Consider the following 95,920-nt stretch of genomic DNA (forward strand, 5'->3'; position numbering starts at 1 on the left):
GATACCCTGCGGCGGCTCTGCATCAGTGACTCCAGCGATCAGATGCACCTGGGCTCCCGCTGCGGCGGCTTCCTTGGCAAGGGCGAAGCCCTGTTTCCCCGAGGACCGATTGCCGAGGTAGCGAACCGGGTCCAATGGCTCGCGGGTTCCACCGGCCGTCACGACCACTTGGCGCCCCCTCAGGGGTGGTTGGATCTCAGGGTCCGGTGCGTAGAAGGTGCCCGAGGCCGGGGCGTAGGCGTAGCCGAAGTTGGTGGGCTCTACCGAGAAGAGTTGCTGGACACGGGTATAAATCTCGGAGGGCTCGGGCATCCTGCCCGGACCCGAGTCTTTGCCGGTCAGTCTGCCGACGGCTGGTTCCATGACCTCGATGCCGCGGTCTCGGAGGATTGCCACATTGTCTTGGGTCGCTGCATTACGCCACATTTCTGTGTGCATGGCAGGGACCAAAAGTATGGGCGCCTCGGTAGCAAGCAGGGTCGTGCTCAGTAGGTCACTGGCCATGCCCGCGCGCACACGCGCCAGGAAGTCTGCAGTCGCAGGAGCTACCAGAATGAGGTCTGCTTCTTGACCTATCCGCACATGGCGAACCTCTTCAACGCCTTCGAAGACGCTTGTGCTGACGGCACGGCCACTGACGGCTTCCCAGGTAGCTCTCCCGACGAACTCCAAGGAGCTCTCCGTAGGGATGACGTCTACCTGGTGGCCGTCCTCTTTGAGGAGCCGTGCCAGATACACAGCCTTATAGGCAGCGATACCCGCCGAGACTCCAAGAACTATGCGCATAGTTCCGCGCCAGGTCAGGCTGCCGGCGCCTCAGCTGCAGGTTTCTGCACCAGCAGGTCCTCATTGATCTCCCTCATGGAGATCGAGAGGGGCTTCTCATTGAGTTTGGTCTCAACCAAAGGCCCAATGTGCTCAAAGAGACCCTCGTGCAGCTGGGCGTAATAGTTGTTGATCTGGCGTGCACGCTTGGAGGCGAAGAGCACCAGCGAGTACTTGGAATCGGCCTTCTTCATGAGGTCGTCGATCCGCGGGTTGATGATGCCTTCGAGCTGCTCAGTCACTCAGGTTCCTTACGCGTTGGTCGTCAGTTCAATGCCCATATGGGCAATAAGTTCTCTTGCGGCCCTATCGATCTCGTCATTTATGATCGTGACATCGAATTCTGGTTCTGCCGCAAGCTCTATTCTAGCGGTTTCCAGCCTGCGCTGCTGTTCCTCTTCAGATTCTGTTCCTCGACCGATGAGTCGTTCAACCAGATCGTCAAAGCTCGGCGGCGCTAGGAATACAAATTGGGCCGAGCGCAGCTTGTTGCGGACCTGGCGCGCCCCTTGGAGATCGATCTCCAATAGGACGTTCTTCCCATCGGCAAGGGCCTCCTCCACTGTAGCGAGGAGGGTGCCATACCGGTGCTTCCGGTGGACCACAGCCCATTCCAGGAAAGCGTCTTCAGCGAGGAGCTCATCAAATTGGTGGTCGGTGATGAACAGGTAGTCCTCACCGTGGACTTCTCCTGGACGTGCAGGCCGCGTGGTAGCCGAGACGGAAAAATGTACCTGCGGATATGTGGCACGGATATAGCGACTCAGCGTCGATTTGCCCACCGAGGTGGGCCCGGCAAGTACGGTGACTTGTGGCACGGAGGCTTCTGATGGCATCAGCTCAATTGTGCCAGATGCTCCGTCAACGCCCTCCGCTGCTTCACGCCCAGTCCTCCCAGCCGGCGGCTGGTCGAGACTCCCAGGTCCTCCAAAATCTTCGTGGCCGTCACCCGCCCAACGCCTGGTAGAGCTTCGAGAAGCTCTATAGTTTTCAGTCGCGCAACAGCCTCTGAGGCGCCTGCGCGCTCCAGTACCTGGTCGAAGCTGAGCGTGCCAGCGCCGAACCCGCGCTTCACCTCAGCGCGTTCCGCCCGAGCCGCCAGTGCTTTCTGCCGGGCGGTGTCGCGCTCTTCTTGGGTCAGTTCTCGCAGTGCCACCGGGTCCTCTCCTTCATATGCGTCGTCCCCCTGCTGGTTTGTTCCTTGGGCAGAATCTAGCCGCAATCGTCGTCAGGGGCAATAGGACGTGACATGTGCACCCCCTAAATAGACGGTGTCACTCCAGATCAGCGCGCGCTTGCTCAATATTTGAGACGATGTCGGTGACCGTTGGCCCCGCGGAGAGGATTGCCCTGGAGGAGTTGACGACCACTTGGTCCCAGGCGGCCCCGAAAGTGCTCCGCATACGAGCCGCCGAAGCCCCCTGAGCGCCGTATCCTGGTGCCAGAATCGGTGGTTTCCCCTCACTGAGGTCTATACCATTCTCCTCAGCCAGGTGCGCGGTCGTGGCTCCGACCACCAGCCCGACATTTCCCAACCGAGCTCCCTGACCTGCAGCAGCGTTCGACGCCGCCACAGCCTCCACAATTGAGCCGGCGACAGTCTGGTCGTTCTCGCCATGGGCCAGTTGGACCTGCTGGCCCTCAGGGTTGGACGTCAGCGCCAGAACGAACAACCCAGCCCCGTAGCTCTCCGACAGCCGAACAGCCGGTTCCAGAGACGCGAATCCCAAGAACGGACTCACCGTCAGCGCATCCACCGCAAAGTCTTTGGTGGGGTTCAGCCAAGCTTCTGCGTATGCCTCCATCGTTGAGCCGATATCACCGCGCTTTGCATCAGCGATGACCAGCAGCCCTGCCTGTTTGGCCGCCTCGATGACCTCCGTCAATACGTGGAGCCCCCGTACGCCGTGGCTTTCGAAAAACGCGACCTGAGGCTTCACCACGCCTACCCGGCCCGCTGCGGCCTCGATGACCCTCATAGCGCACTCTCTGAGCCCACGAGGGTCCTGCGGAAGCCCCCATTGGCTGAGAATGGCAGGATGCGGGTCTACGCCGACGCACAGCTGTCCGTGGGCGTCGAATGCTTCAGCGAGCCTCGTGCCGAATGGAGTCACGAAGCACCTGCAACTGCCAGACCTGCGCTGTGCAGGGCGGCCGCATGCTCTTGTAGCGACGCGACTGACCAGCTGTGGGTGCGCTGCGCCTCAATGGCCTGCAGAGCCGCGCCGAACTCAGCAATTGTGGTGATGACTGGAACGCCCAGACTCGTGGCAGCAGCCCGAATCTCATAACCATCGCTGCGGGCGTCTCCGCCTGATGGCGTATTAATGATCAGAGCGATCTCTCCAGACTCGACGAGCGGTAGAACTGTCCCTTCACTTTCTGGCGTGGCAGCGATCTTGTCGACCACCTCGCAAGTGATGCCGTTGCGGCGCAGCACGTCGGCTGTGCCGCCGGTCGACACTATGGAGAATCCGAGGTCTGCCAGGCGCTTGACAGGCATAATGACACCTCGTTTATCACGATTAGCCACCGAGACAAAGGCTTTTCCAGAGGTGGGCAGCGGGTTATTGGCGGCCAATTGGGATTTGGCGAATGCCGTGTCGAAGTGAGTGTCAATTCCCATCACCTCCCCTGTGGAACGCATCTCTGGTCCCAATAGAGAGTCCACAACGCGGCCTTCGACGGTGCGGAACCGAGCGAACGGCAGTACAGCCTCTTTCACCGCGACCGGGGCGGAGGGGGGCAACAGCGAGCCGTCTCCGTGCTCAGGCAGAATTCCGCCTCTCAGGTCTCTGACACTGACCCCCATGCCGATAAGCGCTGCAGCCTTAGCCAGCTGGACACCGGTGGCTTTGGAGACGAATGGGACAGTCCGGGAAGCTCGCGGATTGGCCTCGATCACGTATAGGACATCTGAGGCCACGGCGAACTGGATATTGATCAGGCCCCGCACTCCTACTCCTGCGGCGATGGCCGCCGTGGCCTCGCGGACCCGCTGGAGCATGTCTGGGCCCAGGGTGATGGGAGGTAGCACACATGCGGAATCACCGGAGTGGATACCAGCTTCTTCAATATGCTCCATAATTCCGCCCATATAGAGGTCCTGCCCGTCGTAGAGGGCGTCGACGTCCACCTCAATGGCATCTTCCAAGAAGCGGTCCACCAGCACTGGATGTTCCGGAGTGACTTCAGTGGCGTTGGCAATGTAGCGCTCAAGACCGGTCTCGTCGTACACGATTTCCATGCCGCGCCCACCCAATACGTAACTGGGGCGTACCAGGACGGGATATCCGATCGAGTCGGCGACGGCTTTAGCATCCTCGAAGCTGACAGCGGTGCCGTTCTTTGGAGCGATCAAACCAGCTGACTTGAGCACCTGATCGAATGCGCCGCGGTGCTCCGCCAAGTCGATGGCCGCTGGGCTGGTGCCCAGTACCGGGACCCCGGCGTCGGCCAGTTTCTGGGCTAATTTGAGTGGGGTTTGGCCACCTAACTGGACAAAGACTCCCGCCACTCCCCCAGTGCGCTCCTCTGCTGCTATGACTTCGAGAACGTCCTCCAGGGTCAGCGGCTCGAAGTACAACCGGGTGGAGACGTCATAGTCAGTCGAGACCGTCTCGGGGTTGCAGTTGATCATGACAGTCTCGTAGCCAGCTTCGCGGAGCGCCATCGTGGCGTGCACACAGGAGTAGTCGAACTCAATGCCCTGCCCGATTCGATTCGGACCTGATCCGAGAATGATCACCGAGGGGCTTTCATGCTCGGCGATCTCATCCTCCTGGTCGTAGCTGGAGTAGTGATAGGGGGTGTAGGCAGGAAACTCTGCAGCACATGTGTCCACGGTCTTGTAGACCGGGCGAATGCCAAGAGCGTGACGCACCCCGCGAACCACAGCGGGATCCATTGCCCGAAGCTGACCAATCTGTTCATCGGAGAAGCCATGCCGCTTCGCTGTCTTGAGCACCTGCACGTCGAGGTTTTCTGCGGCCTTCACCGCTCGGGCCGTCTCATTGATCAATGCCAACTGGTCCAAGTACCAGGGGTCGATACCTGTAATTCGGTGAATCTCTTCGAGCTCCACCCCTGCCAAGAGTGCTTGCTGCACCTGATAGATGCGATCGGTGGTGGCGGTGGCCATGCCATCTAGGAGCTGCGTGACAGCCGCGTCGTCGCTGGGGGCGAAGCTGAACTCGCTGCCGCGCTGTTCCAGGGATCGCAGCGCCTTCTGCAGAGCTTCAGTGAAGTTCCGACCGATCGCCATGGCCTCACCGACGGACTTCATAGTGGTGGTGAGTGTCGGGTCAGCGGCTGGGAACTTCTCGAACGCGAAACGAGGCACTTTCACCACGACGTAGTCGAGGGTTGGTTCGAAGCTGGCTGGAGTCTTCTTGGTGATGTCGTTGGGGATCTCATCCAAGGTGTAGCCCACGGCAAGTTTCGTGGCGATCTTCGCAATCGCGAAACCTGTGGCTTTTGAAGCCAGGGCGGAGGACCGGCTGACTCGTGGGTTCATCTCAATCACGACGACTCGCCCGGTCACCGGGTCGATGGCGAACTGGATGTTGCAGCCTCCAGTGGCCACACCGACTTCCCGAATAATGTTGATGGATATGTTCCGGAGCTTCTGATACTCCCGGTCGGTGAGCGTCATGGAGGGCGCCACCGTGATGGAGTCTCCTGTGTGGACCCCGACCGGATCCAGGTTTTCGATGGTGCAGACGACAACGACGTTGTCATTTGCATCACGCATCATCTCTAATTCGTATTCTTTCCACCCGAGGATCGCCTCCTCAAGCAACACCTCAGTAGTGGGCGAATACTGCAGACCTGCGCCGGCAATCCGGTATAGGTCGCGTTCGTTGTAGGCCATGCCGGAACCCAGACCGCCCATGGTGAAGCTGGGTCGGACAACCATGGGGTAGCCGAGCTCTTCGGCGACCTCTAGGGCCTCGTCCATGGAATGGACGATTCGGCTGCTGGCGGATTCCCCGCCGGAACGTTCGACCACGCCTTTGAACTTTTGGCGATCCTCACCGAGTTCGATGGCTGCGATGTTCGCACCGATGAGCTCCACATTGTACTTTTCGAGCACGCCCTGCTGGTCGAGGGCAATGGCAGCGTTGAGCGCAGTCTGTCCCCCCAGAGTGGGCAGCAGAGCATCGGGCCGTTCCTTCGCGATGATCTTGGTGATGACCTCAGGGCTGATCGGCTCCACATAGGTGGCATCAGCGAACTCTGGATCGGTCATGATGGTCGCCGGGTTGGAGTTGACGAGGATCACGCGGATGCCCTCTTCTTTGAGCACGCGCAGCGCCTGAGTCCCCGAGTAGTCGAACTCGGCGGCCTGGCCAATCACAATCGGGCCGGATCCGATCACCAGCACGGATTTAAGGTCGGTGCGTTTAGGCATTCTGGTGCTCCTTCATCAGGTCCACGAAGCGGTCAAAAAGGTAGGCAGAGTCGTGGGGTCCGGCTGCGGCCTCTGGGTGGTACTGGACGCTGAACGCTGGAATGTCCATGCAGCGCAGGCCCTCAACTACTCCATCGTTGAGGCTGGAGTGGCTCACCTGAACCCGGCCGAAGCGCGACTCTGGTGCTGTGACGGTTTCACCTACGGGAGCATCGACGGCGAAACCATGATTCTGGCTGGTGATCTCTACCTTGCCCGTGGAGTGGTCCATCACAGGCTGGTTGATACCACGGTGCCCGAAGGGCAACTTATAGGTGTCGAATCCCAAGGCCCGTCCTAGAATCTGGTTGCCGAAGCAGATTCCGAAGAAAGGCGTCCGGGAGTCGAGGACTTCTCGAAGGAGCCCCACCTGTGCACTGGCCGTTGCGGGGTCTCCTGGCCCATTGGAGAGGAAGACGCCCTGGGGTTTGAGCTGCTCAATGTCAGTGAACGTGGTGGTCGCTGGCAGCACATGGACGCGCAGTCCCCGTTCGGCCATCCGCACAGGGGTCATCGTTTTGATACCGAGATCGATGGCTGCCACAGTTGCGACAGGTTCGCCTTCCCACCCGTGATCGGCGGGGTCGATCACATACGGATGGGCAGATGTGACCTCTTCTGCCAGGCGGGCTCCAAGCATATCCGGTTGGGAGCGGACCTCCTCCAGCAATTCGGTGAGCGTTCTCCGGTTGCCGGCGCTGTCATGGAGCGCTTCTGCCGAGAAGATGCCCGCTCTCATTGAGCCCTGATTTCGAAGTCGACGGGTCACTGCCCGGGTGTCGATGTCCTTGATACCGATAATGTCCTGCTCGGCGAGCTCCTGATCCAGGGGGCGGACAGAACGCCAGTTTGATGGAACGCGGGCGGCGTCGCGTACCGCATAACCAGCGACCCATATGCGCCGGGACTCTGGGTCTTCGTCGTTTACTCCAGTGTTTCCGATGTGCGGGGCAGTCTGCACCACGATCTGCCGGGCGTAGCTGGGGTCAGTGATGGTCTCCTGATAGCCGGTCATGCCCGTGGAGAAAACAGCTTCACCCAGGGTTGCGCCGACGGCACCGTAGGCGCTGCCTTCGTAGACCGTCCCGTCCTCTAGGACGAGCAGAGCTAGGCTGGTCTCCGCTGTAGGGCCCTGGGCACCGTTTTCTCCCGGCTGGCCTGGGCCCGTCTGGTCACGTCCAATACGTGGCTCACTCATTCGATGGTCTCTCCTTCAGTCAGGTCATTTAGCGCCTGGACCAGCGCGCGCCCCTCATCTGCTCGGCGTGGCCGGAAGCCGGTATCAACGACGGTCTCACCAAGTCTCCAGCCGAGAATGATGACTCCGTCTCGCTCAACGAATTTTCCGACCATTCCGCGATCTGTGCGTGCATAGGCAAGGTCTGCGGCTGGGACAAATACATTGCGCACTCCGGAGCGGAAAATAGCGACGCCCATCGGGTGCACCTCAACGCGACCTGTGGTGCGCAACCCCAGTTCGTGGACGGCTATTCGCTCCAAATACTCACCACCCTTGACCGTGCCGATGACCATTCCCTCAGCTGCTGCCTGGGGTATCGCATCTAGCAGGTCACCGGGTACGTCCTGAGGCGCCTGCACATCCGCTTGGCGGCGCTTCCGGTTTCGCCAGCCTAGCCAGATGAGGAGGCAGAATACGGCGACGACGCCAAAAGCACCCCAAAGGTAGTTCAGGTACGTTCCGGTCATCTCCGGAGCCCGCGTCAGGGCGGGGGGAATGTGGGCCACGAGCGAATTCATGCGGCGTTCCCCATGGTCCGCGATGTAGCCAATTCGCCGTCGAGCACAACCTGGTGTCCGCCAAGAAATGTGTGCCGCACCTGCCCGGGGAGCTCGATGCCGCGGAAGGGAGAGTTCCTTCCCTTGGTGGCGTGATTTTCTGGCTGGACTGTGGTCGTGGCGGAAGGGTCAACCAAGATGATGTTGGCGGGCTCACCTTGAGCGAATGGGCGGCCCTGGTGACCATGGCCGTAAATCTCAGACGGTCGAACCGAGGTGATTTCTGCAAAGCGCCGCCAACTGATCAACCCGGTCTCGACCATGGCGTGCTGCACTACCGGAAGAGCCGTCTCCAACCCAGTCATGCCCATCGCGGCCTGGTTCCATTCGCATTCCTTGGCCTGATCCGGGTGCGGGGCATGATCAGTGCCGACGACATCGATGATGCCTTCGGCAAGTGCTTCGCGCAGAGCTTGGGTATCAGCTTCTGTCCGCAGCGGGGGGTTGACTTTGTACACAGGGTTATAGGACTTCACCAAGTCGTCTGTCAGCATCAGGTGATGGGGAGTGACCTCGGCAGTCACCTGGATGCCGCGCTGCTTGGCCCAGCGAATGATCTCCACTGAGCCCTTGGTGGACACGTGACAGATGTGGACCCTGGAGCCCACGTAGTCTGCCAGCAGCACGTCTCGGGCAATGATGGCTTCCTCGGCCACAGCGGGCCAACCAGGAAGCCCCAGCGTGGCGGAGACTCTGCCTTCGTTCATCTGTGCCGCGTACTCAGTGTCCCAGCCCGTAAGATCTGCGTCCTGAGCGTGTTGGGCGACGAACCCGTCGATGGTCTTCACATATTCCATCGCCCGGCGCATCAGCTGTGCGTTGTTTACACAGTGGCCGTCGTCGGAGAACATGCGGACCTGGGCCGAAGATTCCGCCATGGCTCCGAGCTCGGCGAGGACTTTGCCGCCGAGACCTTTCGTGACGGCTCCCACGGGGTAGACCTCTGTCCAGCCTGATTCCAGCCCGAGACGTTGTACCTGCTCCACGACGCCGGCGGTGTCGGCAACCGGCGAGGAGTTGGCCATAGCGTGAACTGCGGTGAATCCGCCTTTGGCGGCTGCGCGGCTTCCAGTCTCCACTGTCTCGGCATCTTCACGCCCAGGCTCTCGAAGGTGAACATGAAGGTCCACCATGCCCGGCAGAGCGACGAGCCCGGAGGCATTGATCGTCTGGATGGGCACGTCCTGACCCAGCAGCGCGGTCTCAGGACCGATGCTGTGGATGCGACCATCGCGTATCAGGAGGTCAGCGGGAGCCTCCCCGAGGATGCTGGCACCGACAATGAGGTAGTCGGTCATGAGGTGCTCTCTTCCTGGGGCGCAGCACCTGACCGCCGGATTCTGTTCTCACTCATCATGGTTCCCATCATGTTGACGTTGTGACAGTAGAAGGTGCAGCACGGCCATACGGACTGCCACGCCATGGGCCACCTGGTCAAGGATCTTGGCCTGCGGCGAGTCTGCCGCCGCCGAGGATATCTCCACTCCTCGGTTCATAGGGCCGGGGTGCAGAATCAGCGCAGGTGAGTCGGTGTCCCCCAGGCGAAGCTGTTCGACGACCCTGAGTCTTTCGTCCGTCAGTCCCCATCGGCGCGTGTACTCAGCGGCGGTGGGGAAGAAGACCCCGCCCATTCGTTCGGCCTGGACACGCAGCATCATGACCGCATCCGGCGCTGCGCTGAGAGCTTCGTCCAGACTGTAGTGGACTATCGCCGGCCAGGACTCCACGCCGTAGGGAAGCAGAGTCGCCGGGGCGGCCAAGTGCACTTCGGCACCCAGCGTCCGCAGCAGCCATACATTGGACCGGGCGACGCGGGAGTGGACAATATCGCCGACAATAAGCACTTTCATGCCGGTGAGGTCGGTTCCACGGGGCCCGTTGAGGTGAGCAGAGCTCCACCCCCGACGCAGCGTGAGAGCATCCAAAAGCGCCTGAGTGGGATGCTCATGGGTGCCGTCTCCAGCGTTGACCACGGCAGCTTCGGACCAGTCAGAGGCTGCTAGCTGCGCTGCTGCTCCGGAGGCACTGTGCCGGATGACGATTGCGTCCGCGCCCATAGCGTCCAGCGTCTGGACTGTGTCCTTGAGCGATTCGCCCTTAGAGACGGAGGAACCCTTCGCCGAAAAGTTCATGACATCTGCTGACAGTCGCTTCGCGGCGGCTTCAAAAGAGATTCGAGTTCGAGTCGAATCCTCGTAGAAGAGGTTCACCACAGTGCGTCCACGCAGTGTCGGGAGTTTCTTGACCTGCCGGGAGGATACGGCAGTCATCTCCTCTGCGGTGTCCAAGATCGCCAGGGCGTCGTGGTACGCAAGCCCTTGGGTGTCGAGTAGGTGCTTCATCGGATGATGACAACCTGTTCAGCGTCTGCCGCCAACCCGTCAATCTCAGCCAACCGAACGCCAACGCGTTCGGTCCGGGATGTGGGGATGTTCTTTCCAACATGATCAGCCCGGATGGGCAGCTCACGGTGCCCGCGGTCTACTAAGACCGCAAGCCGGACCGCTTGGGGGCGCCCATAGTCTGAAAGTGCATCGAGTGCGGCTCGGATGGTCCGGCCCGAGTAGAGGACATCGTCCACCAGCACCACGGTTCTGCCATCGATTCCCGTGGTCGGCAACTGGGTGGGCTCAGGTGTGCGAGCTCCCGAAGTGCGCAGATCGTCCCGGTACATGGTCACATCAAGTGACCCCAGTGATGTCTCGGGGTTGAAGGAATCGTCGATATCCGCAAGTTTGGCTCCCAAGCGCTGCGCCAAGGGAACTCCGCGGCGTGGAATGCCGCAAATGATCAGCTCGTCGGTGCCCCGTTGGGCCTCGACGATTTCGTGTGCAATGCGGGTCAGTGCGCGGTCGATATCGGCCGCGGTCATCACCGTTGCGGTCTCAGGTGAGTGTGTCACTCTGCGACTCCTTCCTCGCCTCACAGGACGACCTTTAAAGGAGTGTGAATTGTCTGCGCCAGCCTATCAGGTGGCCGCGAAGGTTCAGCCCAGTGTGGGTTTCAGTTTCTGAAGTCTTCCGAGCACGCCGTTGACGAACCCTGGGGACTCGTCGGTGGAGAGCTTCCGGACGAGAGTCACGGCCTCGGACACCGCCACAGAGTCTGGGATCTCCTCGTTGTGCAGCAGCTCCCAGGTGCCGATGCGCAAAGCCATAAGGTCTACTGGCGGCATCCGGTCAAGGGTCCACCCGCGGGCATAGGTGGCCAACAGTTCATCGATCTCTTCGCGATGCTCTGTGACACCGTCAATGAGAGTGCGGACATACTCGTTGACGACCATATCGGCCTTCTCCACCCGGGTGGTGAGCACCTGCAGGGGGTTGATTCCACGCTGCTCGGCCTCAAAGAGAATCTCGAGTGCCCGTTGCCGGGCTTTGCTCCGTTTCGCCACAGTGCTAGTCGTTAACGCGGCCGAGATACTCGGAACTGCGAGTATCGACTTTGACTTTGGTGCCCTGGTCTACGAACAGTGGCACTTGAATCTCGTGGCCGGTCTCGAGGGTGGCCGGCTTAGTTCCTGCTTTGGACCGGTCGCCCTGCAGACCAGGGTCGGTCTGGGTGACTTCAAGCACCACTGAGGGGGGCATCTCCAGATACAGCGGTGTGCCTTCATTAATGGCGATGGAGACTTGTTGGGACTCCAACAAGAAGTTGGCTGCGTCCCCAACCGTTGCCGCTGGGACCGTGATCTGGTCATAATCACGGAGGTCCATGAAGATGAAGTCCTCACCGTCTTGGTAGAGGTACTGGTAGTCGGAGCGGTCCACTGTGGCCAATTCGATCTTGGCGCCAGCATTGAACGTCTTGTCGACGACCTTGCCGGAGGTGATGTTCCTCAGCTTGGTACGAATGAATGCTCCGCCTTTGCCAGGCTTGACGTGCTGGAACTCTAGAGTGTTCCAAAGTTGGCCCTCTAGTTTGAGTACGGAGCCGTTCTTAATGTCGTTCGAAGTTGCCACGGGTTCGTCTTACCTTCTGTTGTCACAGCGTGCTGGTCTCGGCCAACCGGATATCAGCGCCCTATCCTACAGGCTCACCCGGAGGCTTCTGTTACAAGGAGATAGTGGTGCCGGTGACTGGTTCACCGATCTCTTGGTAGGTCGCGAAAAGGATCGAAGGGTCGGGAATCTCGACAGTGGCTGGTGAGCCGATAGCGTTCAGCAGCACGAACCTGAGTGTCTCACCACGGTTCTTCTTGTCTCGCCTGATGCCCTCCAGTAACTGGTTCCACCGATCGTCGCGGTAGCTGGTGGGCAGTCCCAGGCTGGTGAGGATGTCCCGGTGGCGATCAGCTTCGGCGTCTGAGAGGCGTCCCAAGCTTCGGGCGAGCTCCGCGGCGAAAACCATCCCCACGGAAATGGCTGCACCATGCCTCCACTGGTACCGCTCAGCAAGTTCAATGGCGTGGCCAAGAGTGTGTCCGTAGTTCAGCGACTCCCGAAGTCCGGCTTCCCGAACGTCCTGTCCCACGACGGCAGCTTTGACCCGGACTGAACGCTCAATGAGGTCACGCAGCTCTGCGGAGTCCCATTTCTGCACTTCGTCCGGAGAGCGTTCGATGATGCGGAGAATCTCTTCATCAGCGATGAACCCGCATTTGACCACCTCAGCAAGACCTGCAACCAATTCATTTCGCGGCAGAGTGGCCAGCGTGTCAAGGTCTGCGAGCACTCCGGCGGGTTGGTGGAAGGACCCCACGAGGTTCTTTCCCTCTGCAGTGTTGATTCCGGTCTTTCCGCCCACTGCCGCGTCGACCATTCCCAGCAGAGTCGTCGGCATGTGGACGATCCGGATACCGCGGAGCCAGGTGGCTGCGACGAAACCAGCTACATCTGTGACCGCTCCGCCTCCGACAGACACGATGGCATCTGATCGGGTGAGGTCGTTCTGACCGAGAACCTGCCAGCAGAACGCGGCGACCTGGATGTGTTTGCCCTCTTCAGCATCAGGAATCTCAGCGGTCACCGCCTGGTAGCCCGCCTTCTCTAGGTCTTCACGGACTACATCACCGGTGGCTCGTAGAGCCCGGGGATGAATGACGAGGACACGTTCGGCCTGTGGCCCCACAAGCCCGGGCAGTTGGGCCAGCAGCCCATTTCCGACGACGACGCTGTAGCCGAGTTCCTGTCCCCCGGCACCTGTTCCTTCTCCGACTGGGATGACAGTAGGTTCCGTACTCATCGATCTCTCCTCATGGCCTCAATAATGGTTTGGGCTCGGTCTTCGATTGTTGCCTCGGCGGCGCTGACGATCAGGTCGGCGCACTCACGGTACAGGGGCTCGCGTTCGGCGTAAATGCGCTTCCACCGCTCTATCGGCGGTGCCGAAGTGCCAGCGGTGAGCATCGGGCGCGTCGCGGCGTCGCCGATTCTGGCTTTTGCCTGGGCTTCGGTGACATCGAGCATCACCACGAATTGGGTCTTCAGGAGCGCCCGGGTTGCTGCAGAGACTACTGAGCCGCCTCCCAGGCTCACCACCGAAGGCCGAGGCGCGTCCAGCAATTCAGCCACGATACGAGCCTCCTCCGCCCGGAAAGCTTCTTCCCCATATGTGGAAAAGTAGTCGGGAATCGGTCCGTTTCGGGCGACAAAAAAATGGTCCGTGTCCACGTGCGGTCGGCCTAGACGCCGTGCAAGAGCTGCTCCCACCGTGGATTTTCCCGACCCCATCGGGCCGATCAGTACGATATTGCTCATCAGGGCTGCATGGCCGCGGGGGCCTGCAGCGGGTCGCCGTGATGCCCCGCGGCCTCCGGGTTGGTGCCAATGTCAGGAAGCGCTTCGAGGTACGTCTTCAGGTTGCGGGAGACCTCCCCGACGGAGTCTCCGCCGAACTTCTCCAGGACCGCCTGAGCCAGGATGAGCTGGACCATCGATTCTGCCACCACGCCCGCTGCAGGCACGGCGCAGACATCGCTGCGCTGGTGGTGCGCGGTAGTGCTTTCTCCGCTGGCGACGTCGACCGTACGCAGTGCCTTCGGAACGGTTGCGATAGGTTTCATACCGGCGCGCACCCGGAGGGTTCCGCCGATGCTCATACCGCTTTCAATGCCACCTGCGCGGTTAGTGGCTCGTATGACCTGGCCTTCGGCGTTGAGCTCGATCTCGTCATGAGCCTCAGACCCTCGGCGGGCTGCAGTACGGAATCCGTCTCCAACCTCCACGCCCTTGATGGCTTGGATGCCCATGAGCGCACCGGCTAGGCGTGCATCGAGGCGCCGGTCCCAGTGAACGTAACTGCCAAGACCTGGCGGTACACCGTCCACCACCACTTCGACGACGCCGCCCAGAGTTTCGCCTGCCTTGTGGGCGGTGTCCACTTCGGCCACCATCGCCTGGGATGTGTCACTGTGGAAACAGCGCAGCGGATCTGCATCCAACGCCTCGATATCGGCGGCGGAGGGCACGGGCGCGTCTTCTGGTGCCGAGACGGATCCGATCGCCACCGTGTGGGCGACAGTTGTGATGCCCAGGGCGGTCAACAGCTGATTTGCGGCGGTGCCGAGAGCAACTCGGGTGGCAGTCTCTCTCGCGGACGCCCTCTCCAAGACGGGGCGAGCCTCTGTGAAGCCGTATTTCTGCATCCCAGTGAAGTCGGCGTGACCAGGCCTAGGTCTGGTCAGTGGAGCGTTGCGCGCCAGGCCAGCGATCTCATCGGGGTCCACTGGATCAGCCGACATGACTTTGTCCCACTTGGGCCACTCGGTGTTGGCGATCTCAATAGCCACCGGCCCTCCCATGGTCACACCATGACGCACACCGCCGAGCAGCTGAACCTGGTCCTGCTCAAATTTCATGCGCGCGCCTCGGCCGTACCCGAGCCGGCGCCGCGCCAGGGCAGCCTGGACATGCGAAGTGTTGAGTTCGATCCCGGCGGGAAGCCCCTCAATGATGCCGACCAAGGACTTGCCGTGGGATTCTCCTGAGGTGAGCCAACGCAACATGGAGTTCATCCTAACGGTCCAGTGCCTCTGCTCCCTCATGGAGACCGATTGCTGAACGCATTTTTCGCACCATGAGGAATTGGTCTGCGTCATTTTGCACCGCTGCCGGATTCCACGTGTTGGCAGTGAAGAGCTCGACCTGACGCACCGCCTGGTGCAGGAGCATCTCCAAGCCGCTGGTGACTGACCATCCGCGCTCCGACCACGCGCGCGCAAGTGCGGATGGCCAGGGGTCATAGGCAACGTCGAGCAGGACCGGGCGAGAATCGTGCTGAGCCGGAAGCTGTGGCACCAGCGTGTCAGCGGCCAGTGGAGGCAAGGTGGATACGACAACGTCCAGCAGGCCCTTGCGGAGGTCCTCACCGAACGAGGAAAGGGGCCTGACAGTGAGTGGCAAACTCAGGCGTTGGGCGATGTGTTCAGTGGCCGCGGCCTTTGCCTGATTGCGCGCGTAGATGACCGCGTGTGCGAAACCAAGCTCCGCGGCCGCGGCCAGGCCTGCCGCTGAGGTACCACCGGCCCCGAGCACAGCGAAAGTTCCCGCTGCGGGCTCGTCACGAGTGATGCCCTCGTGCTTGAGCGCAGTGACAATGCCGTCAACATCGGTATTCTCACCGTGGAACGAGCGTCTGCCATCGCCTTCCTGCGTGATGACCACGGTATTGAGCACGCCGAGTGTCTTAACGCGGGTTGAGATCGAGGTCATGTGCGGCACCATTGCGGCTTTCAGCGGCATCGTCACGGACCATCCGACCCACCCGGGGTCCTGCCCCTGCTGAGATAGGAAGTCTGTGACACCGTCATCACTGACTTCAATTGTGGTGTAGCTGATCTCTACCCCGAGGTGCCGGTAGGCCGCAGTGTGCAACAGGGGCGACTTGGAGTGGCTGATCGGTGAGCCGAGAACTGCGGCCCGTGCCAAGGGGGCGGGGTCACTCACCCGTCGAGCTCATCTTCAGCAGCGTCCACATCGCCGGGGCCACACGCTCCTTCGTTCTCTTGGCAGAACTGCAAGAACTCTTGAGTGTCTTCCTCATGCTCAGCCAAAGTGGCGTTGAAGCGTGTTTCGCCAGTGACGGGGTTGACCGTGACCCAGTAGAAGGCGTCGGTATCGGCCGGATCAGCGGCAGCCTCGACGGTGTCCGCCACGGGCACCCCGATCGGACCTGGTGGCAGGCCCGGGTGAACGTAGGTGTTGTACTCATTGTCGGGATTGAGCCGCTCCTCCTCTGGGAAGTGCAGGTCACCGGATAAGCCCAATCCGTAGTTGACTGCCGCGTCAATCTGCAGCAGACCATCAGTCTCCGTCTGATCGGGCTCCAAACGGTTTTCAATCGCGCCGGCCATGATTCGGTAGTCTTCCAGACGCTCGTCGCGGGCGCGTTCGTCACTGATGGTGTTATTCGCTTCAGCGGTGATGAGGGATGCGACGATCATCGTCTCCCACTGCTCATCTTCGTCGGTGATTCCCAGTTCTTCGAGCCTGTCCAGAGTGGGGTCCACCATCATCTGGATGACGTCCTCGGCGCTGGCATCAACCCCGGGCTGGTACTCACCCGCGGCGAGGAAGCCCTCGAGGTCTTCAGCCTGTTCGGGCAGGCCGAACTGTTGCGGGTCCTGGTTGAGGTCCTGGAGTTCATCAAGGGGGATTTCTGCACCAGCTGAGATAGCTTCGAGAGTTTCGTCCAAGCGGAAACCGGCGTTAATGTTGACGTATCCGACTTGCTCACCATCTCCGAAGATCACGGCAACCGCATCAGCTGCGGGCATTTGCTCGCGCAGAGTGAGTGTCTCCGGGTGGTATGTCGCGTCGCCATCGAGGTCGTCCATGGCTTCTTGAAAAGCGTCAGAGCTGGCAATGATCTCTTCTTCCACCAAACGGTTCTGGACGGAAGCAAGTCCCTCATTGGGGAAAATTTCGAACTCCACCTCGTCACCGGCCACCGTTTCGTAGTCAGCGATGTCCTCCCCACCGAGAAGCGACTGCACGATCAGCACGAAGGCGATCATAAGTGTCGCGAATCCCACGAGGGCGAAAGTCAGAGTGATGTTTCTGCGACGGCGTTTTGACCTCCTCTTCATCAGAAGATTTCGGTTCACATGGCCTTCCATCGGAGCGACAGTCTGGTACCCGCGCCCGTAACCGGAGGCACTGACCAAAACTGGCGCGCCGTGCTCATCATGGTCGAAGTATTCATCGTCGTAGGCGCCGTCCCAGTCAAACTCGTCGTGATCCTCATACTCGTAGGCCGGTTCCGGCTGTTCGTGCTCCGGAGAAGCAGGCGATCTTGGCGCAACGACGTCTTCGAAAGGTGTCGACGGTGAGGCGTTTCGCGACGTGGGCGCCGCAGTCTCCACGGAGTGCTCTTCGTCGGCACCTTCCTGCGAGGTTCGTTCTGCAGGTTCGACTGCGGCAGTACGCGGCATAGAGATAGCCTGGGTAGCAGGCTCGTAGTGACTCGGCTGCTGTTCCTGGAGGCCTGCGGGTGCCGCTGAAGGAGAGGACGAGGCACTCTGAGCTGACCGGGACGGCACCACTGTCTGCTGTTGCTGAGTCTGCAGACGACGCTCACGCCGGGACGTAAACCCTTGGTCAGTGGTGGGCGACGCCGCTGACCTGGCAGATCGTGCAGAGCTGCTCCGGGTGGTTTTGGGGGATGAACTGCGGCGCTGGTCTTTGGGAGTGGTGGTTTCCTGATCAAAGAGGTCCGGCGAGTCATCCGCGCCGCTGCGTCGTCCTGCCGAAGTGGTCTCTGCTGTCGATGAGTTGCTCAGTCGGCGGACCGCCGACTCACGTTCCCGCTGGGCAGCACGTTCCCTCTCCCGAGATTCGCGTATCTCTCGGCGACGACGGCGAGACCCCAGTTCCGGGGGTTGTTCATCGCTCACGCAGTTCCTCGCTGGACAGGTTGACGGCAGGACGGGTCGGGCTAGACGAAAGTCTAGTTTGCAGACCTAGCAAGTGTAATCTATCTGTTACCTCAGCTCGATGTGAGCATCTGAAGCCAGCTCCGGCGCGCCGCGAGAGCGTCTTCGGCTTCACTTTTGCGCTTGTCATCGCCGTCTGAGGCCGCCTGGTCGCGTTCCCTCTCCAACTGGGAGATGGTGTCCTCCAGTTGCTCGATCATCTCGGACTGACGGTCATTCCGGGCCGCTTCCCGTGGGCTCCGGGTGGCGCCTTCAGCTTCCCGGAACGCATCTTGAACCTCGCCGATGGCACGTTCCATACGCTTAATATCAGCGCGCGGGACTTTGCCGGCTGCGTCCCAAGCCGCCATAAGCGCGAAGTACCGTTCACGCACAGCTTCAGGCTTGGTGAAGGGCATAAGCTCGCGGAGTTTTGCGAGCACTTCTTCCTTCGTCGCGAGGTTCGCACTGTATTCAGCGTCAATCTTTGCGTTGGCCTGATCACGGGCGGAGAAGAACACATCCTGGGCAGCGCGGAACCTTGCCCACTGCGAATCCTCGGTCTTCCGCGGACCCCTCCCCAGCTCTTTCCACTGGTCCATGAGACGGTGATAGGCCTTGGTCGTCGGCCCAAACTCCGTAGAATGTTGAAGCTTCTCTGCCTCAGCAATCAGCTCTTCCTTGGCCTTCTTGATCTCGGCGGCTTCTTTGTCACGCCGAACAAAGAAGGCCTTCCGATGCCGCTCAAAGGTGCTGCGCGCCTCGCGGAACCGTTTCCACAGCGGGTCTTCCTGTGACTTTGACAGCCTTGGTGGGGTGCGCTGTTCGGACTTCCACTGCTCAAAAAGCTCATTCATCCGGTCCTGGGCTGACTTCCAGTGCTGACGATCTGGGTCTACCGCGGCAAGTTCCTCGGCGGCGCGCACTATGTCCTCACGTACCGCTAATTTTGCGGTCACCACTTCCTGGTTTTGCCGTTTTTCCTCGGCGGAAACCGCGTCAATTCCTTGCCCGATTTCCTTCAGAATGCCACGCAGGCCGGCGACGTCACCGACCCAGGTGCCCGCCTCCAGCTCCTTGCTCAAAGTGGTCTGGCTGGACCGCAGGGATCCGGCGGAGTCCGCTTGAGTGGCTACTCGGGCACGCAGAAGCAGAGCTCGGTTGTAGAGCTCGTCGAACTTTCGGGTGAAGTACTGCAAAGCGGCCTCTGCGTCACCAGCGGAGAACTGGCCCACGTACGCCTCTTCACCGTCCTCGGCCGCGGGCTTGACGTAGACGTGACCTTCCTCGTCGACGCGCGTGCGCTCCCGGACCTCATCCAGTGGGGTTTGATGGTAGTTCGGCTTGATTGCAGGACTCATCCCACCAGGTTACCGCGACGGGCCGTTCTCTGTGCCGTACCCGTATGATGGTGTGGTTTGGCAACACCCACCCCAGAAGGAGTATTGAGCACCTATGGCACGCAATGCCTCTCTCTCGGGATACCTCGAGTTTCTTCCCGCCGAGCGGCTGACCGAGCTGCATGTGCTAGACACACTTCGTCACGTCTTCGAGGTCCACGGCTTCTCTCCACTGGAGACCAGAGCTGTAGAGACAGTGGACACGCTCCTGCAGAAGGGTGAGATTGACAAGGAAATCTACGCCATCTCCAGGATCCACGAGGACGAACGCGCTGGCAAAGAGGCCAAATTGGCGCTCCGTTTCGACAACACCGTGCCGTTCGCCCGCTACGTCACTGAGAATGCCGGGCATCTCGCCTTTCCCTTCCGCCGGTATCAGATTCAAAAGGTCTGGCGGGGTGAGCGTCCGCAGGCAGGCCGCTTCCGTGAGTTCTCGCAAGCTGATATCGACATTGTCGGCGATGGTGCGCTGCCCTTCCGCTGTGATGTAGAAATCGCAATAGTGATGGCCCGGGCGCTGGAAGCTCTCAGGATTGGTGACTTCACGCTGCGCGTCAACAACAGGAAGCTCTCGGAGGGGTTTTACCGGTCCATCGGGATCGAGGACACGGCAGCTGTCCTCCGGATCGTAGACAAGTTGGAGAAGATCGGGCCATCCCGAGTCGCTCAGGAGCTTGCCGAGACGGTGGGCGCTTCCGCAGAGCAGGCCCAGAAGGCCCTGGACCTAGCACAAATTCGCACTGTCGACAGCTCCTTCGCCGCGAAGGTGCGCGAGCTGGTCGGCGAAGACTTCTCTCCCCTGTTGGGTGAGGGTCTCACCGAACTGTCCGAGATGATGAGCGAGCTCAACGCCCGTGTGCCCGGCCGCGCCGTGGCCGACCTGTCTATCGCCCGCGGTCTGGACTATTACACCGGCACAGTGATCGAAACGACTCTGCACGGGCACGAAGATCTCGGATCCATCTGTTCCGGCGGCAGATACGAATCACTGGCGTCCAAAGGTAAGCGCATCTTCCCCGGCGTAGGACTCTCCATTGGAGTGACCAGGCTGCTGTCGGCACTGCTGAATTCAGGTGAGCTGACGGCGTCGCGTTCGGTACCAACTGTTGTGTATGTGGCCCTGCGCTCCACCGAGGACTGGGCCGCGGCCCAGGACATCGCCGATCAGCTGCGTGACCGGGGCATCAGTGCTGAAGTGGCATTGAGCGCAGAGAAGTTCGGCAAGCAGATCAGGTATGCAGACAGGCGCGGCATACCGTTCGTATGGTTCACTGACGACCAGGGCCGCCACGAAGTCAAGGACATCCGCTCTGGTGAACAGACAGAGGCCCATCCCAGCCAGTGGGCACCGCCAGCTGAGGACCTGAACCCCCACATCATTCGCAAGACTGAGAAACTCTAAGGAAGGACGCTGTGCTCCGCACCCACACCACCGGCGAGATCAACGCCGAACTCATAGGCCAGACCGTCACATTGACCGGCTGGGTAGCCCGCCGCCGTGACCACGGAGGTGTTGCCTTCTTGGATCTGCGCGATGCCAATGGCGTAGCCCAGGTGGTGGTACGGGACGAAGAGGACTTCGACCCGTTGCGCAATGAGTTCGTTCTCAAGATCACCGGTGTCGTTGAACGTCGACCTGCGGGGAATGAGAACCCCAACTTGAGTTCCGGTGACGTTGAGGTGATCGCGGACACCACTGAGGTGCTCAATTCGGCTGCGGCACTGCCGTTCCAAATCGATGATCACGTCGAAGTCGGTGAAGAGGCCCGCTTGCGCCATCGCTACCTGGACCTGCGCAGAAGCGGCCCAGCGAAGGCCATGAAGCTCCGCTCCGAGGCCAACCGAATTGCACGTGAGGTCCTCCACAGTCATGGCTACCTTGAGGTAGAGACACCAACTCTGACTCGGTCCACACCGGAAGGTGCACGCGACTTTGTGGTGCCAGCCCGGTTGAATCCTGGATCGTGGTATGCCCTCCCCCAGTCACCCCAGCTGTTCAAACAGCTGCTGCAGGTCGGCGGAGTGGAGAAGTACTACCAGCTGGCACGCTGCTACCGTGACGAGGATTTCCGGGCCGACCGGCAGCCTGAGTTCACTCAGCTCGACATCGAGGCCAGCTTCGTTGAGCAGCACGATGTCCTCACGTTGGTCGAAGAAGTCACCCGGCGGCTGTGGTCCCTTATCAATGTGAACATCGAAATGCCGATCCCCCACATTACCTACCGTGATGCCATGGAAAAGTACGGGACGGATAAACCAGACCTGCGTTTCGGCCTGGAGCTTACCGAACTCACCGAGTACTTCAAGGACACTCCGTTCCGTGTGTTCAAGGCACCATATGTAGGTGCCGTGGTGATGCCCGGTGGAGCGTCCCAGCCTCGACGTACCCTCGACGCGTGGCAGGAATGGGCCAAACAGCGTGGAGCAAAAGGCTTGGCCTATGTACTGATCCAGGAAGACGGAGAGCTTGGCGGCCCCGTCGCCAAGAACCTGTCTGAGCAGGAGAAAGCGCACCTTGCAGAGACAGTAGGCGCCAAACCCGGTGACTGCATCTTCTTCGCCGCAGACAAGCCAGGTCCTGCCCGCGGTCTCCTGGGAGCGGCGCGCAACGAGATTGCTCAGCGGCTGGAGCTGATTGAGCCGGACAGCTGGTCATTCGTCTGGGTGGTCGATGCACCGATGTTCGAACCCGCTGATGATGCCCAGGCAGCCGGTGACGTGGCAGTTGGATCAGGCGCATGGACGGCAGTGCACCACGCCTTCACCGCGCCCAAACCGGAGTTCGCCGACACCTTTGACACGCAGCCGGGAGAGGCTCTGGCCTATGCCTACGACCTCGTCTGCAACGGAAATGAAATCGGCGGCGGCTCCATCCGTATCCATAGTCAGGATATGCAGGAGCGGGTCTTCCAGGTCATGGGCGTCTCCCAGGAGGAGGCGCGGGAGAAGTTTGGTTTCCTCCTGGATGCTTTCAAGTACGGTGCTCCCCCACATGGCGGATTTGCCTTCGGCTGGGATCGTGTCGTCGCGCTCCTTGCCGGTGAGGAGTCCATACGAGAAGTGATTGCCTTCCCGAAGACTGGCGCAGGGTATGACCCGTTGACCGCCGCACCCGCTCCCATTACCCCGCAGCAACGCAAAGAAGCAGGCGTGGACGCCAAACCTGTGGCCAAAACCGAGCCGACCTCCTAAGCTGACGCCAGGGACGCAGTGATACCTGTGCCGGCCTGAACCCTAAGAGGAGTCTGAGAAGCCCGATGTCACGTGTAGATAGTCTTCGGCACCGGATGGCGGACGCTGGCAAACGCTATGCTGCCCTCCGCACCGAAGTGCTGGCTGAGCCTGACCAGAACCACCACAGCTCCGGGTGGGCCTCGTCACCTGAGATGAGTGACGCCACCACGCGTGCCAAAACCGGCAGGGGGTGGAACGAGTGGGTGGCACTCATCGACGCAGGGCCGGGGCGGGAGGCCGGGCATGCCACGATCGCCGCGTGGATCGGCGATGAGCACGGAATCGATGCCTGGTGGGCTCAGACCGTGACCGTCGGATATGAACGCATTGCAGGGCTGCGCCTTCCCGGTCAGATGCCGGACGGCACTTTCTCCGTTTCGCGGTCCAAATCGGTCGTCATGGAGTGGACAGAACTGCGCTCCCTGCTGAGTGATCCGGTGGCCAGGTCGGTTCTTCTCCCTGAAATGATGTCCACCGAACGTTCCAAACCAGGAGTCAAGGCTCCGAAGTTTTTGATCTCAGATCCCCAAACCGCCACTGAACTAGGAGTTGTACAGTTCCGGGCTGACCCCGCCAAATCGGGCAGCCGGCTCGTGGTGACGCATGAGAAGATTCCCGGTCTCCAGACCGCGGAAGCTTGGAAGGAGTTTTGGGCGTCATGGCTTCAGGACCTTGCGGCTGAACCCCTGGTCCCCGGCGAGTAATCTGGGAAGCATGACTGGCGACCTCTTCACCGAAACAGAGGATCACGACGACGCCCCCCAGGCGTCACAGAACCCTGCGCGGCGGCGCCACACGCCACTTGCCGTCAGAATGCGCCCGCGCACTCTGGATGAGGTGGTGGGTCAACAGCACCTGCTGAAGGAAGGATCGCCTCTGCGGGTCCTCACCGAGGGCACCACAGGACCAGCCGGGGCGAGTTCTGTCATTCTCTACGGCCCCCCGGGGACCGGGAAGACGACGATCGCGCACGTGGTCGCACGCGGCGGAACCCGAAAGTTCGTGGAACTGTCCGCCATTCGCGCTGGAGTCAAAGATGTGCGCCAGGTGATGGATCAGGCCCTGGAGGACAGAGACCTGCGATCGTTGACAACGGTGCTGTTCCTGGATGAGATCCACCGTTTCAATAAGGCTCAACAGGACGCTCTGCTCCCGGGAGTAGAAAACGGCTGGGTGATTCTGATCGCTGCTACGACAGAGAATCCCTCATTCAGTGTCGTAGCACCTCTGCTCTCCCGCTCCCTGCTGCTCACGCTCACCTCGCTTACGCGCAATGATCTGGGTGGGCTCATTGATCGTGCTCTTGAGTCCGAACGAGGCTTAGGCGGGGCTTTTGGCCTCGACACCGATGCCCGGGAGCACATGCTCCGGGTATGCGGTGGTGACGCCAGACGGGTATTGACCACGTTGGAAGCGGCAGCAGCAGTGGCCCGAGGGCGCGACTCGGAGCAGATTGGAGTCGATGATGCCCAGCAGGCGGCTGACTTCGCTGTTCAACGCTATGACAAGGATGGCGACCAGCACTACGACGTCATTTCAGCCTTCATCAAGTCGTTGCGCGGTTCGGATGTAGACGCGGCTCTGCACTACCTGGCTCGGATGATCGTCGCCGGTGAGGATCCGAGGTTCATTGCTCGTCGACTTGTGATTGCCGCCGGCGAAGAAGTTGCGATGGCGGATCCCTCAGCGTTGCAGACCGCAGTTGCCGCAGCCGACGCTGTGCAGCGTATCGGCATGCCGGAAGCCCGAATCCTCCTGGCCCAGGCCACTGTGCATATCGCTACGGCGCCGAAGTCCAACGCATCGTATAAGGCACTGGATGCTGCGATCGCTGATGTGCGAGCCGGAAGCGGCAATTCGGTGCCACCGCATCTGCGTGATAGCCACTACGCGGGTGCTCCGAGATTGGGACATGGCCAAGAGTACGTGTATGCCCATGACCAGCCGCATCACGTGGCCATGCAGCAGTATCCGCCTGATGACTTGGTGGGTGTCGACTACTACTCGCCTACGCAGAATGGCAATGAGCGCTCGGTGGGAGAGCGACTTCACCGCCTGCGCAGCATCGTTCGCGGAACGAACAGCTGACAGAGACGTCGAGGGCCCTTCCCCGCATGGGAGGAAAGGGCCCTCGACGTCAGTGTTTTATCTAACGACTATCTGCGGGAGCTCCAGAGGTGATGGCCTGCCGTGACTGAGCAGCTTCCAACCCTGCCGGGCTCTCCCCGTGGTGGCCGATCGCTTCGAGGTACTCTTCGCGAGAAACTGGCTCGACCCGGTCTTCGAACCAGATACGGTTCAACCGAGCTCGGACTTTCTCAACTGCCGTGATCTTGCCCTTGGCATTTGGCCGAGGTCCGCTCGGGGCCGGAGCCTCGTAGGACACCAGAGTCCACAGTTCGTGCTCATTGGGCAGCTTATGCTGCTCGTGGAACTCACCGTCAGCACTGACCTCGATGACACCGGCTTCATGTCCGTGGAGGGCGACTTCTCGATCCTTACGCTGCAGAGCCAGACAGATACGTTTAGTCAGCAGGTAAGCGATGATCGGCCCCAAGAAGAACGCGGCTCGCAACCAGTAGATAACGTCGTTCAGCGACAAGGCAAAGTGCGTGGCCATAAGGTCAGAGGACGCGGCGCCCCACATGACCAGGTACCAAACCACCATGGCGACACCGAACGCCGTCCTGGTGGGCGCATTGCGGGGTCGGTCCAGCAGGTGATGCTCTCGCTTATCACCAGTGATCCATGTCTCCAGCCATGGCCAGACGAAAACACCCAGCAGAAGGACTGTAATCGGGATCATCGGCACAAGGACAGGCGTCGCTACCGAATTCCCTCCCCACGGCGTCGGGAGGACGAATTCCAGCGGAATGTTCCCGATGAAACCAGGCATGATGCGCAAGACGCCGTCAAACCACCCGATATACCAGTCCGGCTGAGTACCTGCCTGGACAGGTGAAGGATCATACGGACCGTAGTTCCACAGTGCGTTGATCTGGAATGTCCCGGCTAACAGACTCAGGACTCCCAGAACGATGAAGAAGAAGCCCCCAGCCTTGGCCGCGTACACCGGTCCGATGGGGTAGCCGACGACATTGCGCTGGGTGCGACCAGGTCCGGGGTACTGGGTGTGCTTGTGCATCACGACCAGGAACAGGTGCACGGCAATGAGAATCAGCAGGAGCGCTGGAATGACGAAGATGTGCAGAGCATAGAGACGCGGTATGACCTCATTGCCTGGGAACTCTCCGCCGAACAGGAAGAAGGAGATGTACGTTCCGACCACTGGGATGGCCTTGAGCATTCCGTCGATAATGCGCAGACCGTTACCGGACAGCACTTCATCTGGCAGAGAGTAACCGGTGAAACCTGCCGCTAGACCGAGGACCAGCAGCGTCGCTCCGACTACCCAGTTCAGCTCGCGGGGCTTGCGGAACGCTCCGGTGAAGAATACGCGGATCATATGGACGCTCATCGCAAGAACGAACATCAGCGCACCCCAGTGGTGAAGCTGGCGCATGAAAAGTCCGCCGCGGACATCGAAGCTCAATTCCAGCGAAGTGGCGTAGGCCATCGACATCTCAAGCCCCTGGAGCGGAGCGTAGGACCCGGAGTACCGGGTGGTGGCCATGGAGGGGTCGAACCAGAAGGTCAGGAATGCACCCGAGATCACCGTAATGATGAAGCTGTAGAGAGCAACTTCACCGAACATGAAGGTCCAATGGTCAGGAAAGACCTTGCGGCCAAACTCGCGGACGATGCTTGTACCGCCAACACGTGTGTCCACGTAGTTCGCGATCTTCCCAGTGCCCGTCTTGGGTTGATATTCAATGGCTTCGAGGTACTGGGCCTCGGTGTATTTCTCTTTAGAGGCGCTCATGCTGGAAAGTCACCTTCCGGATCAGTGTGGCCGCGCTCCCAGTAGGTCGGTCCCACAGGTTCAGTGAAGTCGCTGCGGGCGATCAGGAAGCCTTCATCATCAACAGTGATCGGCAGCTGAGGCAGCGGACGACCGGCAGGCCCGAAGGTCACCTTGAATTCTTCGGAAGCGTCGAATGTCGATTGGTGGCATGGGCAGAGCAGGTGATGGGTATGCCGCTCGTACAGAGCCACCGGGCAACCCACGTGGGTGCAGACTTTGGAACAGGCAATGATTCCCTCGTAGCTCCAGTCTTCCCTCCCGGGCGTCGGCTCGTGGAGGTCGTCCGGGTTCAAGCGCATGAGGAGGACAACAGACTTGGCCTTCTCCGCGAGCCGGTCGCCGTGGCCGGAAACCTCACGCAGATTTTCGGGGATCACGTGCATTGCCGATCCGATGGTGAGGTCAGCGGCGCGAATGGGTGTTCCTGTGGGGTCGCGGACCAGGCGAATTCCCTCATCCCACAACGAGTGACGCATCCGCTCAACACCGAAGTCAGCTGTGCGGTCCAGGTCTCGGAACAGCACCACTGCTGGGAGAGGGGCCAACAGCGCTGCAGCGATCATCGTGTTTCGCAGCAGCGGACGACGTTTGATCTGAGTTTCATCAACCACTTCGGTGACGATCTTTTCCGCATCGGCACGGTCCTCCTCGGTGCGAAGCGGCTTTCGGGCCTCAGTCACCTCATGATCAGGCATCAGAGTCTTGGCCCAGTGCACGATGCCAAGACCGATGCCGAGCATCGCCAGTGCGGTGCCGACACCTATAAGGGTGTTCTGCACACGAAGTGCACTCATACCCTCGAAGTAATTTTCGAACTGATCCATCCTCGCGACGGCGAAGTAGCCGACGAAGAACATCACGGTGCCGATGATTGAAATGAAAAACAGCGCGGCTACCTGGCGTTCACTACGCTTGGCGGCTTTCTCATCTACATCGGCCAAACGAGGTCGGTGCGGCGGGAGACCTGGGTTGTCGATGGCATAGTCGCCTGACGCCCCTTCACCGGCTTTGACGACGGCGGTTGAGTCGCCGTTACCGTGCTCGGCCATATGGTTTTCGTCCTTTGCTGTGTCTCAAGTGCGGTATGGGTGCTTATGGTTGGTCGGGCTCTTAGGAGGACCGTGAGGTGAGCCAGACCATGGAGCCAATCAGAAGGGCCAGGCCGAGGGTCCAGATCAACAGACCCTCAGAGACAGGTCCGAGGAAGCCTAGCGAGAATCCACCAGGCGAGCCCTGCTGTTCGTAGGTCTTGAGGAACGCAATGATGTCGCGCTTGTCCTCCGGAGGGATGTTCGCATCGTTGAACACCGGCATGTTCTGCGGACCTGTGGTCATGGCTGTGTAGATGTGGACTTCATCGACACCATGGAGGCTAGGCGCGTACTTACCCTCGGTGAGCGCGCCACCAGCACCTGCTGCGTTGTGGCACATTGCGCAGTTGATGCGGAAGAGCTCCCCACCACGGGCCGGGTCGCCCTCGTCCACGTCCAGCCACTCATCATCTGGAATTCCTGGACCGGCTCCGAGGGACGCCACATATGCCGCCAGCTGGGTGGTCTGCTCTTCATTGAACTGTGGCGGCTTCTGCTGTGCCTGCGGGCCTGACATCTGCATCGGCATACGTCCAGTGCCGACTTGGAACTCGACAGAGGCTGCCCCAACGCCGACCAGTGACGGGCCGGCGTCTGAACCTTCTGCGTTCATGCCATGGCAGGAGGCGCAGTTGGCAACGAAGAGCCGCTCGCCTTCGTCGACCTGCTCAGAGCTGAACCCATCGGGGGTGTTAGACGCCTGGGCCTGGTTCACAGTGGTTGCGGCGGCGTACAGCCCTCCAGTGACCAGCAGGCCGAGGAGGAGCAGCGCCACGAACGCGAACGGGTGGCGTCGCTTCTGAGAGAGTGCCTTCACTTCAGCCGGTTCCTTTTCTTCTCGGTGCGGTGTGCGAGTCTTGGGTTTTTCACAGCCGGTCAGACCAGCAGCGGCAGGATGTAGACCACGGCGAACAGCGCGATCCAGACGACATCGACGAAGTGCCAGTAGTAGGACACCACGACAGCAGCGGATGCTTCCTTATGCGTGAACTTCACGCTGAAGTAGGCCCGTGCGATCACGTAGAGGAAGCCGAACAGGCCGCCCACCACGTGAAGTCCGTGGAAGCCGGTGGTGATGTAGAAGGCCGAGCCGAACGCATTTGTCTGGATCGAGACTCCATGCGAAACCAGAACGGCGAACTCATAGGACTGACCGGCGATGAAGACGGACCCCATGAGGAAGGACAAGATGTACCACTCGACCATTCCCCAGGACTTCATGCTCAGGAGCCCGCCGGTTCGGCGCGGCTGGTGCCGCTCGGCTGCGAACACCCCGAACTGGGCGGTCACCGAACTCGCCACCAGGATCACAGTGATGATCGTGGCTAGGAAGATGTCCAGGCGCCCACTGTATTCGGCCCACATAGCAGGCTGAGTGGAACGTAGGGTGAAAAACATGGCGAAGAGACCAGCGAAGAACATCAACTCACTGGTCAACCACACCATGGTTCCCACAGAGACCATGTTCGGGCGGTTCGGCAGAGTTCTTGCCGGCGCGGCGGGGGCTTGGGTTGCAGACGTCACAGACCCATTATGGCCTGAAATTGTCGCTGTTCGCATGCTGGACCGGTGGTGTGGCGCGCTCTGTCATCGGCGGATTTCTGCTGGTTCCGCGTGATTCCTGGGATCGACGGCAACGGGCGGAGATGAAAGTTGCACAAATATTTCTACAGCGTGTCGAAAAACGACTCGAACGGGAGCCCAGAGACCTGGCTATTGTGGTCACTATGACTGTTGACGAGCTGACCTGGCCTGAACTTCTCGAGACGTTACTTGCCGGCAACGACCTCACTTCCGAAACGGCCGCCTGGGCCATGGACCAGCTCATGGGCGGAGAACTCGATGAAGCTCGCATAGCCGGCTTTCTGGTGGCTCTGCGAGCCAAGGGAGAATCTGGAGCCGAGCTTCTGGGCCTCTCACAATCGATGATGAGCAAAGCCGTACAGATCTCCGTGAGCGGGCCCACTCTGGACATTGTGGGTACCGGGGGCGATCACCTGGGCACCGTCAACATCTCTACGATGAGCTCTCTGGTCGCGGTAGGAGCCGGAGCGAAAGTCATCAAACATGGCAACAGAGGCGCCTCCACCACTGCTGGCGCGGCTGACGTGATCGAGGCGCTGGGCGTCAATCTGGACATGCCGACCCAGCGGGTTGCCGCTGCTGCCGAAGAATTGGGCATCACTTTCCTCTTCGCCCAGCAGTTTCATCCTGCGATGCGACATGTCATGAGCAGTCGAAAATCCCTGGGCATCCGCACAGTCTTCAATTTCTTGGGGCCGATCTCCAACCCTGCCCGTCCCACCGCTCAGGCACTGGGCTGTGCAAGTCAGTCGCTTGCACCGCAGATGGCGCAGTCCCTGGCGGCACGCGGTACTCGGGCCCTCGTTTTCCGCGGACAAGACGGCCGCGACAAGATCACGACCTCAGCGGCCACCGATATCTGGGAAGTACGCGATGGCTCCATCACGCACACTGAGCTCCGCCCTGAGGACGTCGGAATCCCGCTCAGTGCTGTATCGGACCTGCGAGGGGCAGACGCGGCGCACAACGCTCAGGTGGTCCGCGAGGTGCTTGGCGGGGCTGAGGGGGCCGTTCGTGATGCTGTGCTCTTGAATGCTGCCGCAGGCCTTGCCGCCCTGGAGGAGTCGGCCGAAGGCGACCTGGTCACCCGGCTCCGATCGCATATGGACACGGCCGCCGAATCGATAGATTCTGGGGCAGCCTCAAGAGTTTTGCACGAATGGGTGAAGTTCTCGCAGACCTAAGGTCTCTCAGCTTGGGCTGTTTGACGCGTCTTCGGCGTCGTCGTGCCCGAAGGGGTCTGGATCGACCCCAGGAAGCCAAGAGTGCCCGGGAACTTTCCACCCCTCCCGTCTGACGACCTTCTTCCAACGCTTGGCATAGCGTTCGCTCAGCCGATTGACGTAAAGGTAGCCGTCGAGATGGTCGTACTCATGCTGGAGTATCCGGGCGAACCAACCAGACGCTTCGAACCTGACCTCGTCCCCGTCAGGGTTCAGCCCGGCGATCTCAACGTGATCACTGCGTTTGAGCGGGAAGCTGTATCCAGGTGCTGAGAGGCACCCTTCGACTTCATCTTCAGGGTCTGGGGCTTCCTGGGAGATGCGGCCAATAATTCTGAGACTGGGATTGATCAGCACCCCGCGCTGAGGAGCAGCCCCCGTCTCGGGATACTTCCAGTTGAATATTCGCAGACCGACTCCAATCTGCGGAGCCGCCAGTCCCACACCGCGCGATGCCTCGAGAGTCTCATCCATGTCTTTGATGATGCTGCGTATCTCATCATCGATGATCGCAACTTCTTCGGCACGCCGATGCAGAACCGGCTCACCATGGATGACAATTGGGCGCACGCCCATGGGGCCTATCCTCTCGATGACGAAGGGTCAGAATCCGCAAGCTCCAACCCAGTGATGCCACACTTCCTCAGTGGGCGTAGGTTTTGCGGTTTCCTTCCATGACCCAACCGGTCACGAAAAACACAGCCGGAATGCATGCCAGCAGGAAGACCCACCAATCGATGGCAAGACCAAAGAACAAGAAGGCCAAACTGAAACCCAGACCCAGGGGCCACCAGCTCCACGGGAAGAACTGGCCATAGTTTCCGGCCATGTCCGCGACTTCCCCCTCAGGGTTGTCGCTGTCCATAGTGCCATGGTGCTTATTGGCAGACCTCAGGTACCACCAGAGCATGAAACCGAGACCAGCTGTGAGCAGCAGCAGGGGGAAACCTGCGAGTTCGCCGAAGCCCGTCACGAATCCGTAGATGAAAGCGACGACGAGGCAGAAAAGGCCGATTCCACCAAAAATGACGATGTTGGTCTTCATCAGATACCCGCCTTATCTTTCTGGTCAGCAGGTCCAAATACCTTGCCGGCCGGAGTGCTGACACTGTGCCGGTCGGACAGCTCGGGGTGGTGCAGATCCAATGCCGGACGCTCGGACCGAATCCGGGGCAGGGAGTAGAAATTGTGCCGTGGCGGGGGGCAGCTCGTCGCCCACTCCAAAGATCCGCCGAAGCCCCACGGGTCATCCACCAGGACTTTCTTGCCCTTACGGTGAGTGATCCACACGTTCCAGAAGAACGGGATGAGGGAGGCCCCCAACAGCATGGAGAACACTGTGGAGAACTGGTTCATGGCAGTGAAGCCGTCTTCCACCATGTAGTCGGCGTAGCGTCTCGGCATGCCCATGACTCCGAGCCAGTGCTGGACCATGAAAGTGCCGTGGAACCCGACGAACAGCATCCAGAAGTTGATCTTACCGAGCCGTTCATTGAGCATCTTGCCGGTCCACTTAGGCCACCAGAAGTAGAAGCCTGCGAACATCGCGAAGACCACAGTGCCGAAGACAACGTAATGGAAGTGAGCCACCACGAAGTAGGTGTCTGAGAGGTGGAAGTCCAATGGCGGTGAGGCCAAGATGATGCCGGTCAGACCACCGAAGAGGAAGGTCACCAAGAACCCTAGGCTCCACAACATCGGTGTTTCGAACGTGATCGAGCCTCGCCACATCGTTCCGATCCAGTTGAAGAACTTCACACCGGTGGGTACCGCGATCAGCATGGTCATCAGGGCGAAGAACGGAAGCATCACTGCACCGGTGACGTACATGTGGTGCGCCCAGACGGTGACCGACAGCGCAGCGATCGCGATAGTCGCGTAGACCAGGCCCTTATATCCGAAGATCGGTTTCCGGCTGAAGACCGGCAGGATCTCGGAGATGATGCCGAAGAACGGAAGGGCGATGATGTACACCTCTGGGTGTCCGAAGAACCAGAAGAGGTGCTGCCACAAGATGGCGCCACCGGATTCCGGATCAAAGATATGACCGCCGAAACGTCGGTCCAAGCCCAGGCCGAACAGAGCAGCCGCCAGTGGAGGGAACGCCATGAGCACGAGGATGGAGGTGACCAGCGTGTTCCAGGTGAAGATTGGCATCCGCCACATAGTCATACCAGGAGCGCGCATGCAGATGATGGTGGTGATGAAGTTGACACCACCCGCAATAGTGCCGAACCCGGTCAGTGCCAGGCCGAAGACCCATAGGTCACCACCAACTCCCGGAGAGTACGTGGTGTCCGACAGCGGGGCGTAGGCAAACCAGCCGAATGATGCAGCACCCTGAGGTGTCAGGAAGCCCGCTACGGCGACGGCAGATCCGAAGAGGAAGAGCCAGAAGGCCAGCGCGTTCAAGCGTGGGAACGCCACATCCGGCGCGCCGATCTGCAGCGGCATAATGACGTTTGCGAAACCTGCGAACAGAGGCGTGGCGAACATCAGCAACATGACGGTGCCGTGCATGGTGAACAGCTGATTGTACTGTTCCTTAGTCTGCAGGAACTGCATCCCGGGTTCGAAGAGTTCGGCGCGGATAATGAGCGCCATCACCCCACCGACACAGAAGAACAGGAACGACGCGATCAGGTACATGTACCCGATGGTCTTGTGGTCGGTGGTCGTCAACCAACTGACCACGATCTTTCCCTTAGAAACCGGAACGGACCGCGAAACCTCGCGCGGGTCATCGGAAGAATATTCCATGGTGGTCATGATTAGTCGTCCCCTCCGGTCAGAACGTCGGAGTCGTGAAGGTTGACGTTGCGGTTGTACTCATCACCCAGGTGGCCCTCTTCAAGACCATCGAGATAATTGGTGAATTCATCTTCCTCGACCACTGCAACGTTGAACAGCATCTCTGAGTGGTACTCACCGCAGAGCTCAGCACATTTGCCGTCGAAGACTCCGGTTTCCTGCGGATTCAGGTAAATGTATGTGGTGCGACCCGGGACCATATCGCGCTTCTGCAGGAAGGCAGGGACCCAGAACGAGTGGATCACATCGCGTGATTTCAACTCGAAGGTGATGTCGTGGTCGACCGGTAGGTAGATGGTCGGCAGTGTCTCCTGAACGCCTTCCTCGCCTGTGAGGTGGGCTTGGACACCGGTGTCATAGACCTCGTAGTCAGTGCCGTCGGCGGAGGTGTATGTGTAGTTCCAGTCCCAGGACCACTGCTTGCCGTAGACCTCAATGGTCATATCAGGGTCTTCGTAAGGCTCATCGATAGAGCGCTGGACCTGGTCCGTGTAGAAGAAGAACACCGCCACCATCACCAACGGCACGAGGGTGTACATGATCTCCAGCGGGATGTTGTAGGCCAGCTGACGGGGGTATCCGGTTTCGCCCTTACGGCGACGGTACGCCACCATGCACCAGAGCATGAGCCCCCAGGTCAGGACGCCAACAGCAAGTGCGGCGATCCACGAATTGACCCAGAGATCGGTCACCTCCGCAGTGTTGGACGTGGTGTCGCGGTTACCGGGCAACCAGCCACGGCGTGCAGGGTGATCCTCTGCACATGCGGTGAGCACCAGGAGTGCCACACCGGCCAGGGCCAGCGACTTCGCCGTGCGGCTGAAGCTGCCGGTTTGTTTCTGCGAAGAACTCACAGACGGCCCTTCCTCTTTCAGTTGTGTGCGAGTGAATCGCGCACTATCACTTGGGTCTCAACCACCGCTGTGAAGGCAGTGATCAGCGACATCTTTACGCTGAAGATAAGACTACTACGACTTGTAGAGGGAGCGCTGGACCAAGACACTCCGCCAAGTCGGCTTGTCACGCAGAAACCCGCGCCCCTCCGGGGAACGCGGGTTTCAATGTGACTTCTACATTACGTAGTAGAAGACAGCTGCTTTAGTGGAACGAGTCACCGCAGGCGCATGAGCCACCGGCATTGGGGTTATCAATCGTGAACCCCTGCTTGGAGATGGAGTCCTCAAAGTCGATCGAAGCGCCTTCCAGGTAGGGGACGCTCATTTTGTCGACCACAACTTCCACTCCGTCAAACTCGCGCAGGGCGTCCCCGTCGAGGGTGCGTTCATCGAAGTACAGTTGGTAAATAAGACCGCTGCAACCGCCCGGCTGGACAGCGACTCGGAGTCGCAGATCGGTCCGCCCTTCCTGCTCCAGCAGAGACTTCACCTTCTGGCTGGCAGTCTCGGAAAGCTCGACTTGGTGGGGGGTGAAACCCTCAACCTCTGAGCCGCGGACATCAGCAGCGTGGCTGGTCTCAGTTGTTTCCGGTGTGGCAGTGCTCATTTTCTCCCCTTACATCATGGTCTACGGCCAGTGCCTCTTGCACAGTACCAACGTCCAGTCCCCATGGGTCATTCCCGCAGGGCTCCGATCCCCCAGTACACTGATGAGGTGCTTGGTTTCAGGAAGAAGAGTCAGACGGACAATGCGGCCCAAGAGGCTGCCGCCGCCCGCGAAGCAGAAGAGGCCGCAGCTGCCCAGCGGAAACGGACGCCCGAAAGAAAGGGTGTACCGACGCCCAAGCGGCGAGACCAGGAGGCTGCCCGCCGTCGACCCCTGGTGCACAACGACCGCAAAGCAGCCCGTGCTTCCCAGCGCAAAGCTATTCAGGAACAGCGGGCCAAAATGCGTCAGGCAATGGAGACCGGCGAGGAGAAGTACCTGCCCGCTCGTGACCGGGGCCCCCAGAAACGCTGGATCCGCGACTACGTTGACGCCCGGCACGGAGTCGGCGAATGGTTATTGGTTCTGGTGCTGGTGTTCCTCTTTGCGTCATTCCTTCTCACTGACGAGACCCGCGCCCTGACCTCTTACCTACTGTTCGTGCTGATGCTTGCTGTCTTCACAGAGTTGTTCTGGGTCGGGCACAAAACGCGCAAGGGCCTGGAAGCTAAGTTCGGTGTCGGGAATATGGAGAAAGGCTCCCGCTTCTACGCCGCTATGCGGGCTTTGCAGATGCGCCGTCTGCGGCTGCCGAAGCCCATGGTCAACCGTGGAGAGTTTCCCAGTTAGACGGCGCTGACCACGCTCAGAGAGTGCAGGCTTTCAGCCCACCTTTGAGCCACGCAGCGCGCGCAACCCCTGGTTGATGTGCCGAGCCCACAGCGGGCCTTCGTACACAAAGCCTGTGTAGCCCTGAACCAGCGTCGCTCCGAGCCGGAGCCTCTCTTCTACGTCTGCTGCAGTCACCACACCGCCGACAGAAATCACAGTGACCCCCTCCGGCAGTCGATCGCGCAGCCGAACGAGGACCTCCTTGGATCTCTCAACGAGAACGGGCCCGCTGAGACCTCCTCCCCCAGCTTTCGACACGGCATCCTCCGGGCTCAGCAGTCCGCTCCGAGAGATAGTCGTGTTGGTAGCTATGATGCCGTCTAGACCCATCTCAGTAACCAAATCAGCGACGGCGTCGACATCGGCGTCGGCAAGATCAGGGGCGATCTTGACCAGCAGCGGCACGTGACGCCCTGCGGCGGCGTCGGACTCCTCACCCACCGCCCGCAGAAGAGGACGCAGCGCCTCAATGTCCTGCAACTGCCGAAGCCCGGGCGTATTGGGCGAAGAGACGTTGACCACCAGATAGTCGGCCACCGGCGCAAGAGCGCTGGCTGAGAGCAGGTAGTCATCCACAGCACCTTCAAGGGGCACGATCTTGGTCTTTCCGATGTTCACCCCAACAATGGGCGCATGCCGTCCTGCACGCTTGAGCCGAGCGATGTTCCGGGTCGTCCGCTCCAGACGCTGACGCACTGTTGCGGCGCCGTCGTTGTTGAACCCCATTCGGTTCACCAGGGCCGAATCCTTCACCAGGCGAACGAGCCGAGGTTTGGGGTTTCCCGGCTGGGCCTGCGCGGTGATGGTGCCGACTTCTATGTGTCCGAACCCCAGCGACGCCAGCGGCAACACAGACGAGGCTCCCTTGTCGAACCCTGCGGCGAGTCCGAAGGGTGAGGGAAATGTCATACCCAACGCCGCTGTCCTCAGAGCTGGATCCGGCGCGGTGAGCTTCTCCAGAACCCGCCCAACTCCGAGCTGGTGTGCGAGTCGGAGGCCGGTGACCACCAAGTGGTGAGCTTGTTCAGGGTCCATTCGGGACAACACTGTGCGGAATGCGAACTGATACATGGGAACCGGCATGCCTCAGATCCTATCGCCCACTCAGCTGGTGCTCAGCCTCGCTTGGCTAGACTTTTCTCCTATGACGGTTGAGCACGAGCGCAGAATCCCCGAGTCCGGTGAGGATACCGGCACCACAGCGCGGCGAGAACTCAATGACTTGGGGCAGGAGCTGCTCACCGACTCCGCACCGAACGAGTGGGTCGAGGACTATCTGCCGGGCTGCTCGCGGATGACACTGCCCCTCGGGGAGGATTTCGAAGGCACTGTCAGCGCCACCCTGGTGCGCTGCGAAGAAGAGCCAGAACCAGGTTCAACCCTGCCTCCTGTGCTGCAGCTCCATGGATGGACAGATTACTTCTATAACCTGCCGATGGCTTACCAGTGGATCGGACGTGGGCACCGCTTTTACGCGCTAGACCTGCGCAAGTACGGTCGGAGCCTGCGCGAGCACCAGACACCTGGCCATATTGAAGACCTCAGCGAATATGACGCCGAGATCAACGCGGCGTGCGCTGTGATCGCAGACGAGAACCCTGAAGCCCCGGCACCGGTGATCAATGCCCACTCCACTGGAGGACTTGTGGCCGCGCTCTGGGCCGAACGTCATCCGGACGGAGTCTCGGCGCTGGTGCTCAACTCTCCATGGTTGGAGCTGCCCGGTCACTCCCCCGCCCGGGCGGCCGCAGAAGGAATCGTCACCCCACTGAACCGGGTCAACCCGACTGCGGAGCTGAAAGTGCCCCGGCCGGAGAACTACTGGCAGTCGATGTCATCGCAGGCCCATGGTGAATGGGAGCTCCACCCGCTCTGGCGGCCGCGCGCGTCCTTCCCCATGACCATGGGCTGGTTGAAAGCAGTCTTCGCCGGTCACCGGCGAGTGCGCCAAGGCCTGCAGCTGGACACCCCAGTTCTTGTGCTGCTCGCTGAGAAGTCGGCCTTCCGGACACAGTGGAGCGAGCAGTTCCAGGAAAACGACAGCGTATTGGACGTCGAGCTGCTGGCACGGCGTTCACACAAGCTCAGCCGCAGAGTCACGATCGTGCGGATTCCGCGCGCCATGCATGACGTGTTCGCCTCCCCAGAGGAGGTTCGCCTGTCGGCCTTCCAGGAGGCGTCGCGGTGGTTGCGCGGGTACGTGGAGTGAATGCTCAGGAGTCGCGAATCTTATCCACTGCGGCGCCATACCGCCTATCGCGTTGCGCATAAGCCTCTATAGCCTTCCAGAGTGTGGTGCGGTCCACGTCGGGCCAGAGCGTGTCCATGAACACGAACTCAGCATAGGCTGACTGCCACAGCAGGAAATTACTCAGCCGCTGCTCCCCCGATGAGCGGAGGAAGAGATCGACATCCGGCACATTGGGCTGTTGGAGGTGAGCGGTGATGGTGGACTCGCGGATGCGCTGCGGGTCGATATCCCCGGCCGCCGCGCGCTCAGCGATCCGGCGGACGGCGTCAGTGATTTCCGCCCGCCCCCCATAGTTCACGCACATGGTGAGGGTCACCCGTGTGTTGTTTCTGGTCAGTTCCTCGGCCGCTTGGAGTTCCTTGATGACCGAACGCCAGAGTTTGGGCCGCCTGCCGTTCCACCGGATCTGGACTCCCCAGGAGTTGAGCACATCGCGTTGCCGGCGCAGAACGTCACGGGAGTAACTCATGATGAACCGCACTTCCTCGGGGGAACGTTTCCAGTTCTCCGTGGAGAACCCGTAGACGCTGACATGCTCGACGCCGGATTCTATCGCCCCTGCCATGACTTCCATCAGGCTGTGCTCGCCAGCACGGTGACCTTCAGTGCGCGGCAGGCCCCGCTGATTGGCCCAACGCCCATTGCCGTCCATCACTACAGCAACGTGTCGAGGAGTAAGCGCGGCGGGTAGCTTCGGCGCAGTCACACCGTCTGGGTGGGGCCAGGGGTCCTGGTAGCGGGCGGCGTCGCCCTTGGGTCGGCGGGGGTTCACAGAGTTCATTGTGCCAGTCTTCGGGCACGCTCAGTGGGCGAAGGCCCTCAGGGAGGTCAGTCTGCGTTCAAGATGGTGTTGGGCGTAGTCAGTGACGACGCCCACTGCCTCATGACGGATATCGGGCGCCGCTTCACCTGTGGCCTTCCAGTGACCGTGCTGCAGGGCATGGAGGAGTTCCGCGGTTCCGGCAGGCAGAGTGCGTGTACCTGGGGGGCGGCAGGCGGAGCAGACTGGCCCACCGGATCCGGCGTGGAATCCTGTGTGGGAACCAGGTTCTCCACAGTTGACGCACGCAGTCCACGTCACGGCCCAGCCAGCCTCACTCAGTGAACGGAGCAGGTAGGAGCCTAGGACCAAGTCTGGGCTGTGCACTCCTCGGGCCAGGGCGGAATACGCCCCGTGGAGCAGATCGAACTGGGAGCGTTCGGCACTGTGGCCTGTGTCGGTCAGCCGCTCGGCAACCTCCGACATTGCTGAGGCCACGGTGTACTTGTCGTAGTCAGCCGCGATCATCGTGCCGTAGGAGCTGCGGCCCTGCGCCTGCGTGATGATGTCAAGATTCCGGCCGTGGACGAACTGGACATCAGCGACCATGAAGGGCTCCAGTGTGGCGCCAAACTTTGACGAGGTGCGGCGCACTCCCTTAGCGACTGCGCGCACTAGGCCGTTGAAGGCCGTGAGCACGGTGATGATCCGATCAGCCTCGCCCAGCTTTTGGGTGCGCAGCACGATGCCGATGTCTCGGTAGCTGCGAGAAGCGAAGGTGGAACCGGCCATAGGTCTCAGCATATGCCCCCACCTGCAGCCTGTGGCAGGATTCGCCTCCTGGCCGGTCACAGCCCACCTTTGGCACAGATGTCACATTTCACGCCTCTGGTCGGGAGAATGAGGTCCAGAGCGTGGTGAATTGGCATCTGTGCCAGCGCAGGCTGGTCTGGCTGCTGGGTCAGGAATCGCGGATAGCGCGGTTCACCGCGGAGAAGACCGCTTGCAGGGACGCCAGCGTGGTGTTGTAGTCGATCCCGACGCCCCAGAGGACACGCTCTCCGACGGCGAGTTCGACAAAGCTGGCGGCCTGGGCATCTCCGCCTGAACTCATCGCGTGCTCGGTGTAGTCAAGAAGCCGCACATCCACGCCTTCTGCGGCGAGGATTCGCAACAGCGAGTCAATCGGGCCGTTTCCGGCTCCGGTGATCCTCCGCAGGGTCCCGTTGGTGTGGAGCTCAAGGTCCATGGAGAACTCGCCGTCCGCAGTGGACGAGGTATCCACAGTTCCCAACCGGTAATGACCCCACTGCTTGTCCCCATCGTCAGCTGGGAGGTACTCGTCCTGGAACATCTGCCAGATCTCAGCCGGGGTGACTTCGCCGCCCTGAACATCTGCTCGGCGCTGAATGACTCCTGAGAACTCAATCTGCGCTCGGCGTGGCAGCTCGATTCCGCGCTCGGCCTTCAGAACGTAGGAAACCCCGCCCTTACCGGACTGGGAGTTCACTCGGATAACAGCCTCGTAGCTGCGACCGATGTCCTTGGGGTCGATCGGCAGGTACGGTACGCCCCAGGTGATGTCCTCGCGTGGCCGGCCCTCGGACTCGGCACGCGCATCCATATGCGCAAAACCTTTGTTGATGGCATCTTGGTGGGATCCGGAGAAAGCGGTGAAGACAAGATCCCCGCCGTAGGGTGAACGTTCCGGCACGGGCATCTGGTTGCAGTGCTCGACGGTGCGTCGGATCTCTTCCATGTTTCGGAAATCGATCTGCGGGTCGATTCCCTGACTGAAGAGATTCATCCCAAGGGTCACCAGGTCCACGTTGCCAGTACGCTCCCCATTGCCGAACAGGCAACCCTCAATTCTGTCCGCGCCAGCTTTGTAACCGAGTTCGGCGGCGGCCACTCCGGTGCCGCGGTCATTGTGGGGATGCAGCGACAGGATGATGGCTTCGCGCGGATGCAGGTTACGGTGCATCCATTCGATGGAGTCTGCGTAAACATCCGGTGTGGCCATTTCGACAGTGGCGGGCAGGTTAACGATGACCGGCTTCTCCGCTGTGGCTCCGAGGACTTCCACCACCTCATTGGAAATATGGGCAGCGAAATCCAGTTCCGTCCCGGTGAAGGACTCCGGGCTGTACTGGTAAACAATCTCAGTCTCGGGCTGGTCCGCCATCAGCTGCTCTTCAAACTTCTTGCACAGCCGCGCACCCGTGGTCGCGATGTCAACGATCCCGGCACGGTCTTGTTTGAAGACAACCTCACGCTGGAGGACAGAGGTGGAGTTGTAGAGGTGGACGATGGCGCGGGGTGCACCGGAGATTGCTTCGAAGGTCCGCTCGATCAGGTGCTCCCTGCATTGGGTGAGCACCTGAATGTAGACGTCGTCGGGAATTTTGTCCTGCTCAATGAGCTGACGGACAAAGTCAAAGTCTGTCTGTGATGCTGAGGGAAACCCGACCTCGATTTCCTTGTATCCCATGCTTACCAGGAGATCGAACATGCGGTGCTTACGCTCGGGGCTCATGGGGTCGATCAGAGCCTGGTTGCCATCGCGCAGGTCAACGGCACACCACCGGGGAGCTGAGGTGATGAGCTGATCTGGCCAGGTCCGGTCAGGGACGGACACAGTGATCTGATCCTGGAAAGGCAGGTACCGGTGATAGGGCATCGGTGAGGGCTTTTGCGGTGTGCGCATGGCAGAATTCCTTCAGTCTTGGTGGCTGTGCGGTGAAGGCCGAGCGGGCCGGGTAAGATTCCGGGAAGTCTCCGCAGCGGGGATTCGGCCTTGAGAAGCTCTTGCCCGTGACTTAGCGCGGCGCAAGCACTTCCCCGCTGCGGCGGAGAAGTAGTAGCTCTAGTAGCGCACGCTGCTGAATAGACTGCACCATTCGAATTTAGCACATATGAGAACGGCGCCGCCTCAGCGCTGCTTTTCTGCTCGCGCTAGAACCCCAGCCTGTTGAGTTTCTTGGGGTCCCGCTGCCATTCCTTGGTGACTTTGACGTGGAGGTCAAGGTAGACCGGTGTTCCCAACAGTTTCTTGATGCCTTCGCGAGCTCCGCTGCCAATCTGCTTGAGCCGTGAGCCACGATGTCCGATGATAATAGCCTTCTGGGAGTCCCGCTCTACGTGAATCGTGGCGTGGATGTCCAGCAGCGGTTTGTCCGCCGCTCGACCCTCCCTCGGCAGCATTTCTTCCACAGTGACAGCGATCGAATGTGGCAGCTCGTCACGCACGTCTTCTAGAGCAGCTTCCCGCACCAGCTCCGCGATCATCACTCGCTCCGGCTCATCAGTCAGTTCACCACTGGGGTAGAGCGGAGGGGAGGTGGGCATCATGGTGATGAGCTCGTCGGTGACGACGTCGGTCTGTTCGCCCCGCACTGCGGAAACCGGAATGATGGCCGCGAATCCCTCGGCCTTCCGGCCCTCACTCGACAAGTGCTCGCGCCCGAGTAGGTCAACAGCCATCAGCTGCTCCGCCAGATCAGCCCGTGGCACTTTGTCAGTTTTGGTGACCAATGCGACCACTGGCTTATGCGGCAGCTTGTTCAACTGACCGGCGATGAATCGGTCTCCCGGGCCGATCTTCTCATCGGCGGGGATGCAGAAACCCACCACGTCCACTTCACTGAGTGTGTCTATCACCAGGTCGTTCAGGCGCGAACCCAGAAGTGTCCTTGGCCGGTGCAGACCCGGGGTGTCCACCAGGACAAGCTGCGCTCCGGGCGAATCTTGGCTTTGGGGCCGATGCACTATGCCACGGATGGTGTGCCTGGTGGTTTGGGGTTTGGAGCTTGTGATGGCCACCTTCTCCCCCACCAGGGCGTTGGTCAGTGTGGATTTCCCAGCATTGGGGCGCCCGACGAAGGACACGAAGCCCGCCCGATAGTTTTCGTTGTACTCAGGGAACTCCTGCAATACGTTGTCAGTCATCTCTTCCACCTATCTGGACGCCTCTGCGGGCTCTCGGTCAGGGTCCTCGCGGGTGGCATCATCTTCGTCTCCCGTTCCGACTCCGCCGCGGGCGCCGCGGCGATCTTCATGCTCCCAGGCCAACACGTGAGTCACGCGGTTGCGGCGTCCGCCCAACCTGTCAGCATGCAGGACAACGCCGTCGATCTCCACTTCTGAACCAGCGATAGGCACCCGTCCCAACATCTTGGCGAGCAGCCCGCCGACAGTGTCCACGTCTTCCTCATCATCGAGGTCCAACCCGAATTCCTCGGCGAAGTCATCGACGCTCAATCGCGCTGAGAGTCTGAGCCTGCCGTCGTCGAGCCGCTCCACTTCCGCGTCCTCACGGTCATACTCATCAACGATTTCCCCGACGAGCTCTTCGATGAGGTCTTCCATAGTGACCAGACCGGCAGTGCCGCCGTACTCGTCGATGACGATCGCGACGTGAGTAGATTCTCTCTGGAGTTCCGACAGGAACTCCCCGACGGACTTGGATTCCGGGACGTACCGGACGTCTCTCTGAAGCTCTTCCACTCGGATGGAAGATGAGGTCCTCCCCGCGTAGACAGAAGGCGCACGGCCAGTCCTGAGCATATGCTCCAGAAAGGCCACATCTTTGAGGTACACCATGCCGGTGATGTCATCGGCTGAACCACGGGTAACTGGCATGCGTGAGTACCCGGATCCCAAGAACAGCGTCATAGCCTCGTCCAGGTCGGCCTCAGCCTCGATGGTCACCATATCGGTACGCGGCACCATGACGGACCGCACTCGGGTGGTGGACATATCCAGCACGGACTCGATGAGTTCAGCTTCTGAGTCTTCAATGACATCAGACTCGTTGGCCCGCGCGATGTACTCCAGCAGCTCGTCGTCGTCGAAGAAGCCCTGGTCGCGTGCGGTGCCGGGGAGAATCTTGCCACCCACCACGGACAGCCACACCGGCACCGGGCCCAGGGAGATCCTCAGTCCACGCACCATGCGGGCAGTGGCCGAAGCTAGTCGCAGGTGATGGGCACGGCCGATCTTCCGCGGCGAGGCGGCAGCAGAAAGTACACCGATCAGCGCGAGCACCGCCCCGGCCACCACAGCGCCGATTTCGACGTCGCCAATGAGCCGCACGGATGAGATCGTCACCAGAACTATGGCGGCTGTGGTCAGCACCCACCGCCAGATCTGCAGGGCCAGCGTGTGCGGCACCGGCTGCTCCAGGATGTGCTCCACGGAGCGGGAACCGTGCCGCTGAGCGATATCTTCAGCTTCTTTTCTGGTCAGCCGAATGAACGCAGACTCTGCGGTCGAGAGCAGGAACACCAGGACCGCGGCAGCAATGGCAGCGCCGATCAGCAGTGCGGTGATCACTCCTGGGCTCCCTCAGCGGCGGTGGGCACTGGGGCGGGTCGACCCAGGTACTTTTCCAGCAACTGAGCCTGCAGTCCGAACATGGCAGCCCGATCCTCGGAGTCCTCATGGTCATAGCCGAGCAGATGCAGTACCCCGTGCGTCGTCAGCAGCAGTAGCTCATCCCCCAGTGAGTGACCAGCGGCTTGGGCTTGAGTCGCGGCAACTGCTGGACAGAGCACGACGTCGCCCAGGGTCCCAGTGGGTACTGGTACCTCAGCTGACCCTTCGGTCAGTTCGTCCATGGGGAAACTCAGCACATCAGTGGGCCCTGAGAGGTCCATCCACTCCACATGCAGCTGTGCCATTGCGGACTCGTCCACCATGCTGATAGCGAGTTCGACCTCGGCTGAGAGATGGAGCTCAGCGAAGAGGAATGCGGTGAGGTCCACCAGGTCGGCGCAGTGCTCAGCAGTGATGAGCGGACTGGCTGAGGCATCGTCGACAGTGACGGTCATCGTCGCTTTCCGCCGCCTCTTCGCGCTTGGGTGTCTGCCGATAGCTGCGAGTTCTGGTGCTTCTCGTAGGCGTCAACGATCCGTCCCACGAGTTCGTGGCGGACCACGTCCTGGGAGCCGAACCTGGTGATGGCGATGTCGTCTATTCCCTCGAGGATACCCAGCACTGTGCGCAGCCCAGAGTCGGTACCGCGAGGCAGGTCGACCTGGGTGATGTCGCCGGTGACCACGATTTTTGAGTTGAAACCCAGTCGGGTCAGGAACATCTTCATCTGTTCTGCGGTGGTGTTCTGCGCCTCGTCCAGAATGATGAAGGAGTCGTTGAGCGTCCGGCCGCGCATATATGCCAGAGGAGCCACTTCGATAGTCCCGGCGGCCATCAGCTGCGGTATGGATTCGGGCTCGATCATGTCGTACAGCGCATCGTAGAGCGGTCGCAGGTACGGGTCGATCTTGTCATTGAGCGAACCCGGCAGGAATCCGAGCTTCTCTCCGGCCTCCACGGCGGGCCGGGTAAGGATGATCCGTTTGATTTCTTTGGCTTGTAAAGCCTGCACCGCCTTGGCCATTGCCAAATAGGTTTTACCCGTGCCGGCTGGGCCGATTCCGAAGATGACCGTGGACTCGTCGATGGTCTCCACGTATGTCTGTTGGTTCCCCGTCTTGGGTCGAATCGTTCGCCCACGATGGGAGAGGATGTTCGTCGCCACCATACGCGCACTGGTGGGAGCGTCTTGAGCCCGAACCATGGTGGCGATCTGTTCGACGATTTCCTCGGTGGCGGTGCTTCCAGAAGCCGCGAGAGTCTTCAGCTGTGTCAGGATCTCCACCATTGGGTTGACGTCCTGCGCAGCTCCAGACACCGTGATCAGCTGGTCCCGAAGCCCAATGCTGGCCTCTGGGTATAGCCCGGCGAGGATGCGCAGCGCCATATCCTGCACACCGAGGGTGCGGAACATGGTCTCGGCGTCGGCGAAGTGGACCTCGCGCTCAAAAAAAGTGGGGGTGACAGTCTCGGTAATCTGATGCCTCGCTTGGTTGATGTGTCGGTCCTTCTAGGATACGTGGGTTCGTCCGGACTTCCTATGGCCAGTCCCAGCGGCCCAGCAACAGTTGGGCTGCGGCTACTGCCGCGGGTCCTGCGGTTGAGCTGCGCAACACGTTTCGGCCAAGCCGCGCCGTCTGCGTTCCGGCTGCCTTCAACTCTCCCAGCTCACGAGCGGTGATACCGCCTTCAGGGCCCACCAGAAGATGAATTTCCTCGATCGCAGTGTCCGCTTCCATGGCCCCGGCTGCGGTCAGAACAGCCTTCAGCGAGACTTCTTCGGCTTCATGCAGGACTACTGCGCAGATCCTTTGGTCTCGCTGTATCTGCTGGCAGTACTGGGCTGTGGTGTGCAGTTCTCGCACCTCGGGAAGGGCTGTGCGGCGTGTTTGCTTCGCGGAGGTGCGCACCATATTGACCCATTCGGCGTGCTTCTTAGCCTCGCGGCCTGGTTTCCACTTGGCTACGGACCGTTCGGCTTCCCATGGGATGACTGCGTCCACTCCGAGCTCCGTGGCCGATTCAACGGCCTGGAGGTCGCGTTTCTCTTTGGCCAGCGCTTGGACCAGCACGAGTCGCGGCCGCGGATTCGGCTCATCCTCCACGGCCCACACCTCGACGGTGAGTTCACCAGAGGCAGCTTCGAGGATCACCCCGTCGACTCGTCGGTGCTGGGTGTCGGAGAGTTGGATCGCCTCGCCGACGCCCAGCCGCATCACCGTTGCCGCATGATGGCCCTCAGCTCCGGAGACTCGGACTGTGGAACCTGGTCGGACAGCATCGAGCGCTCCCGGGGAGAGATGGAACAGCGGTGCGGTCACACCGATTCCCAGGCCTCGCGAAGTTTCGCGAACATACCCTTGTGCTCAGTGCTGGACTCGCCCTGCTTCTCGCCACGTTCTTCGGCCAGCATCCGAAGGAGCTCTTTTTGCTTCTCGGAGAGTTTGGTCGGGGTGTCCACCTTCAGGTGAACTTTGAGATCTCCGCGACCCATTCCCCTCAGATGCGCCACACCTTTGCCACGCAGTGTGAGCGCTTCCCCAGACTGGGTTCCTGGCTTGACCTCAAGGCTCTCTTCACCGTCAAAAGTGTCCAAGGTGACATAGGTGCCCAAGGCAGCAGAGGTCATGGGCACGTTGATCGTCGCGTGGAGATCGTTGCCGCGCCGCGTGAAGACACTGTGCGGGCGGATGTCGATCTCGATGAAGAGGTCACCTGCCGGGCCTCCGGCGATTCCGGCCTCTCCCTCACCGGCCAAATGAATCCGATTACCACGGTCCACACCGGCAGGGATCTTGACCTTCAGCGTCTTGCGTTCCCGAGCACGTCCCTGACCATCACATTCCTGACAGGGATCTTCGATGATATTTCCGAAGCCAGAGCAGCGCGCGCAGGTTTGGGTCTGGATGACTGTGCCCAGTATGGAACGCATGGGCCGCTGAGTCTGACCGGCCCCCTTGCAGTCGGGACATGTCGTCGGTGACGTGCCGGGCCGCATGCAGGACCCGTTGCACACTGAGCAGGTCTCAGCGGTCTCCACCTCGACCTCTTTAGTGACGCCGAACACCGCGTCGCGCAGGTCAATCCGCACGCGGATAAGTGAGTCCTGTCCGCGGCGGGTGCGCGAGGCTGGCCCGGCGGAGCCGCCGCCGAAGAACGTCTCAAAGATGTCTCCGAAGCCACCGAACCCACCAGCACCAGCACCGCCGAAGCCGGCTGGGCGCCCGTTAGGATCACCGGTGGTGTCATAGCTCTGCCGCCTCTGCGGATCGGACAGCACCTCATAGGCTTGCCCGAGCACCTTGAACTGTTCTTCGGCGTCGTCGGCCTGATTCACATCGGGGTGCAGCCGCCGCGCCTTCTTGCGGTAGGCCTTCTTAATGTCCTCGGTAGATGCGCTGCGGTCAACACCCAGCGCCTCGTAGTAGTCAGTTGCCATTTGGTGCGGTTCTCATCCTTCGGAAAGTATTCGTGACAGGTAGCGTGCCATAGCGCGAACAGCCGACATCGTGGAGCCGTAGTCCATGCGGGTCGGGCCGACGACGCCGAGTTTTGCGCCGTCACCGCCGGATTTTCCAGTGGCGTACTCGGCGGCCACCACCGCAGTCTCCTGCAGCGATTCATGGGAGGTCTCCTGGCCGATCCGTACCGAGAGCCCCCGCCGATCGTGCTGCATCTCATGCAACAACCGCAGCAACACCACTTGTTCCTCGAGCGCTTCGAGGATCGGTCCGATCGACGGCCCCAAGTCACCACCCGACTTGGCGAGGTTAGCAGTACCGGCCATGATGATGCGATCCACCCGTCCAGATTCTAGGATTGTCTCCACAGCGTGTGCGACCACAGCCATCGTGGACTGTAGAGCCGGTTCGACTGCGGAGATCAATGTGCTCACTGGTATTGGCAGCGCTGAAGCTGAGCGTCTGTAGAGCTGTTCGGAGACTTTCAGGCCGACCCGGTGCAGGGAATCTTCATCCGGTGTTTCCCCCAGCGTCACCATGCGCTGTTCCACTTTTCCTGTGGAGAGAATCACAATCACGAGAGCCTTCTGTGCCGACATGGGGACCACATCGACATGCCGGATGGTGGCCGAGGTGTGCTGAGGATGTTGGATGACTGCCACTTGATTAGTGAGCATGGCGAGCAGGCGCACTGTCTGCTCCATGGTCGCTTCATGGTCGTCCGCGGTTTCAGCGAGGATATCCATGGCGCGCCGCTCGGCACGCGATAGTGGCCTGACCTCCGTGATGCGGTCGACGAAGAGCCGGTAGCCGCGATCGGTGGGGATACGTCCTGCTGACGTGTGGGGAGCAGCGATCAGGCCCTCTTCCTCCAACTGCGCCATGTCATTGCGAATGGTCGCCGGGGAGACCTCCAGGTTGCGTCTTTCGACTAGGGCCTTGGACCCCACGGGCTCACGAGTTTGGACATAGTCCTCCACAATCGCGCGCAGCACCTGCAATCGCCTGGTACTGGTATCGGACATGGGACCTCCTGGCACTCTCAAAGCTCGACTGCTAATTCTACAATGTCACCATGAGTACACCTTTTCCCACCGACTGGAGCTCCTGGGGAGCTCAGGACGTTTCAGATCGACGACGCTCTCAGCAGCGCACGCTGCCCAAGGTTCCGGCAACCTCGGGTTTGGAGGTGGAGGAGCGGAGTTCTGGGTGGGTAGGCGTCGTCGTAGGCGTTGAAGCCTCCGGTGGTATGAAGCTGGTTCGACTCCGCGACTACGACGGGAGGGAACGCGGGTTCCCGCTGGGTTTCGGGTTTTTGGTTGATGAACAGCCAGTGGAGCTCATCGCGCCGGTACGCAGCGCGCGACCGTCGGGGCCCCAACGCACCGCATCGGGCTCGTTCGCTTCTGAAGGTCCCCGGCGGGCACGAATGGCGCGTGCCTCACGTATCTGGGTGGAAGGCACCCATGACGCTGAACTGGTAGAGAAAGTTTGGGGCGATGACCTCCGCGGGGAGGGAATTGTGGTGGAGCCCCTCCATGGTGCTGACGACCTGGTCGCTGCGGTGCGGGAATTCCAACCAGGCCCCGAACGCAGGATCGGTGTTCTGCTCGATCACCTGGTCACGGGGTCCAAGGAGTCCCGGATCGCGGCGGAAACGATGCGCCAGGTGGGGGCGGCCGGCAATGTGCTGGTGCTGGGTCATCCTTATGTGGATGTGTGGCAGGCAGTGAAGCCTGAGCGCCTGGGGCTGCAGGCTTGGCCTGATATTCCGCGCGGAACCGATATTAAGGTCGGGACACTCAGGGCGTTGGGGATGCCTGCATCAAGCCAGCGAGACATTGCTCACGGCTGGAAGCGGATTCTGGGACGAGTCCGCAGCTACGCCGATCTCGAACCTAGCCTGCTGGGCCGGGTCGAGGAACTGATTGACTTCGTCACAGTCCCCTAAGTCGAGCCCAGCCCTGGTGACCGTAGCGGAAACACACCCCGAGGAGAGTCAGCCCGCATTAAGGTGAGCGCTCTAAGATGAGAGCACCGTCAGACGTTAAGAACGCCGCAGACCCCAAGAAAGGCATGAGAAACCCAGTGACGACACAGAACGGCAAGCAGAGGGCCGCCTCCAGCGGCGCTCGAACCTCCGCGTCAGCGCCAATGCTGACCCGGGAGGAAGACACCCGCTGGGCGATGATCTCGCACTTCGGCGCCGTTGCTGGCTGCATTCCTGCTCTGATCATTTTTCTGCTGCTCCGTGAGCGCGGACCCTTCACCGCTCAGGAGTCCAAGGAAGCACTGAACTTCACTCTGCCCCTGACTGTGATCGTCCTGATCTGCTATGGCTTGGCTTTCATCCCTTCGATAGCCGCCGTAGCGGGAATCAGCGGCGTCCTTGTGTGGGCCTTTATGGCCGTCTCGGGACTCATCGGCGGCACTGAGTGCAATAAGGGTCGCCCTTACCGCTACCCGCTGAATCTGCGGTTGGTCCGCTGAGCACAAGCATCAGCGGACTGTCCAGAGCAGGCCAGCCGCCACGATGGCGACCGCCCAGCTGACGAAACTGCCGACGAGGAAATATTCGGCCTTATTGCCCTCCGCACGGTCTTCATGCATCTCTGGAAATCTGATGATGCCTTTGGCTGCGATGAGACCGGCAACAACTGGATAGGCTCCGGCCACGAGAAGTCCCGTCAGCGTGATTCTCTCCAGCGGGCCGATCCAGCGCCCACCCTTGAGCTGCGGTGTGCGAACCACGAGGTCCGAATCAGAGCTCTGTTGGCCGTGCTGCTCCGCATCCAGCGCCATACGCACCAAGGCGTTGGCGCTGACCACGTGAAACAACGCCAGGCCCAGGGCCAGGGCGGCAAACTCGGTGCTGAATCGGCCCACTGTGGAGACCGGGAGAGCCTCCGAACCGACCACGAGGCTGTCGCCGATGACCGTGATCACAGCGCTGAGCAGAATGAATCCCAAGACTCTGGGGGCTGCATGGCGCACCGAAGGGGGCGCAGCAGCTGTGTCCACAGAGACGGTCATGAACCACAGCGCAATCGGCAGTATGCACAGGCCAACCGACCACCACGGAAGCCCTGTGAGGAGACCGGCGGCGAGCAGAGCTGTGGCGGCCAGCCCCCCTATCCCGGTGAAGGTCAGTACAGTCGACGCGCCTGCAGGCAGCAGCGCCCGGAGGATGTCCCCCAGGCCAATGACTACCAGGACCGTTGCCAGCAGCAACACAGGCGACCCTCCTTGTCCTTACTGTTCATGTCAACATTCTGAACCCTTCGATCAGAGCAGCGGCCCCGGAATCCCGCAGGAGCTTGGAGACTGCGGGCTGTGAAACACCGTGTGCCTCAGCAATGCTCTTTTGACTGCCTCCCTCGACCACCCCCCGAGCATAGTCCCGGGCCCGGACACTGAGCCCGGCGAGTAGCTGGTCCCGGGTCAGTAGGTATGCATTAGTCGCGAGGTCCTGGTCTGGAGAGTCGCTGGTGTACCAGCTGCGCAGAAAGGCGAACCGCCGCTGCTGTGATTCGACGGTCTCGATCGCCTCACGTGCATGCCACCACCCCGGACCGTCTTCGATACGATCTGAGGTTCGGCTGGGTACACCATCCACCCGACCCTCACCCAGCCCGAATCTCAACAGCGGGCCGAGCTGGGGCAATAAACCAGCGAATAGAGTCGCACGCAATGCGTCATTGCGCGAGGCATACACGGCCTGGAATTCATCGCCCACGGTCGCGTGAAAGGCCTCAGCTGGAGGGACTATGTTCGCAACGGCATCAAGCGCGTCTTCAGCAGAGCGCTGCACATGCTTCCGGTCCGTATGGCTGCGGGAATCGATGACATCAGCGATGAGCGCGACCGGCACAGTGGCATTCATGAGATAACTTTATCAGGTTATAATCACGATATATAACTCTCTGGGGTTATTTTTACTCGAGGAGCCGGCGAGTCACCGCATCAGCAAGTAATCGACCCTCCAGAGTCAGCACGATCCGCCCTTCAGGGTAAGCCTCGGTAGGGCATGCGGCTGAGGGATCTGCCAGACCCTCAGCCGTCAGCTGCTGCAGAACCTGCCCGGTGATGGGGACTCCTCCCCCCTGCAGGAGCTGGGGCAGGGTGTTGAACTCGGCCACGTCCAGACCCTCCACGATCCGTAGCCGAAGCATGAGGTACTCCAGGACGGCAGCTTCTGCGTCGAGCAGCTCCCGTCCGTGGCCCGGGGAGATTCCCTGCTGCACTCGCTGCGCATAGGGAGCAGGGTGTTTGACGTTCCACCAGCGCATACCAGCGAGATGCGAATGCGCACCAGGGCCCGCACCCCACCAGTCAGAATCCCGCCAGTAGTTCACATTGTGTCGAGACTGGGATTGCCCCTTGTGCGAGAAGTTCGACACCTCATACCACTCGTAACCCGCAGCGGCCACCATCTGGTCCGTCATTATGTACTTATCAGCTTGGTCATCGGGGTCGATGTCAACCAATTCGCCGCGGCGGATCTGGGCTGCCATAGCGGTTCCGTCCTCGACAATCAGGGAGTAGGCGCTGATGTGATCGGGGCGCAGGGCGATCGCTGCTCTCAGACTTTGGCTCCAGTCCTCCAACGACTCCCCCGGCGTTCCATAGATGAGGTCGAGGGAGGTTTCGAGACCAGCAGCCCGGGCTGCGGCGTGAGCAGTCGGCACATTATCCGGATCATGGGTGCGATCCAGGGTTCGCAGGACGTGCGGCACAGCCGACTGCATCCCTAAGCTCAGTCGGGTGAACCCGGCTTCGGCCAGAATCTGAGCTGATTCGTCGGTCACCGTGTCGGGATTTGCCTCAGTGGTCACCTCTGCATCAGGGGCGAAGCCGAACAGATCCTTCGCTTTCTGCAAAATTCGCGCGAGGTCCCCGGCTGGCAGCAGTGTTGGGGTCCCGCCGCCGAAGAAGATGGTGGAGAGGGCACGCTCTGGTGCGCCGGCGTCGTCGAGCGTTCGGCGAGCAAACTCCAGCTCGGCCACCACCGTCTCCGGGTACGACTGGTGCGAAGCTCCCGGACCGAGGTCAGCTGAGGTGTAGGTGTTGAAGTCGCAGTAGCCGCAGCGCACCGAGCAGAACGGAATGTGCACATAGAGCCCAAAAGGCTTATCCGCTCGTGCAGGCAGAGCTTCAATCACCTCGGGCGGGAAGCTGCCGTCAGCGGGAACAGGGTCACCCAGAGGCAATGCGGAGGGCATGTCGTCTCATTCACCGGCGAAGGCAGCAACACCAGAGGTCACTTCTTCGCCTTCTCCTTGGCGTTGCCCTCATCCGAACTCAGCGCAGCAATAAATGCCTCCTGCGGGACCTCGACAGTGCCGACCATCTTCATCCGCTTCTTGCCCTCCTTCTGCTTCTCGAGCAGCTTGCGCTTACGGCTGATATCGCCGCCGTAGCACTTGGAGAGCACATCCTTGCGGATAGCTCGAATGTTTTCGCGGGCGATGATGCGGGAACCGATGGCAGCTTGGATCGGCACCTCGAACTGCTGACGAGGGATGAGGTCTTTGAGCTTTGACGCCATCTTGACCCCGTAGGCGTAGGCATGATCCCGGTGGGTGATGGCACTGAATGCGTCAACCTTGTCACCCTGCAAGAGGATCTCCACCTTGACCAGATCAGCGGACTGATCCCCGGAAGCTTGCCAGTTCAGTGACGCATACCCCTTGGTGCGCGACTTCAGCTGGTCGAAGAAGTCGAACACGATCTCCGCAAGCGGCATGGTGTAGCGGATCTCCACGCGCTCCTCAGAGAGGTAGTCCATACCATCCATTGACCCGCGTCGGGACTGGCAGAGTTCCATGACCGCACCGATGAATTCGGCTGGGACGATAATGGTGGCATCGACGATGGGTTCGCGGATCTCATCGATCTTGCCGTCTGGGAACTCCGACGGGTTGGTCACCTCATGAGGTTCTCCGGATTCATCTTTCACGTGGTAGATCACGTTCGGAGCCGTGGAGATCAGATCCAGATTGTATTCCTGCTCCAGGCGCTCCCGGGTAATCTCCAGGTGCAGCAGCCCCAGAAATCCCACACGGAAGCCGAATCCCAGAGCAGTTGAGGTTTCGGGTTCGAAGTTCAGCGCGGCGTCATTGAGTTGGAGTTTCTCCAGTGCCTCACGCAGTACCGGAAAATCCGAACCGTCCAGGGGGAACAGCCCGGAGAACACCATGGGTTTGGGTTCCTGATAGCCGCCGATAATCGACGACGCCGGTTTCGCTGCGGAGGTCACCGTGTCACCCACTTTGGACTGCCGCACGTCCTTGACCCCGGTGATGAGATAACCGACCTCCCCCACACCGAGGCCTTCGGTGGCCTCAGGTTCAGGGCTGGAGACGCCAATCTCCAAAAGTTCATGGGTCGCGCCGGTGGACATCATCTTGATCTTTTCGCGGCGGCCGAGCCTGCCGTCGGTGACACGTACGAACGTGACAACGCCCCGGTACGTGTCATAGACGGAATCGAAGATCATCGCCCGCGCCGGAGAGTCGGCCTCACCTTCGGGGGCAGGGACCTGGTCAACAATCCGGTCCAGCAGCTCCTCGACTCCTTCTCCGGTTTTCCCGGAAACCCGCAGCACATCATCAGGCTCACAACCGATCAGGTGGGCCAATTCTTCGGCATACTTGTCCGGCATGGCCGCCGGGAGGTCGATCTTGTTGAGCACCGGGATGATCGTCAGTTCATGCTCCATCGCCAGGTAGAGATTCGCCAAAGTTTGAGCTTCAATGCCTTGGGCGGCGTCGACCAGGAGGACTGCGCCCTCACAAGCGGCTAAAGAGCGGGAGACTTCGTAGCTGAAGTCCACATGGCCGGGGGTGTCGATCATGTGGAACGCGTAGGTCTCGCCCAGAAAATCCCAGGGCATACGAACTGCCTGAGACTTGATGGTGATGCCGCGTTCGCGCTCAATGTCCATCCGGTCCAGGTACTGGGCCTTCATCAGGCGCGGCTCGACGACTCCGGTGAGCTGCAACATTCGGTCGGCGAGGGTGGATTTACCGTGGTCGATATGCGCGATGATGCAAAAATTGCGGATCGAGCGGGGGGCCGTCTGAGCGGGCACCAGTGGTGTGCTGGCCTTCGGACTCACGTGTTCAATCCGTCCTTCGCATAGGGGTCAGTCCATCATAAAGCGAAGGCCCCGCACGCGGTCACGTGCGAGGCCCCTGCAGGAGCGTCGGGTCAGACCGACTGCACCAGGTGTGCGATTCCGGATTTCCGGTTAGCAGCCTGGTTCTTGTGGATGACGCCCTTCGAGACGGCTTTGTCGAGCTTGCGGCTAGCCTCCCGGTTGGCGACGACAGCTGCGTCCTTGTCACCGGCTTCGACGGCGTTGTGGACCTTCTTGATCGCAGTCTTGATCTCCGACTTGACCGCCTGGTTGCGCTGGCGGCTCTTTTCGTTGGTGAGAATGCGCTTCTTCTGAGACTTGATATTTGCCACGGGTGAATTCCTTAGCTACTTGTGCTTGTCATGACGAGCACTGCCTTGACGCCCCGGTGAGGGCGCGGCGACGACGGAAGTTTTCAGTGGTGTGGGGCACCTTGGCGATTCACGCTGGACTCTTCAGGTAGAGGGGCCCATGAGCTCAGCGCGCTGGTTGCCGTCGCCAGACAGTGCAGGGGCCTTCATCGACCCCCGGACACTAGCACCATATCCTAGCAGACTTGGGGCCAGTTCGACGGTCTAGGAGACTTGCGTGGTGATCCGCGCGATGGCTTTTTCGACGGCGTACTCCGGGGTTCTGGACACACCCTTGACTTCGGCGTCGGCCTGGGCGACGGCTTCCACTGCGCCTGCGGCCTCACGCGGGGTCCACCGGCGGGCTGTCTCAGCGGCCTGTTTCAGCTGCCAGGGGGCCATCTTCAGGGTCTGCGCGAGTTCCCCCTGGGCGCCGCGGTGGTCTACCAGCGCTGCCACCTGCCGCGCCTTCATAGCCAGGGCGGCGGTGACCGCTACTGGAGATACGCCGGTGGAGAGCGCGTGGCGGTAAAGCCGAAGGGCTGCCTCGCCCCGTCCCGCGAAGGTGGCGTCAGCGACTTTGAATGCCGAGGCTTCCACACGTCCACCGAAGTACTTATCGACATGGTCGGCGGTGATGTCCTCCGGGACATCGCGCATCAGTTGCTGGCAGGCACTGCCAAGATCGGACAAGGTGGAGCCTGCCGCAGACACCAGAGCCCTGGCCGCCTCGGGGTGGATGGTGCGTTGAGCGGTGCGGAACTCTTTGCGCACAAAATCGAGCTTGTCATTGTCGCTCTTAACTGATGAGCAGTCGACGACGACCCCGCGGGCGCTGATCGCGTCAGTCAGCTTCTTCCCCCGGTTACCTCCGCTGTGGCGAAGGATCAGCGTCACCTCAGAATCGGCGGGTTCCTCCAGGAAACGCAGTGCATCCTCCAGGAAGACCTCGTTCATGTGGGCCAGGTCTTCAGCCAGGATCAATCTCGGTTCGCCGAACAGCGAGGGCGAGGCGAGGGTGGTGAGTTCACCGCGTGTGGCTTCTGAGACATCCATCCTGGTGAACTCCAGATCTGGGTGTTGCGCCTTCAGGGCAGCCCGCACTCGATCCAGAGCGCGAGTGGCGACGTAGTCTTCAGCGCCCTTCAGGAGGATCAACGCGGAGGGTTCAACTGTGCGGAAGTCCGGCCCTGTCGGTGGTGCACGGTGAGAGGATCTGGGCGGCATGGTCTGATCCTATCGGTGCTACTCAGTCTCGGCGGATCGCTCGGAGTGCGTCTAACACCTCGGTGAAGTCGCGGCTCTGGGTGAACTCAGCAGATACAGTTCGGCGCACCCTCAGCTGCGCATCCAGGACGAACGTTTCCCGGGTTGGGCAGCCCTTCTGCACATCAAAGGCCCCAAACGCCTGCGCGACTGCCCCATGCGGCCAGAAGTCGCTGAGCAGATCGAATCGAATCTCGCCGAGCCGCTCAGCATAGGCACGGAGAGTGTGCACACTGTCGCAGGAAATGGCACAGAGCCGGACACCCATGTGGGCGAGGTCGGCCCATCTGGCCTGGATTTCGGTGAGTTCAGAGCCGCAGACCTGACTAAATGCGAACGGATAAAACATGAGCACACTGGGGGCTCCGCGAAGCTGCTCCGTCTCCACAGTTTCGCCATGCTGGTTTCGCAGTGCAAAGTCAGCGGCGGTCTCTTTCAGAGCCGGGCGGCGTCGTGCAGGGCTCACTGCGGCTCTAGGACCAGGATTTGCGGTGCACCAGTCGACTGGCCGACCAGTCGGCGCTCACACCGGCGGAGGATGTCACATGGAGGCCGGCGTCGGTGGCCGCATCTTGGATTTCCACCGGCGGCACATAGCCGTCACGGCCGGACCGGGGTGTCATCAGCCAGACCGCGCCGCCCTCCTCCAAAGTGGTCAGGCCATCCAGTAGCGCATCGGTGAGGTCCTCTTCACCCGCGCGGAACCACAGCAGTACGGCGTCGACGACCTCTTGCTCATCCTCATCGATGAGAGGTTCGTCGAGAAGTTCGTCCAAGGCATCCCGGAGGTCATCGTCAACGTCGTCGTCGACCCCAATCTCCTGCACCAGTGCATCGGCCTTTAGACCGAGCTCCTCAAGCAGGCTCTTGTGGTCAACAACATTCGTGGCGGCATCATTATTCAGTCCCACAACGTCAACGTTACGCGGATTTATCGCTGAGCGGGAAGTGCGACACTTCATGAAACCGGTAGAGTTGCATTTCAGACTGGGTCTGTCCGCCACCCATGCGGCTCGGATCACCACCTCGAAAATGGTCCTGCTACCGCGGGGCCGGTACTACAACGTCAGAAAGGTGCCCCACAGTGAGCGCTGGCGAAGAGACATCCCACATCCGAAGCGGCCTGATCGACCAGCTACCGGATATGGACCCGGAAGAGACCAGCGAGTGGATTGAATCGCTCGATCAGCTGGTCGAAGCTCACGGCACGGAGCGTGCTGAGTACATTATTCGGGCGCTGCTGCAGCGCGCCGGTGCTAAGTCCATCGGCGTGCCTATGGTCACCACCACCGACTACGTGAACACCATCCCTGTTGATCAGGAACCGGACTTTCCCGGTGATGAGGACATGGAGCGTAAGTACCGGCGGCTTCTGCGGTGGAACGCCGCAATCATGGTGCACCGGGCCCAGGCAGAAGAAATCTCCGTGGGCGGGCACATCTCAAGCTATGCAGGCGTCGCCACGCTGTACGAGGTGGGACACAACCACTTCTTCCGCGGTGCTGATCACCCCGGTGGTGGCGACCAGATCTACTTCCAGGGACACTCCTCACCCGGAAACTATGCCCGAGCATTCCTGGAGGGGCGCCTGACCGAGAAGCATCTGGACGGCTTCCGCCAGGAAGTCTCAAAAGCCCCCTATGGGCTCAGCTCCTATCCGCACCCACGGTTGATGCCTGACTTCTGGCAGTTCCCGACCGTGTCCATGGGTCTGGGCCCGATGAACGCGATCTATCAGGCGCAGTTCAACCGGTACCTGCACAACAGGGGCATTCGCGATACTTCAGATCAGAACGTTTGGGCGTTCCTCGGTGATGGTGAGATGGATGAGCCCGAATCCCGTGGTCTGCTGCAGCTGGCTGCGAACGAGAAGCTGGACAATCTTCACTTTGTGATCAACTGCAATCTGCAGCGCCTGGATGGCCCGGTCCGCGGCAACGGAAAGATCGTCCAGGAGCTTGAGGCGTTCTTCCGGGGTGCCGGTTGGAATGTGATCAAGGTGCTCTGGGGCCGCGAATGGGACACCCTGCTGGAACAGAGCGACGACGGTGAACTGGTCCGGATCATGAACGAGACGCTCGACGGCGACTACCAGACCTATAAGGCCGAGTCCGGCGCGTTTGTGCGTGAGCACTTCTTCGGCCGGTCCGCCAAGACCAAAGAGATGGTCGCCGACATGTCCGATGATGAGATTTGGGGCCTCAAGCGGGGTGGACACGACTACAAGAAGGTCTACGCCGCGTATAAGGCGGCCGTGGAAACCAACGAGAAGCCCACAGTCATCCTGGCGCAGACCATCAAGGGTTACGGTCTGGGACCGAGTTTCGAAGGTCGCAACGCGACGCACCAGATGAAGAAGCTCACCGTGGACGATCTCAAGCGCTTCCGTGACACTCTGCGTATCCCCGTCTCCGACGAACAGATCGAGGCCGACCCCTACAACGTGCCCTACTTCCATCCTGGGGAGGACGCCGAGGAGATCGCCTACATGCGCGAACGGCGCCAGAAGCTCGGTGGCGCACTTCCTGAGCGCCGTGTGCCAGCCAACACGCTCAAACTTCCCGGGGAGAAAGCCTACGCCGGCACCAAGAAGGGCTCCGGCAAACAACAGGCTGCCACCACGATGGCCTTCGTCCGGCTGCTGAAGGACTTGATGCGGGAGAAGGACTTCGGCGAACGGATCATCCCGATCGTGCCCGATGAGGCGCGAACCTTCGGTATGGACTCCTTCTTCCCCACGGCAAAGATCTACAACCCCAAGGGGCAGAACTACCTCTCTGTGGACCGCGAGCTGATGCTGGCGTACAAGGAGTCTGCCCAGGGGCAGCTGCTGCATCCGGGCATCAACGAAGCTGGAGCGACTGCGGCGTTCACCGCCGCAGGAACCAGCTACGCCACGCACGGTGAAGCGATGATCCCCTTCTACATCTTCTATTCGATGTTCGGGTTCCAGCGCACCGGAGACTCCTTCTGGGCCGCGGCGGATCAGATGGCGCGTGGCTTCATCATTGGGGCCACTGCCGGACGTACCACGCTGACTGGTGAGGGCCTGCAGCATGCAGACGGCCACTCCCCCATACTGGCGAGCACCAACCCCGCGGTGAAGCACTTCGACCCAGCGTTCGGCTACGAGATAGGCCACATCGTGGAGAACGGCCTGTACGAAATGTACGGCGACCACGACGGTGACCACAACGTCATGTACTACATCACGGTCTACAACGAGCCGGTGACTCATTTGCCGGAACCTGAAGGCTTAGACGTTGAAGGCGTCAAGCGCGGGATCTACAAGCTCAAAGCCTCCGACCTCGAGGCTGAGAGCGGAGCCGACAATAAGGCTCAGCTGCTCGCCTCAGGAGTCTCCGTCCCGTGGGCCCTAGAAGCTCAGGAGCTCTTGGCTGAAGACTGGGGCGTCTCCGCAGATGTATGGTCCGTGACGAGCTGGAATGAGCTGCGACGCCAAGCTCTTCACGTCGAACAGGCGGCAATGATGGATCCTGAGCGGGAGCCAGAAGTGCCGTTCGTTGCTCAGCAGCTTGAAGGTGCAGAGGGACCGATTATCGCCTCCACCGACTATGTGACCTCAGTACCAGACCAGATCCGCCATTTTGTGCCGAACCCTTTCGCCACCCTGGGTGCCGACAGCTTCGGCTTCTCTGACACCCGGGCAGCGGCCCGCAGGCATTTCAAGATCGATGCGCACTCGATGGTGGTCCGAGCCCTGCAGATGCTCGGCAAGACGCAGGAAGCTGCCGAGGCTATGGAGAAGTACAAGCTGGCTGACCCCAATGCCGGAACCTCCGGCACGGCGGGAGGGGACGCTTAGGCTACTGGTTGTAGACACCCCACAACGTAGGGTGTGAGTCTATGAGTGTCGACACAGGACGGCTGCCCAAAGCCGTACACGTCTCAGAAGAGGCCCTTGAGGTGCTGCGCAGCAACACCGGCAAGCTGACCACTGAAGTGGGTCAGCACCTGGAGGCTGAACTGCCCTGGTACAACCAGCTCTCCACTGAAGAGCGCGCCTCGCTGCGCCTCATCGCCCAGCGGGGCATCGCAGGCCTGGCCAACTGGCTGCAGGATCCAGCAGCACGTTCGCTCCCACTGGTCAACGAACTGCTGGGGCCAGCGCCCACCGACCTGATGCGCACGATCAGCCTCCAGCGTGCGCTGCAGCTGATTCGCACCATCGTTGACGCTGTGGAAGCCAGGCTTCCCGGCCTGATGCCTGAGCCGGACCAACCTCCCATGCTGGAGGCTGTGTTGCGCTACTCGAGGGAAGTAGCCTTCGCCATTGCCGATGTCTACGCCCGCGCAGCGGAGTCTCGCGGGGCCTGGGATTCACGCCTCGAGGCCCTGTTGGTGGACGCGGTTCTGCGTGCCGACCCGGCCGAGCAGATCGCCTCCCGAGCTGCAGCTGTGGGCTGGCAGTCTGGTGCCGGCGTCGTCGTCGTGGTCGGGTCCGCGCCTGAGCAGGCTGATGCGGTGTTCCTTTCCCACCTGCGGCGGCAGTGTGTCCGATTCGCCGGCGACGCTGTCGTCGGTGTGCAGGGCCATCGGCTGATCCTGCTGCTGGGCGGGGTCACGAACTTGGAACAGGGACTGGCTAGAATCTTGCCGCACTTTGGCGAAGGGCCAGTGGTCTACTCCCAGCACGAGGGGCCGATCGCCAACGCTGCCCGCTGCGCCCAGTCCGCGTTCGCCGGCTGCTCAGCGGCGCCGGCTTGGAGCCGCACTCCCCGGCCAGCCGCAGCGGAGGAGCTGCTTCCGGAGCGGGCTCTTGCCGGAGACCCGCACGCCAAAGACGCTCTGACCAGCGGAATCTGCACCCCTCTGCAGGCTGCCGGTCACGGCCTACTTGAAACCGTGGATGCCTATGTCAACGGTGGGCACTCCCTAGAGGCCACTGCGCGGGAGCTGTTTGTGCACACCAATACAGTCCGCTACCGCCTCAAACGCATTACGGAAGTCACCGGGTGGGATCCTATGGAGCCCCGCGATGCTTACGTTCTGCATACAGCATTGTCCCTAGGTCGGCTGTGACGAGGAGCGAGCTGACCAGAACGTTGTAGAGTACCTACAAGTTCGTGCACACGATGTCGTCTGTGGAGATGGGGGCGCTAACGCCCAGGTGATGGAAAGGTTGAGCGTGTGCTAGCTATCGTATGCCCTGGACAGGGCTCCCAGACTCCCGGTCTCCTGACCCCGTGGCTGGAGAACGACGACGCCACCGCCGCGCTTCTTGCCGAATACTCCGGGTATGCGGGAACCGATCTCATCGCCCACGGCACCACATCCGATGAAGAGACCATCCGCGACACTGCCGTCGCGCAGCCTCTTATTGTGGCCTCCACGCTGTTGAGCGCCAATGCACTTGGCCTCACGCCGGGGCGGCTCTCGGAGCTCGGCGACAAGGTTCTCGTCTCCGGCCATTCAGTGGGTGAGATTCCTGCGGCGGCTCTGGCTGGGGTGCTGACTGCCCAGCAGGCTTTGGAGCTGATCTCGGTGCGTGCAACGGCAATGGCTGAGGCTGCTGGAGCTGAAACCACCGGGATGGCCGCAGTACTTGGTGGCGCGGAGGAAGAGGTGTTGACCGCCATCGAGTCAGCCGGGCTCACCCCAGCGAACCTCAACGGGGCCGGGCAAATCGTGGCCGCAGGCTCCCAGGCCGGAATTGATCGCCTCTGCTCCAATCCTCCGGCCCGCGCCCGGGCGATCCCGCTGAAGGTCGCCGGAGCCTTCCATACGCAGTACATGGCCCCCGCCAAGCGCGCATTGTCCGCCGCAGCGCAGTCCACATCGGCGGCCCATCCAGGAGTGACCCTACTGTCGAACCGCGACGGAGCTGCGGTGCATACCGGTTCTGACGTCTTGGACCAGATTGTCGACCAGGTCACCCGACCAGTGCGCTGGGACTCGTGCATGGATTCCATGCGGGAGGCCGGTGTCACCGGAGTTCTGGAACTGCTGCCGGGCGGAACGCTCGCCGGACTCGCCAAACGCGCTATGAAAGGCACCAAGACATGTGCCGTGAAGTCTCCTGACGACCTCAGCGCCGCCGCTGAGTTCATAGCAGAACACACCGCCTGAAACTCCGACTGAAGAGACACACAGTGACCGCCACCCTGAAGCCCACCAACCCAGTCGATGCCACCGCTGTGCTCGGCCTCGGTGCTTATCGCCCTTCAACCCTTGTGGACAATGAGCAGATCTGCCAGTGGATTGACTCTTCAGACGAATGGATCCGCAAGCGGACCGGAATCGTCACTCGTCATCGAGCCCCTGCAGACGTCTCTGTGGTCGATATGGCGGAGGCCGCTGCGCTTGAGGCACTCCAGGATGCGGGCATTGCCGGTTCACAGGTGGACTCGGTCATCGTGTCTACGGTGACTCACCCCTATATGACCCCTTCGGCCGCCTCCGACCTTGCCCACCGAGTCGGTGCCACGCCAGCCGCTGCCTTCGACATCTCCGCAGCTTGCGCCGGTTACTGCTACGGCATCGCGCAAGCGGATGCGCTTGTCCGATCCGGCCACGCCGAGCATGTATTGGTCGTCGGGGTGGAGAAACTCTCCGACATTATCGACAACCATGAACGGTCCATCAGTTTTCTGCTGGGCGACGGCGCTGGCGCTGTGGTGGTCGGGCCTTCCGTCACTCCAGGCATCGCTGCATCAGTCATCGGGTCAAACGGTGAGAAGTGGAATGCAGTGTCCATGGACAGCTCCCTCCTGAGGTTGCGGGATGCTCTGTTCGACGCCCACACCTCGGGTGATGCCACCGCGCTGCTGGATCAGGAACAGCGGTTGTGGCCCACACTTCGGCAGGACGGGCAGACCGTGTTCCGCTGGGCAGTTTGGGAAATGGCGAAAGTTGCCGCCGAGGCTCTTGAGAAAGCAGGCGTTGCGGCCGAAGACCTTGCGGCATTTGTCCCGCACCAGGCCAACATCAGGATCATCGACGAGCTATCCAAACAGCTCAAACTTCCTGAACATGTCCTGGTGGGCCGTGACATCGTTGATGCTGGTAACACCTCTGCGGCGTCAATTCCCCTGGCGCTGCATCGCTTGCGAGCCGAGAATCCTGAAATTTCTGGGGGGCTCGCACTGCAGATCGGATTCGGCGCGGGCCTGGTGTACGGCGCACAAGTCATCCGAATCCCGTAAGTTAGACACGCACGTTTTTTGCACATCCAACCGAACACTAATGAGAGGAGCCCCAGTGGCTGATAAGAATGCAATCCTCGCCGGACTTGCCGAGATCGTAGAGGAAGAGACCGGTCTGGAGACCGAAGAAGTCCAGCTGGACAAGTCTTTCACTGAAGACCTGGACATTGACTCCATCTCCATGATGACGATCGTGGTCAATGCCGAAGAGAAGTTCGATGTGAAGATCCCCGATGAGGAGGTCAAGAACTTGACCACCGTCGGTGATGCTGTGACCTACATCGCCAACGCTGCCGGCTGAGTTCGCTCTTCTCGTTCAGTCGCAGGGTTTGTGTGGGGGCTAACGCCCCCACACCCTCCGCATAAGCTCTCGTGGTGCTCGTTACTGCGGGACAGACCGCTACATCCTCAGCAGGTAGGAAAGTTCCATGTCGAAACGTCTCGTTATCACCGGGCTCGGTGCCACCACTCCCCTTGGCGGTGACGTCAAGAGCACCTGGGATGCCGCTCTTGCCGGCACCCCTGGCGCCAAGACGCTCGAACACGACTGGGTCGAGCAGTATGACCTGCCGGTAACGTTCGCAGCAGAGGTGGCGGTAGAGCCTGCAGAGGTCCTTTCCCGGCCTGAGACACGCCGGATGGACAGATCGACTCAGTTAGGCATGGTGGCTGCGCGCGAAGCCTGGGCAGACGCCGGTCTGGAAGACGCTGACGTCGATGGAGAACGCCTGGCCGTCAGCTTTGCCACCGGGATCGGTGGAGTATGGACGCTGCTGAACTCGTGGGACACCTTGCGTGAGAAAGGTCCGCGGCGAGTCCTTCCGATGACCGTGCCTATGCTGATGCCCAATGGGGCATCCGGCGCTATCAGTCTGGCTTTCGGCGCTCAAGCTGGGGCGCGCACTGCGGTCTCCGCCTGTGCCTCCGGAGTAGAGGCACTCATTATGGCCATGGACCTGCTGAACTCAGGTGAGGTAGACGTGGTATTGGCGGGCGGAACCGAAGCCGCTATTCACCCGCTCCCCCTCGCGGCATTCGCAAATATGCAAGCACTCTCACGGCGCAATGACGACCCTGGTGCGGCATCACGCCCTTATGACATTGACCGGGACGGCTTCGTCATGGGTGAAGGCGCCGGTGCCCTGATCATCGAAACACAGGAGCACGCTGAGGCACGCGGCGCCACTGCGTACGCCGAACTGGCCGGTGGAGCGGTCACCTCTGATGCGCACCACATCACGGCACCTGACCCAGAGGGCCAGGGTGCCACACGGGCTTTGCGCCGCGCACTTGCCTCAGCCGATGCCTCCGAAACGGATGTGACCCACGTCAACGCGCATGCGACCTCCACACCTCTCGGTGATGTCCCCGAATACGTGGCCATGAAGGCCGTTTTCGGTCAGCACCTGGAGTCGATCTGCGTCTCGGCCACCAAGTCACAGACGGGCCATCTCCTGGGTGCTGCCGGTGCCGTGGAGTCTGTACTGACCGTCAAGGCCCTGGCCGACCGCAAAGCTCCGGTGACCATTAACCTGGATAATCAGGACCAGAAGATCCCTCTCGATGTGGTGACCGGCTCCCCACGGGAACTCCGCGCGGACGACCAAGTGGGTATCTGCTCAAGCTTCGGCTTCGGAGGCCACAATGCTGTGGCTGCCTTCCGAACCGTTTGATACCGCGCCAACGCGCCGGCTCCTCATCACGCGTACCGCACGCGTAAAGTGAGGGACCTCGGCAGCGGAATGGTGCCTAGTGGTGCCTAGACTGCGTGGCTCAGCCAACGGACAGGAGCACCCTCGGCCGCATGCCTGAAGGGTTCCAACTCTTCATCCCAGGCTTCGCCTAGAGCAAGCGAAAGCTCCTGGTACATCACAGTGGGGTCGCCGACTCCAAGTTCGTATGCGTAGCGGATCCGGTCCTCAGAGACCATGATGTTGCCGGCTGTGTCTACTGTGGCGTGGAAGATTCCCAGTTCAGGGGTGTGCGACCATCGGGACCCGTCACAACCGGGCGACGGCTCTTCTGTCACCTCAAAGCGCAGATGACCCAATGCGCGCAGCGCAGATGCCATTTTGGCACCCAGGCCCTGTTTACCCTGCCAGGTCAGTTCGGCGCGGTGTGTTCCGGGCGCAGCAGGCTGCTGGACCCACGCAAAATCGACTCGTGCGTCCACAACTGACGCTACTGCCCATTCAACGTGAGGGCAGAGCGCGCTGGGCGCCGAGTGGATGTGCAGGACACCCCTGGCCACATATTCCGACATATCCATCCTCCACATGTGCGTCTCGGTACGTCTTCCCCAACGGCCGGAACTGCTTCATGTGTGAAGGTGTGCGCCCTCATCTTAACAGGTATAGCTCGGTTTCGGCACCACCCGTTCGCTGACCCGGGCAGCGAGTCCACTAAGCGCGCGGGTGTGCTTGTGCATACGCTTTGGCGAGTCGGTCAACGGAGATGTGTGTGTAGACCTGAGTGGTGGACAGTGAAGCGTGGCCAAGCATCTCCTGAACGGTGCGCAGATCCGCTCCTCCGTCCAGCAGGTGCGTTGCTGCGCTGTGGCGCAGCGAGTGCGGCCCCCTTGCCGCCGTGGTACCCATGGCGGCAAGGGATTCATCGATCACCCGCCGCACAACGCGAACGTCGATTCGACCACCCCGTTGTCCGAGGAAAAGGGCATGGCCGCTGCGTTGATGCGCGAGTACTTTCCGGGCCTCATTCGTCCAGCGATGGAGCGCCTTTTCGGCTGGAATGCCGAACGGGACCACACGTTCTTTTCGTCCTTTTCCGAGTACTCGCAACATTCTGCGATCAGATTCGACCGACTCCAGATCCAGACCGGTGAGTTCTGAGACTCGGATCCCTGTCGCGTAAAGCAGTTCTATGATGGCCTCGTCTCTGACGGCTGTGGCCCAACCGACCGGGTCAGTGTCCTTGATCCGACCATAGGCCTCACGCATGCTCTGCGCGGATTCCGTAAGCTGCTCCACGTGCCCGGCCTGCAGTACGTTTGGAAGGTGGTTGCCACGTGGCGCGGATTTGAGCCTGACGGCCGGATCCTCTGTGAGGTGGCCGCGCTTATAGGCCCAACCTGAGAAAGTGCGCACTGAGGCCGTCTTCCGATTCAGGGTGCTGCGAGCCAGTCCGGCAGAGTGCAGCTCGGCCAACCATGTTCGCAACGTAGCCAGGCGAAGATTTGCTAGACCCTGCGAATGCTCACTGAGCTGCAGTAGGTCGCTGGTGTAACCACGGACCGTATGCTCGGAGAGCCGGCGTTCGTGACGCAGGTGCGCAACAAATTCTTCAAGCAGCGGGTCGGGTTGTTCCATGCTGGGCAGTCTAGACAGAGCACAGAGTTATGGCGTCAAACCGCGCCGGTGGCCGAATAGTCTTATTGCTACGGACTCTTGGAAGGTCGGCATGGAAATGGCACGAAAGCCCTATGCCGAAGGATGCTGGGTCTCGACTGGCCTGCAGGTTCAGCTTCGGGAACCGCGTGAGGGCGCGCTGCGACCCCATCCGCCTTGGGTTCGGCGCACCAGCTTCCTCCTCTCAAGCCTGCTCAGGCCTCCATAAATCTGCGGCATTGGTAGTCCCGCAATTGCTGATAGGCGACCCGGCGTGGTGACTCTCCGAACCGGGAGAGCATCGTAGATGCGCCGTGCCACCTCATCGAGACCGTCGACGACCGAGGGAGAGTCGTCATTGGTGACGTGGTCCTGGACTGTCTCGATACAGTCCTGGCCTTCGGCTCCGGGGTGGGGTGTTGCTGCAGCGACAAGTTCCAGGATGTCTGCGGCGTCTGTCACTACCTGAGCGGGAGTGTGCCGCAGGAGGCGGTGGCAGCCCGCCGAGCTCACGGAGAAGACGCTGCCCGGGACGACTCCCACGGGGCGGCCGATGTCCAGCGCGTGGTGAGCTGTCGACAATGCGCCTGAGCGCCACCGTGCTTCCACGACAACAACTGCGGCGGCCAATGCTGCGATGAGTCGATTTCGCTGGAGGAACCTGTGTCTGGTGGGGGCCGACCCCGGCGCCATCTCACTCAACACCATGCCCTGCTTCAGGAGGTCTCGGAGCAACCGGTCATTACCCGCTGGATAGAGCCTGTCCACTCCCCCCGCCAAGACGGCAACGCCAGGCCAATGACCGTGCTGCGCGCCTGCCACAGAACCTCTGTGTGCTGCGGCGTCGATACCGTAGGCTCCACCGGAGATGACCGTCACACTGTGTCCGGCGAGCTCTCGGGCCGCCTCCCAGGCAACGTGGCCTCCATAGTCTGTCATTTCACGAGAACCAACGAGTGCGACGCTCCGACCAGCACCTGGAAGGCGTCCCCAAACTTCTCGGTACGGGTCGCTGTCGCCTCCAGCGAGTCTGAACCATAGAGCAAGTGGTTGGGCGGGACCGAGGTCCTCAAGTTGTCGCGGCCAAGCAGCGTCCTCAGGGATCAGAAGTCCCCCTCCCTGGCGGCGCAGAGAGTTCAACATCTGCGTGTCGCCAATCTGGGGCAGCCGGGTCCGCCAGCGCTCCAACGCTTCAGACAGTTTCCGCTGTCGCGGCATCAGCCCCGCGGATTCCGCTGCTTCTCCCACCGTATGCTGCTGGAGAGCAGTGGGCTCACGACCTGAGCGGATCAGCTCCACCGCCTCGTCAGCACCTAGTGCGGCAACGGCGAGCTGACCCAGAAGATCGCCAGGTTCGATGAGTCGACTGAGATCTGCGCGAGCCTGCCTGGTTTCCTCTGGTGCCCATGTCGGACAATCGTCAGCCAGCATTCCTTCTCCTCAACGTCGCACACCGACATGCCGCAGGTGCATGGCAATGTCTATTTCTTCGTCGTCTGGGCACTCTTTGAGCGAAATATCCGACAATGTCCAGGCAAGCCGCAAAACACGAACGTAACCGCGAAGCGAAATCTGAGCTCGATCCAGACTCGCGTCGAGGGCCTTCAAACTGCTCCGCGGCAGCCGCAGCTCATTGGACAACAGGCTCAACGGTGCCTGGCTATTGAGCTTCAGTCCGTAGGGGGCCAGCCGGTAGGCCTGACGTTGCCGAGCCTGTTGGACCCGCCGCGCCACTTGTGCCGAGCACTCGCCGGTCTCCTCCAGCGTCAAGGCGGCTGATTGCGGACGATCCACCTGCACGTGAACATCCACTCGGTCCAGTAGCGGCCCGGATAGACGGCTGAGGTAGTTTCGGCGTTGAGCCACTGAACAGACGCACTGTCTTCCCGAACCCACGTTCATTCCGCAGGGGCATGGGTTGGCCGCTAGAACGAGCTGGAAGCTGGCAGGGTAGGTGACCTGTCCAGCCGACCGATGAAGAGTGATCGCGCCCCTCTCCAACGGTTGCCGAAGAGAGTCGAGAACATGGCGGTGGAACTCTGGAGTCTCATCGAGAAAAAGTACTCCCAGATGGGCCCGCGTGGCGGCACCCGGGCCTGGGATTTTGCTTCCTCCGCCGAGGATGGAGGCAGCTGACGCACTGTGGTGGGGTGCTTCGAACGGGCGGCGGCGCTGCAGCCGAGTAACGCTCGTGGCACCGGAACTAATCGAGGCTATAGCCGTAGCGACCATCGACTCTTCATCATCTAGCGGCGGAAGAATCGAAGGGAGCCTCTCGGCCAACATGGTCTTTCCTGCTCCCGGTGCGCCCATGAGCAACATATGGTGGCCCCCAGCAGCTGCTACTTCCAGGGCGAATCGAGCCTCCTGCTGTCCCCTCACGTCAGCGAGGTCTCGTTCGTGCTCGAGGTCTGGGTTGGCGCTACGGCCCGCACCGCCGGCAATGTGCTGAACGAGTGTCTCCGGCGCGCGAAGGACTCGGTCAGCTTTTGGCGCACGAAAGTGATATGCAACAGGCAGCACATGGTCAGCCGCCAGTACCTCCACCCCGGACACCAGCGCCGCCTCGGCAGCGTTTTCGGCGGAGACCACCACAGTGCGAATACCTGACTTGGAGGCGGCTACCACCGATGGTAGTACGCCTTTCACACCCCGGAGCCGGCCGTCCAAACCCAGTTCGGCGAGGAATACGGTATCAGCGGTTCCCTCCACATATCCGTCGGCAGCCCACGCACTCATCAGAATTGCTAGGTCAAGACCGGATCCTGACTTCGGCAGTGAGGCAGGAAACAGATTGACGGTGAGTCTCCGGCGTGGCAGATTCAGACCCGCATTTTTGGCTGCTGACCTTATGCGGTCCTGGCTCTCTCTGAGAGCGGCGTCGGGTAGGCCCAGTAGAACAAAGGCTGGCAAGGTCTGTCCGATATCGGCTTCGACCTCGATGAGCCAACCTTCCATGCCGATCAGCACCACAGAGCGGGCGCGACCCATACTCATGAAATGTCCTTGAGATGCTCAAGAACAGCTGAGTTCTCTCCTTCGACGTTTTCCCGTTCCAAGAGAACCGCAATCGCATCCACGCGCTTCCGGGCGGGCTTTAGTCGCCGGTGAGCCGCATACTCTATGAGCAGCCTGTGCAGCCTTCTGAGTTTCGGCTCAGTGATGGCTTCGAAGGGGTGGCCGAAGCCCACACCACGACGAGTCTTAACCTCAACAGCGACCAAGTCTTTGTGGTCCATGGTGATCAAGTCGAGCTCCCCGGTGGGAGTCCGCCAACGGCGCTCCAGTATCCGGTGGCCGCTTTCCACGAGGTATTCGGCGGCTTTATCCTCACCCACCAGTCCTGTCCGGTCCTTGCTCCGCATGGGCGCTCCTTTCACCTGTCCGTGAGCACCAGAATGCGCTCTGCGAACGGGCCGGTGAGCGGCGCGTGAAGAGACTGTGGAGACCTCGGCGTGTGAGGGGGCAGGACCACCGATTGGGGATAAGCTCACGTGCCTGCGGAGGCAAGCAGCTGCCGCGAACGTCAGATCACGACACCTGTCTCAGGCCGAGCAGCGTAATTCCGGGGCTCCTCAGAGGCCGGGCAGTGTCTCCAACCCAAGATTCCAGGATTGTCGGTGGTGCGTTGTCGGACCTCGCGTGAGGATGGCCGCGCGGTGAGCGACGGACCCGTAACCCTTGTTGGACTCCCAGCCGAACTCAGGGTGTTCGCCAGCCAACTCAGTCATCAGTCCGTCTCGTTCCACCTTGGCCAGAACGGAGGCGCAGGCTACGGACAGCGACTTGGTATCTGCCTTGGCCATAGTGGTGACCGGGACTTCGGCTTGGATCCAGTCGTGGATTCCGTCAAGAATAATGTGGTCCACAGGGCGACCCAACTGTTCGTGAACCGAGGCTAGAGCTGCTCGGCCTGCGGCGCCCATTGCGGAAGTGAGTCCCGCGGCGTCGATTGTCTGTGGCGCGGAATGTTGGACGCTGAATGCCTTGGCGTGCTGGCAGATCGAAGGCTTCCACCTGGTCCGGGCGGGCGCAGATAGCAGCTTCGAGTCCCGCACTCCGTCGAGTGCCTGCCAGACGCCGGTGCCTGAGGAACGGACTTCGTTCGGGAGTTTGTGAAGGTCGATCACAACGATTCCAACGGTCACCGGCCCTGCCAGAGCACCCCGTCCGACTTCATCGACGCCTGCAATAAACCGGGAGCCAGTCCGCTCAGCCAGTGCCAGCTCTGGAAGCAGGGTGGCGTTGATGCTGCGATTCACTGCGGCTCTGGGACTGTCTCAAACGGGTCCCGCTCGTTACCTCCGCCACCCCAGCGATCCACCGGCCAGACGATGCTCAGGGTGCGGCCAATGATGTCATCCTCCGGTACTGCTCCCTGGTCAGGTTCCTCAACATGGGAGCGGGAGTCTGCGGAGGCAGAGCGATTATCTCCCAGGAGCCACACGTGACCTTCTGGGACGGTGACGTCGAAACTGGAGGCAGATGGCTCCGTCCCGGGGAACAGATACGGCTCGTCGATCGGCTCTCCGTTGACGAGGATACGCCCGTCCTCGTCACAGCATTCGACCTCGTCTCCTTCAAGTCCGATCACCCGTTTAACCACGTAGTGGCTTGAAGTGTCCGGGGACAGCCCGATGAAAATCAGTGCCTCTTGAACGGAGCTGGTCTCCGGGGCGGGGCTCCCCCACCAGCTGCGGGTGTCCTCGAAGACGACCACATCGCCGCGTTCTATGTCCATCACTCCGGGAGCCAGGAGGTTTACCACGATCCTGTCGTCGACTTCCAATGTGGGCTGCATGGACTCCGAGGGAATGTAGAAGGCTCGTAGCAGGAATGTCTTGATGATGAAGGAAATGACGACCGCCATGACAACGATCACCGCGAGTTCGATGAAGAACGAAACCGCCCAATGGCGCTTCTTCTCAGCCGGCTGCTCGTGGCCGGAAGCCTCGGGGGGACCCTCCGCAGCGCTCACCGCAGGCCTCCTTCAAGGTCACGTCGGTCCTCCCATGGCCAGACCACGGAGGTGGCCAGACCGATGATTCGATCTTCGCTGATCATACCGCCACCGGGTGCGCCCAGGAGGTCTCGAGAGTCGACTGACTCCCCTCGGTTGTCCCCCATCACCCAAATTCGCCCTTCTGGGACGAGCGCTTCGAATGTCAGATCTGAGGCTGGCTGCTCTGGACTCACCTGCTCAGGGAGGTAGCCCTCAACTATGGGTTCGCCGTTGACTGTCAGCTGTCCTGAGTCGTCGCAGCAGCTCACCAAGTCTCCTTCGGCACCGATAACGCGCTTGACGTAGACGTGGGGTGCGGGTCCCAGGCCGATCCAATGCCCCATAGTCTCGAGGGTGCGGGTCAAGCTGGGACCGCCTTGGTACGGAGTAAAGGACCCTTCTCCGTCGAAGACCACAATGTCGCCACGTTGAACACCACCCTCATCGGGATAGTTCTTCACGACAGCGATTCGTTCACCATCGCGCAAAGTGGGGTGCATAGATTCTTGGTTGACCGCGTAGAGATCCACCGTGGAGACTCGGAGCAGCGTACTAATAATCAAGGCGAGGATGATGACGACGCCGGTAACGACCACCCAGCGGCGCGGGGGCTTTAACAGCCGCGAGCCCCGGGACTCGGAGCTGGGCTCAGCAGTCTCGGGGCTCGCGGGCACGTTCAGGATGCTTTGGCGTGGAGTCGGCGCTGAAAGATCAGGCCTCGACGACTTCCTCCACGTCCTGTCCCTGAGCACGGGCGACCTGGGACTCGCGCTTTTCGGGGATGCGCGCAGCCTTACCGTGGCGGTCGCGCATGTAGTAGAGCTTGGCACGGCGAACGTCACCACGCGCACTGACCTCGATCTTGTCGATCACTGGAGAGTGCACCGGGAAGGTACGCTCCACCCCGACGCCGAAGGACACTTTACGAACGGTGAAGGTTTCGCGCAGACCTGAGCCCTGGCGTCCGAGGACGTAGCCTTTGAAGATCTGGACACGAGTGGTTTTGCCTTCCACGATGTTCACGTGGACGTTGACGGTGTCACCCGGACCGAATTCCGGGACGTCGCTGCGCTGGCTGGCGGCATCAACATAGTCGAGTTTCTGCATGGTTTCTCCTCCAGAGGCTGCCACAGGTCAACTCCCTGATATCGGGGACCCTGGCCGGCTGCGCCTGAGGCGCTTGCGGCACTGGTCGAAAGTCTCAGTGTTCCGGTGCGAACCGAATGTTCATCCACCGGGTCCTGGCTGTCCGGCGCCCCTCCCCTGTGGCAGAGTCGGCACCCAGCAGGCACAGCACTCCATCTTATGCGCTCGCTCAGGTTTTATCCACTTTCGGGATTCGCGAGTTCACAGGGGTTGTTTTTCGCTCAGCGCCCAAAAACCCCCGTGGAGGTGCTTTGGGCCTCGCACCGTGGGTGGGGTCTCCCGTACCGTGGTCCGGAACGGCGCAGCCGTTGATGATCCGAAGAGTGAGTAGAGACTGGAGAGAGACTAATCATGACTGAAGCAGCTACTGAGAACGTTCCCGACCTGCAGCAGGCTCTGAAGGATGCCACTGAGAATCGAACAGACGAGGGGTTCCTGCAGGATGATGTCACCAATGTCCTCAACGCCTTCTTGAACAGCCCTGTGTATGTGGCCAGTTCTGAGGACCCTCAGGGCGAAGAGGGAACCAATCTCTTGATGGTCCAGGACAACGAAGGCAATGCGCTGCCTGTGCTGTTTACCACACCGGAGGCCGCTGGAGAGCACGAAGAACAGGCTCCTCATGTGGTCCAGACCAATGGAATCACCTTGGTCCAGTCACTCAAGGACGTTGGCGTGGTTCTCGATCCGATGAGTGATCACCAGTTCCTGATTCCAGCTGAGCAGATGGGTTCAATGCGCAGCTTCGTTGAAGAGCGCCTGGCGGAAGCTGAGCCCGCTCAGGACGACTGATACCGCTGCCACAGGTCGGGGCGGATCTGCTGGGTCCGCTCTTCGGCCTGGGTTTGACGCCACGCAGAAATCCTGGCGTGGTTGCCGGAGAGCAGAATCTCCGGGATATGCTGGCCGCGCCATTGTGCTGGCTTAGTGTAAACCGGATACTCCAAGAGACCGTCAGTGTGTGATTCCTCATCGAGGGAAGCCTCGTTGCCGAGTACACCTGGGATCAGTCGGGTGATGGCTTCGACCATGACGATCACTGCCGACTCGCCTCCGTTGAGTACATAATCACCGATACTGAGTCGCCGTACGTCGAACCGTTCAGCGGCCCAGCTGGTGAACCGTTCGTCGATGCCTTCGAACCTTCCTGGGGCAAAGACTAGATGCGACTTCTTGGAGAGCTCTTCCGCCCTACTCTGGGTGAAGAGCTCTCCGGAAGGTGTGGGGACGATGAGCACCGGATGCTCCTGGGTGCTATTGCCCGCAGGATCGGTTTCTCTGCGGCTGAGCACGTGCTCCATGGCTAGGGCCCAAGGTTCAGGCTTCATCACCATTCCGGCACCGCCACCGGCGGGTGGAGAGTCGACGCTGCGGTGTTTATCGTAAGTGAACTCGCGAAGATTATGCCGGTGGATACTCAGCAGCCCGTCCTGCTGTGCGCGCCCAATAAGGGAGAGATCGAGGGCTTCGAAGAACTCGGGGAGTATTGAGATCAGGTCAATCTTCACCGACAGCTCCTCAGCGTCACGGAAAGAGACCTGCCGGTGGGGTGAGTGTGATCAGCCGATCTTTGGAATTGACCTCAGGAACGATGTCATCGACGAACGGAACCATGACCTCTTCACCACTCTGAGATGTCACCACCAGGATGTCTTGTGCGGACCCAGTAAGCAGCGCTGACACTGTGCCGAGCTCGACCCCCTGGTCACTTATGCAGCGGAAGCCTTCCAGCTCGTGGGAATACCAGCCTTCTTCGTCGTCGTCATGGTCCACCACATCGATGAAGAGAATTGTTCCGCGTAATTCTTCGGCGGCGTTTCGATCAGGGACTTCTTCGAAGCCCAGGAGGCAAATTTTCTTATTCCACCGTTGTGAAGCCACGGTGAGTGTGCCTAACTCTGCACTTTCGCCGCGAGTTTCCCCCGAGGGTTCGGTCTCTGCTGAGGGGAGTCCGGGCTCTCTGAGCAGAACAGCTCCGGGGGCGAGACGTTCAGTGGGCTCATCGGTGAAGAGCTGGACTGTCACTTCCCCGCGGATACCATGTGGCTTACCTATACGAGCGACCCGCAGACGCTCGCCTTGTGAAGGCGGCATCTGCGGGTCGGATTCGTATTCAGTATGTTCCACGGGGTGGTGCCCTATGGGTTGTCAGCGACGACGGTCGGTGTCGACAACGTCAACACGGACGTCATTGCCGCCGGGCAACGCTGCGATCACGGTGCGGAGAGCCTTCGCAGTCCGGCCGGCTCGCCCGATCACACGCCCGAGGTCCTCCGGGTTGACCAGAACCTGAAGGGTGTCGTAGCGGCGACCAGTCTTACGGCGGACATCGACCTCCTCCGGAGAGTCAACAATTCCACGGACCAGGTGCTCTAGGGCATCAGTGAGCGCAGCGTCGGTGCTCATGCTTCGGTCTTCTCCTCGGAGGATTCCTCAGCAGCGGCCTTGCCTGCCTCTGCAGGGGACTGTTCAGCGGCGTTGGTCTTTTCAGCGACAACGGAGCCCTTTGTGGGAGCTGTGAACTCTTCCTTCGGCGCACGAGTCTTCAGCGTGCCTTCAGACCCTTCAAGGCCCTTGAACTTCTGCCAGTCGCCGGTGATCGTCAGCAGCTGCTTGACCTGCTCAGTGGGCTGGGCACCCACGGAAAGCCAGTACTGAGCACGCTCGGACTGGATCTCGATGAACGAGGGCTCCTCCGTTGGCTGGTACTTGCCGATCTCTTCGATGCTCTTGCCGTCACGCTTGACGCGGGAGTCGGCAACGACAACGCGGTACTGGGGGGCGAATTTCTTGCCCATTCGCTTCAGACGAATTTTGACTGCCACTTGTGTGGTTACTCCTGTAGGTTTTGAGGCGTGCACCGGACATCATGCTGCGTGGGGTGATGCAAACAGCCTTTTCCATGCACTAGAACGCTGGTCAGCTAGGTGAGATTAGAGGGTGCTCACCAAATCTGAGCAAGGTACCTATGTATTCTGCCAGATAAACCTGCCTGATGCATATCTCAGGCGGAATCGGACGGTTGTCTTACTTGAGGTACTTTTCGAATCCTTTGGGAAGGTTGAGCTCTTCAGCGTTTAGGTCGGCTGCTCCTGCGCCGAAGCTCGAACCGTCCATCTGCTTCTGACCACGCCGCAGCTCCGCCTCACGGGCCTGCTGGGCGGCCTTTGCCGGATTACCCGACTTACCCTTGGGCTTTTTGCCTTTGGCCTTGGCCTTCTTCCTGCCTCCACCTGGCGCACCCATGCCCGGCATTCCTCCGCCGGGCATTCCGGGGATATCCGGCATGCCTCCACCGGAAGCCATCTTCTTCATCATCTTGGCGGCCTGTCCGAAACGTTCCAGAAGCTGGTTGACTTCAGAAACGTGGACACCGGAACCGCGCGCAATGCGCGCGCGGCGGGAACCGTTGATGATTTTCGGGGCGTTGCGTTCATGCGGGGTCATGGAGTTGATGATGGCCTCAACCCGATCCAACTGGGAGTCATCAAACTGTTCAAGCTGCTGACGCATCCCTGCCGCGCCGGGCATCATACCCAGCAGCTTCTTCATGGAGCCCATCTTCTTGATTTGCTGCATCTGGGCTCGGAAGTCTTCGAGGGTGAAGTCCTCCTGGTCGGCAAACTTCTGAGCCATCTTGGCTGCTTCGTCTTTGTCCCACGAAGCCTCAGCCTGTTCGATAAGGCTGAGAATGTCACCCATGTCGAGAATCCGTCGAGCCATGCGGTCGGGGTGGAAGACTTCAAAGTCTTTCAACCCCTCACCAGTGGACGCATACATGACGGGCTTGCCCGTCACTGACGCCACGGACAGGGCAGCACCACCCCTGGCATCGCCGTCGAGCTTGGTGAGCACCACGCCGGTGAAGTTCACACCTTCGTTGAACGCCTGAGCCGTGTTGACCGCGTCCTGGCCAATCATGGCGTCAATCACGAACAGCGTCTCGTGTGCATTGACAGCGGCTTTGATGTCAGCTGCCTGGCGCATGAGCTCCTCATCGACGCCTAGGCGGCCGGCGGTGTCTATGATGACCACATCGTGGAGCTTCGACTTCGCGTGTGCAAGTCCGTCCTTAGCCACAGCTACCGGGTCACCAGTTGCCGCTTCAGCTTCTGAGCTCACCCCTGGATGCGGTGCATAGACCGGCACGCCCGCACGCTCACCTCCAACCTGCAGCTGCTTCACCGCATTGGGCCGTTGAAGGTCGCAGGCTACGAGGACTGGAGTGTGCCCCTGATTTTTCAGATGCAGTGCCAGCTTCCCTGCGAGCGTAGTCTTACCGGCTCCTTGGAGGCCGGCGAGCATAATGATGGTAGGGGGCTGCTTGGCGAACTCGAGTTGCCGGGTCTGCCCGCCGAGAATGCCCACCAGCTCTTCGTTCACGATCTTGACGACTTGTTGTCCGGGATTCAGTGCCTGAGCGACCTCCGTCCCCAACGCACGAGCTTTGATCCGGGCAATGAATTCTCGGACTACGGGGACAGCAACGTCGGCGTCGAGGAGGGCACGGCGGATTTCTCTGGCGGTGCCGTCAATGTCGGCCTCGGTCAGCTTCCCCTTGCCGCGGAGGTTCTTGAACGTCGCTGTGAGGCGATCAGAGAGCGAGTTGAACACGTCGGGTGCGTTTCCTTAAAAACTCATAGTGCCGTTAGTCGAGGGTGTTCAGCCCCAGCTTGAAGCTGACCCCGGACTCGAAACTTCCAAAGCTCTAGAGTAACAATGTGAGCCAAGAGCCGGATGCACAGGTCATCAAGTCAGCGCTGGGCACCCACCTGGCGTACCTCCGCGCGGCCGAATCCGGCCACCGCGCCGCCGGTCGTGCTCTTTCTCAGCACCCCGAGCTTTCCCACCTGGTGCGGATGCAGCGCAGTCCCATCGCTCGCTCAGCGGCCCACCGTGCCCGCGGGGCGTCATTCGGACAGCGGGCGGAGTTCGTCGAACAACTCCTCGATTTCCCGGTATCAGGACTGCGATCGCTGACTTCCAGCGATATGCGCACACTTCAGGTCCCGGCACACATAGGCGCAACTGCCGTACCGAAACAGCTTTCCGAGGCCATCGCAGAACGGGAATCCACCGCTCGTCTGGCTGCAGCGAAACCTGCCACCCGACCGTCCACGCAGAAGACACTTGACCCGGATGAGGCCGACGGGACCGCCTCGGAATGGCCTACGCAGAGCGGGGACGCAGTGACTCTCACCACACTGGAGCGTAAGGTCCCATGGTATAAACGGGGCTTTGCCGACATCCTCCGGGGACGCAAGTAGGATCGAACATATGACTGAAAACTCCCGGCCAGAGAGCGTCGACCTCTCTGATGCATTCGAACACGACGGCGTGGAACCCGAGCTGGCTGATGGGGAAGAAACCGCATCGGTGGACTCACAAGATGGGGTAAGTGACGGCATCCTGCCCCCGAGCGATCTCGGCGATAACGCCCATCAGGTTGTCACAGCTCTGCTGGGCCACCAGCAGGATCTCGTAATGGAGCTTCGCAGCGTCTACGACCAGCTCGAACAGGTGCGGCAGGTCGAGTACGCCGCACTGGAGGCGCGGGTACAAGACGCTGAGGCGACGGTGTCGGCCGCCCCGTCCTCCGGGGAACTTCAGGAGCTGTTGGACCTGCTTGAGAACATTTCCTCCTCCCTTAGGGACCAGGAGGAGAAGCAGTCCAATTTTGACCAGGCTCTGCGCGATGCTGGGGACTCCTATGCGGCGCAGCTGGCCGAGCGCGATGCCCGTATCGCCGCGCAGAACGCCCGGATTGACCAGCTGGAAATTGCAATCGCCGCTGCCGCAGAATCTGCCGATTCCGCTCATGAACAGCTAGGGGTCTTGGCCAAGGAGACGGAGTCCAGCCTCCTGCACCGGGTAGGCGAGCGAGTCTCCCCTGCGGCGCAGCAGGCACGAAACGCATTGAACTCCATTCGGGGCCGCTTCAGGAGGTAGTCGCCTGTGCGAGACTTGGGTGCGTGGAAACCTCAGTCTTTATTACGTTCATAGTTCTCAGCGTCGTCCTTCTTTCACTGCTTGGGCTGTTCCTGGTCAAGGGGCGCCCGCTCTCCCCCAGCAGGACAGCCAAGGAGTTCCCCGAAACCCGGGACCGGGATGACCTTCCACCCGGCGCTCCCGATGAGCCTGACGGGGCGACTCTAGTCGCAGACCGCCCCGACGGCACCCCCACTGATTTAGACATTGAAGCGCCTGAAACTCCGGTCGAGACGGCCTTGGACACCCCGGAGGCTGCAGAGACCCGTCTTGCCCGCCTCCGAGCGCGGCTGGTCAAGTCCAACAACATCTTCAGTAAGTCGCTGCTGGCTCTGCTGAGTCAGGATCAAATCAACGACGATGTGTGGGACGAGATTGAAGAGACTCTCCTGACTGCCGACCTAGGCGCAGATTCCACTTTTGAGCTGGTAGAGACCCTTCGAGAGCGGGTAAAAGTCGAAGGCTCAAAGGACCCCGCACGGGTGAAAGCAATCCTCCGTGAAGAGCTGGTCAAACTGGTCGACCCCGAGTTCGATCGCAGTCTCGCCATTGACGTATCAGGCCGCCCAGCCGTGGTGTTGGTGGTCGGGGTCAATGGCGTGGGCAAGACGACCACAGTTGGAAAACTCGCCCGGGTCCTGGTGGCCGAAGATAAGGACGTCATCCTTGGTGCGGCCGATACGTTCCGCGCGGCCGCCGCTGAACAGCTCACCACGTGGGGCGCCCGGGTCGGAGTCCCGACTGTCTCTTCACATGTTGAAGGCGCGGACCCTGCATCAGTGGCGTACGAGGCGGTGGATCAAGCCACTAACCTGGAGTCAGACGTCGTGATGATCGATACGGCCGGTCGTTTACAGAACAAGTCGAACTTGATGGATGAGCTGGGCAAGGTCAAGCGTGTCATCGAAAAGAAGTCTCAGGTGGACGAAGTCCTGCTGGTTCTTGACGCCACGACCGGTCAGAACGGTCTGAGCCAGGCGAAGATCTTCTCTGAAGTAGTCAATGTCACCGGCATCGTCCTCACTAAACTCGACGGTACTGCTCGCGGCGGCATTGTGGTCGCGATCCAAAAGCAGCTGGGCGTCCCGGTCAAGCTCATCGGGCTCGGTGAGGGCCCAGATGACCTCGCTCCTTTCGACGCGGAATCCTTTGTGGACGCTCTTTTGGAAGAATGATTCGGTTTTCTCCCAGACCGCTGCGGCGCCCTACTCCCCTGAATTCCAGGGACTGAGCGGGGCGCCGTCGTCGTGTTCGCTGAGGTCCCCTAGATCTTCAAGGGGCCCGGCTCAGGCTGGCGTGGGTCCTCCCGGCGGTGGTGGTGGAGTCCCCGGTCCTCCGGGGGACCGCCGCGTGGCCGGCCCGCCCGGCGCAGACGACGGTGTTGTAGAAGGTGGTGCCCCCGGGCCTCGAGGAGGCCCTAGCGGGTCGGAGGGTGGCGCTTCCGGGCCCGTGTACTTGCGCTCCATTTTGTTCAGCTGACGTGCAGCGGCATCGCGACCGCCAAGTCCGAATGCCAGTGCGGCTGCCAGTGCACCGCCGACCACGACCGCACCGAAGGCCAGGTTGATGATCGAATCGGCGATTCCCATGTACTGCAGACCCATGGCGACAAACAGGGCCAATGTGCCGTAGCGGATCACTGTGCTGAGCGAGCCCGAACCCGCAGTGCGGGCCAGCAGGTTGGCGATGAAGAAACCGACACCGATGATGGCGGCCCCGAACAGGACACGCCCACCCAGTGTCAGCACCTCGTTGAGCAGGTTGGTGATTTCTGGGAAGTCCAATGCTCGGGCGGCCATGATAGCGAAGAACAGGATGATGGCGACCTGTCCTACCTTGGCCAAAATTGAGGAGACACTGGTCTGCCGCGGCTCCACACCCAGGTTGGCGGCAAAACGATCCGTACCGATGTTCTCCAGAGTGGTGGCCAGCAGGTTGCCAATGAACTTCGCGATCACCACACCGATTGCCAGAATCAGCACTGCGGCGATGATGGACGGCACCGCGTTGAGGATCATGTCCAGCATCCCGGTGGCAGGGTCTGAGATAGCAGCGATGCCGAGGACCTGCAGGGCGGATATGGCCACCAGTATCACGATGATCGCAAAGACGATATTGGCCACAGTAGAGGTGATGCGTTGATTGACTTCAGCCGCATCAGTCTCCCCTGCAACCGGATCCCGGTCCGAGGAGTCGGCCGCCGAGCCGGTGCGCTGACCTGCCGACTGAGCACGGTGGAGGAGCCCATGGAAGTTCACACGCCCCAGTGTGGCTTCGATGAGTTGTTTGACGATTCGGGCGAGAATCCAACCTATGAAGAAGATGACTGCAGCGGCGATAATGTTCGGCAGGTATCCCAGCGCGACGTTCAGCATCTGTTGCACGGGTTGCAGCACCTGGTCCATCGCGAAGAGTTGCAAAATGGCGACCAGCCCGAGAAGCCAGATCACCAGCGCCGCAACTTGACCGATGGCAGATCCTAGGGAGGCTCCGCTGGTGTCACCGCGCTGAAGAGCCGGAATGCGTTGAAACAGTTTGGATATGGCCCACTTGACTGCCATTGCCAACAGCCAGGTCACCAGGAGGATGACCAGCGCTATCAGCACCCTCTCAATGAGTCCGATCCAGTCATAGTCCTGAACATCCATGGCTCCTCCTCGGAACTTCACAGGCGGCACCGAGTGTGACGCATATCACTTATATTATCTGTTCGCAAATTTCTGGTCTATGGCGAAGTCAAGACCTGCTTGAGATTTCGTGAAATACCTTGAATCAGCTCGGCGCCACCGTGACGATAATCCTTTTTCGCCGGAGAGATTTAACGTTGCTGAAACATAAGGGCACTCGAGGTGAAACACATAGAGGACAGCATGGAACACAGCTCGCGCCGATGAGGGTCATCGGTGAGTAACGTTCCTGGAGGGAACCTGATGGAAGCTGAAGTAATTTGGGTAGTTGTAGCAGGTGCTTTGGTCCTGTTCATGACCCCCGGTCTTGCACTTTTCTACGGTGGTCTCACGCAGACCAAGTCCGCTGTCAATATGATGATGATGAGCTTCGCGGCCATGGGCCTTGTTGCTATCACCTGGACGCTGTGGGGTGATGCGATTTCCTTCGGCAGCTCAATCGGTGGCCTGTTCGGCAACCCCGCAGACAACTTTGCTGCCTTCGCCTCCTTCGAAGCAGCAGGTGACGAACTTGTCTGGGTTGGCTTCGGCGGTACGTTCGCCATCATCACCACGGCATTGATCTCCGGTGCTATCGCCGACCGCGCGAAGTTCTCCGCATGGATGATCTTTGTGCCAATCTGGCTCACCCTGGTCTACGCTCCGCTTGCCCACTGGGTGTGGGGTGACGGAGGCCTTCTTGTTGAAGGCGGCCTGATCGGTGACGCCGTAGGTGAGGCGGTTGACTTCGCCGGCGGCCTCGTCGTCCACATGTGTGCCGGTCTTGCAGCCCTCGCCCTGGTGCTGGTGATCGGCCCGCGTAGCAACTTCGCCCCGACCAAGCCACACAACGTGCCTTTTGTTCTGCTCGGCGCATCGATTCTCTGGTTCGGTTGGTTCGGTTTCAACCTCGGTGAAGCCGGAAGCACAGATGAGATCTCCCTGAACTGGCTGAACACCATGCTCGCTCCCGCGGCCGCTTTGACAGCTTGGCTGCTGACGGAGTGGGCACGAGGCAAGAAACCCAGCCCTGTGGGCGCGGCTTCCGGCATTGTCGCTGGCCTGGTGGCAATCACCCCCGCTGTGGCACATGTGCCACCGGTCGGTGCCATCATCCTGGGCGCGATCTCCGGTGTGATCTGCTGCTTCGCGGTGGACTTCAAGTACGGCAAGTATGACGACACCCTGGATGTTGTTGGTCTTCACTTCGTCGCCGGGCTCTGGGGCACCATCGCCATTGGCCTGTTCGGATACGAAGACATTTACGGTGATGGCCGCACCGGCCTGCTGATCGGCGGCGGCTTCGAGCTTCTGATCGCCCAAATCGTAGCGGTTGTCGTCACGCTGGTCTTCGCTTTCGGTGCAACCTACATCATCGGCATGGCCATCCACAAGACCATTGGATTCCGGGTTGATGACGGTATCGAAGAAACCGGCATCGACTCCGCAGCTCACCAGACTGAGGCCTACGCCACGATTTCAGTGGACAGCCGCTCATAAGGTCTTTAGTATCCGGTGACACCGCGATCACAGATTACGTGTAAGTGGTATACCAACAAGTGAGAAGTCCCGAACCCTCTGCTGGGTTCGGGACTTCTCACTTCAAACACAAATTAGGCTGTGCTTCTATCTACAAGATGACGCCTTATGTGCCCTCAAGCGAAATAGCACTCGCTTTCTGGACTACCTGATTCGCTAAAATGAGAGACGGATCAATTAGCGGGCGTGGGGAGCTTTCAGCCGAGAGCGCCAAAGGTATTTCAGTGCATGCTGCAACTATGACATCAGCGCCATCTTCCACCAATGATTCCGCCACCTGGACTAGGGCATCCTTTTGTGACGCGGTGACTGTCCCGGCCTTGACAGCGTAGATGATCTCCATCACTGTGTGCTGGTCAACTGGCTGGGGAACGACCGGACTGACTCCGGCCCTCGCAAAAGTTCGCTGGTACAAGCCTGCAGCTAATGTCGCATCAGTGGCAAGGAGTCCCGCGGAGGATACATAGGGCAGAGATGCAATGTAGTCACTTGTCACGTCAATCATGCTCAGGTACTCAAGGTCGACCCGCCTCTTAACCTCCGGCAGGAAAGCATGTGCGCCATTGCACGCCACCACGTAGAAAGCAGCCCCGGCATCCTTGAGGCGCTGGGCCCCGAAGGCCAAGCTGTCTGTGGGGTCGTCACCTGTTCCAGTGATGGCCGCAGAGCGGTCTGGAACTGAAGGATCAGCCCAGATCATTACCCGCAAATGATCTTGATCAGCCGACGCAGGTGTGGCAGCGATTAGCTTCGAGTAAAAATCAACCGTAGCTGCGGGGCCCATTCCTCCCAACACCCCTACGAGTGGAGATTCTTTACTGAGACGCATCCGAGTCAATCAAATTCCCTAATGACATACCGTAGCGGGTCGATACTGTCGTGCACTGAGGTGAAAACAATCCAGCCGCCCACCTTACTCACGTTCACTGATTAGAAGAGTACTCCCTAGAATGCTAGCTAGCCACAGTCTTCCTGTAGGCCTCAAATTTCTTGCCGTTCAGGAGGTCTTCGCGGAGCCGGGCTTCGGCACGGATCCAAGCTTCACCCATTCGGCGATCCCACTCTGGGCTGAACCTATGGAATTGTCCCGGTCGCGGCGTGAACTCGCCAAAAACTAGTTCATCTTCACCTAGCAGCATGTCGATCCGCATAAAGGGGTGGGGTATTTCCCGGCTGATTCGAGCTGTCAATTCCAGCTGTTCAGAAGTTGGTCCAGGGCTGTCGAAATAGTCGTAATCCCAGTCACCGGGACGGACAGATGATCCATCAGGAAGTGAGAAAGAGTATTGCGAACCGTTTACACCGCGAATAACGTCCAGGTTGAAAAGAACCTCACCGTAAAAGCAGAAAAATTTTGAATCCCTCGCAGGGATGGCTTCGGCCCGGTTTTCGAGAATCAGCTCTTCGACAATCCAGCGATCCGGCACCCGCCGGTGGGCCGACTCCATCAGTGATCGTGCATGATCTTCGAAATGTCCCCAGGAGGTTAATTCTGTTCCGTCTGCGACGTGACGAATCCGGTCATCCGAGAAGGCGAGATAGGTCCCCCTCCCGCCGGTGCCGCTAATGGCTTTGATCACCGAAGGGGAGCGCTGTGGGACCGTTGAAAAGCGAATTGCTTCAGGGGTTGTTTCCGGTCTACGCACTTCAATCCGGTCCACGAACTGGTAGGCTCGCGTTTTTCTGTTTAGTCGCCAACTCGGCGGCACGATCCCTAACTTTCGGGATTCTGACTCTTCGACCATCTGGTAGTGAAACGACAGACTTTTTTGGACTGGAAGACGCATTCGTTCCAACCGCCGGATTACATGGTGACTCAATGATGAGGGATCTATCCGCTGCAGGATCGCGTCAACGCTTTCCTGCCAGTCCGCATCGTCTCCGGAGGCGGGGGCCTTCTGGAGCTTACTCAGGAGTACGTCCGCGAGCTCGTGAGATTTGTTTCCAACGTCATCCATCAGCAGATGTGCATCTGAGGTCTTCCGCATTACCGGGTTCACCTGACTTTCATAGGGGCGGCACCGTTCTGCCGCTTGGCTTCAGCTCAGCTCCCGTGCCTCGCTCATGCTACTGGAACACAATTGACGGGCAGCGGCGACAGTATTTCCTCAAACAGTGAGATTACTGGGCATTCCCTTTACAACGGGTGAAACTCGCCAACCATCGCTTTGTGCCCTTCAACTCCGTCGTCCAGAGCGGTTTCCGTCAACCATGCAATTAGACGTGGCGGGCCAGTAACCTGTCCTGTGATATGTCCGAGGGCTGGGTCGCTCACCTCCAACTCGGTTTTAAGATCCAACCGTGCGGCCTGACGCTCATAAGCATCTCTAAACGCCGCAGGGGCGACTGCTCCATCAAATCGGACCTGGACAGTGATCTTGCTCCGGGTAGGCCCCAAAGGGACACCGCGCAACTCGAAACTGAGAATTTGGCACGCGAGCTGTGCAGCTAACGAAGGATCCAGCTTCCACTGCGCCTCGAGCCAGGGACGTTCGGACAGTTCGACCACCACTGTGTCCTTGCTAGGCGTATTTTCCCTAAAGTTCGGCACAATCATGTCGACTGCCGCCAGGGCCAATCCCGGAATCACTTTGGCAGCCTTTACCGCAGTCGAGGCGATGCTGGGGTCAATCACTTCTGTGATGTCTTGGAATCCGCTCTCCGGTTTCCAAGGGCCTGAGGGACAGTACAGTGCGCTCCTGACGGTGCCGTCCACCACAAGCACCCTGACGTACTGTCCGGATACTTCTCTTTCCACCAGAAACCTGTAGCTCGAAGGCGCTACCGGAACGCCGTCGCGCAAACCGGGCTCCCGCAGTTCAGTCATCGCGTACGAGGCCCGCGTAAAGTCTTCACGAATATCCAAAGGCGTGTGGAGGTATTCGATGGCTTCTCTCATCTGCTCCGCATCGGAAACAGAGGGAATCACCCCGATGGTGTTGTCGCCCATAGTCGGCTTAACGACGACAGGGAACCCGATCCGTTCTGCAAATTCAACGGCTTGGCGTGCACTTTTGCCAATCGAGAAGGTTGCACCCCGCGGAACAGAAAAGCCTTGCTTTTCTAACAACGCACGTCTTACCCGTTTGTCCTGCGCAAAGGTCACACCAGCCACCGTCGAGGACTGCGGCACACCGTGCACAAAGGACGCGTCCCCCAAAACCGGATTGCCGGACCCCACTAAGAGCACTTGTCTCGGCAGTACTGTGACCGCGAGGTCACGTTCCAGCGCCGCTGCGTGCACTTCGAAACCATCGCGCAGGAAAGAATGAATAGGCGGATCCTCAAGCGTGCCATCAGCGTCCATTAGTTCTCCTCCAATTCAGGACCTTGCGGATGCGCCGTCCAGTCTTGATCCGTAAGTGCTCGAATCCCGCACGATCCGGCCGGATTTCGAAACCCTCTACGAGGGGTTTGTCGATATGCTCAGCCACGTAAGACGTCGGCCTAGCTCGCCGCGGTCCATTGATTAGAGAGCTCACAATTCCAGTTGTCGCGTTGGTCGGGCCCACGAGCACAGCTTCAATGCGTTTGTCATCAAGGGACCGTACCCATCCTTCCACTCCTGCCTCCAAAGCTCGTCGGCGGAGCCAGCGGTGAAATCCGACGCCTGAAATCTTCCCTCTGATCAGCACCCGAAGTGCAACATTCTCAGCAGGCTCAGCCGCCACTTGCAGCCCAAACCGCCGGGCCACCTCATACATGACGATGCGCGCGACCGGCTTCGGCGTCCCGAACATTGGGTACTGAGAGTTGCCTATTGCTGCGTGAGCGTTGAGTTCACATATGCCGGCGTCCTGCTCGTCTAGCGGCTTCGTGTGATCCTCTAGCAAAAAATCCACGCCACAGTAGTCCATCCCCGGCACGGAGCGCATCACTTTCAGACAGGCCTCCAGAATCGAGGGGTGCATTTCCTCCAGAACCGCCATTGATTCACCGCCCTGGGACAAACTGTTGGTACTGCCCAGTCGGACTACCCGACCTGGTTCAGGAACCGAGTCGATGGTGAGGTTCTGCTTCTGCAGCTCGTACTTGGCCGCTGCGTTGTACTGCGGCGGGCGTGCCCAGAGATGAGGATTTCTGCGGCGTGCGCTGTTGCGGTTCAGCAGCAGCTCAGCAACTGTGTGTTTCCCATCGCCGACCACGGAAGCGGGTTCACGCAGGATGGCGGCGACGACCCGCTGGCCCACCACGACAATTCGGTAGTCCTTGCCGTTGATGTGCTTTTCTACGATGAAGTCTTGGTCGCCCAGTCGCGTACCTGTCATCAATTCGTGAGCCTGACTGAGCTCTTCCTCATTCTGAATGTTGGCTACAACCCCAATTCCGCGAACTCCCATAGCCGGCTTCATCACTACCGGGTAGCCGATTCGGCCAGCAAACATCCGGGCGCTGTCGAGGTCTCCGCGTTCAAATGTGCGGCCCTGCGGCACTGGGACATTTGCACGCTGCAACTGCAGCCTCGTCGCTTCTTTGTGGGTGCACAAGCCCAGGGCAACACCGCTGACCAAAGGGTTGCGGTTCCACTTGAAGTTGATCGGTTCACGGTGTCCGTCGCTAGCTAGAAACACTCCTTTGGAGTAGCGCGTAGTAGTCAGTCCGAGGGCCAAGGCTTCACGTTCCGCCAAGTGACCCTTGCTGCCGCGTGCACCGAGCGGGTGCAAGTCATCAATGTCGTCAAAGACGTTGGGCAGCATGCCCTCAAATTCGGGAAGCGGCGGCTCTGGGAACGTCTCCATTTTCTCGACGTCATTCACCAGCGAAATGAAGGAAACGCTGACGCCCAAACCTGAGACACCGTTCGTCTCCAGACTTGCTATCGAGGCGTCCTCCGCAAAATAAGGGATGCCCTCGTCCTCGAAATCACCTTCGTCATCTTCATCGACGGCGTCGGCTTCTTCTGGATTCTCTGACAACGAGGAGTCTTGGGAAGTCGCGGCCTTCCCAGCTAGAGGATCAGTGTCCACATTCCTCTGCTCACCCGCTATTTCTGTCAAAGGGAGCGTCTGCTCTACCGTAGCGCCAATCTCTGCGAGGTCGACTCTCGGAAGCGCCAGAGCGAGTTGGTGCTCAGCTGACGCTCCCAGGCGGCTCTCATCTCCCATGCCGGTGAGACACACTCGCACACCCGCGGCCGAGGCCACTTCGGCGAGGTCAATCGCAGCGAGCAGGCCGCCGGCCTGGGCGGGCCGGACTCGAACGGCGCCAAGACTCCCTGTCTCTAGGATGTCTCGCAACTCTGGGGCATCCCACGCATTATTGTCCGCCACGATATGCACCGAGAGACTGGTGTCGCTCTTCAATTGCTCATCGGCGTAATTCTGCAAACCTCGCAACTTTTCTACGGATCTCGATCGGAAGGGCTGGGAGATGAATACGTGGTGCTGGTGCGAAGAGCTCCGGAAAGCGGCGGCTACATCATCCACCAACGCTTCTGAACTCGCAACACTTAGAGTGCTCCCGGCGTCGATCCACACCGTTCGTCCGCTCTCACCACCTGAGGCGCCAACCAAACTGCGCAGTGTGGGCAACACTGACTCACGTTCAACTGCACCGCGGAATTTGATTGAGATCGTTTCGCCGATCCCCTCGAGATCAGCGACGACACCTTCGAGTACCTCACCAGCACTTATGGGAGTTTCCGGGACTTGCGGCACAGAATCACGCTGCTTACCCAGTAGGCCTGCCAGTGTCTCCCCAAGATGCTGCGCGAATAGGTCCAAAAGTGATACTTCGATGCCCAAAGAGGTACCGCGGAATGGCCGGGTGTGCCCCTCTTCAACACTGCGCTCTGCTGCGAGCAGACTCATTTCCTGCATAACCCTGCGGACGGAACGGACAGCTTCTTCGCGATCGGCCGCCATGAACACTTTTCCTTCAAGTCGGCGAACCACCTCCACTAGGAAGGTCCAGGACGAACCGGCATCGTCCCCGGTCTGAGCCCATCGCGGGTGACCTTCGCCGTAGCTGACGATTTCTGTTCCGTCAGACGTTTGGGCCGTCAGCTCTACGACGTAATTGGTAGCCGCAGCCCCTCGGGGACGGGGCGCACGATAAGAGAAAGCGCGAGACTGCGTGATCCGCAGCTCACCTGGCTGCAAGGGACTGGAGTTGTCCTCGCGCGGGTCATTCATCAGAGAACCTCCAAGTTCGTCATAACCGTAGAAGGCTATCACCGAGGTCTCTACACCGTGGATGCACCACGCGGCAAAGTATCTGGGGCCGCGGCCCAAGCCGCCGCCCCGACGAGCATAATGAGGCCGCTAAGCCCGAAGGCCCACACATAACCAACCTGATCCACAAGCAGACCAGCCACGAGGGGCCCCACAATTGCCCCTAGGTCTTGCGTCATTTGGAAGGTGGAGATGACAGACCCGCCATTCCGCCCCTCACCGACGATGTCGGCTACTGCAGCCTGCTGCGCGGGAACCAACAGCCCTGTACCTGCTCCGGCAATCAGACTCAGCAGCACAAGAATCCAGGGCTCAGGCGCTAGGCCCAGGCAAGCTGTTGTCACTCCCGCAACACTGAAACCTACTATTAGGGGCGGTCGGCGTCCCCAGCTGTCTGATCGCTTGGCCAAAGTCAAGACTACGGCCACGTTGCCTGCGGCGAACGCCGTAAGCACCACACCGGCTAATTGCTCGGATTCTAGAAACCACGCGCCCCCCGTGAAGGCGGCCGCCGCGAACAATGGAACCAACGAGTTGCGGACTCCTAGACTTGTCCACCCGTTGACGAAACCAGCTGCGAGAGCCGCACGGTAGCTTGGATCGGCCCAGGCTTTACTCACGGTGGCGAACTCGCGGGTATCTTTGGTGCGCCTGTCCTCAATTCTGCTGGCGCGCAGCATCACCGCGACGACTGCCGCGGCAGCCACAAGTGCAAACCCATACACAAGAAACGGGACTCGCTGCCCAAACGCGACTAGCAAAGACCCCATCAAAGGTCCGGTTAGAGAACCGATCATGAAGGAAGAGGCATAAGCTCCCGCAACTCGTCCCCGAATCCGTGGTGGAGACTTCCTCGCTATATAAGCCATTGCGGAGACTGTGAAGAACGTAGATCCAATGCCGCCAACCGAACGGAAAATCAGCAGCAACTCATAGCTCGGGGCGAAGGCGGTGGCGAACATCGACACCGCCACAATGAGAATACCGACCACGTAGACCGGGTTCTCGCCGAGCCGCTGTGTGAGTTTTCCCGCCAAGGGTGCGAATATCAACCGAAATACCCCAAATGCCGAGATCACAGCAGAAACAGCGAACGCACCCACACCGAAGTCAGCGGTGTATTGCGGCAAGATCGGAGTGATGATCCCGTAACCGATAGCGATGATGAATGCAGCAAGAATCATCACCTTGAGTTCACGTGGAATTGCTTTCTCACGCGACGAATCGTCCTCTGCAATGCCCGTGCCCTTTGGGCTCACACGTGCTCCTCATGGGACAATCGCTGGGACACCACACGAGTCGAACCGTCCTGTCGCATCGCCACTCCATAGAGCGCGTCGGCTATCTCCATAGTCCGCTTCTGGTGGGTAATCACGATCAGCTGTGAACTTTCCCTGAGCTCTTCGAAAATTACCAGCAGTCGGGACAGGTTTGTGTCGTCCAAGGCGGCTTCCACCTCATCCATCACGTAGAACGGACTGGGTCTAGCCTTGAAAATAGCCACTAACAGAGCGACAGCGGTGAGCGATCGCTCGCCACCCGACAGGAGCGACAGCCGGCGGATGCGCTTTCCTGGCGGACGGGCCTGGACCTCAATGCCGGTATTGAGCATGTCTTCCGGGTTCGTCAGCTCCAGCCGTCCCTCACCACCGGGGAACAGGCGGGCAAACACCCTCTCGAACTGGACTCGGGTGTCTTCCCAAGCTTCGGAGAACACCTTGTGCACTGTGGTGTCCACTTCCGCAATGATGTTCAACAGATCCTGCCTGGAGGTCTTCAGGTCAGTGAGCTGACCCTGCAAATAGGTGTGCCTCTCCTCCAGGGCAGCATGCTCCTCCAATGCAAGTGGATTCACCTTGCCGAGTGCTTTCAAGTCCCTTCTTCCCCTGGAGAGTCGCTGCTCCTGCTCCGCCCTGACGTAGGGCCGTTCGCTGTGACCGTCCCCGCCCCCATCACCGGCATCCTGGTCAGGAACAGGCCGATCGGGTCCATAGTGCTCGATGAGGTATTCCGCGGTGAGGCTCAGTTCTTCTTGGGCGCGGGACTCTGCAGCTTCCAGTGCGAGTCTGAGTTCGGTCTGCCTCAGTTCAGCTTTATGCAGGCGCGCGGTAATCTCCTCCAACTGCGCAGACTCGCCAGCCCGCGTTTCCATCAGCTCGGCCACCTGCAACCTCAACTGCTGGTGCCGCTGCTGTGCCTCTGCACGCGCCCGGTCGATTTTCTCCAGCTGATCGTCAATACGCTCCACGGCTTCCTCAGCCTCCTGGGCGACCTGTTCGGCCTGCTCAGCTTGTGCGCGGCGCGATTCAGCCGCCCGACGCGCCTGTTCTTGCCGGTGCTCCTCAGCCTGGGCCGTGCGGCGCAGTGCGGCAGCACGCTCCAACAGCTGTTTGTGTTCGTCTTCTGCAGCACGCAGAGCAAGCCGCGCGTCAACCTCGCTGCGACGCTGTTCTGAAGCATGCTCAGCCAGACGCTCTCGCTCCTCGGTGGAAGGCTCTTCCACCGCCTGCTCGCTCTCCGCGGCCTCAAGCCGAGTAATGACTTCTCGCAGCTGCTCCTGGGCGTCGGCTGCGGCAGTCTCCGCATCCTCAATCTCTCGGGCGAAGCCACCGATCCGTTCCCGAGAGCGGCTGACTTCGCGCTTGAGTCGGGTCAGTTGCTCAGTGGCAGAAGCCAGGGCTGTCTGGTTGGACTGCACAGCGTCGGACGTATCACCCAGACGCAGCTCCGCAGCCGAGACGTCATCCTGACTGGACTGAACCTCGGCGTTGATTGCTTCCAGCTCGTCGGTAGTCCGGCGCAGCGTCGCCTGGAGTTGCTCCACCTGACCGGTGAGCGTCATCTCTGGGGCACCGGCGGGACTGCCGCTGATCCGATTTCCCTGCCTGATGACGGCCTTGTCCAGAGCTAGTGCCGCCGCGGCGTCGCCCCGTTCGACGAGTTCCGCTCCGAAGGCTCGCTCATCGACAAGCACAGTGTCGGCGAGCGCAGCCCGGAGGGCCTGGTCCAGCTCATCGGTTACCTGGACGATCTCTATGCTGAATGCAGCTCCTGGTTCGTCCAGCTTGACCGGTTCCTCCGCTGCGGCAATAGCGTCGTGCAGCGCGGATATCTTGGCTCGAATTTCACTGGCACTAATTTCCAGCCGCCGCTGCTGGGCAAGCCGCTCATCGTGGGCGGCCTTGGCGTCCTGGTAGCGATGCTGAGCCTGCGCCAACTCTCGCTGGGCGCCAGCGTCGCCAGTTTCTACGCTCGCGATATGTTGTTCGAGGTGAGCCAGCTCAGCCTCGGCGCCTTCCAGGGAAGCTTTTTCGTCGTCCAATTGCTCAGCAGCACGACGACGCCGCGACGACGCCGCATCTGCCCGACCCTGCGCCGTCTCTACTCGGCCCCGGAGCGTCGCCAGGCCCGCTCGCCGGTCCGCGACAGCTCGCAGTTGTTCGTTGATCTGCGCCTCCTCCGCTTTGAGCGCCGCTTCAGCCGCTGCACGGGAAGCGCTGATGCCGTCAAGAGAACTCTGAGCGTCTTCTACTGCGGTGCCCTGCGCCTGCGCCTCGGAGGTGACATGGTCAGCCTGGGCGCGCAACTGTTCAGGGTCTCGTCCGCTGGTGTAGTCCACCGTGCTGGCGCTGCGCAGACTGCGGGTCCGTTCCCCGGCCAGTGACACAACGGAGCGCAACCGCTCCTGCACCTGGGCCAGGCGGTGGTGTCCGCCGGAGAGTTGCTCGGCACGGCCACGTTGCGCATCCGCTTGCTGATTCAGCGCCGTCACCTGCGTGTCATAGTCTTCAAGGCCGGCTCGGAGGTGAGCTGCAGCGTCGCGATCGGCGTGCTCCCCCTGGGAGGAGGTATGCAGCGCGGTGGCAGCTTGGACGAGGTCGTCAGCGATCAGTCGAGACAGGGCATCACGGACATCATGCTGGATTCGCTGGGCCCGCCGCGCCACTTTCGCTTGTCGGCCCAAGGGAGCCAGCTGCCGCGATATCTCGCCGATGAGGTCCTCTAGGCGCTCCAGGTTGGTTTGCATCGACTCAAGCTTCCGCACAGAACGTTCCCTGCGACGCCGGTGCTTGAGCACCCCGGCGGCCTCTTCGATGAAGCCGCGCCGCTGTTCCGGAGTCGCCTGAAGGATCTGATCTAACTGGCCCTGGCCCACAATGACGTGCATCTCGCGGCCAAGACCAGAGTCTGAGAGCAGTTCCTGAATATCCAGCAGCCGGCACTTGGTTCCGTTGATGGTGTACTCAGATCCCCCAGACCGGAACATTGTCCGTGAGATGGTGACCTCGGTGTAGTCAATGGGCAATAGGGCATCTGAATTGTCGATTGTCAGGCTGACCGAGGCTCGGCCCAACGGCTGACGCTCTGAGGTACCGGCGAATATGACGTCTTCCATTGACCCGCCGCGTAGAGACTTAGCGCCCTGCTCCCCCATGACCCAAGCCAGAGCGTCAACCACATTGGACTTGCCAGAGCCATTGGGCCCCACCACTGCGGTGACTCCAGGTTCGAATTCGAAAGTCGTCGCCGAGGCAAAAGACTTGAACCCGCGGACCGTAAGAGTCTTCAGATGCATAGTGTGGGTTTCTCCTCTCGGCCGCTTGGGGGCTGCCGGTTGACCCGATCAGCTTAGCCGTTGTGCATCTGGCGCGAGGCGTGGGACGTCCCGCAGCTGCCCAACCACCGGTACCATCGCACTTATGTCTCATGACCTGTCCCCCTCTCCGAGGAAACCCCCCTACCCCAAGCGGCTCGCCCAGCGCATTGTGCAGAACGCTAAGGACCCGCTCGGCATCCCCCAGCGCACGGCAAAGACCTATCGGTATCGCCGGCGCCAGTTCGGCGCGGCACGCCGGTTTCTGCGCAAAGAGTTTCGCTGGGAGACCGAATGGGGGAACCGGAAACCTGATTGGTGGAGGAAGGGGTTCCTGTCCCGGTCGGTGACGCTGTACCAACTGCCGGACAACGACCCTTCGCTCTACATCAATGACGTCCAGCGGTACTTCCGCACCAAGCGGATGGTCAACCCGCATCTGCAAGAAGTGCTGAACAACAAGTTTTCCTTCTTCCTGCTGGTGAAGAACCTCGGTCTGGACTCAGATGTGGTGGACCTACTGGGCCTGCACACCCGAGGGCACGTCCATCCTTTCCCGCAGAGCAGGCGCATACCGGTGGACCAGTTCCTCGCCGAGATTCTCAGCGAAAGGCAGCACATCTTCGTCAAGCCACTGCACGGAGCGGAGGCCAACGGCGTGCGGTCTCTGAAAGTCTCGGACGGTGAGTACCGTATGGACGGCCAGCCCAGCAGCATCGAGGAGATGGCCCGTTGGGTACGCGATTTCCCCCGCCCGGTGTTGTTCGAGGCGGCGATCACCCAGCATCCTGACCAGGCGTACCTGAACTCACATTCCACCAACACCATTCGGCTGCTGACCATGCCTGATGTGACCGATGACCACACACCCTTTATCGCTCGCGCATCGCAGCGAATCGGTTCAGTGCGCTCCGGTCACATTGACAACTGGACTAAGGGCGGACTCTCGGCCAATGTCGATTTGGAGACCGGCAAACTCTCAGCTGCGGCGCAGCTGCCGGAAGGCAACGATCTCCAGTGGTTCACTGAGCACCCTGACTCTGGGGCACGAATCCAGGGGCACCAAGTTCCGTTCTGGGAGGAGACGAAGCAGCTCGTTCTGGACGCCGCTCAGCGCTTAGCGTTCATGGAGTACATCGGCTGGGACATCATCATCACCAAGGACGGTCCGGTCATCTTGGAGGCGAACATCAACTCCGGAATGAACGTCCTGCAGGTGCACGGACCGCTGCTGGCTGATCCACGCGCCGCCGCCTACTACCGCGCCCGAGGCGTCGTGTAGTTCAGGACTTCTCCAACGGGGTGTGCAGTCTGGTGAGCGTGAACAGGGCCGAGGTCTGTTCACGCTTGCCAGCTTCGGCCCTGACAAGTGCAGTGCGCTCGGTACCGGCAAAGCCCTGCACCGCAGGCAGAAGCTGCGGATCGGTAGTGATCAGATGCGTGACCACAGCGGCCAGCGGGTGCTTGAGGTCGTCCGCGGAGCTCACTGTCAGAACTGTAGGCACACTGTGCCTTTCGGCCTGGATCAGCACCTCCCGCCAGTGCCGGGGTATCCGGACCTCGTCCGGGATACGCAGAACCACGACGCCGCATCGTCTCACCCATTCTGGCTTCGCTCCAGCATGGGTGAGATCAGTGGTGGGCGCATTCAGCCGCACCTGACCAAGGGCGCCGATCCGGGGAGCGACGACGCTGCGTGCCTGACGGCCGAGCCGACGCCCGACTCGCTTGGCTCGCCGTGCCGCGGGGATCACACGTGTACCCATCCATGTGGTTTCTAAGGGTTTATCAGGCATGTCCCATCCTCATGGGGTCCGCGGCGCTGAGCCTGGTGCTGTACTGACCCAACCAGAGTGTGAGCATAGCCAGGCCGCGGATGAGGTGCTGCGAACGCTGGCTGTTGAGCAGCTTCTGCCAAACCACTACTCCTTGCGCAGACAACGGGTCTGCGGCAGCCAGCTCAGCTGAGAGCAAGCCGGCCGCAGGTCCGCCACGGATCACTCCCGCTAAGTATCTGGCACCTTCGCGACTGGCTATCCGGCGTTTGTGGTGACGAGTTCCCGTGAGGTCATCGGCGGTTGCCATGCCCCGCAGCGCGGGGTCAACTGCAGCGAGGAGCCTGGGATACCATGCTCCGTCAGCTTTTACCCGATGCGGCAGTTGCAGAGCCCGCTGCGCCACTTGGTCAATGACCATCGGCATCAGCGTCGGCTGCGCGCCGCCGAGCA

At 60.6% G+C, this 95,920-nt stretch carries 91 protein-coding genes; 21 read left to right on the forward strand and 70 right to left on the reverse strand.

All coding sequences use genetic code 11. The annotated features are described in order from the left end of the window. From FH975_RS16470 to FH975_RS02605, 19 genes are all read right to left on the reverse strand, one after another. On the reverse strand, positions 1-786 hold a 786-nt coding region (locus FH975_RS16470), incomplete at its 3' end, for a flavoprotein (RefSeq protein WP_328821742.1). Positions 787-800: 14 nt separating this feature from the next. Continuing rightward, positions 801-1,067 carry a DNA-directed RNA polymerase subunit omega gene (gene rpoZ, locus FH975_RS02520; protein WP_162319877.1) on the reverse strand — a complete coding sequence of 89 codons (267 nt, stop codon included), beginning with the start codon at positions 1,065-1,067 and terminating at the stop codon, positions 801-803. Positions 1,068-1,076: 9 nt separating this feature from the next. Next, on the reverse strand, positions 1,077-1,661 hold the full coding sequence (gene gmk, locus FH975_RS02525) for a guanylate kinase (RefSeq protein WP_162319878.1): 585 nt from the start codon (positions 1,659-1,661) through the stop codon (positions 1,077-1,079). After that, entirely contained in the window at positions 1,661-1,981 is a 321-nt protein-coding gene (gene mihF / locus FH975_RS02530; protein ID WP_162319879.1) for an integration host factor, actinobacterial type, read from the reverse strand. The genes gmk and mihF overlap by 1 nt, the downstream gene beginning before the upstream one ends. Positions 1,982-2,099: 118 nt before the next feature. Then, the gene (pyrF, locus tag FH975_RS02535) at positions 2,100-2,939 is read right to left on the reverse strand and encodes an orotidine-5'-phosphate decarboxylase (RefSeq protein WP_162319880.1); all 840 of its coding nucleotides are present in this window, start codon (positions 2,937-2,939) and stop codon (positions 2,100-2,102) included. Next, the gene (gene carB / locus FH975_RS02540) at positions 2,936-6,238 is read right to left on the reverse strand and encodes a carbamoyl-phosphate synthase large subunit (RefSeq protein WP_162319881.1); all 3,303 of its coding nucleotides are present in this window, start codon (positions 6,236-6,238) and stop codon (positions 2,936-2,938) included. Before carB ends, pyrF begins: the two co-directional genes overlap by 4 nt. Then, positions 6,231-7,475, reverse strand: coding sequence for a glutamine-hydrolyzing carbamoyl-phosphate synthase small subunit (gene carA / locus FH975_RS02545; RefSeq protein WP_162319882.1), 1,245 nt, complete (start codon positions 7,473-7,475; stop codon positions 6,231-6,233). The genes carB and carA overlap by 8 nt, the downstream gene beginning before the upstream one ends. Then, entirely contained in the window at positions 7,472-8,035 is a 564-nt protein-coding gene (locus FH975_RS02550; RefSeq protein WP_235928287.1) for a PH-like domain-containing protein, read from the reverse strand. The genes carA and FH975_RS02550 overlap by 4 nt, the downstream gene beginning before the upstream one ends. After that, complete coding sequence (locus FH975_RS02555) at positions 8,032-9,372, reverse strand: dihydroorotase (protein ID WP_162319883.1); 1,341 nt, start codon at positions 9,370-9,372, stop codon at positions 8,032-8,034. Before FH975_RS02555 ends, FH975_RS02550 begins: the two co-directional genes overlap by 4 nt. 48 nt (positions 9,373-9,420) lie before the next feature. Next, positions 9,421-10,416, reverse strand: a complete 996-nt coding sequence (locus FH975_RS02560; protein ID WP_162319884.1) for an aspartate carbamoyltransferase catalytic subunit — start codon at positions 10,414-10,416, stop codon at positions 9,421-9,423. Further along, positions 10,413-10,976, reverse strand: a complete 564-nt coding sequence (pyrR, locus tag FH975_RS02565) for a bifunctional pyr operon transcriptional regulator/uracil phosphoribosyltransferase PyrR (protein ID WP_162319885.1) — start codon at positions 10,974-10,976, stop codon at positions 10,413-10,415. Before pyrR ends, FH975_RS02560 begins: the two co-directional genes overlap by 4 nt. Positions 10,977-11,060: 84 nt before the next feature. Next, the gene (gene nusB, locus FH975_RS02570; protein ID WP_138252147.1) at positions 11,061-11,468 is read right to left on the reverse strand and encodes a transcription antitermination factor NusB; all 408 of its coding nucleotides are present in this window, start codon (positions 11,466-11,468) and stop codon (positions 11,061-11,063) included. A 4-nt stretch (positions 11,469-11,472) separates the two neighbouring features. Further along, positions 11,473-12,036 (reverse strand): elongation factor P, encoded by a 564-nt coding sequence (efp, locus tag FH975_RS02575; protein ID WP_138252146.1) that lies wholly within the window; start codon positions 12,034-12,036, stop codon positions 11,473-11,475. 91 nt (positions 12,037-12,127) lie between these two features. Continuing rightward, positions 12,128-13,258, reverse strand: a complete 1,131-nt coding sequence (gene aroB / locus FH975_RS02580) for a 3-dehydroquinate synthase (protein WP_162319886.1) — start codon at positions 13,256-13,258, stop codon at positions 12,128-12,130. After that, positions 13,255-13,773: a shikimate kinase gene (locus FH975_RS02585; protein ID WP_162319887.1), complete on the reverse strand. Its 519-nt coding sequence runs from the start codon at positions 13,771-13,773 to the stop codon at positions 13,255-13,257. Before FH975_RS02585 ends, aroB begins: the two co-directional genes overlap by 4 nt. Next, the gene (gene aroC, locus FH975_RS02590; protein ID WP_162319888.1) at positions 13,773-15,020 is read right to left on the reverse strand and encodes a chorismate synthase; all 1,248 of its coding nucleotides are present in this window, start codon (positions 15,018-15,020) and stop codon (positions 13,773-13,775) included. Before aroC ends, FH975_RS02585 begins: the two co-directional genes overlap by 1 nt. Positions 15,021-15,030: 10 nt before the next feature. Next, positions 15,031-15,960, reverse strand: coding sequence for a shikimate dehydrogenase (locus FH975_RS02595; RefSeq protein ID WP_162319889.1), 930 nt, complete (start codon positions 15,958-15,960; stop codon positions 15,031-15,033). Further along, positions 15,957-17,909 (reverse strand): endolytic transglycosylase MltG, encoded by a 1,953-nt coding sequence (locus FH975_RS16865; RefSeq protein WP_162319890.1) that lies wholly within the window; start codon positions 17,907-17,909, stop codon positions 15,957-15,959. Before FH975_RS16865 ends, FH975_RS02595 begins: the two co-directional genes overlap by 4 nt. A gap of 92 nt (positions 17,910-18,001) precedes the next feature. After that, a complete protein-coding gene (locus FH975_RS02605) occupies positions 18,002-19,288 on the reverse strand; it encodes a DUF349 domain-containing protein (protein WP_162319891.1) in 1,287 nt (428 codons plus the stop codon). A 94-nt stretch (positions 19,289-19,382) separates the two neighbouring features. Between FH975_RS02605 and hisS the strand changes: the two genes are divergently transcribed. The 4 genes from hisS to FH975_RS02625 all read left to right on the forward strand — a co-directional run bounded on the left by hisS (position 19,383) and on the right by FH975_RS02625 (position 24,649). Further along, the gene (gene hisS / locus FH975_RS02610) at positions 19,383-20,729 is read left to right on the forward strand and encodes a histidine--tRNA ligase (protein ID WP_162319892.1); all 1,347 of its coding nucleotides are present in this window, start codon (positions 19,383-19,385) and stop codon (positions 20,727-20,729) included. Positions 20,730-20,740: 11 nt separating this feature from the next. Continuing rightward, the gene (gene aspS, locus FH975_RS02615; RefSeq protein ID WP_162319893.1) at positions 20,741-22,519 is read left to right on the forward strand and encodes an aspartate--tRNA ligase; all 1,779 of its coding nucleotides are present in this window, start codon (positions 20,741-20,743) and stop codon (positions 22,517-22,519) included. A 65-nt stretch (positions 22,520-22,584) separates the two neighbouring features. After that, positions 22,585-23,265 (forward strand): DUF4287 domain-containing protein, encoded by a 681-nt coding sequence (locus FH975_RS02620; protein ID WP_162319894.1) that lies wholly within the window; start codon positions 22,585-22,587, stop codon positions 23,263-23,265. A gap of 10 nt (positions 23,266-23,275) precedes the next feature. Further along, on the forward strand, positions 23,276-24,649 hold the full coding sequence (locus tag FH975_RS02625; RefSeq protein WP_162319895.1) for a replication-associated recombination protein A: 1,374 nt from the start codon (positions 23,276-23,278) through the stop codon (positions 24,647-24,649). A gap of 61 nt (positions 24,650-24,710) precedes the next feature. On the opposite strand, the gene qcrB is transcribed toward FH975_RS02625, so the two are convergent. From qcrB to ctaE, 4 genes are all read right to left on the reverse strand, one after another. Then, positions 24,711-26,444 (reverse strand): cytochrome bc1 complex cytochrome b subunit, encoded by a 1,734-nt coding sequence (qcrB, locus tag FH975_RS02630; RefSeq protein ID WP_162319896.1) that lies wholly within the window; start codon positions 26,442-26,444, stop codon positions 24,711-24,713. Next, on the reverse strand, positions 26,441-27,535 hold the full coding sequence (qcrA, locus tag FH975_RS02635) for a cytochrome bc1 complex Rieske iron-sulfur subunit (protein WP_162319897.1): 1,095 nt from the start codon (positions 27,533-27,535) through the stop codon (positions 26,441-26,443). Before qcrA ends, qcrB begins: the two co-directional genes overlap by 4 nt. A 61-nt stretch (positions 27,536-27,596) precedes the next feature. Beyond that, entirely contained in the window at positions 27,597-28,394 is a 798-nt protein-coding gene (qcrC, locus tag FH975_RS02640; RefSeq protein ID WP_162319898.1) for a cytochrome bc1 complex diheme cytochrome c subunit, read from the reverse strand. 59 nt (positions 28,395-28,453) lie between these two features. Next, positions 28,454-29,101 carry an aa3-type cytochrome oxidase subunit III gene (gene ctaE / locus FH975_RS02645; protein WP_456238256.1) on the reverse strand — a complete coding sequence of 216 codons (648 nt, stop codon included), beginning with the start codon at positions 29,099-29,101 and terminating at the stop codon, positions 28,454-28,456. Positions 29,102-29,304: 203 nt separating this feature from the next. On the opposite strand from ctaE, the gene trpD reads away from it, so the two are divergent. Next, entirely contained in the window at positions 29,305-30,345 is a 1,041-nt protein-coding gene (gene trpD / locus FH975_RS02650) for an anthranilate phosphoribosyltransferase (RefSeq protein ID WP_162320058.1), read from the forward strand. Positions 30,346-30,351: 6 nt separating this feature from the next. Here the strand turns inward: trpD and def are convergent, their stop codons facing one another. The 5 genes from def to FH975_RS02675 all read right to left on the reverse strand — a co-directional run bounded on the left by def (position 30,352) and on the right by FH975_RS02675 (position 34,698). Next, complete coding sequence (gene def, locus FH975_RS02655; protein WP_162319899.1) at positions 30,352-30,960, reverse strand: peptide deformylase; 609 nt, start codon at positions 30,958-30,960, stop codon at positions 30,352-30,354. 67 nt (positions 30,961-31,027) lie between these two features. Further along, complete coding sequence (gene ctaF / locus FH975_RS02660) at positions 31,028-31,429, reverse strand: aa3-type cytochrome oxidase subunit IV (RefSeq protein WP_162319900.1); 402 nt, start codon at positions 31,427-31,429, stop codon at positions 31,028-31,030. Continuing rightward, the gene (gene ctaD / locus FH975_RS02665; RefSeq protein ID WP_162319901.1) at positions 31,429-33,153 is read right to left on the reverse strand and encodes an aa3-type cytochrome oxidase subunit I; all 1,725 of its coding nucleotides are present in this window, start codon (positions 33,151-33,153) and stop codon (positions 31,429-31,431) included. The genes ctaF and ctaD overlap by 1 nt, the downstream gene beginning before the upstream one ends. A gap of 2 nt (positions 33,154-33,155) precedes the next feature. Next, complete coding sequence (gene ctaC / locus FH975_RS02670; protein WP_328821743.1) at positions 33,156-34,049, reverse strand: aa3-type cytochrome oxidase subunit II; 894 nt, start codon at positions 34,047-34,049, stop codon at positions 33,156-33,158. A gap of 244 nt (positions 34,050-34,293) precedes the next feature. Next, a complete protein-coding gene (locus tag FH975_RS02675) occupies positions 34,294-34,698 on the reverse strand; it encodes a HesB/IscA family protein (protein ID WP_162319902.1) in 405 nt (134 codons plus the stop codon). A gap of 108 nt (positions 34,699-34,806) precedes the next feature. Here FH975_RS02675 and FH975_RS02680 point away from each other — a divergent pair, with 108 nt between their 5' ends. Further along, entirely contained in the window at positions 34,807-35,427 is a 621-nt protein-coding gene (locus tag FH975_RS02680) for a DUF3043 domain-containing protein (protein WP_162319903.1), read from the forward strand. A 33-nt stretch (positions 35,428-35,460) separates the two neighbouring features. Here the strand turns inward: FH975_RS02680 and FH975_RS02685 are convergent, their stop codons facing one another. Beyond that, positions 35,461-36,552, reverse strand: a complete 1,092-nt coding sequence (locus tag FH975_RS02685; RefSeq protein ID WP_235928289.1) for a quinone-dependent dihydroorotate dehydrogenase — start codon at positions 36,550-36,552, stop codon at positions 35,461-35,463. A 61-nt stretch (positions 36,553-36,613) separates the two neighbouring features. Here FH975_RS02685 and FH975_RS02690 point away from each other — a divergent pair, with 61 nt between their 5' ends. After that, a complete protein-coding gene (locus FH975_RS02690; protein WP_162319904.1) occupies positions 36,614-37,678 on the forward strand; it encodes an alpha/beta hydrolase in 1,065 nt (354 codons plus the stop codon). Positions 37,679-37,682: 4 nt separating this feature from the next. Here the strand turns inward: FH975_RS02690 and FH975_RS02695 are convergent, their stop codons facing one another. From FH975_RS02695 to hrcA, 10 genes are all read right to left on the reverse strand, one after another. Further along, positions 37,683-38,501: an isoprenyl transferase gene (locus tag FH975_RS02695; RefSeq protein ID WP_162319905.1), complete on the reverse strand. Its 819-nt coding sequence runs from the start codon at positions 38,499-38,501 to the stop codon at positions 37,683-37,685. A gap of 21 nt (positions 38,502-38,522) precedes the next feature. Next, positions 38,523-39,272 carry a DNA repair protein RecO gene (recO, locus tag FH975_RS02700; protein WP_162319906.1) on the reverse strand — a complete coding sequence of 250 codons (750 nt, stop codon included), beginning with the start codon at positions 39,270-39,272 and terminating at the stop codon, positions 38,523-38,525. A gap of 169 nt (positions 39,273-39,441) precedes the next feature. Beyond that, positions 39,442-41,187, reverse strand: a complete 1,746-nt coding sequence (gene leuA, locus FH975_RS02705) for a 2-isopropylmalate synthase (RefSeq protein WP_162319907.1) — start codon at positions 41,185-41,187, stop codon at positions 39,442-39,444. A 248-nt stretch (positions 41,188-41,435) separates the two neighbouring features. Then, a complete protein-coding gene (gene era, locus FH975_RS02710) occupies positions 41,436-42,428 on the reverse strand; it encodes a GTPase Era (protein ID WP_162319908.1) in 993 nt (330 codons plus the stop codon). 9 nt (positions 42,429-42,437) lie between these two features. Beyond that, a complete protein-coding gene (locus FH975_RS02715; protein WP_162319909.1) occupies positions 42,438-43,814 on the reverse strand; it encodes a hemolysin family protein in 1,377 nt (458 codons plus the stop codon). Further along, positions 43,811-44,311, reverse strand: coding sequence for an rRNA maturation RNase YbeY (ybeY, locus tag FH975_RS02720; protein ID WP_162319910.1), 501 nt, complete (start codon positions 44,309-44,311; stop codon positions 43,811-43,813). The genes FH975_RS02715 and ybeY overlap by 4 nt, the downstream gene beginning before the upstream one ends. Next, on the reverse strand, positions 44,308-45,354 hold the full coding sequence (locus FH975_RS02725; RefSeq protein ID WP_407938611.1) for a PhoH family protein: 1,047 nt from the start codon (positions 45,352-45,354) through the stop codon (positions 44,308-44,310). Before FH975_RS02725 ends, ybeY begins: the two co-directional genes overlap by 4 nt. 40 nt (positions 45,355-45,394) lie before the next feature. Beyond that, positions 45,395-46,177 carry a 16S rRNA (uracil(1498)-N(3))-methyltransferase gene (locus tag FH975_RS02730; protein WP_162319912.1) on the reverse strand — a complete coding sequence of 261 codons (783 nt, stop codon included), beginning with the start codon at positions 46,175-46,177 and terminating at the stop codon, positions 45,395-45,397. After that, positions 46,174-47,295 (reverse strand): molecular chaperone DnaJ, encoded by a 1,122-nt coding sequence (gene dnaJ, locus FH975_RS02735; protein ID WP_162319913.1) that lies wholly within the window; start codon positions 47,293-47,295, stop codon positions 46,174-46,176. Before dnaJ ends, FH975_RS02730 begins: the two co-directional genes overlap by 4 nt. Before the next feature lie 12 nt (positions 47,296-47,307). Next, positions 47,308-48,342: a heat-inducible transcriptional repressor HrcA gene (gene hrcA / locus FH975_RS02740; protein WP_162319914.1), complete on the reverse strand. Its 1,035-nt coding sequence runs from the start codon at positions 48,340-48,342 to the stop codon at positions 47,308-47,310. A gap of 50 nt (positions 48,343-48,392) precedes the next feature. Here hrcA and FH975_RS02745 point away from each other — a divergent pair, with 50 nt between their 5' ends. Next, a complete protein-coding gene (locus FH975_RS02745) occupies positions 48,393-49,268 on the forward strand; it encodes a DUF3097 family protein (RefSeq protein ID WP_162319915.1) in 876 nt (291 codons plus the stop codon). Between the two features lie 77 nt (positions 49,269-49,345). Further along, the gene (locus tag FH975_RS02750; protein ID WP_235928290.1) at positions 49,346-49,807 is read left to right on the forward strand and encodes a DUF4870 domain-containing protein; all 462 of its coding nucleotides are present in this window, start codon (positions 49,346-49,348) and stop codon (positions 49,805-49,807) included. A gap of 9 nt (positions 49,808-49,816) precedes the next feature. Here the strand turns inward: FH975_RS02750 and FH975_RS02755 are convergent, their stop codons facing one another. The 8 genes from FH975_RS02755 to FH975_RS02790 all read right to left on the reverse strand — a co-directional run bounded on the left by FH975_RS02755 (position 49,817) and on the right by FH975_RS02790 (position 56,985). After that, complete coding sequence (locus FH975_RS02755; RefSeq protein WP_162319916.1) at positions 49,817-50,551, reverse strand: hypothetical protein; 735 nt, start codon at positions 50,549-50,551, stop codon at positions 49,817-49,819. A gap of 25 nt (positions 50,552-50,576) precedes the next feature. Then, on the reverse strand, positions 50,577-51,200 hold the full coding sequence (locus FH975_RS02760; protein ID WP_162319917.1) for a SatD family protein: 624 nt from the start codon (positions 51,198-51,200) through the stop codon (positions 50,577-50,579). 52 nt (positions 51,201-51,252) lie between these two features. After that, positions 51,253-52,539: a radical SAM family heme chaperone HemW gene (hemW, locus tag FH975_RS02765; RefSeq protein WP_162319918.1), complete on the reverse strand. Its 1,287-nt coding sequence runs from the start codon at positions 52,537-52,539 to the stop codon at positions 51,253-51,255. A 38-nt stretch (positions 52,540-52,577) separates the two neighbouring features. Further along, on the reverse strand, positions 52,578-54,437 hold the full coding sequence (gene lepA, locus FH975_RS02770) for a translation elongation factor 4 (RefSeq protein WP_162319919.1): 1,860 nt from the start codon (positions 54,435-54,437) through the stop codon (positions 52,578-52,580). Between the two features lie 92 nt (positions 54,438-54,529). After that, positions 54,530-54,790: a 30S ribosomal protein S20 gene (gene rpsT, locus FH975_RS02775; RefSeq protein WP_162319920.1), complete on the reverse strand. Its 261-nt coding sequence runs from the start codon at positions 54,788-54,790 to the stop codon at positions 54,530-54,532. 243 nt (positions 54,791-55,033) lie between these two features. Then, positions 55,034-56,035, reverse strand: a complete 1,002-nt coding sequence (gene holA / locus FH975_RS02780) for a DNA polymerase III subunit delta (RefSeq protein ID WP_162319921.1) — start codon at positions 56,033-56,035, stop codon at positions 55,034-55,036. Positions 56,036-56,057: 22 nt separating this feature from the next. After that, on the reverse strand, positions 56,058-56,540 hold the full coding sequence (locus tag FH975_RS02785) for a redoxin domain-containing protein (RefSeq protein ID WP_202922948.1): 483 nt from the start codon (positions 56,538-56,540) through the stop codon (positions 56,058-56,060). A 7-nt stretch (positions 56,541-56,547) separates the two neighbouring features. Further along, positions 56,548-56,985 (reverse strand): DUF3052 domain-containing protein, encoded by a 438-nt coding sequence (locus tag FH975_RS02790; protein ID WP_328821744.1) that lies wholly within the window; start codon positions 56,983-56,985, stop codon positions 56,548-56,550. A gap of 173 nt (positions 56,986-57,158) precedes the next feature. Here FH975_RS02790 and aceE point away from each other — a divergent pair, with 173 nt between their 5' ends. The 6 genes from aceE (at position 57,159) to fabF (ending at position 64,913) form a co-directional block, all read left to right on the forward strand. Then, a complete protein-coding gene (gene aceE / locus FH975_RS02795) occupies positions 57,159-59,900 on the forward strand; it encodes a pyruvate dehydrogenase (acetyl-transferring), homodimeric type (protein WP_162319923.1) in 2,742 nt (913 codons plus the stop codon). A gap of 41 nt (positions 59,901-59,941) precedes the next feature. Next, positions 59,942-61,117 (forward strand): PucR family transcriptional regulator, encoded by a 1,176-nt coding sequence (locus FH975_RS02800; RefSeq protein ID WP_162319924.1) that lies wholly within the window; start codon positions 59,942-59,944, stop codon positions 61,115-61,117. A gap of 108 nt (positions 61,118-61,225) precedes the next feature. Next, entirely contained in the window at positions 61,226-62,164 is a 939-nt protein-coding gene (locus FH975_RS02805) for an ACP S-malonyltransferase (RefSeq protein WP_162319925.1), read from the forward strand. 23 nt (positions 62,165-62,187) lie between these two features. Further along, the gene (locus FH975_RS02810) at positions 62,188-63,240 is read left to right on the forward strand and encodes a beta-ketoacyl-ACP synthase III (protein ID WP_162319926.1); all 1,053 of its coding nucleotides are present in this window, start codon (positions 62,188-62,190) and stop codon (positions 63,238-63,240) included. 55 nt (positions 63,241-63,295) lie between these two features. After that, positions 63,296-63,541, forward strand: coding sequence for an acyl carrier protein (locus FH975_RS02815; protein ID WP_138252102.1), 246 nt, complete (start codon positions 63,296-63,298; stop codon positions 63,539-63,541). Positions 63,542-63,668: 127 nt separating this feature from the next. Next, positions 63,669-64,913: a beta-ketoacyl-ACP synthase II gene (gene fabF, locus FH975_RS02820; protein WP_162319927.1), complete on the forward strand. Its 1,245-nt coding sequence runs from the start codon at positions 63,669-63,671 to the stop codon at positions 64,911-64,913. An 86-nt stretch (positions 64,914-64,999) separates the two neighbouring features. On the opposite strand, the gene FH975_RS02825 is transcribed toward fabF, so the two are convergent. The 9 genes from FH975_RS02825 to rplS form a co-directional block, all read right to left on the reverse strand. Continuing rightward, positions 65,000-65,503 carry a DUF3145 domain-containing protein gene (locus tag FH975_RS02825; RefSeq protein WP_162319928.1) on the reverse strand — a complete coding sequence of 168 codons (504 nt, stop codon included), beginning with the start codon at positions 65,501-65,503 and terminating at the stop codon, positions 65,000-65,002. Between the two features lie 139 nt (positions 65,504-65,642). Beyond that, complete coding sequence (locus FH975_RS02830) at positions 65,643-66,566, reverse strand: tyrosine recombinase XerC (RefSeq protein ID WP_162319929.1); 924 nt, start codon at positions 66,564-66,566, stop codon at positions 65,643-65,645. A 150-nt stretch (positions 66,567-66,716) separates the two neighbouring features. Then, a complete protein-coding gene (locus FH975_RS02835; protein WP_162319930.1) occupies positions 66,717-68,015 on the reverse strand; it encodes a DNA-processing protein DprA in 1,299 nt (432 codons plus the stop codon). A 9-nt stretch (positions 68,016-68,024) separates the two neighbouring features. Beyond that, the gene (locus tag FH975_RS02840) at positions 68,025-69,581 is read right to left on the reverse strand and encodes a YifB family Mg chelatase-like AAA ATPase (protein WP_162319931.1); all 1,557 of its coding nucleotides are present in this window, start codon (positions 69,579-69,581) and stop codon (positions 68,025-68,027) included. Beyond that, positions 69,578-69,949, reverse strand: a complete 372-nt coding sequence (locus tag FH975_RS02845) for a YraN family protein (protein ID WP_162319932.1) — start codon at positions 69,947-69,949, stop codon at positions 69,578-69,580. Before FH975_RS02845 ends, FH975_RS02840 begins: the two co-directional genes overlap by 4 nt. A 210-nt stretch (positions 69,950-70,159) precedes the next feature. Further along, positions 70,160-70,846: a ribonuclease HII gene (locus tag FH975_RS02850; RefSeq protein WP_162319933.1), complete on the reverse strand. Its 687-nt coding sequence runs from the start codon at positions 70,844-70,846 to the stop codon at positions 70,160-70,162. Further along, positions 70,843-71,562: a signal peptidase I gene (gene lepB / locus FH975_RS02855; RefSeq protein ID WP_328821745.1), complete on the reverse strand. Its 720-nt coding sequence runs from the start codon at positions 71,560-71,562 to the stop codon at positions 70,843-70,845. Before lepB (FH975_RS02855) ends, FH975_RS02850 begins: the two co-directional genes overlap by 4 nt. Continuing rightward, the gene (lepB, locus tag FH975_RS02860; protein ID WP_328821746.1) at positions 71,559-72,260 is read right to left on the reverse strand and encodes a signal peptidase I; all 702 of its coding nucleotides are present in this window, start codon (positions 72,258-72,260) and stop codon (positions 71,559-71,561) included. The genes lepB (FH975_RS02855) and lepB (FH975_RS02860) overlap by 4 nt, the downstream gene beginning before the upstream one ends. 37 nt (positions 72,261-72,297) lie before the next feature. Continuing rightward, positions 72,298-72,693: a 50S ribosomal protein L19 gene (gene rplS, locus FH975_RS02865; protein ID WP_162320065.1), complete on the reverse strand. Its 396-nt coding sequence runs from the start codon at positions 72,691-72,693 to the stop codon at positions 72,298-72,300. Between the two features lie 390 nt (positions 72,694-73,083). Between rplS and FH975_RS02870 the strand changes: the two genes are divergently transcribed. Further along, on the forward strand, positions 73,084-73,524 hold the full coding sequence (locus FH975_RS02870) for an SseB family protein (protein WP_162319934.1): 441 nt from the start codon (positions 73,084-73,086) through the stop codon (positions 73,522-73,524). Here the strand turns inward: FH975_RS02870 and trmD are convergent. The 5 genes from trmD to ffh form a co-directional block, all read right to left on the reverse strand. Continuing rightward, on the reverse strand, positions 73,512-74,240 hold the full coding sequence (trmD, locus tag FH975_RS02875) for a tRNA (guanosine(37)-N1)-methyltransferase TrmD (RefSeq protein ID WP_162319935.1): 729 nt from the start codon (positions 74,238-74,240) through the stop codon (positions 73,512-73,514). The two genes, FH975_RS02870 and trmD, sit on opposite strands and share 13 nt — an antisense overlap. Before the next feature lie 16 nt (positions 74,241-74,256). Next, entirely contained in the window at positions 74,257-74,859 is a 603-nt protein-coding gene (gene rimM / locus FH975_RS02880) for a ribosome maturation factor RimM (RefSeq protein ID WP_328821748.1), read from the reverse strand. Positions 74,860-74,880: 21 nt separating this feature from the next. Next, positions 74,881-75,138 carry an RNA-binding protein gene (locus tag FH975_RS02885; RefSeq protein WP_138252088.1) on the reverse strand — a complete coding sequence of 86 codons (258 nt, stop codon included), beginning with the start codon at positions 75,136-75,138 and terminating at the stop codon, positions 74,881-74,883. After that, on the reverse strand, positions 75,135-75,557 hold the full coding sequence (gene rpsP / locus FH975_RS02890) for a 30S ribosomal protein S16 (RefSeq protein WP_162319936.1): 423 nt from the start codon (positions 75,555-75,557) through the stop codon (positions 75,135-75,137). The genes FH975_RS02885 and rpsP overlap by 4 nt, the downstream gene beginning before the upstream one ends. A gap of 202 nt (positions 75,558-75,759) precedes the next feature. Next, entirely contained in the window at positions 75,760-77,346 is a 1,587-nt protein-coding gene (gene ffh, locus FH975_RS02895) for a signal recognition particle protein (protein ID WP_162319937.1), read from the reverse strand. A gap of 107 nt (positions 77,347-77,453) precedes the next feature. On the opposite strand from ffh, the gene FH975_RS02900 reads away from it, so the two are divergent. Genes FH975_RS02900 through ftsY form a run of 3 tightly spaced genes read left to right on the forward strand, consistent with a single transcriptional unit; the run spans position 77,454 to position 79,895 of the window. After that, positions 77,454-77,999 carry a hypothetical protein gene (locus tag FH975_RS02900; RefSeq protein WP_162319938.1) on the forward strand — a complete coding sequence of 182 codons (546 nt, stop codon included), beginning with the start codon at positions 77,454-77,456 and terminating at the stop codon, positions 77,997-77,999. Positions 78,000-78,009: 10 nt separating this feature from the next. Then, on the forward strand, positions 78,010-78,681 hold the full coding sequence (locus FH975_RS02905; RefSeq protein ID WP_162319939.1) for a hypothetical protein: 672 nt from the start codon (positions 78,010-78,012) through the stop codon (positions 78,679-78,681). A 23-nt stretch (positions 78,682-78,704) separates the two neighbouring features. Next, positions 78,705-79,895 (forward strand): signal recognition particle-docking protein FtsY, encoded by a 1,191-nt coding sequence (ftsY, locus tag FH975_RS02910; protein WP_407938604.1) that lies wholly within the window; start codon positions 78,705-78,707, stop codon positions 79,893-79,895. 111 nt (positions 79,896-80,006) lie between these two features. Here the strand turns inward: ftsY and FH975_RS02915 are convergent, their stop codons facing one another. After that, a complete protein-coding gene (locus tag FH975_RS02915; protein ID WP_162319940.1) occupies positions 80,007-81,368 on the reverse strand; it encodes a mechanosensitive ion channel in 1,362 nt (453 codons plus the stop codon). Positions 81,369-81,650: 282 nt separating this feature from the next. Here FH975_RS02915 and FH975_RS02920 point away from each other — a divergent pair, with 282 nt between their 5' ends. Beyond that, a complete protein-coding gene (locus FH975_RS02920) occupies positions 81,651-82,886 on the forward strand; it encodes an ammonium transporter (RefSeq protein WP_162319941.1) in 1,236 nt (411 codons plus the stop codon). Between the two features lie 145 nt (positions 82,887-83,031). On the opposite strand, the gene cuyB is transcribed toward FH975_RS02920, so the two are convergent. The 6 genes from cuyB to FH975_RS02950 all read right to left on the reverse strand — a co-directional run bounded on the left by cuyB (position 83,032) and on the right by FH975_RS02950 (position 93,674). After that, positions 83,032-83,754, reverse strand: coding sequence for a cysteate racemase (gene cuyB, locus FH975_RS02925; protein WP_162319942.1), 723 nt, complete (start codon positions 83,752-83,754; stop codon positions 83,032-83,034). Positions 83,755-83,878: 124 nt separating this feature from the next. Continuing rightward, on the reverse strand, positions 83,879-84,913 hold the full coding sequence (locus FH975_RS02930; RefSeq protein ID WP_235928292.1) for an ATP-grasp fold amidoligase family protein: 1,035 nt from the start codon (positions 84,911-84,913) through the stop codon (positions 83,879-83,881). Positions 84,914-85,062: 149 nt separating this feature from the next. Next, positions 85,063-86,232 carry an ATP-binding protein gene (locus FH975_RS02935; protein WP_162319944.1) on the reverse strand — a complete coding sequence of 390 codons (1,170 nt, stop codon included), beginning with the start codon at positions 86,230-86,232 and terminating at the stop codon, positions 85,063-85,065. Continuing rightward, complete coding sequence (locus tag FH975_RS02940; protein WP_162319945.1) at positions 86,222-89,059, reverse strand: acylphosphatase; 2,838 nt, start codon at positions 89,057-89,059, stop codon at positions 86,222-86,224. The genes FH975_RS02935 and FH975_RS02940 overlap by 11 nt, the downstream gene beginning before the upstream one ends. A gap of 50 nt (positions 89,060-89,109) precedes the next feature. Then, the gene (locus FH975_RS02945) at positions 89,110-90,357 is read right to left on the reverse strand and encodes an MFS transporter (RefSeq protein WP_328821749.1); all 1,248 of its coding nucleotides are present in this window, start codon (positions 90,355-90,357) and stop codon (positions 89,110-89,112) included. Next, on the reverse strand, positions 90,354-93,674 hold the full coding sequence (locus tag FH975_RS02950; protein WP_162319946.1) for a chromosome segregation SMC family protein: 3,321 nt from the start codon (positions 93,672-93,674) through the stop codon (positions 90,354-90,356). Before FH975_RS02950 ends, FH975_RS02945 begins: the two co-directional genes overlap by 4 nt. 124 nt (positions 93,675-93,798) lie before the next feature. Between FH975_RS02950 and FH975_RS02955 the strand changes: the two genes are divergently transcribed. Continuing rightward, positions 93,799-94,974, forward strand: a complete 1,176-nt coding sequence (locus FH975_RS02955; protein ID WP_162319947.1) for a sugar-transfer associated ATP-grasp domain-containing protein — start codon at positions 93,799-93,801, stop codon at positions 94,972-94,974. A gap of 1 nt (position 94,975) precedes the next feature. Here FH975_RS02955 and FH975_RS02960 read toward each other — a convergent pair whose 3' ends face one another. Beyond that, positions 94,976-95,488 carry a hypothetical protein gene (locus FH975_RS02960; protein ID WP_162319948.1) on the reverse strand — a complete coding sequence of 171 codons (513 nt, stop codon included), beginning with the start codon at positions 95,486-95,488 and terminating at the stop codon, positions 94,976-94,978. Next, the coding region (locus FH975_RS02965) for a hypothetical protein (RefSeq protein WP_162319949.1) at positions 95,481-95,920 on the reverse strand (440 nt) is incomplete at its 5' end. The genes FH975_RS02960 and FH975_RS02965, both read right to left, overlap by 8 nt.

This window comes from Nesterenkonia haasae, from assembly GCF_010119385.1.
GTDB lineage: Bacteria > Actinomycetota > Actinomycetes > Actinomycetales > Micrococcaceae > Nesterenkonia > Nesterenkonia haasae.

Coding starts and splice junctions, on each gene's coding strand:
- ctaD (WP_162319901.1), bottom strand. CDS start 33,153: ATGACCACCATGGAATATTCTTCCGATGACCCGCGCGAGGTTTCGCGG.
- recO (WP_162319906.1), bottom strand. CDS start 39,272: ATGGCCGGTTCCACCTTCGCTTCTCGCAGCTACCGAGACATCGGCATC.
- FH975_RS02845 (WP_162319932.1), bottom strand. CDS start 69,949: ATGCGGAGCAAGGACCGGACAGGACTGGTGGGTGAGGATAAAGCCGCC.
- FH975_RS02935 (WP_162319944.1), bottom strand. CDS start 86,232: ATGGACGCTGATGGCACGCTTGAGGATCCGCCTATTCATTCTTTCCTG.
- FH975_RS02960 (WP_162319948.1), bottom strand. CDS start 95,488: ATGCCTGATAAACCCTTAGAAACCACATGGATGGGTACACGTGTGATC.
- FH975_RS02625 (WP_162319895.1), top strand. CDS start 23,276: ATGACTGGCGACCTCTTCACCGAAACAGAGGATCACGACGACGCCCCC.
- FH975_RS02930 (WP_235928292.1), bottom strand. CDS start 84,913: ATGCGGAAGACCTCAGATGCACATCTGCTGATGGATGACGTTGGAAAC.
- qcrA (WP_162319897.1), bottom strand. CDS start 27,535: ATGGCCGAGCACGGTAACGGCGACTCAACCGCCGTCGTCAAAGCCGGT.
- FH975_RS02825 (WP_162319928.1), bottom strand. CDS start 65,503: ATGTCGGAATATGTGGCCAGGGGTGTCCTGCACATCCACTCGGCGCCC.
- FH975_RS02550 (WP_235928287.1), bottom strand. CDS start 8,035: ATGAATTCGCTCGTGGCCCACATTCCCCCCGCCCTGACGCGGGCTCCG.
- FH975_RS02560 (WP_162319884.1), bottom strand. CDS start 10,416: ATGAAGCACCTACTCGACACCCAAGGGCTTGCGTACCACGACGCCCTG.
- leuA (WP_162319907.1), bottom strand. CDS start 41,187: ATGCGCACACCGCAAAAGCCCTCACCGATGCCCTATCACCGGTACCTG.
- ctaF (WP_162319900.1), bottom strand. CDS start 31,429: ATGAAGACCAACATCGTCATTTTTGGTGGAATCGGCCTTTTCTGCCTC.
- aroB (WP_162319886.1), bottom strand. CDS start 13,258: ATGAGTACGGAACCTACTGTCATCCCAGTCGGAGAAGGAACAGGTGCC.
- ybeY (WP_162319910.1), bottom strand. CDS start 44,311: ATGACCGTCACTGTCGACGATGCCTCAGCCAGTCCGCTCATCACTGCT.
- carB (WP_162319881.1), bottom strand. CDS start 6,238: ATGCCTAAACGCACCGACCTTAAATCCGTGCTGGTGATCGGATCCGGC.
- FH975_RS02750 (WP_235928290.1), top strand. CDS start 49,346: ATGAGAGCACCGTCAGACGTTAAGAACGCCGCAGACCCCAAGAAAGGC.
- cuyB (WP_162319942.1), bottom strand. CDS start 83,754: ATGCGTCTCAGTAAAGAATCTCCACTCGTAGGGGTGTTGGGAGGAATG.
- FH975_RS02760 (WP_162319917.1), bottom strand. CDS start 51,200: ATGAATGCCACTGTGCCGGTCGCGCTCATCGCTGATGTCATCGATTCC.
- FH975_RS02835 (WP_162319930.1), bottom strand. CDS start 68,015: ATGCTGGCTGACGATTGTCCGACATGGGCACCAGAGGAAACCAGGCAG.
- FH975_RS02605 (WP_162319891.1), bottom strand. CDS start 19,288: ATGAGTCCTGCAATCAAGCCGAACTACCATCAAACCCCACTGGATGAG.
- FH975_RS02800 (WP_162319924.1), top strand. CDS start 59,942: ATGAGTGTCGACACAGGACGGCTGCCCAAAGCCGTACACGTCTCAGAA.
- hisS (WP_162319892.1), top strand. CDS start 19,383: ATGGCACGCAATGCCTCTCTCTCGGGATACCTCGAGTTTCTTCCCGCC.
- hemW (WP_162319918.1), bottom strand. CDS start 52,539: ATGCCCTCCGCATTGCCTCTGGGTGACCCTGTTCCCGCTGACGGCAGC.
- FH975_RS02940 (WP_162319945.1), bottom strand. CDS start 89,059: ATGAATGACCCGCGCGAGGACAACTCCAGTCCCTTGCAGCCAGGTGAG.
- FH975_RS02955 (WP_162319947.1), top strand. CDS start 93,799: ATGTCTCATGACCTGTCCCCCTCTCCGAGGAAACCCCCCTACCCCAAG.
- FH975_RS02685 (WP_235928289.1), bottom strand. CDS start 36,552: ATGCCGGTTCCCATGTATCAGTTCGCATTCCGCACAGTGTTGTCCCGA.
- qcrB (WP_162319896.1), bottom strand. CDS start 26,444: ATGAGCGCCTCTAAAGAGAAATACACCGAGGCCCAGTACCTCGAAGCC.
- def (WP_162319899.1), bottom strand. CDS start 30,960: ATGGGCGTGCGCCCAATTGTCATCCATGGTGAGCCGGTTCTGCATCGG.
- fabF (WP_162319927.1), top strand. CDS start 63,669: ATGTCGAAACGTCTCGTTATCACCGGGCTCGGTGCCACCACTCCCCTT.
- gmk (WP_162319878.1), bottom strand. CDS start 1,661: ATGCCATCAGAAGCCTCCGTGCCACAAGTCACCGTACTTGCCGGGCCC.
- FH975_RS02840 (WP_162319931.1), bottom strand. CDS start 69,581: ATGAGTATGGGTCGCGCCCGCTCTGTGGTGCTGATCGGCATGGAAGGT.
- hrcA (WP_162319914.1), bottom strand. CDS start 48,342: ATGTCCGATACCAGTACCAGGCGATTGCAGGTGCTGCGCGCGATTGTG.
- FH975_RS02555 (WP_162319883.1), bottom strand. CDS start 9,372: ATGACCGACTACCTCATTGTCGGTGCCAGCATCCTCGGGGAGGCTCCC.
- trpD (WP_162320058.1), top strand. CDS start 29,305: ATGACTGTTGACGAGCTGACCTGGCCTGAACTTCTCGAGACGTTACTT.
- FH975_RS02915 (WP_162319940.1), bottom strand. CDS start 81,368: ATGGATGTTCAGGACTATGACTGGATCGGACTCATTGAGAGGGTGCTG.
- aroC (WP_162319888.1), bottom strand. CDS start 15,020: ATGTTGCGTTGGCTCACCTCAGGAGAATCCCACGGCAAGTCCTTGGTC.
- FH975_RS02920 (WP_162319941.1), top strand. CDS start 81,651: ATGGAAGCTGAAGTAATTTGGGTAGTTGTAGCAGGTGCTTTGGTCCTG.
- FH975_RS02690 (WP_162319904.1), top strand. CDS start 36,614: ATGACGGTTGAGCACGAGCGCAGAATCCCCGAGTCCGGTGAGGATACC.
- FH975_RS02885 (WP_138252088.1), bottom strand. CDS start 75,138: ATGAGCACCGACGCTGCGCTCACTGATGCCCTAGAGCACCTGGTCCGT.
- carA (WP_162319882.1), bottom strand. CDS start 7,475: ATGAGTGAGCCACGTATTGGACGTGACCAGACGGGCCCAGGCCAGCCG.
- FH975_RS02830 (WP_162319929.1), bottom strand. CDS start 66,566: ATGGAACAACCCGACCCGCTGCTTGAAGAATTTGTTGCGCACCTGCGT.
- FH975_RS02675 (WP_162319902.1), bottom strand. CDS start 34,698: ATGAGCACTGCCACACCGGAAACAACTGAGACCAGCCACGCTGCTGAT.
- FH975_RS02870 (WP_162319934.1), top strand. CDS start 73,084: ATGACTGAAGCAGCTACTGAGAACGTTCCCGACCTGCAGCAGGCTCTG.
- FH975_RS02950 (WP_162319946.1), bottom strand. CDS start 93,674: ATGCATCTGAAGACTCTTACGGTCCGCGGGTTCAAGTCTTTTGCCTCG.
- FH975_RS02585 (WP_162319887.1), bottom strand. CDS start 13,773: ATGAGCAATATCGTACTGATCGGCCCGATGGGGTCGGGAAAATCCACG.
- holA (WP_162319921.1), bottom strand. CDS start 56,035: ATGCCGCCCAGATCCTCTCACCGTGCACCACCGACAGGGCCGGACTTC.
- FH975_RS02905 (WP_162319939.1), top strand. CDS start 78,010: ATGACTGAAAACTCCCGGCCAGAGAGCGTCGACCTCTCTGATGCATTC.
- era (WP_162319908.1), bottom strand. CDS start 42,428: ATGACTGACAACGTATTGCAGGAGTTCCCTGAGTACAACGAAAACTAT.
- FH975_RS02695 (WP_162319905.1), bottom strand. CDS start 38,501: ATGAACTCTGTGAACCCCCGCCGACCCAAGGGCGACGCCGCCCGCTAC.
- FH975_RS02745 (WP_162319915.1), top strand. CDS start 48,393: ATGAGTACACCTTTTCCCACCGACTGGAGCTCCTGGGGAGCTCAGGAC.
- FH975_RS02620 (WP_162319894.1), top strand. CDS start 22,585: ATGTCACGTGTAGATAGTCTTCGGCACCGGATGGCGGACGCTGGCAAA.
- dnaJ (WP_162319913.1), bottom strand. CDS start 47,295: ATGGCAACTGACTACTACGAGGCGCTGGGTGTTGACCGCAGCGCATCT.
- rplS (WP_162320065.1), bottom strand. CDS start 72,693: ATGCAGAAACTCGACTATGTTGATGCCGCCAGCCAGCGCAGCGACGTC.